Source organism: Methylocystis sp. B8 (assembly GCF_005771425.1).
In the GTDB taxonomy this organism is placed as follows: domain Bacteria; phylum Pseudomonadota; class Alphaproteobacteria; order Rhizobiales; family Beijerinckiaceae; genus Methylocystis.
This window is the reverse complement of the sequence record NZ_VBTZ01000002.1, coordinates 55972-168863: the sequence shown is the minus strand read 5'-3', so window position 1 is coordinate 168863 and position 112892 is coordinate 55972. Positions and strand designations below refer to the sequence as shown.

The following is a 112892-nucleotide window of genomic DNA, read 5'->3' as shown; positions in this document are numbered from 1 at the left end:
GGTCGCGGGCGCTGGCGCTTACCTCGCGTCAGCAAAGGCGAATCCCTCTGACGCCTGCTATGGCTATGCGATTTGCCAATAAATTTTCAGCATCCGTTCAACTTTGATGGAACGCGCGTCCCGCTCCTGCGTTTTATTTTGCGAAAGGCCGGCGCGCCCAGAAATCGATGCTCGAAAGAGCGGAGACGCGGAGCGCCGCGCCTTTCAAAAATTTTGGCAACGGTTGAGCGAAAGGCGGAGGCGGGGCCCGTCATGCGCAATTTGGCTGTGTATGTGATGCTTCTATTTATGTTCGCGGCGAGCGTTGCGAGCGCTGCGACCTTTCTTACGCGCTCGTCGCCAAACGGCGACGATTTTTGCTTCGGCTACGCAATCTGCGAATAATGACGCTGGACCAATAAACGCGTTGGCTTCATGCCGAACGTTTTTGGCGTGCGAGTTCGCGTAAGCGTTCGACGCTTCGCATAAGCGCGCCGGCCTCGATGCCGATGAATCCTTCGATTCGCCGGCACAGGGCGTCCGCCATCGCATAAACGCGTTGCTTGTAGGGCGCGACGAGTTTGCTCGCCCATGCGCGCATGGCGAGGATGACGGTATAGAGTTGGCGAAAGCGCTCCATCTGCATCAGCTTGTCGCGACAGATATCGAAGAGAAACGACATGAAGCCGAGCGCCACGGTCTTGGCGAGTAGGATCGTGAGAAGCCCGCTCAGGAAACGTCCGTGCGCGATGAGTTCGAAGCCCACCAGTTTGGCCGGCAGAATGACGAAGAGCGGAGCGATAAACACGCCGAGCGTCTTCATCGGCGTCAGAGTCGCAACGAAGTCCTTCAGCTGTTGAACATAATGTTCGAGCTTGAGCGCGCGTCCGAGCGCGTGGAGCCATTCGCTGAAATGGTCCCACAGCCAGGTTTCAATCAAGAAGAGGACGGCAAGCGTGAACCAGAAAGCGTCCTTTAGACGGCGCTTCCAATCTTCCATGGCTTCCTCCTCTCACATGCGCCGCGCCGCGCCGGCATGCGCGATCATAAACCAGGTCAGATGTGAATAGCGCGTTTGGCGACGGCGAAAGCCGCTTCGCGCATCGCCTCGGAGAGGGTTGGATGAGCGTGGCACGTGCGCGCGAGATCTTCCGACGAGCCGGAAAATTCCATCAGCACGGCGGCTTCGGCGATCATTTCTCCAGCCCCTGCGCCGAGAATATGAACGCCGAGCACCCGGTCGGTCGCGGCGTCGGCGATGATCTTCACGAAACCGTCGGTCGCGCGCATTGCGCGCGCGCGGCCATTAGCGGTGAAGGGAAAATTGCCGATCGCGACTTCGATCCCCTTGGATTTCGCCTCTTCCTCGGTGATGCCCACCGCCGCGACTTCCGGCATCGTGTAGACGACGCTCGGAATGACGTCGTAATTCACGTGACCAGCCTCTCCGGCGAGGATTTCGGCGATGGCGATTCCTTCGTCCTCAGCCTTATGCGCGAGCATCGGTCCGCGCACGACGTCGCCGATGGCGTAGACGCCCGGAACATTCGTCGCGAAACCTTCGTCGATGACGATGCGTCCGCGCTCTAAGGCGACCCCGGCGTCTTCCAGCCCAAGACCTTGCGTGAAGGGAATGCGTCCTGTCGCGATGAGCACGGCGTCGGCCTCGATCTTGTCTGACGTTGCGCCGTCGATCGACGAAAAGGAGACGATGGCGCGCTCGTCCTTGCTCGTCCCCGCGCGCTCGACGCCTGTGACCTTGGAGGCGAGACGGAAGTCGAAGCCCTGCTTTTCGAGGATCTTCTGGAAACGCGTCGCGATTTCGAGATCGAAACCGGGCAGAATGCGGTCGAGAAATTCGATCGCGATCACTTCGGCGCCCAGCCGACGCCAAACCGACCCAAGCTCGAGTCCAATGACGCCCGCGCCCACCACGACGAGCCGTTTCGGCGGTTTCGCGAGAACCAAGGCGCCGGTCGAAGAAAGAATGAGCTTTTCATCGATCGCGATCTCTTCGCCGGAAGCGCCACCCAACGGCGCGACGGTCGAGCCGGTGGCGATGACGATGTTTTTCGTTTCAACCGTCTGGACGCCGCCGTCGGCGCCGCGAACTTCGACTCGCCCGGCGCCCTTCAGCCGTCCGACGCCGCGGAACGAGTCGATCTTGTGCTTCCTGAAGAGAAAAGCGACGCCGTTGACGTTCGCGCCGACGGTGTCGTTCTTATGTTTCATCATCGCCGAAAGATCGAGCCGCGGCGGATCGACGATGACGCCAAGCGGCGCTAATCCGTGCGCCGCCTCCTCGAACATATGCGAAGCGTGAAGCAGCGCCTTCGACGGGATACAGCCGACGTTGAGGCAGGTGCCGCCGAACGTCGGATCCTTCTCGACGACGGCTGTCTTCAATCCGAGTTGCGCCGCGCGGATCGCGCAAACGTATCCCCCCGGACCGGATCCGATCACGATAAGATCGTAGGTCATGTCATCCGCAATTCAAAAATGGCGCCGGTTCTCTCAGATAAGATCTCTCGAGATGAACTCTGGATAAACGGCGCTTAGCCGGCGGCCCAGACGTAAATGAACGTCGCCACGACGCCGAGCGCAGTTTGACCGAGTTCCAGACGGCCCCAGAGGTCGATGACTTTGCGCGCCTCATGCGCCGCATCGGCCTCGATGAGCGCCAGGATGCGATTGTTGAGCGGCACGATGGCGAGATAGGTGTAGGGCCAACTTGCAATGGCGACGAGCGCGCCGAAAAGCCATCTGACGTCATTGAGCTCACGAAAAGCGATGAAGCCAAAAAGGGCGGCGAGAAACGCAAGACTTGCGAGCACGATGAAGCCGCGGTGGTCGGATGGCTCCCATTCCTTGATGAGCGCGTCATCGCCGAGCGCCAGCCGCGCGGGCTGTTCAACGTAATTGACATAAAGCGACGCGCCGGTGAAGGCGCCTGCCGCCGCGAGCGCGAGCGAACCAATGATCATTCGAACTGTCCTTTGACGGTCGGCAGGCGCATCGACGTTTGCGGCGAATCATCGCCGCCGCCGACGCGCCAAGCTTCTTTAAGCTGATTCGATCGCTTCTTCGTCGCAGACGACGCGCGCGTTGTCTTCGGCTTCCGCGGCGATGTCGATCTTCACCGCCTTGACCGCTTCTTTCTCTTTTTGGCGATCCGTGAAGTGATCGAAGAAGATCTGCATCGCGCGATCTACGCCGTAAGGATTAATGCGGCGCGTGTCCTCGCGATAGAACATCGACACGTTGGGCGAGACAGTCGCGAGATCGTAGGACGGGAAATAGGCGATGTTCGGCCGTGCGCGCACCACTTCGTCCGCGGCCGCGCGAAGAATGGCCTTTACGGCGCTGTTCGATTCGATAACGTGCCGGTCCTCATAGGTCGCGATGATTCCCACGGGCGATACGCTCAGCACGATGCGAACATTAGGATTGACTTCTCGAATGCGGTCAATAGCCGCCAAGAAGTCGCGGACCACTTCGCTGACCGTCATATTGTAAAATTCGAAGACGTTCGGATCCCATTCGCCGCCGGCGACGCCCGGCGCAAGCTGCAGGATCGCGCCATCTGGCTTATGACGCCACGTTTCCGTGTGTCCGAAAGTGAAGACGAAAACGTCCATCGTTTCCAGCATGTGCCGAACGGCGGCGAAATGCCGCTCGCGATCGGCGCGCATCTCCTCCAGGGTGGCGTATCCATCGGGTTCGATGCGCGGCCGGAACGGATCGACGAAGCGGCCGTCCTCGGGGCGATTCCAATAGTCGAGTTGCGGCTTGAAACGCCCATAGACGCGCTCGATCAACTGCAAAAATTGCGCGGTTGTGTAGAGATTGCCGTAGCGGCAGGAATACATCGAATAATTGCGGCGGAGCGCTTCATTCGCCGACATGCCGGCCGGCGGCTGCTCGGCGAGATAATAATGGAATCCGCTCGCTTGCAGGCGTATGGCGATTTCCTGCGCGAAGCAGCTGCCGCCGGTCGCGACCTTGTCCTCCGGCGAGATTGTGAAAGGCGTGTGAATGATCGGATCAAGCGCGAAAGGCGGCAGAGACGTCACCGCCTTGCGCCAAAAGCGATGGTCGGGTAGGGAGCTATAGGGGTTCTCCGCCATGGTCGCACTCCTTTCTGATCCGGCCGATTGTCTCGCGGATCGAGCTTTCGCCCGCGCCGTTCGCGAGCCGCCTTCTGGCGGCGCAACATAGACGGCGCCCGCCCGCTTGTCACCCGGCCGTGCGCGCCATACAGCGCCGACGCCATCGCCCATCCGGTGAAAGACGCATGCTATCGCAGGTTGATAGACAAATTCTCAAATCCTGGCGGGAATACGCCATCGAGCCGCGCATCGCGAAATTCACCGGCCGCGTCATGCGCAATACCGGGCCCCGCATCGCCATCGTCGGCAATTGCCAAAGTTTCGGCGTCGCCTATGCGATGAAAATTCTCGATCCGAGCGCGACAGTGGATCATTTCTCGATGATCGCGCGCGCCCGTTCGACGATGGGCATCTTCGCCAAGACGCTCGAAACTTATGATTACGTCTTCTCGCATGATTTTCTTCCCGGCCATGTGCGCGGGGGCGGCTCCGACGAATTGCGACAGCTTTTGCCGAAGACGATGATCTTCCCCGCGATCACATTCGCGGCCTTTCATCCCGACCTCGTCTATCTCCACGACCTTACGCGCCCGCATGGTTTCGTTTGCGGCCCGATTGGTCCCTATCATTCTGCGATCGGCCTATTCGCTTACCGCAAGGGCCTATCCCTGGAGATGGCCAATGCGCTGTTCAATGAAAATGTTTTCGACGCGCTTGGCTATTTCGATATTTGGAACGAAGCGTCGCGCGAGCTGCTCGACAATACGCTTGGGCTCTATGGCATCGACCTTTCGACCGAGCTGATGAACTGGTCGCGCCGGGGCGTCTTTATGTACAGCACCGTGCATCCGATGAGCTTCGTGCTGTTCGATCTCTCAAAGAAGCTTTTCGAGAAGGTCGGTCTCAAGCCGCGTCAGGTGAATTTCAATTACTACGACATTCACGATCTCTCCCGCAGCGAGATCTTTCCGATCTATCCGCCGATTGCGAAACGGTACGGCGCGCAGGGCGGCTATATGTTCAAGCTGCAGAACCACCATATTTCGACGGCGGTTGGCGACTTTCTGACGCTGCCGCAGTTTCTTGCATCTTGCTACAATATCTACAGCCGTCATGAGGCATCGAAGATCAGCAATCCGCGCGTCGACGCCTGGCTCGCCGATGAGACGACGGTCGGACTGCTGATGAGACTCGCGCGCGAGAATTTCGCCGCAGGGCTGACGCCGACGCTCTAAGCCGATCTATTTCCAGCGCGTGTCGAATTTTGCGAGGTTGAACGGCGGCTTATAGGTGTGCAGCGGATTCTCGCCGCTTGAGGGCTTCACCACGGTAAGGATGCGCTCGCGATGTTTCAGCGGCGCAAATCCGGCAGGGTCCAGCGCGCCGGTGAAGCCGAAAAGATGCGCCGGATCGACATTCACCTTGAAGGCCGGCGGCGGACGCATCCAGCTCTGCGTGACGACATCCATATAGGCTGTCTTCAGCATGTGGTTGAGGCCCCATTGCGTCGGCACGAAGCAGGACTTCGAGGAATCCGACATGTCCCAATAATAAGTATCGGGCCGCAATTCGAGCGTGCCGTCGCCTTCGAAAATGGCGATGGAATTATCGTGCATCAGATGCCGCACCTCGGCGAAGCCCGCGAGTGGGTCGACGAGATGGTAGTAGACGCCGAGACAAATGATGATGTCGAAGGTTTGATTGAGCTTCGAGGCTTCGTAGATCGAAACGCTCTGATTGATCTCGACGTTCGATTTTAGAAGCTTCTTGGCGAGACGTAGACCGGCGCCGCTCGCCCAGTTCTGGCTCACATCGTCAGTGGCGAGAACATGCTTGGCGCCGCGCCGCTCGGCGTAAAAGCTCCAGAAACCGTCCCAGCAGCCTATTTCGAGCACGCTCTTTCCGGCAAAATCGATCTTGTCGAGCTCGCCCTCGATAAAGCGCCAGATGCGGCGGTGATCCTCGGCTTGCGAGACGCTGACGGCGCGCAGCCCGTCGCCGAAATCAAATTCATGATACCAATGGATGGCGTCAATTTCCTTTTGCAGCGCTTCGCGCGAAGCTGCGTCCTGCACGTCCATCGAATGTTCCCTGGAGATTGCGTCAGGCGCGCGAAGGCGCCCGCTCTAGTCGCGGCGACGGCGCGGAGTTTGCCTTTATTCCGCGCTCCATGCAAGGCGAGGGCCTGACGCGGCTATTCCGTCGAGGCGCTCCATCTCCGCTGCGAATTCGCGAATGCGCGGCGCGATCTCCTCGCGGAATCGCGAGCCGTTGAAGACGCCGTAATGGCCAACGCCCTTCTGCACATGATGGCTTTTGCGGGCGGCGGGAATGTTGACGCAAAGCTCCAGCGCAGCCTCGGTCTGACCGACGCCGGAAATGTCGTCCTTTTCGCCTTCGACGGCGAAGAGCGCCGTACGCCGGATCGCTTTGAGGTCGATGAGATTGCCTCGGTGACGGAACAGACCCAGCGGGACCTGGTGACGAACGAACACGCGGTCCACGGTCTGTAAATAGAACTCAGCGGTCAAATCCATCACCGCGAGATACTCGTCATAAAAGTCGCGGTGCTTCTCGGCGGAATCGCCGTCGCCCTCGACGAGATGATTGAACATTTCGAAATGGGCCGAGATATGCCGCTCGAAGTTCATCGACATAAAGCCGGAGAGCTGTAGGAATCCCGGATAGACCTTGCGTCCCATGCCGGCATGCGGAAAAGGCACCGTATGAATGCAGTGGCTGTGAAACCAATCGATGCCGCGTTGCTGCGCGAGCTTGTTGACCGCAGTTGGATTGACGCGCGTATCGATAGGTCCGCCGATCAGCACCATTGACTGCGGGACGTCGGGATCATCTTCCGCTTCCATCGCGGCGATGGCGCAGATCAACGGCACCGAGGCCTGGCAGACGCCTAACGTATGCAGGGGCGTTTCGGTCACGCTTGGCGCGAGGAAGCGCATCATTTCTCGAAGATAGTCGACGTAATCGTCGAGATCGAAAGCGCCGTCGGCGAGCGGCACCGTGCGCGCGTCGCTCCAGTCGGTGATGTAGACGTCATGGGTTGGCAGGAATGCTTCGACCGTGCCGCGCAACAGCGTTGCGTAATGGCCGGACATCGGCGCGACGATCAGCAGCTTTGACTGCTTTGGCGCCGGACCAGGGAATTGGCGATCGAAATGCAGCAGGCCGCAAAAGGGCTTGCTCCAGACGACCTCTTCGACGATCTCGACCTCGGTTCCGTCGACGACCGTCGTATCCAAGCCGAACAGCGGCTTTCCGTAACGGCGCGTCATGCGCTCGAACAGCTCCGCGGATGCGGCGATGCTGCGGCCGAACGAGGTATGATGCATCGGATTGAGCGGGTTCTTCATGGCGTGCAACATGGCGTCAGTCGCCGCCCGCGCTGGCGCAAAAGCCAAGTGCATCATCTCGTATAGCTGGTACGACATCCGGTCCATCTGCACGCTTCTCCCGCCACCCCCATCGCAGCCGCCGCGCCGCGCTTTCCATGTTGCACTGCACAATCAGCCTATAACATATTCAGATTGGGCGAAATCAAAAGTCTGCGAGCAGAGCTCGCCCGAAAATTCGCAATCCAGTCATATTCGCGCAGCCAAGGCCGCGATTGCAAGCGCAAACCAGAGCATGGCCGCAGCTCGCCGATAGAGGGCGAGGGCGCGGTGGATATCCGCCGCATTCGCCTGGGGGTTCCCCTCGCCGAGACTTACAGCGTGCACATTAACGCCCGCGTAAGAGCGCAAGCCGCCCAGCTTAAGGCCAAGGGCGCCTGCCATGGCCGCTTCAGGCCAGCCGGCGTTGGGCGAGGCGTGACCCGGCGCGTCTCGACGCGCGACGGCGAACGCCTTGGAGGGAGAGGTTCTGCCGAGCCCCAAGGCGCCGATCGCCAGCAGGCCCGCCGTTGCGCGCGCGGGGAGGAAGTTCATCAGATCGTCGCAGCGCGCCGCGGCCCAGCCGAAGGCCAGGTAGCGGGGCGACTTGTGGCCGATCATGCTGTCCGCGGTGTTCACAGCCTTGTAGGCGAGCGCGCCCGGCAAGCCGAAGACGGCGAGCCAAAGCGCCGGAGCCACCACGCCATCCGAGAAATTTTCGGCAAGGCTCTCGATGGCGGCGCGCGCGACGCCTGACTCGTCGAGCGCCGATACATCGCGGCCGACGATCTTCGCCACCGCTATGCGACCATCCTCGACGGAGGTCGCCAGCCGCTCGGCGACCTCGGCGACATGGGCGTGCAGGCTGCGTTGGGCCAGAAGGCTGGACGCGACGATGGCGAGAGCGATCCATCCGAAGGGAATCACGACCGCGATGCGCTCGGCCACCGCGCCGATCCCGACAGCAACGAAAAGAAGAATCGCGAGAGCGCCGGCGCCTTTCAACCGCCGCAGAGCGAAGGAGTCGTCTTCACAATTCAGCGCGTGATCAAGCCTGGCGATCAGCGCGCCCAGCCATGTCACCGGATGGCCGATCTTGCGGAAAAGCGCGTTTGGATAGCCGGCGCCCGCCTCGATGACGAGCGCCAGGAGCGCAAGTTCGCAGTTCACCTTCCGAAGAGCGCGGTGATCGACGCCTTGGCGAGCGCATTCTGGTTGATGGTGAAGCCGGCGATGGCGGTGCGGCCATGGGCGGCGTCGCCGAGCTTGTCGGTCTTCAACGCGTAAACGGTGAAAATATAGCGGTGCGGCTTGCCCGGCGGCGGGCAGGGGCCTCCGTAGGCTTTATCGCCGAAGTCTGTCTCCAACTGATGCGCGCCGGCGGGTAGATTTTTGCCCGACGCATCGCCGGCGCCCCGCTTCAAACCGCGAACGTCGGCGGGAATATCGACCGCGAGCCAATGCCAAAAACCGGCGCCCCCGGTCGGCGCATCAGGATCATGCACGGCGACGGCGAAGCTCTTCGTGCCGGCGGGTGGGTCGCTCCAGTGAAGTTCGGGCGAGACGTTCTCGCCGGTGCAGCCGAAAGAATCATAGACATGCCTCATGTCGATCTTCTGGCCTTCGGCGATGTCGGGGCTTGTGAGCTCAAATGCGTGGGCGCCGCTTGAATCGGCGGCGGCCAGCGCGATAAGGCCGAGAAAGGATGAAACGCTGCGCAACATGTAAGCGTGCTCCTTGATCTGAAATTCGCTGCATCTTTTAGCGGATTGGCGCGCCGGTGTCGCGCGTCCTTGCTTCGCGGTAAAGAGGGCGCATGAGCGATGCGGGAAGTGGGCGTCCTTTGCGCCGCGGCTGGACAACAGGCGCTTGCGCGACCGCGGCTGCACGCGCCGCCTTTGAGGCGCTGATGACAGGCGCGCCGCCCCCAGACCCGGTCGAAATCGCGCTGCCGTCGGGAAAACGCGTCGCCTTTGCGCTGGCAACCTTTGAACGCGGCGAGGATTTCGCCCGCGCCGGGGTGGTGAAGGACGCAGGCGACGACCCGGACGTCACGCACGGCGCCCTTATATGCGCGCGCGTGCGACGCGGCGCGCCGGGCGCCGGCGTGCGTTTTTTCTCGGGCGAAGGCGTCGGCGTGGTCACTCGGCCAGGCCTCCCTCTGCCGCCCGGCGCGCCGGCGATCAATCCCACGCCGCGTAAGATGATGATCGAGACAATCGAGGACGCGAGCGCAAAGATTGGCGTCGGCGCAGACGTCGACATCGAAATTTCGATCCCAGGCGGCGAGGAGCTCGCCAAACATACGCTGAACGGACGCCTGGGGATCATCGGCGGACTTTCCATTCTCGGCACAACCGGAATCGTCACGCCATTTTCCTGCGCCGCTTGGATCGACAGCATCCATCGCGGCGTCGATGTGGCGCGAGCAAGCGGCCTGACGCATGTCGCCGGCACGACGGGCTCAACCTCGGAAGCGGCCGTGAAGCGGCTCTATGATCTGCCGGAGACGGCGCTCATCGAAATGGGCGATTTCGTCGGCGGGCTTTTGAAATATCTTCGCACGCATCCAGTCGCGCGCGTGACGATCGGCGGCGGGTTCGCCAAGATGACGAAGCTCGCACAAGGACGGCTCGATCTTCATTCGGGCCGCTCGAGCGTCGATTTTGCGCAATTGGCGCAAACCGCGCGCGAAGTCGGCGCGGGCGAAGAGATTGCGGCGCTGATCGCAAACGCCAATAGCGCGCTCGAAGCTTTGGAGATCGCGCAGGGCGCCGGCGTCGATTTGGCGGCGCCGATCGCGCGCGCCGCGTGGAGAACCGCCGCCCGGGCGCTGGAGACGGGAGAGAGCGAATTGGACGTCATCATATTTGATCGCGAGGGCGTTCTGCTTGCCCGCACGCCGTTTCGGAAGGCTATTCAATGATGATGGTAAGTGGAACAGCGTCATTGCGAGCGAAGCGAAGCAATCCAGGGTTATGGGGCGATGTCTGGATTGCTTCGTCGCTGGCGCTCCTCGCAATGACGGATGAATGGTTGGCATGACCGAAAACCCCCATCTCACTCTCGTGCTCGGCGGCGCGCGTTCAGGCAAAAGCGCTTATGCAGAAAGCATTATCGTCCCGCGTCCGGCGCCATGGACCTATATTGCGACGGCCCAGATTCTCGACGATGAAATGCGCGCGCGCGTCGACGCGCATCGCTTGAGGCGCGGCGAAAACTGGCGCACGGTTGAGGCGGCGCAGGCGCTCGTCGAAGCGATCGCCGGAGCGCCAGCCGATCGTCCTCTGCTCATCGATTGCCTCACGCTATGGCTAAGCAATCGGCTGCTCGCGGACGCCGACCTCTCACGTGATCGCGCCGAACTCGTTCATGCGTTAGCGTGCCGCTCGGCGCCGACCGTCGCCGTCTCGTCCGAGGTTGGACTGTCGATCGTGCCCGACAACGCGCTGGCGCGTTCTTTTCGGGACGCGGCAGGCGAATTGCATCAGGCTATTTCGAAAATTGCTGGAAGAGTGGCGCTCGTCGTCGCGGGCAATCCGCTGACGGTGAAAGGTCCGCCTGTCATCTAAATTGCAGCGTTTCCGCAGATAAGTTCGCAATGCGATTTTGAAGGAGAAAATTTATGCACGTTTGTTTACGCGCAATCATCTTCGCCGCCGCCGCTGTGTCGGCGCTATTTGCAATCGACGCTGCGTCGGGCGCCGAGCGCCTGCCGGCATATGGCGCAAATCTGTCCGAGACCTCGGCGTCGGGGATTTCGTCCGGCGCCGCCATGGCTTTGCAATTCCACGTGGCGCATTCCGGCATTGTGAAAGGCGCAGGAATCATTGCCGGCGTTCCTTATGACTGTGCGGAGCAGAGTACGAACCAGGCGACCAACAATTGCATGAAGCCGGACGCGGGGCATCCGGTCCCAGATCCGGCGCATCTGAAAGACATCACCGATTCGCTTGCGCGCTCGGGCGCCATAGACGACGTCGCCAATTTAAACGATGCGACCGTGTGGCTGTTTTCCGGCCGCAAGGACGAGGTGGTGCTGCCAGTCGTCATGGACGCGACGCGCGACTATTACGCGAACTATGTGCCGCCGGACCGCCTGGTCTATCGAAACGACATTGACGCCGGCCACGCAATGGTCACCGAGGACTATGGCGAGAAATGCCCCGCGAACAAAGCTCCCTTCATCGTGAACTGCCACTTCGACGCCGCCGAAGCGCTGCTCGAACAGATTTACGGCCCCCTCAATCCGCCGAGCGCGCAGCCAACTGGAAAATATGTCGAGTTCGACCAGAAGGAATTTCTGCCCGACGGCAATCCTTATAATCACAGCCTCAGCGATGTCGGCTACGCCTATATTCCGCATGTCTGCGCCTTGGAGACATGCCGCGTGCATGTCGCGCTGCATGGCTGCAAACAGCAGGCCGCCGAGATCGGCGACGCCTTCTATAAGCACGCCGGCTACAATCGTTGGGCGGATACGAACCACATCATCGTGGTCTATCCGCAAACGATCAGCCGCTGGGGATGGGGTTGGCCGTTCTACACTTTGAATTTCGTGTTGAACCCCAACGCCTGTTGGGACTGGTGGGGCTATGACAGCGCCGTGCACCACACGAAGAAGGGACCGCAGATCAGCGCCATTCGCGCAATGGTGGACAGGCTTGCGACGAAGCCTTGAGCGGCGGCTTGTCAACCTTCATCCTTCGAGACGCGGCCTTCGGCCGCTCCTCAGGATGAGGGGCCCTCACGCAGTCCTCATGCTGAGGAGCCGCTGAAAGCGGCGTCTCGAAGCACGAGGACGGCGGCGATTCTCGTGTGAGCGATAGCGTCTCGTTGCGCCATCTTTCTCGCTATGCCCCAGCCGCTTTCAGCCCCTTTTCCAGATCGGCGATGATGTCGTCGATATGTTCGAGGCCGATCGAGAGGCGCACATAGCCGGGCGTGACGCCTGAAGCGAACTGCGCTTCTTCGGCCAACTGCGAATGCGTCGTCGTCGCCGGATGGATGGCCAGACTGCGCGCATCGCCGATATTGGCGACGTGGTAGAACATCTCCAGCGCGTCGATGAAACGGCGGCCGGCTTCCAAGCCGCCTTTCAGTTCGAAGCCGAGCAGCGCGCCATAGCCGCCCTTCAAATATGTATCGGCGCGCCGCCGCATCTCGCCTGACTGCTGCGACGGATGGATGACCCGCGTCACTTCGCTGCGCTTACTTAAGAAGTCGACAACCTTCCGCGTGTTCTGCACATGGCGCTCCATGCGCAGCGTCACCGTCTCGACGCCCTGCAGCGTCAGGAAGGCGTTGAAAGGGGAAGGCGCCGGTCCAAGATCGCGCAACAGAGTCGCGCGCGCCTTGATGATATAGGCGACGGGTCCGATGGGCTTGACCGCCTCCACCCAAAGGGCGCCGTGATAGCTCGGATCGGGCGTATTGAGCGCCGGCTGGCGCTGTGGAAATTTCTCCCAATCGAAATTGCCGGCGTCGACAATCGCGCCGCCGATCGACGTGCCGTGGCCGCCGAGATATTTCGTCGTCGAATAGACGACGATCGCGGCGCCGTGATCGATCGGCCGGCAGAGAATTGGCGCCGCGGTATTGTCCATGATCAGCGGAACGCCGAATTCGCGACCGATCGCCGCGACTTCAGCGATCGGAAACACAGTCAGTTTGGGATTGGGCAAAGTCTCCGCGTAGTAAGCGCGTGTGCGTTCGTCGGTGGCGCGGCGGAAATTTTCTGGATCCGCCGGATCGACGAAGCGCACTTCGAGACCCTGATCCTTCAGCGTATTGGCGAAGAGGTTCCAGGTGCCGCCGTAAAGGTCGGTCGATGAGACGATGTTGTCGCCGACGCGCGCGAGATTTTGGATTGAGAGCGCAGAGGCCGCCTGTCCCGAAGCAAGCGCCAGAGCGGCGACGCCGCCTTCAAGCGCCGCCAGTCGCGCCTCCAATATGCCCGTCGTCGGATTGCCAATGCGCGTGTAGATGTGGCCGAGCTCCTTCAGCGCGAAAAGATTGGCGGCGTGCTCGGTGTCGCGAAACTGATAGGAAGTCGTCTGATAGATCGGCGCAGCGACAGCGCCATTGGTTTCGTCCGCGCGCCATCCGGCATGAAGCGCAATCGTTTCGGCGTGCTTGCTGTCGACGGCCATTATCTTCCTCCGGGCGTGAGCGTAAGCTGAATAGAGCAAAGCGAACGCGCGCGCTATACGGGCCGTCTTCCCATTGCTTGCCTTACCGTCTCCGCCATTTACACGCAGGGGCTTTGCGTCACGCGCGCGTCCGCCGCAGGGAGTTGGATATGAAGAAAAGATTCGCCGTCATGGTAAGTCTCGCCTTAGCCTTTCTGGCGCCAGCGGCGTTGGCCGAAGAGCAGCAGGATCAAGGCGTGACGTCCGGACCAGCAGCGGGCACCCCTGTTGAGCCATCGGGCGCCGTGCAGAAAGATAATCCCAGCGCGGTGGAGGCCAATCCAAGCGGCCTCCCCGGTCCGAGCGGAACCTCCGCCGGCGCGCCGGCCGTTGAGGGCAAGAAAGGGACGCAAAGCGGCCAGGAATGGCTTCCGCCCCAAGAAATTCGCCGGAAAAAAGGGCCAACCTCATAGCGTCAGTTTAGGTGCGACGCAGGCGAGCGCGAAGGCGTATTCGAGCGCCGTGTCTTCAAGCGACTCGAAACGGCCGGAGGCGCCGGCGTGGCCGGCGCCCATATGCGTGAATAGCAAAATGGGTCCGCCGCCGCTCATTTTCGCGCGCAGCTTCGCAACCCATTTGAGCGGCTCCCAATAGGTCACCCGAGGATCGGCGACTCCGCCGACGGCGAGGATCGGCGGATAGTATTGCCGGCGCACATTGTCGTATGGCGAGTAGGACGCGAGACGATCATAAGCTTCGACGCTGGCGATAGGGTTTCCCCATTCCAGCCATTCGGGCGGCGTCAGTGGCAGATCGTCGCGCAGCATCGTGTTGAGCGTATCGACAAAGGGCACGCTCGCGATGATCCCGGCGAAAAGCTCCGGCGCCTCGTTGGCGACAGCGCCCATCAGCAGTCCGCCTGCTGATCCGCCCTGCGCGACGATGGCGCCTTCATGCGTATAGGCGCTCGAGACGAGATGACGCGCGCAATCGATGAAGTCTGAGAAGCTATTTTGCTTTTTCTCAAGCTTGCCGTCTTCGTACCAGCGCCAGCCCTTATCCGTTCCGCCGCGAATATGGGCGCGCGCGTAGACGAAGCCTCGATCGACGAGCGATAGGATGTCTTCGTTGAAGCTTGCAGAGAGCGCATAGCCATAGGCGCCATAGCCGTAGAGCAGCAGCGGCGCTCCCTCGCCGCCCGGCGAAAAATCGGCGCGGTGCAGGAGCGTGATCGGCACGCTTTCGCCATCGCGCGCCGTCGCGAACAGCCGTCGCGTGACATAATTCTTGGGGTCATGTCCCGATGGAATCTCCTGGCGCTTGCGCAAGATGCGCGTGCGCGTCGTCATGTCGTAGTCATAGGTTTCGTCGGGCGTCGTCATCGACGAATAGACGAAGCGTAAAATGTCGGTGTCGAATTCAAGACCCGGATCGATCGAAAGCGCATAGGCTTCTTCTTCGAAATGGATCGCGTGTTCATCGCCGCTCAAGAGCGCGCGGACGACGATTTTCGGAAGGGAGTCTTCGCGAAGCAGCCAAACAAGATGGCGCGCATAAACGGTGAAATAGTCGATCATCGCGCCTTGGCGATGGTGGACGACATCCTTCCAGTTTTCGCGGCCTGGTTCTGCAAGCGGCGCGACTGAAATGCGGAAATCGTCGGCGCCGTCCGCGCTGTTGCGAATAAAAATGAGGTCGCCATGCGGCTCGACGTCGTAGCGCAGGCGCGGTTCGCGTGGCGCGACGATGCGCGGCGTGGGATTTTCTTCACGAAGATCGATGAGCCAGCATTCCGTGGCGTCGTGACCGTGGATCGACACGATCGCGAAGCGGCTGCAATGGCTTTCGCCCAGGCCGACAAACCAGGCGCTGTCCAATTCCTCGATGACGAGCGTATCGTCGGCGGGATCAGTTCCGATCTCGTGGCGGAAGATCTGCGAGGTGCGATGGTTCTCGTCTACCAGCACATAGTAATAGGCTTTTGAATCGGCGCGCCAGACGATTGTGCCGTCGCTGTCGCTCACGACGTCGGCGCGGTCGAGGCCGTCGCCGAGCGCGCGCGTTCGAATATCGTAAAGCTCCGAGCCAGCGTCGTCGACGCTCCAGGCGAGTTGCGCGTGATCGGGCGCATGCGCCGCATCGCCGATGTCGAAGAACTCGTGACCCTTAGCGAGCGCATCGCCGTCGAGAAGGATTGTTTCGGCGCCGCCTTCACGCGGCGTTCGGCAGTAACGCGGATGTTCCGCGCCGGGGTGGAAGCGCTCGTAATAGGCGAAAGGTCCGTCAGGCTCCGGAACGTCGCTGTCGTCCTCTTTGATGCGTCCGCGCATCTCGGCGACGAGCGTCTTCCGCAGATCTTTGAGCGGCGCCATGACGCGATCGCAATTGGCGTTTTCCTCTTTGATCAGTTTGGCGATGTCGGCGGGAAGAGCGTCGGGATCGCGCAGCACTTCGCGCCAGTTTTTTGCGGCAAGCCATTCGTACGGATCGTCGAGCACGCGGCCATGGATGACTCTGCGCGTGTGGCGTTGCGCTGCGGCCGGCGGCGCCGCGCCTGCGAGATCGAATCGCCAATCCGATGGCTTGTTGCGGGCCATGTCATCCTCCGCCGATTGTCGTTGAATGGTTTTATCACTGCTTGCAGCGCAGCACAGAAATCTGTCGGGAGGATTGGAATCCGAAGCAATTTGTAAATCTTTCGTGACTTAGCCTTGCGCCAAATGTGCTCTCCACTTTCTGCTGAGGAGCGATCATGCGTTACTCTCACGCTGCCCTCAATCCGGTTTCCATCAGCGAGCGAAGGAACTTCCGCGCCAGCGCCGCTCCTGTGCGCCGCGCGTCCACGCCGCGCCGGCTTGCGTGGAAGATTGTCTATTCGAGCTTCGTCGCGGGCGTCGCGGTCTATGTCTGGTGGCGGCGTTAGATGCATTTTTAGCCCTGCTGCGCTGCGTCAAAGACAAACTGTCATAAATCGCTTAAGCTCGAGACGCGGTCGACGGCGCATGCGCGCTTGCGCGTGATGAGTCGCGCCGCGACGGATAAACGCGGGCGCTGCGGCGCGCCTCAAAACTAGAAGAAACGTAAATGTTTACGAACAGGAAATGCATTGCTGCTGGCGTGCTTTGCGCCAGCCTCTCCTTCGGCGCTGCGTTTGCGGAGCAGAAGACGGCTGCGCCCGCCTCCGCCGTTCCGACGACCTGGGCGCCGCCCGCCGAGATTGCGCCGAAGGCCGCGCCCGCAGTAGCGCCCGCGCCCAGCGCTGAAGCGCCTGCCGCTGCTGCGCAGCCTGCAAGCATTGCGCCTGCGGCGAAGACGCATGCGGAGAAGGAAAAGGACTGCCGCACGCAAGCCGACGCCAAAGGACTCCACGGCAAGGAGCGCAAGCAGTTTAAGTCGGAGTGTCTGAAGGGATGACGAAATCCGCCGGTCGCTTCGTGCGGCCGGCGGCGCGTTAGAGCAGGTTCCGAAAAAGTTGACAGACTTTTTCGATGAGAACCTGCTCCAACGTTTTGATCTTGAGCGATTCCTTATCGATCACATGATTTGATGTGATCGGGAAGCGCTCTAGTAGACGCGATCGATGCAAAAGTCGACGACTTCCAGCAGCGCGCTTTTCCACTCGGAGGCTGGAAAAATCTCCATCGCGTCGCGGGCGATGGCGCCGTAATGCGTCGCGCGCTCGATCGTGTCGTCGAGCGCCTTGTGCTTCTTCATCAGTCCGCAGGCGGTCTCGACGTCGCCGTCCTTGATCTCGCCCTTCTCCAGCGTGCGCCGCCAGAACTCGCGCTCTTTCTCATTGCCGCGACGAAAGGCGAGCACCACGGGGAGCGTGATCTTTCCCTCGCGGAAGTCGTCGCCAACATTCTTGCCGAGCTTGGCTGAGGAACCGCCATAGTCGAGCGCATCGTCGATGAGCTGGAACGCGATGCCGAGATTCATGCCATAGCTACGCGCCGCGGCTTCATCGGCCTTCGGCTTGCCGCCGAGCATCACGCCGACTTCGGCCGCCGCAGCGAAGAGCTCTGCGGTTTTACGGCGGATGACGCCCATATAGGCGTCCTCGGTCGTCGTTGTGTCTTTCGCGGCGTTGAGCTGCATGATCTCGCCTTCGGCAATCACCGCGGCCGCTTGCGAGACGACGGTGAGCGGCGCGATGACGCCGGGCTCGACCATCATTTTGAAGGCGTGGCCGAGAAGAAAGTCGCCGACAAGCACGCAGGTCTGATTGCCCCACAGCATGCGCGCGGCGATCTTGCCGCGGCGCATATCGCTCTCATCGACGACGTCGTCATGGAGCAGCGTCGCGGTATGCATGAATTCAATGCCGGCGGCGAATTTCAAATGTCCGTCGCCCTTGTAGCCGCACATGCCGGCGGTCGCGAGAACGAGCATCGGCCGCAAACGCTTGCCGCCGGCGGAAATGAGATGATTGGCGACTTCGGGAATCGTCGTGACGTCAGAGCCCATGCGCTGGATGATCAGCTGATTGGTGCGCTCCAGGTCTGGCTTGATGAGTTCGAGGAGGCTGTCGAGGCCCGCGTCCTTTTTCTCCTCGAGCGGAATGACGATACCCACGGACCCCCCTTAAGCCTTCGTTTTGCCGCGCGAACTTACGGCTTTGGGATGGAGGCGGCAAGTCAACGGAAACGTTCGCGTTCCGTCCATCTGAGAAATTGCGGACGTCTTGCTTTGGGCGCCTCCCCACAACGGCGAGGCGTAAATGCAGTCGGCCGTGGTAGTTCTCATGGCAATGACAGACAGCAGCGCAGAGTTTGACGGCTTTCTCGACGGACGCTTGCGCCTGCGTCAAAGCGCCGCCGGCCACCGCGCCGGCACGGACGCCGTGCTGCTCGCCGCCGCGACGCCTCAAGATCAGCAGGGGCTCATTCTCGATATTGGCGCCGGAGCGGGCGCGGCCGGATTGATGGCGGCGTTGCGCGCAACGGGCGCGAGCGTCGGCCTTGTCGAGATCGACCGTGAGTCTTGCGCGCTGGCGCGCGAGAATGCCGCCGCAAATCATCTCGATAGTCGTGTGATGGCGTATGAGGCCGACGTACTTTCAGCGAAGTCACGCCGCGCGGCGGGACTCGTCGATGAAACCGCCGCGCTCGTTCTTACCAATCCCCCATTTCATGACGCGGGCAAGGTGCGCGTGACGCCCGACGCCGCCAAGGCGCGCGCCCATGTCGCCAGCGCGCCGCTTGCCGATTGGACGCGCGCCTGTCTTGCGCTGCTCGCGCCTGGCGGAATCTTCGTAATGATTCATCGCGCCGATGCGCTCGCCGAATGTCTCGCGGCTGTCGAGGGAAGGATAGGAGGCGTGTCGATCCAGCCCATTCACACGCGCGCCGACGCGCCGGCGACGCGCATTCTTCTGCGCGGCGTCAAGGGCTCGAAAGCGCCTCTGTCGATTCTCCCCGCGATAGCTGTTTGACGGCGTTATCAGGGGACCACTGCGCTGCAGTCCTCGCCCTCATCCTGAGGCGCCGTTCTCGATCTTGGGCAAGTCCGAGACGCGAGCTTCGCTCGCTCCTCAGGATGAGGAAGCCCACGACGCGCTTCCGTGCTTGATAACGGGTTACGCTGCGCGCTGTGGCGCGATCGGCGGGCTCGAGAGCTGCGGCTCCCAATAATTGCCCTTGTCGAACATGTGCCGCGCCTGCGCATATTGGAACATGATGCGCGCGACGATGGTGATGGTCTCGGGCTTGCGCACGGCGGCGCCCCAGACCTTGTTCCACATGCGGCCTTCCGCTTCGCCCATCTTGCGCACGTCCATGCCGACCTGCATCGCCTGCTGTTCGACCTCGCGCAGCGATTTGGGGTCGAAGGGCTGCGGCGCCGGCCCTTTGCGATGGCGTCCGAAAGTCTTGATCATGTTCAGCATGCGCTCGCCGAAGGCGGCCGGCGCGTAGAGCGCGTTGCAGAGATTCTGCATGCCGTCATGCAGCTCCTCCATGCTCATCGTCTGGCACTGGATGTTGGAGCTCCACGGCACGGCCTGGGTCTCGACGCCGCCGGTGATCAGCCGGCCTTCGCGGGTGATGCGGTCGAAGAGCGGCGTCGCTTCCGACGCCATCAGCGCGCCGAGGCTGAAGATCGGAATCGGCGTCGCCATGGCGAAATCATATTGCTGGGCGAAGACGTTCGGTCCGTCGTGGTCGAAGCCGACGATCATGCCGCCCATCACCGACATGCCGTGATCGACGAGCTTCTGGATTTCGTCGACAAGGCTGATCTTCAAATTCTGTCGCTTGCCGGTCTCGCGCAGGCTTTCGATGTTGGGCGTCTCGATGCCGACAAAGACCTGAGTCAGTCCGGCCGCGACGCACATGTCGAGCAGCTCCTCGTCGCGCGTCGCGTCGATGGAGATTTGCGTGACGAACTCCATCGGACGATCGCGGCGCCAATGCGCCATCGCCGCAAGCAGCTCCTTGCAGTGCGCGCGATAGGCGGTGAAATTGTCGTCGGCGAGGAAGGTCGTGCGATAGCCCGCATTCCACAGCGCGTCGATTTCGGCGATGACATTTTCGATCGGCTTATGACGCTGCTTGCGACCGAGATATTGGATGACGTCGCAGAATTCGCATTCGAACGGACATCCGCGCGAAGTCTGCACGGCGCCGAGAATCGCGCGGTCGTTGCGATAGAGATCCCACCGCGGGAGTGGCGACGAGGCGAGCGACGGCTTGTCGCCGATGTAGCTGGCCTTCGGCTTGCCGGCGCGAAGATCAGAGAAAATTTCGGCCGCGATTTCCTCAGTCTCGCCGCTCACCAGCACGTCGCAGTGATCGCGCAGCCGGTCCGGCGAGAGGCTCGCATAAGGCCCGCCGATAATGACCTTCTTGCCGCGACGGCGGAACTCGTCGGCGATGGCGATCATGCGACCGCGCTGGCTGACCTTGCCGGTGATCGCGATCCAGTCCGCGGGATGGTCGAAATTCACCGGTTCGATCTGCTCTTCGCAGAGTTCCACCTCGAAATCCTTGGGGGCGAGCGCCGCGACGGTGGCGGTGGCGAGGTCCGCCATCATGACCCCGCCCGGGACGCCCGAGGCCGCCAGGGCCTCGCCGCCGAAATAAGTCGGAAAGTCGCCGGCAGGATTGATGAGATACATCGAAACGGTCATGCAAACCCCTCAAGCTGTAAGCGCGCACGCTAATTGATCTTCGGCGCCCCGACAAGAACTTGTCGTCATTCCAAACTGCGCGAATTTGCCCCAAGCCAATAAAAAAGCGGCCCTGCAGGGCCGCTTTTTCGCGCGTAAGAATAAGCGCTTAGAGATGGGCGACGACCGCGAGCCGGCGGATTTCGCCGTTCTTATAGGCGCGCAGGAAAGCCTGATAGTCGCGGAACGACACGCAGCCGTTCGAATCGCCGTTCGGTCCGAGCATATAGGTGTGCGCGAGAAGGCCGGCGCGGCCGAAGATGGCGCCTTCGCCGCCGATCGGCGTCAGGCGCAGCGCCTGGACGCCATGGAACAGCGCTTCGCGCGGCGAGAGATCATAGACATGCGGCGGCGTCGCGCCGCGCATGCGCAGATGGACAAAGCGCGGATCGTCGAGATGTTCGCGCAGGCCGGAATGCGCTTCGAGTTTTTTGCCGTCGGGCAAATAAACGGTATGCGCCGAAATGTCGTAGACGGCGGTATAGCGGTCGTAGCGCGCCACAGGTCCAACGGCCGCGCCGGCCGCGCCGCTCACGCCGCCGAGGATGCCGGATTTGAGATCTGAGAGCGTCCCACCATCAGGCGCCGCATAGGCGAGCGCCTGTCCCTTCGGTTGTTGCTGCTGACGCGCCTCTTGCGCTGCGTCGCCGAGGCCAAAGACTTTATCGAAGATCGAGCGATTATCGGCGGGCGACGCCGGCACGACGCTGGTGCGGGCCATGCGCTGCAGCGAGCCTTCATAAAGGCCACGATCGGCGACGGAGAGTTCCACGGGCCGGCGGGGCGGCAGCGGCGCGACTTCCGCCTCTTCGACGCTCTCAGTCGGCGCGGCGGCCATCTGCATCTCGTCGACGTCCTGGCGCACAGGGACCGCGGCTAACGGCGTGTGCGCCGCAGGCGCGATGCTGGCGTCGAGCGCGCCGCGCATTGTTTCTGAAAGCGCGAGAGATTGCGGGCGTCCGCCGAGGCCGACAATGGCGCCATAGGGATTTTGCGCGCCAAAGGCGCTTTGCGCAGAGGGCGCGGCGGCAGGCGCCGCAGCGATCTCGGATTGAGGGGTCGCGCGCTGCGACAGCGCCCAGAACCCCGCCGACAAGCTCGCGACGAGCGCTATGCCGGCGACGACAAGATGAGACGAGCTTTTGTGAGAATAAATGCCGCGATCGAAAGAATTGAAATCGATTGGCGCACCGATTCCTTGCATCATCCGCCCCTACCTCCGAACTGCACTTCCGCTTCAGGGCCCTGAACTTCGCCGTCATTGCGCGAAAGTGCGCTAGACTGCGGCGAACGCCGGAACCGTGGCGGCTGCCCCACGCATATTCTCAACAGAACTAAACGACCTTGCTTTGGCTGCTTTAGGGCGAATTCATGTCAGCGCTGACGGTAAAGGCGAATAGTTAAGGCTTTGAAAATGCCGGATTTCGTGATGCGCCGCGCGGCGGCGTGGCGAAGCTTGCCCCGGCTTCGCCGCCAAAATTGACGCGGCGCCGCAGGTCAGATCGGCGGCGAAGCCTTCGCCGGTTCAAACCATTTTGAAAGGGGAGAAGGGCGCTCGGCCGATCGGCGCTCCGCGACATTTGCGCCAGCGCTCAGTCGCCAACCCAATGGCGGCGACACTAAATTGTCTCGAGGACCTTCGAGTCTAAAGGCTCTGGCAGCCCAAGGTCATCCATAAGCTCTCGGATGTTCTGAATCGCGAGCCAAATCAGGAAGGCTTTGTCGATAATATCGAGGCTCGTTCTTGCCGCGTCGTAATCAACGACGAGCGGCCTCATGCCAAGCTTGATTTGGAGCGACGAGACCGCGCTGAGATCATGTATAATATGCGCGTTGCTAAGGTCTTTCCGCTTTGGGTGCTTCGCCCTGATAATTGCAGAAATTCGACGAAGCGGCAGCCCGTCTTTCAGTTGAGCTAATGAGCTGCACAATATTGCATAAATGATCCACTTCGGCATCTCGAACTCAGTTTGGAAAACATTAGCGAACTCGGTCAGAAACCTTCTGTACCGGCCGGACTGCTCCGAGGCAATTTGTGCGACTATTGAAGAGGCGTCGACAGTCGAACCGATGTTGCGAGGTTTTCTGTCAGAGTGAGTTTCATTCAGTCCGCTCACTCGACAAACTCGGCGGCAAGCCTCTCGGACGATATGAATGCTCCCAAAACTCCAGCGCAGCAATTCCCGACGAAAAACCTCATCAATCGTAACGTTCAACAGATAAGCGCCGGCGTCGATTAATTCATTGATGCTCTCGTATTTCCATGTGTCTACATCAATTGAAATAACTCGATTGATCAGGTCGCCATTCAGTCCTACAAGCCGGTTTTCTTCGCGCCAAGCGCCAATGATGATGAACGTGATTCTAGATTTCTCGTGAAATATTTTCAAAGCGAAGGCGAAAGTCTTCTGCGTGTCGTCGGGAAGATAATGAAAATCTTCGAGAACGATCAGCCGATCGAACGCGATTTCTCGTAGCGCGTTTATGATATCGTTTGGATCATTGGGATCAAGTTCAAGCGCATGCCAAAATTGCTTCTCTGGCGACGTTCTTTGGCGCCCGAACCCCGCTTCGTCTGAATTTTCCGCTTGAATAGGAGCTTCGGCGGCTCTCGCGACCAGCTTGACGGCGCCAGAGGCAGTTTTTTCTGCCGACTGACCGACATCAAATCCTGCTTCCTTCAGAATGGAAGCGTGCAATTCGACGAGAGTCCATGTGTTTTGACATGACACGACGATGCAATCCGCATCCCCGAGATATTTCTTGCGGAGCGAAGTCTTGCCTTGCTTTGCGCTGCTGTAAATTACGACATGTTGATTGAGAAAGAGGCTTTCTATGAATTTCTTATCGACGCCGTCCCTCGTTACATAATTCAACGTGATATCTCTATTAAGTCCAAATACCTCGTCAATCGTATTCGACAAAGGAAACTCTCTGTGGCTTGTAGCTAATTGTTTATAATCAGTGGCCTTATGCGTTTAGCACAGTTGTTATGGCAAGTAAACTCGGTTCAAATCAAGTCGTTGTTGACCAGATGGCGCAGCCTGTTTAGGTTCCACCCGCCACTCAGGACCTCCATGCTCCCCGATCTTCCGCATCTCTCGCCGATCCGCTCCTTCCAGGGCCTCATTCTCACCCTGCAAAACTTCTGGGCGGCGCAGGGCTGCGTCATCCTGCAGCCCTATGACATGGAGATGGGCGCGGCGACCTTTCATCCGGCGACGACTCTGCGCGCGCTCGGCCCGAAACCCTGGCGCGCGGCCTATGCGCAGCCCTGCCGGCGCCCCAAGGACGGGCGCTATGGCGAAAACCCCAATCGCCTGCAGCACTATTATCAGTTCCAGGTGATCCTCAAACCATCGCCGCCCGATCTGCAGGAATTGTATCTCGCCTCGCTCGCGGCGATCGGCGTCGATCCCAAGCTCCATGACATCCGCTTCGTCGAGGACGATTGGGAAAGCCCGACGCTCGGCGCCTGGGGGTTAGGGTGGGAATGCTGGTGCGACGGCATGGAGGTCTCGCAATTCACTTACTTCCAGCAGGTCGCAGGCTTCGAATGCGCGCCGGTCGCCGGCGAACTCACCTATGGGCTCGAGCGTCTAGCCTGCTATCTGCAGGGCGTCGACAGCATCATGGAATTAAATTTCAACGGCCGCGAAGGCGACGAGAAAGTCACTTACGCCGACGTCTTCCTGCAGGCCGAGCAGGAATATTCGCGCCACAACTTTGAGGCCGCCGACACGTCGAAACTTTTTGAGGATTTCAAGGACGCTGAAGTCGAATGCGAGCGGCTGTTGCATTTAGGCGCGGGCTCCGGCGACGCGATGCATCTCATGGCGCTGCCGGCCTATGACCAATGCATCAAGGCGAGCCACGCCTTCAATCTTCTCGACGCGCGCGGCGTGATCTCGGTCACCGAGCGCCAGAGCTATATCTTACGCGTGCGCGAACTCGCGAAAGCCTGCGGCGCGGCCTGGTTGCGCACGGCTGGCGGCGGCGCCAACGGATAGCCGCGCTTGCGAAATCTTCAGACGGCGCCCACTTCCTAAAGGAGTAAAGCGTTCGTCATGCGCGTTGGCGCACATCTTCCAAGATCGTAGCCATGCATAACAGTGTGCGAGACGGGCAACCGTCTCGCGCCGTTGGCGAGTAGCGGCGCTGCGCGCGCCAGTCCTGTCTTTTGCCAGGAACCCAAAGGATATGGACGGGCGCGCGCAACTTGACTATGTGCCTGTTTCGTTCTAGTCATGTTCTGTGTTTGGCTATGGATGCGGCGGATCGAGTCATGTATCAGTTTCGTCACCCGACTTTCAGCGTCTCTTGCAAGACCTTCGGCGAGACCACGGCGCGCGGCGAGGCGCTTCAATCGCTCGCAGCGACCGATTCGCTGCGTCATCGGTTCTTTGCCTGGCGTGGCGCTTCGGGCCGCCGCTATGTCTGTTCGGTGTTTCAGTCGGGCGAAGATTCTTTCATCGCCGACGTGACGAATGGCGTCGTCATCGGCGTCGCGCGCGAAGGCGCGACGAGTAGGCCAGTTTGCGTCTTTCTCGCGCAGGAGCGTGCGCCGGGCGATCGCCACGCGCTGCGTAAGACCGCGCAGGAGCTCGGCGTCGCCGAATGGCATGTGCATTTTTGCGCCGACGCCACGACACTGCGCGATTTATCGGCGTCGCTGCTCAACTGATCCGGCGGACCTGTCAGTGGCGTAGCGTTGCGTCGCGCGCGTATTTGCGCAGTAGCGTTGAGTAAAGCGTCGCGTCATAGCGGCGTCGGCTCGTCGCCGGCGCCGCCAGTCGCCGCGGTTCTGCACGAATCGTGATCGAGCCGGCGGACGATCTCGGCAAGCTCGGCGTCATGAATGTCGAGCCGCAGCAGATGTTCGTATGTGTTGCGCACATAGGCAGGATTGTCGCCATTGAGGCCGACGCCTTCGGCGATAAGGCGAATCATCTCGTCTTCCGGCAGCCGCCCAGCGTATTGGATATGCGTGCGGTCGACGACATAGGCGAGGGCCTTGGCGCAGCCGCCGTCGGCGAATCGCACGCCGAGTGTTTTTTCGAGATAGACGGAAGTGACCAGTTCGCGTTCGCGCAGATAGCGAATCGTTTTATCGCGGTCGCGCGCCGCGACCTTGAAGGCGACGCCCTGGCAGCAGCCGCCGCGATCCAATCCGAGCACGAGCCCCGGCCGTTCCGGCGTGCCGCGATGGACATGCGAAAAGATGCAGAGCGCGCGGTGATAGCCATGCACCCAGGCGAGCGCGCTATCCATGAAGTCGAACCCCGGCCGCCACATCAGCGACCCGTAGCCGAACACCCAGAAATCTTTGTCCCGCGGACTGGCTGAACCCATTCTTCGCCTTGGAACTCGCGATCCGGTTAGAGGGGCAGAGTTGGAACGTGCGGGACAATTCCCTTCGCCCTCATGCTGAGGAGGCGGCGTAGCCGCCGTCTCGAAGCACGAGGAAACCTTCGCCCCAATGTTCATATGACTGCATCTTTCTATTTTTTCCGCCGCATTTCTGCGATGCAATTAAAAATGTGATTCGAAGGCTCTCTCGCGCCGAGCGGTCTCGTGAGAGACCTTCAGCGGGGCCTTCCCACAACATATCGCGTCGGTTTTCTTGCTTTCCCCTGCAGTTTGTGGCGGTCTTCTTAAGCAATGAAATTCGAGCGCCTGCGCCTTCTGGGCTTCAAGAGCTTCTGCGAACCGACCGATTTCCTCATCGAGCCGGGCCTGACCGGCGTTGTCGGCCCCAACGGCTGCGGCAAGTCGAATCTCGTCGAGGCGCTGCGCTGGGTGATGGGCGAGAACTCATACAAGAACATGCGCGCGTCCGGCATGGACGACGTGATTTTCTCTGGCGGCGGCTCACGCCCGGCGCGCAATCTTGCCGAAGTCGGCCTTGTTCTCGACAATTCGATGCGCACCGCGCCGGCGGCGTTCAACGATTCCGATTCGATCGAAGTGACGCGCCGAATCGAGCGTGAGCAGGGCTCGACCTATCGGATCAACGGCCGCGAGGTGCGCGCCCGCGACGTGCAGATTCTCTTCGCCGACGCCGCCACCGGCGCGCGCTCGCCCTCGCTCGTCCGCCAGGGTCAGATCGGCGAGATCATTTCGGCGAAGCCGCAGGCGCGCCGCCGCATCCTTGAAGACGCCGCCGGCGTTGCTGGCTTGCATTCCCGCAGGCATGAGGCTGAGCTGCGGCTCAACGCGGCTTCCGAAAATCTCACGCGCCTCGAAGACGTGCTGAAGCAGGTCGACAGCCAGGCCGACAGCCTCAAGCGCCAGGCCCGGCAGGCCGCGCGTTACCGCGGGCTTGCGGCGCAGATCCGCAAGAACGAAGCGCTCGCCGCGCTGCTCGGCTATCAGCTCGCCGCCGAACAGTTGCAGGCGGCGGCGGAGAAGCTCGACGCGAGCCGCGGCAGCGTGCAGGAACGCACGCTGGAGCAGGCCGAGGCGGCGAAGTTTCAGGCCGTCGCCGCGCATGAGCTGCCGCCGCTGCGTGAGAAGGAGGCCGAGGCTGGCGCGGCGCTGCATCGACTCGTCGTCGCGCGTCAGGCGCTTGAGGCTGACGAGCAGCGCGCCAAGGAGCGAATCGCCGAACTTCAGCGCCATATCGAACAATTCGGCCGCGATCTCGAACGTGAGCGTGCGCTGATTCAGGACGCGGCTGAGGTTGCGCAGCGGCTTGAGGACGAGCGGGAAGAGCTTCAGGGCGACGACGCGCGCGACGCAAATCGCGAAGCCGAGGCGCAGTCGCGGCTTGCCGAGATCGAGACGGCTCTCGCCGCGACCGAGGCCGAGCTGTCGAGCGCGCAGGAGCAACTCGCCGGCGTCAACGCCAAGCGCGCCGCGCTTGAGGGGGCGCTGCGCGACGAAAATCAGCGCGTCGCGCGTTTCGAGGCGGAGCTGACCCGCATCGAGACGGAATTCGCGCTGATCGCCGGGCAGGGCGGCGGCGCCGAAGAGGTCGAGCGACTCGCGCAGGCTTTCGAACAGGCCGCGCAGGACGCGCGCGGCGCCGAGGAAACGGCGCATGAGGCCGAGGCCGCCTATCGCGACGCGCGCGAGGCCGAGACCGTCGCCCGAGCGCCCTTGGAGCGAGCGGCGCTGCGCGCCCAGCGGCTCGAGACCGAGACCCGCACGCTCGAACATCTGCTGCAAACGGACGCCGGCGGCCTCTGGGCCCCGGTCGTCGAGAGCATGACGGTCGAGAAAGGTTACGAGACCGCGCTCGGCGCCGCGCTCGGCGACGATCTCGACGCCTCGGCCGATGATTCGGCTCCGGCGCATTGGTTGGTGACGTCCAGCGAGGGCGACCCTGACTTGCCGAATGGCGTGCGCGCGCTGGGCGCGCTTGTCGATGCGCCGCCGGCGCTGCGCCGTCGTCTCGCGCAGATCGGCGTCGTGCTGCGCGCCGAGGGCGAAAGCCTGCGCAAGCTGTTAAAGCCTGGCCAGCGGCTGGTCTCCAAAGAGGGAGATCTCTGGCGCTGGGACGGCTTTACTCAGGCCGCCGAGGCGCCGACCGCCGCCGCGCGTCGCCTCGCCGAAAAGAACCGTCTCGCCGATCTGCGCGTCGAGGCCGCCGCCGCGCGCGAAACTGCCGAAGCGCTCGGCGAAGAGCTGAACGCCGCGCGCGAGGCTGCGCGTCAGGCCGCGGAAGCCGACGCCGAGGCCCGCGACGCCCAGCGCCGCGCCCGCGCTCAAATGGAGGAAGCGCGCGAGCGCCATTCGACGGCGGAGCGCCGTCAGGCGCAGATCGCCCAGCGGCTTTCCGCGCTTCAGGAAGCAAAGGCGCAGACGCTCGCTAATCGCGACGAGGCGGCGCAGAAGCGCGCGAGCGTGACGCACGCGCTCGACGAACTCGAAGAGCCCGCTTTTCTCGCCGGCGCTTTGGAGAATTTGCGCGGCCGCGCGACAGCCGAGCGCGCACAGGCCGGCGAGGCGCGCGCGGCGCTCGCTTCGCTTCGTCACGAAAGAGCCGCGCGCGCGGCTAGGCTGTCGGCCATTGCGCGTGAACTCTCGTCATGGGCGCAGCGTCGCGACCGCGCCCAGGACCGCATCGGCGAGCTGGAAGAGCGGCTGGCGACGGCGCAAGAGGAACATGCGCGCTTAAGCGACGCGCCCGACGCCTTCATCGGTCAGCGCCGCGCGCTGATGAACGCGCTCGAAGAGGCCGAGGCCGCGCGCCGCGACGCCTCCGATGCGCGGGCCAGCGCTGAAACGCGTCTCGCCGAGGCCGATCGCGCCGCCCGCGCGGCGCTTGAAGCGATGAGCGCCGCGCGCGAAGACATGGCGCGCAGCGAAGCGCAGCTGGAAGCGGCGCGTCAGCGCGTCGCCGACGTCGAGCGCGCCATCGCGCATGATCTCGAATCGACGCCGCAGGCGCTCGCCGAACTCGCCCAAGTCAAAGACGGCGACGATCTGCCCGAGATCGCCGACATCGAACGCCGGCTCGAAAATCTGCGCGCCGATCGCGAGCGGCTCGGCGCCGTCAATCTGCGCGCCGAGGACGAACTCATTGAGGTCGAGGCGCAGCGCGAGAAAATGATCGCCGAGCGCGACGATCTCTCAGAGGCGATCAAGAAATTGCGCGCCGCGATCGCCAGCCTGAACAAAGAGGGCCGCGAGCGCATGCTCGCCGCCTTCGACAAGGTGAACGAGCATTTCAAGGAGCTGTTCACGCTGCTCTTCGACGGCGGCTCGGCGGAATTGCAGCTTGTCGAAAGCGACGATCCGCTCGAGGCCGGTCTCGACATTCTTGCGCGCCCGCCCGGCAAGAAGCCGACGACGATGACGCTGCTCTCGGGCGGCGAACAGGCGTTGACCGCCATGTCGCTCATCTTCGCGGTGTTCCTCACCAATCCTGCGCCGATCTGCGTGCTCGACGAGGTCGACGCGCCGCTCGACGACAACAATGTCGAGCGGTTCTGCGATCTTCTGGAAGAAATGCGCAAGAAGACCGACACGCGCTTCGTCACCATCACGCATAATCCGATCACCATGGCGCGTATGGACCGGCTCTTCGGCGTCACGCAAGCCGAGCGCGGCATCTCGCAGCTCGTCTCCGTCGATCTTGAGCAGGCGGAAAAATTCGCTCTGGCGAGTTGACGGTTCGAGACCGATCTCAATCTGATCTGACATACGCGAGCGCTCTGGCGCTGCATCCGCCCTAAATGTCGCAGACGGGGACGCTCACGCCTCCGCTGGGCGCGTCGGCGCGTAATTTGGCGAAGCTTGAATGACCAGAAGCGAATTCGTTCTGCGCTCGGCGATCTTCGTCGCCATTGCGCTCGCGCCGTTTCTCGTCTGGCTGCTTTTCAACGTCATCGTTCTGGCGATCGGCGCTGTGCTCGTGGCGACGCTTATTCATCTCGTCGCGACGCCATTCCTCAAGCTCCGACTGCCGCGCGGTTTGGCGCTCGCGTTTTCGGGTGTGCTGATCGCGTCAATCATCGGCGCGACCTTTTACCTCTTCGGCCGCACAATGGCGTCGGAGTTTCACGACGTGCTGCGCAGCGCGGAGGAGACGGCGGATTCCATATCGCTCGCGATCAGCCGGTCGGGACTGTCCGACTATCTGCCGAAATCCTTCAGCGAAAATATTTCGCTGTCGGGTCTGATCGGACGTTCGTTCACCATCAGCGTCGAGGCCGTTCTTGGCGCGCTTGTCGCCTTTTTTGCCGGCGTCTTTCTTGCGAGCGAGCCGGCGCTCTACAGCGAAGGCTTTACGCGGCTGTTTGCTCGCCGCTACCGCCATGAAGCGCGCGAAACGCTCGGTCATGTCGCCACAGCGCTGCGACGCTGGCTGCTCGGTCAGATGATCGAAATGGTGACGGTGGGCGTCATGGCGGGAGTGGCGGTTTGGCTTATCGGCCTGCCGTCGCCCTTCGCGCTCGGCGCCATCTCGGGGCTTTCGGAATTCATTCCCTATATCGGGCCGATCCTGGCGATCTTTCCGTCTGTGGCAGTCGCGGCGACGATCGGCCCATATGCGATGCTCTGGACGATCCTTGCCTACCTCGCCATTCATCAACTCGACGGCAACATGATCATGCCGCTCATTCAGCGGCAATTGGTGCGCGTGCCGCCGGCGCTGATGCTCATTTCGATCGCGACATTCGGAACGCTCTTTGGCCTTGGCGCCACGATCTTCGCCGCGCCCTTGACGGTCATCATCTACGTTGCCGTCATCAAGCTCTATTTGCGCGATACGCTCGGCGAGCGGACGCCGCTGCCAGGGGAGCCTGCGACAAGCGCTGCAACGCCAGGCGTCGTCGAGCCGTAGCAATCGGATTGCAAGAGTCACACATGGATTGGCGCGCGCCGGTGATCGATTATTGCGAGAGACAGAGTTCGGCCTTCTGGGCGGAGCCGGCGAATGCGCTGAGCAATTTCGCTTTCGTGATCGCGGCCGCGGCGGCCTTCAACCTTTGGCGACGGCGGGGCGGCGCCGACTATCCCGCGCTCGCGCTGATCATCGTCACGGCGTCTGTCGGCGTCGGCAGCTTCGTCTTCCACACGGTGGCGACGCGCGGCGCGATGCTGCTCGACGTCGTTCCGATTGCGGTCTTCATCTACGGCTATTTCCTACTGGCGCTTCGCCGCTTCTTCCGTCTATCGACGGCTGTCGCGACAGCGATCACGCTCGCCTTCGCCGCCTTCTCGTTTTTCGCAACGACTGTCGACGCGCTGAACGGTTCGGTCGGCTATCTGTCGGCGTTTGGCGCTTTATTGATCTTCGCCGCGCTGCTTTGGTCGCGGGACGGGCAGCGAGAGACTGCGCGTACGCTTGGAGCCGCTGCGCTTCTCTTCGCAATCTCGCTCTTCTTTCGAACGATCGATCGCGCCATCTGTCCGGCTTTTCCGCTCGGCGCGCATCTCCTGTGGCACATGCTCAACGCTTGCGTTCTGTGGCTGCTGCTGCGCGCGGCGATCCTCGCCGGACCCCGTCGCGATGATCAGGCGAGACCGATCCAAAAGGCGAATGAGCCGACCGCGGCGTGAGAGGCGGTCAACGGCCACACGTTGCGCGTGAAGAGATAGGCCGTGCTCCAGGCGACTCCCGCGAGAAAAGTGTTGGCGAGCAGGACGGGATCGCCATAGGGGGCATGCATCAGCGAAAAGACCGCAGACGAGAACAGGACGTAATTCCGCCCGCTCATGTGCAGCCGGTCGGCGATCAGCTTGGGGATCGAGCGGCAGACGACCTCCTGACACGGGCTCGACACGAGCACATAAAAGGGCGCGAAGGCGATCCAATTCGGCGGCGAATGCGGATGACTCAAAAACTGCGCCTCGACGACGATCGCCGCCAGCAGAAGGCAGGTCAGCGCGCCGCAGATCAGCCATGCGCGAGCGCCTCTGGGCGCGCCGAGGCCGAGTTCAGCGAAGGAATAGCCGCCGAGCACGCAGGCGGCGAGGCAAAGGCCAGAAACGATGAGCAGCGCTTCGAAGCGGAAATTGAACGACAGCGCGCCGCTACGTATCGCCAGACTCGGGGCGAGTAGCAATAGCAGGAAGGCGATCAACGGCGCCCAGGTTCGCATTTTAAGCGTCATAAAAGCGTAACAAATATGACGCTGTCACAGTTCCGCGCGCTCGAATGCCGTCAATTGACGCGCCGCGGCGCCGTATCGGGCAGCAGATGGTCGCATGCTGAACAAATTCAAATAATCACAATGAGATAGCTGCGTGAGCCTCGTCTTGACTAAATGAAGGCCCGCAAATATGTTGCGCGCGGCTCGAAAGGATTGGCCGCAAGCCGAGAGTTTCGCGCCGTCTCCCGAACGGTTCGACTTTCCCGTCGCGCGGCGTCGCGCCATCGTTAAATTTTGCGCATTCCGCAATATGCGAGGCGGAGAACGCCGATGAGCGACGAGGCAGAGGAAGACGCGGAGCGCGCAGCGCTTAACGCGCGGCTGGAAAAGCTCAATGCGGCCTTGCGCAAGGTCGATGAAGAGCAGGCCGCCGAAGCGGCGCCGCGGACGGAGGAGCGCAAAGGCTTCACGAGCGCCATGCGCATCGGCCTCAACGCTTTCTCCGAATTCGTTGGGGCGGTATTGGTCAGCGCCGTCATCGGCTGGCAGGCGGACAAGTGGCTTGGCACGGCGCCATGGCTTCTGGTCGTCATGCTGGGACTGGGCGTCGCGGCGGGATTTTGGAACGTCTATCGCGTGGCGAAGCCGAAAGCGCCGGGCGAAGAGTAGAACAAAGGCGCGTTGCAGCGCTTGAAGCGGGGCCGGGCGGCGACGTCCGGAAAAGAGCGATGAATCCGGAAGAAGCAGCCGCAAAGCCCAATCCTATCGAGCAATTCGAGCTGCATCGGCTGTGGCCTTTCGAAATCAGCGGCATCGAGACGTCCTTCACCAACGCCTCGCTGTTCATGCTGCTTGCCGCGCTCGGCGTTGTCGCTTTGATGATCCTTGCGACCTCGAAGAAGGCGATCGTGCCGGGCCGGGTCCAGGCGATGGCCGAGATGCTCTATGAATTCGTCGCCGGCATGGTGCGTCAGACCGCCGGGACGGAAGGGATGAAGTTCTTCCCCTTCGTCTTCACGCTCTTCTCCTTCATCCTCATCGCCAATCTGATCGGGCTTGTTCCCTATACTTATTCGGTGACGAGCCAGATCGTGGTCACCTTCGCTTTCGCCGCGGTGGTGATTTCGCTCGTCGTCGTTTACGGCCTTTATCGCCACGGCTTCGGCTTTCTCAACCTTTTCGTCCCGCATGGCGTGCCCTTGCCCGTGCTCGTCGTGCTGGTGCCGATCGAGATCATCTCCTTCCTGTCGCGGCCGGTGTCGCTCTCCGTCCGTCTCTTCGCCAATATTCTTGCGGGCCACATCACGCTCGCCGTGTTCGGCGGCTTCGTGATGATGCTGCTTGGCGCCGGCGTCTGGGCGGCGCTCGCGCCGGTGCCGCTGCTCGCGATCGTCGCGCTCTATGCGCTCGAACTGCTTGTCGCCTGTCTGCAGGCCTTCGTCTTCGCCGTTCTCACATGCGTCTATCTCAACGACGCAATTCACCCGGGCCACTGATAAAGATCGAACAATAAACGTCGCCCCAATTCAGCAGGAGTAAGAAATGGCAGAAATGCAACTCGTCGGCGCCGGACTCGCGGCGATCGGCACTGGCGCGGCGGCGATCGGCGTCGGCATCATCTTCGGCAATTTCGTCAACGGGGCGCTTCGCAACCCGTCGGCGGCGGCCTCCCAGTTCACCAACGCCATCATTGGCGCGGCGCTTGCCGAAGGTCTGGGCATCTTCGCCTTTCTGATCGCAATCCTGCTGTTCCTGAAGGCGTGACGTTGCGCGTCCGGCCCTCGGGGCCGGACGCTTTCTTCCAGCGCGGCCGCCGTGCGGCCTAGTCTTGAGACTTGGAATGATGTCCATGGCGATCATCTCTTCCGCTTTCGCCGCCGAGGGCGAGCAGACGACGCACGAGACTGTCGGCGCCGGCGAGGCGCATCATGAGGGCGCCTTTCCGCCCTTCCAGACGGAAAATTTCGCGCCGCAGATCTTCTGGCTCGTCGTCATCTTCGGCCTGCTTTACGTGCTGATGTCGCGCATCGCCCTTCCGCGCGTCGGCGGCATCATCGAGAACCGCGGCGCAAAGATCGCTTCCGATCTTGGCGCGGCGCGCGAGATGCAGTCGAAGGCGCAAGCCGCCGCGGCCGCCAATGACGAAAATCTTCGTCGCCGGCGCGAAGAGGCGCAAGCCATCGGCCGCGAGGCGCAAAACAAGATTGCCGGGGAGACCGCGAAACAGCGCACGATCGCCGAATCGCAGGCGGCGGAGAAGATCCGGGCCGCCGACGAGCGCATCGCGAGCGCAAAGGCGAAGGCTCTGGCCAATGTCGAGCAGATCGCCGAGGAGGCCGCCGCCGCAATCGTCGAAAAGCTGACCGGCGCAAAAGTAGACAAGAGCGCGATCTCCGAGATTGACGCGACGTCGTCGCCCGCTAAGGAGGCGCTCAATGCATTTTGACGCGGAATTCTATGTCGCGGTCGGCTTCACGATCTTCGTCCTCGTGCTGCTTTGGGTCGGCGCGCACTCGAAGTTTGCCGCTCTCATCGACGCGCGCATCAACCGCATCAAGGGCGAGCTCGCTGAGGCTGAGCGCCTTCGCCACGAAGCTGAGGCGCTCCTCGCTTCCTTCGAGCAGAAGCGGGCTGAGGCCGAAGCTGAGGCCAAATCCATTGTCGCGCAGGCGAAGGACGAGGCGGAGCTGATCGCTGCGGAGGGCCGTCGCAGGCTCGATGAATTCATGGCGCGCAGCGTCAAGCAGGTCGAGCAGAAGATCGCCCAGGCGGAAGCCCAGGCCTCAGCCGAGGTGCGCGCCGCCGCCGCCGACGCTGCTGTGAAAATCGCGGAGCGGGCGCTCTCGAGCGGCGTGGTCAAGGGCAAGGATTTCGTCGCTGAGGGTATTAAAGAGCTGAAGTCTCTCGCGCACTGATCGCGGGCGGGGCGGCTAGCCGCCCCGGCGCTTTTTCTCGGCGACCGGCTTTTCTGCGCCTTGAGTGAAGCCGACGAGGATTTCGTAATCGTCCTGCGCGCGCTGGCTCATCACCGGCACGGTGAACGGATCGGCGATCACCTGAAACTCGCCGCGCGTTCCCCCATTCGGGATCGACGCGTTGACGCGGTAGACCTTCGAGGCGACAAGCGTGTCGTCTTTCTGGCGGCGGATCGCCACGCGCAGATTGGCGCCATAGGCGCCGGGCTGGCCAAGCGCGCCGAGCACGGCCGAACCTTCGACTCCAACGCGAATCATTAAGCGATCACCCTCGATGACGCATTCGCGCGCCGTCTCGCCAAGCGAAAGCTGATAGCGGACGTTTGCGCCGTCGGCGTCTGGCGGGGACCGCAGCATGGCTGCGCCGCTGTCGATGAAAACTTCGGGACAGTCTGGAGTCGCGCCGGGCGGCGCCGGTTGGCCTTCCTTCTGCTCGCCGCCGCCCAAAATGCCGGGCACATGAAGCTTCGGCAATTCGAAAGCCGCGACGGCGACGGGCGTAAGCGCGATCGATGTGGAGAGCGCGATCGCCAGGCTGCGCGCGAAAGTCTTCATGGGCGCGCTCGTCGGGCGCATTGCGCAAATTTTACGGCAGTTTCGCGTATCCATCCTTGAATCCCTGCAGAGTCAGCGGCAGGCCGATGCCTTCGTCCGGAACCTGATGGATGATGAAGGTGGCGATTTTGCCGTTCTTCAATTGATCGATGAGTTTGTCATCCATCGTCACCTCTGCGACGCAGCCCGTCGGCAGGCATTTGACGAAGCCGGCGCGTCCGATGTCGGTTTGATCAATCTTCAAGCCAAGCCCATTAGGCAACAGCACGCCGAGCGGCGCGATCACGCGCAGCAGCCGGCTCTTGCCGTCGCTCGTCTTTAAGACGACGACGACGAGGCTGATGTTGCTCTTATCCTCGGCGACGACGCTTTGGATTAGCGCGCATTGTTCTGTCGCGGCTCCTGCGGGCGTTTCGCAGCGCAGTTCCCAATCGCCGAATTTGGCTTTGGCGGCGGCAGCTTGCGCATGACCAGAGGCCGCGCTGAGCGCGAGGAAAATCGCCGATCCCGACGCCGCGACGTGATGTCGCAACAGGCGCCTAAATTTTGCGACGCGTAATCGATTCATCGGGTCTCCTGGAGGCGCCGCCGCCCCGTTTCGATCAGTCCGCGCGAAGAAAGTCGCAGTCACGCCGCGCTGTCAGGCGCGCCAAGCGTTTGCCTATCAAATGAACTTTAGCTGTCAAGATCGCTGGCGCGCGCGCCGCATTGTTTGGCAAGGGCTTTGACGCGACGATTTGTCTGTAGAATTTGGCGTTGCAACAATTGCGCGGATCGACGGTTTGTGGTTGAACCTGCCGACTACCGAGCGGGGCGGGCTTTGGGCGGGCTGCGCGCGGAAATCACAAAAAGAACAACGCTGGCTGGCGAGGGTTCGAAAGGCGGCTTTGATGTTTAACGTCAATCGAGTGATGACGCGCGGCGCATTGGCGGCCGCTGTGGCGCTCCCTGTAACCTTGTGCGCCGGTTTCGCCCTTGCGCAGGAAAACGGGCAGCCGGTCCCTGGCGGCCTAGGCCTTCCAAATATGGTGACGCCGGTCGGCCTGGGGACGCAGCAGCTCTACAACATGGTGCTGATGCCGATCATTTCGTTCATCGCGCTCTTCGTTCTGGGCCTGCTGATCTATGTCGCCTATCGCTTCAACGAGCACGCGAACCCCATTCCGTCGAAGCTGACGCACAATACGCCGCTCGAAATCATCTGGACGCTCATTCCGGTCCTGATCCTTCTTTTCATTTCGGTCCCCTCGCTGCGACTGCTGGCGGAGCAGGTCGAGGTGCCGGAGGCGTCAGTCACCATCAAAGTGACGGGCAACCAGTGGTACTGGTCGTATAAATATCCTGAGGATCAGGGCGGCGGCTTTGGTTTCGATCAGATGCTCAAGCCGGAATCGGAACTCCAGCCGGGCGAGCTTCGCCTGCTGACGGTCGACAATGAGGCCGTGGTGCCGATCAATGAGGTCATCGCCGTTCACATCACGTCGAACGACGTCATTCACGCCTTCGGCGTCCCCTCGTTCGGCGTTCGTATGGACGCGATCCCCGGCCGTTTGAATCAGACTTGGTTCAAGATCGACAGGGAAGGCGTCTACTATGGCCAGTGCTATTTCATCTGCGGCAAGGATCACGCCTATATGCCGATCGTGATCCGCGCGGTGACTCGCGAAAAATACAATGAGTGGCTTGCGCAGGCGAAGCAGAAGTTCGCCGGCGCCGACCAGCGCGTGCGGGTCGCTTCAGAAAGCCGCTAAAAACCGCTGAAACGAGACGCAACGGAATACACTAGTCTTTCTAAGGAACATGACGATGGCGAGTTCGACGATGGCCGGGGCGCATGATCATCCGAGGGGTTTGCGCCGCTTCCTCTTCTCAACCAATCATAAGGACATCGGCACGCTCTACATCATTCTCGGCTCGATCGGCGGCGTCATCGGCTTCTTGCTCTCGCTCGCCATGCGGCTCGAGCTGGCGTATCCGGGCGTACAGATCTTCCCGGGGCTTGCGGAATTACTTCACGGCGCGGACCCGTCGATGGCGCTGGACGCGGGCAAGAACCTCTACAACGTGTTCATCACCGTGCACGGCGTGCTCATGATCTTCTTCATGGCCATGCCTATTCTCATCGGCGGCTTCGGCAATTGGTTCGTGCCGATCATGATCGGCGCGCCGGACATGGCGTTTCCGCGCCTTAACAACATCTCGTTCTGGCTGCTCGTCTCCTCGCTCGTGCTTGCCGTGATTTCGATGTTCGTCGAGGGCGCGCCGGGCATGAAAGGCTTTGGCGGCGGCTGGACGTTCTATCCGCCGCTTTCGTCGAACACCGGCTCGCCCGGCCCGGCCATGGATTTCGTGATCCTGGCGCTGCATCTCGCCGGCGCGTCGTCGATCCTTGGCGCGATCAACTTCATCACCACGATCTTCAATATGCGCGCGCCCGGCATGACGCTGCACAAGATGCCGCTGTTCGTATGGTCGATCCTGGTGACCGCGTTCCTGCTGCTGCTCGTGCTGCCGGTGCTCGCGGGCTGCGTGACGATGCTGCTGACCGACCGCAATTTCGGCACGATGTTCTATGACCCGGCGGGCGGCGGCGATCCGCTGCTGTTCCAGCATCTGCTATGGTTCTTCGGCCATCCGGAAGTCTATATCGTCATTCTTCCCGGCTTCGGCATCATCAGCCAGATCGTGTCGACCTTCTCGAGGAAGCCGGTGTTCGGCTATCTCGGCATGGCCTACGCCATGGTCTGCATCGGCGTGCTCGGCAGCATCGTGTGGGCGCACCACATGTACACGGTCGGCATGTCGCTCAACGCGCAGCGCTACTTCACGCTGGCGACGATGGTGATCGCGGTGCCGACGGGCATCAAGATCTTCTCCTGGATCGCGACGATGTGGGGCGGATCGCTCTCGTTCCGCGCGCCGATGGTCTGGGCGATCGGCTTCATCTTCGTGTTCACGATGGGCGGCATCACCGGCGTCGTGCTCGCCAACGCCAGCGCCGACAAGCAGTTCCACGAGGGCTACTATGTCGTCGCGCACTTCCACTACACGCTGTCGCTCGGCGCGGTCTTCGCGCTCTATGCGGGGTTCTATTATTGGTTCCCCAAGATGAGCGGCTACATGTATTCGGAGACGTTGGCGAAGGCGAACTTCTGGCTGCTGTTCATCGGCGTCAACGTCGTCTTCTTCCCGCAGCACTTCTTGGGGCTGGGCGGCATGCCGCGCCGCTACATCGACTATCCCGACGCTTACGCGCTGTGGAACCTGGTGTCGTCTTTCGGCATGATCTTCGTTACGCTCTCGCTGGTCGTCTGGTTCTACGCGATTATCGAAGCCTTCATGAAGAAGCGGCTGGCCGGGGCCAATCCTTGGGGCGCTGGCGCGACGACGCTGGAATGGACTCTGTCCTCCCCGCCGCCGTTCCATCAATTTGAGGTGCTGCCGCGCATCACCGGCGCGGGCCGATAACGGAACGAAGCGTCGGCGCGGGGGAACTCGCGCCGGCAAGTCTGAGTGAACGGCATGAGCGACGCATCCTATCTCCACGACGAACAGGCTCCGCGCATCTCCGTCGCGTCGCCTTCGGACTATTTCGCGCTTCTCAAGCCGCGCGTGATGTCGCTTGTCGTGTTTACTGCGCTTGCCGGCCTGTTGCTCGCGCCGACGCCGCCGCATCCGCTCATCGGCTTTGCTTCGCTGCTGGCGATCGCCGTTGGCGCTGGCGCCTCCGGCGCGCTCAACATGTGGTACGACGCCGACGTCGACGCGCTGATGACGCGCACGCGTAAGCGCCCGATTCCGGCGGGACGGCTCGATCCCGAGGCGGCGCTTGGCTTTGGTCTCGTGCTTGCGACGTTGTCGGTCTTCACGCTCGGCTATGTCGCGAACTGGTTCGCCGCCGCGCTGCTTGCCTTCACCATCTTCTTCTATGTCGTGATCTACACGATGTGGCTGAAGCGCTGGACGCCGATGAATATCGTCATCGGCGGCGCCGCCGGCGCGTTGCCGCCGATGGTCGGCTTTGCCGCGGCGACGGGCGAGATCAATCTTGCAAGCGTCGTGCTCTTTGCGATCATCTTCATGTGGACGCCGCCGCATTTCTGGTCGCTCGCGCTCTTAAAAAGCGAGGACTATGGTCGCGCCGGCGTGCCGATGCTGCCCAATGTCGCCGGCGGAGATCGCACGCGTCTCGAAATCCTGATCTATGCGCTGGCGCTTGCGCCGCTTGGCGTCGCGCCATGGTTATTGGGCTTCGCGTCGCTCGCCTATGGGCTTGTCTCGATCGGCTCCGGCATTGCGCTGGTCGCGATGGCTGCAGCGGTCTTCAAGCAGCGCGAAGGCGAGGCAGCCCGAGCGGCGGCGCGCCGAATGTTTCTGTTCTCGATCCTCTATCTCTTCGTTCTGTTCCTCGTCCTCGTCGTCGAGCAGACGGCGCATATTCTCGCGCTGATCTAGGCGGCCTAGCGAATGGTGAACGAAATGACCGACGCAGGCGATAAGATGAAGGAGCGCGTAAGCGGCTTCGGCGGACCAGGCGTTGTCCTGACCGAGGAGCAGGCGCGCAGCCGCCGCGCCCGCAATATCGCGATCGGCGCCACGATCGCCTTACTTGCCGTGCTGTTCTATGCCGTCACGCTGGTGAAGTTCGGCGCCGCCATCATCAACCGGACGCTTTAAAGCCATGAACGCGACGGCGCCTCGTTCACGCAACCGCCCGCGACTGATCGCGGCGGCGCTGATCGTTGGCGCGACGGCGATGCTTGCCCTGTCTTTCGCTTCGGTTCCGCTCTACCGGGCCTTTTGCGCCGCGACCGGTTTCGGCGGCACGCCGAAGACGGATGCCGCCGGGCCGACGGCTCGCGGCGAGCGCGTGCTCACCGTGCGCTTCGACGCCAATGTCGCGCGCGATCTGCCCTGGCGCTTCGAGCCGGAGGTCGCGAAGATTTCGCTGCGCACCGGCGAAACGAAAACAATCTATTATAAGGTCGCCAATCTCTCCGATCATGAGACGAGCGGGCAGGCCGCGTACAATGTCACGCCTGGCCAGGCCGGCGCCTTCTTCGTGAAGGTCGCCTGCTTTTGCTTCGAGGAGAAGCGCCTCGGTCCGCGTGAGGCCGAGGAATGGCCGGTCGTGTTCTATCTCGATCCGGCGCTCGAGCGCGAGGAAGGCATGCGCGGCGTTCGTGAGATCACGCTTTCCTATTCTTTCTTCGCCACGAAGGACGCCGCTCCTTCGAAGACGAGCGAGACGGCGATCGCAAGGCCGAAGGGTTGACGCGCCGCGCGGTTTGGCGCGCGGCAAACTAAGGGAACTGGCCGGAACCGCCGGCCAATGGACGAGGAAGAGCAAGATGGCGGACGGACACGCGAAACCCGAACACGACTATCATCTGGTCGATCCGAGTCCGTGGCCTATTGTGGGCGCTTTCGCGGCGCTCATCACGGCGATCGGGGCGGTCATGTGGATGGCGCAGCATAAGGGCGCGCCGATCGGGGGCATGACTTTCGGCGGCATCCTGTTCTTCGTCGGCTTCGCCGGCATTCTGCTGGTGATGTACGCCTGGTGGAGCGACATCATTCACGAAGCGAGCGTCGGCGGATTTCACTCGCCGGTCGTGCGGTTGCATCACCGCTACGGGATGATCCTGTTCATCTTCTCGGAAGTGATGTTCTTCGTCGCTTGGTTCTGGGCGTTCTTCAACTCGGCGCTTTTCCCGGCTGACGCGGCGCAGGTCCTGCGCACCGAACTGTTCCAGGGCGTCTGGCCGCCGAAGGGCATCGAAGTCTTGAGCCCCTGGAAGCTGCCGCTTCTCAATACGATCATCCTGCTCAGCTCCGGCGCGACTTTGACCTGGGCCCACCACGGTCTCCTGGAAAATAACCGCGACATCTTGAAGAAGGGTCTGATCGCGACGATCGCCCTTGGCCTGTTGTTCACGACGATCCAGGGCTATGAATATATCCACGCGCCCTTCGCCTTCGCCTTCGATCCGGCGAAGCCAGCGGCGACGAATTACGGCTCGACCTTCTTCATGGCGACGGGCTTCCACGGCTTCCACGTGATCGTCGGCACGATTTTCCTCATCGTGTGCCTGCTTCGCGTCTTCAGGGGGGCCTTTACGCCGGATCAGCACCTGGGCTTTGAATTCGCCGCTTGGTACTGGCACTTCGTCGACGTCGTCTGGCTGTTTCTTTTCGCCTGCATCTATGTGTGGGGGAACTGGGGCGGGGTCATGGAATAGGCGCGTCGCCGCCCAATCTGGAAATTGGACGGTCACGGGCGCGCCCGTGACCGTTTTCGTTGGAGGCCCAAGATGTCAGAAGAGCATGTCTATCCGCCGTTGTCGCTCTATGTCGACGGAGCCCTCGGCAGATGCCCGCGCTGCAGCAAGGGACACATGATCAAAGGGCTGCTCACGGTCGCGCCCAAATGCGAGGCTTGCGGGTTAGATTTCTCCTTCGCCGACGCAGGCGACGCTCCCGCGATCGCCGTCATGACTGTCGTAGGCTTCGTCGCGATCGCTGTGTTGTGGTATGTCGAGGTGACCTATCAGCCGGCTTATTGGGTGCACGCAGCGATCCTCGTGCCTCTTTCGGCTATTCTCTGCGTGGCGCTGCTGCGGCCGACAAAAGGCCTGCTGATCGCCCTGCAATATTTCAACAAGGCTGAAGAAAGCCGCCATCAATCGTGAGGCCCGCCCTTCGCGCGCTTCTGTGGCCAGCGATTGCGACGACGCTCCTCTTTGCCCTGCTGGTCGGTCTCGGATTTTGGCAGGTGCGGCGGCTCGGCGAGAAAGAGGCGCTCATCGCGCGCATCGAGCAGCGCTCGACGCAGGCGCCGCAGCCGATGCCGCCGCCCGAGCGATGGTCGACGCTTCACGCGGAAGATTACGACTTCACGCATGTGCGCGCGACCGGCCACTATTTCGGCGGCCGCGACGCGCTCGTCTTCACCGCGCCGCCGGAGGGCGCAAGCCGCGAGCCAGGCTATTCGCTCGTGACGCCTTTCGCGTTGACAAGCGGCGGCGTCGTGCTCGTGGATCGCGGTTTTCTTCCGGGTTCGAAAGCCAATGACGCCACTCTGCACGCGGCGTCGCCAGACGAAGTGACCCTTGTCGGACTCCTGCGCGCCCCCGAGCGGCGCAATCCTTTCACGCCCGCCGACGAGCCAGATAAGGGTGTCTTCTATGCGCGCGATCCAGCGGCGATCTCCGCCGCTCTTGGACTGTCAGACGCCGCGCCTTTCGCGCTCGTCGTTGACGCCGCTCCTGCAACCGCGTCGGACTGGCCGCGGCCTGTGGGCGGCGTTCCAACAATCGTCAATAATCATTTCTCCTACGCCGTGACTTGGTTCGGCCTGTCGCTGGCGCTTCTCGTCATTTTCGGGCTCTACGCGCGCGGCGTCCTTGCGCGCGGGGGCGATGGCCGCAGGCCCTGATCTCGGCCTTGCAGCTGACGCGAATATGCTATGAGAAGGCGCACTAACATGCGCGTCGCAAGCGACGCACGCTCCGCATCAATGGACTGACGGTTGCGCTATCTCTCAACACGCGGCGAAGCCGCGCAGCTTGGCTTTGACGACGTTCTGCTTGCGGGTCTTGCGACCGACGGCGGACTCTACGCGCCGCTTGCCTATCCGCATGTGGCGCCTGCCGACATCGCCGCGCTCGCCGGCCGTACATATTCACAAGCGACGGCGCAATTGATCGCGCCTTATCTCAGCGAGACTTTTTCGCCGGAGGTTCTGCGCGCGCAGACGGAAAGCGCTTATGCCGGTTTCCGTCACCGCGCCATCGCGCCGCTGACGCAGATCGACGACAATCTCTTCGTTCTCGAACTTTTTCACGGGCCGACGCTCGCCTTCAAGGATCTGGCGATGCAGCTCCTCGGGCGCATGATGAATCATGTGCTCGAAAAGCGGAATCTTCGCGCGACCATTGTCGGCGCAACGTCCGGCGATACGGGCGCTGCGGCGATCGAGGCGTTTCGGGGGCTCGATCGCGTCGACGTCTTCATTCTTTTTCCACACGGCCGAGTGTCGGACGTGCAGCGCAAGCAAATGACGACGGTCGCCGACGACAATGTTCATACGATTGCGCTGCAGGGATCGTTCGACGACGCTCAGGCGATACTGAAGCGCATGTTTCGCGACGCGGCGTTTCGCACGCGCGTCGGATTGGCGGGCGTCAATTCGATCAACTGGGCGCGCGTCGTCGCGCAAACCGTTTATTACTTCACAAGCGCCGTCGCGCTTGGCGCGCCGCATCGGCATATTTCCTTCGCGGTGCCGACAGGCAATTTCGGCGACGTGCTTGCCGGCTATGTCGCCAAGCGGATGGGTCTGCCGGTCGAAAGACTTGTCGTCGCCACCAACGCCAATGACATTCTTGCGCGGGCGCTCGCGAGTGGACGTTACGAGCCGCGAGGCGTGACGCCGACTCAGTCGCCGTCAATGGACATTCAGGTTTCATCCAATTTCGAACGCCTGTTGTTCGACGCGACGGGACGCGACCCCGCCGCGGTCCGCGCCGCTTTCGACTCGCTCGATCAATCGGGCGCTTTTGACATTCCGGCTGCTGCGCTTGACGCCATCCGCGCCGAATTCGACGCGCGATCCGTCGGCGAGACCGAAACGACGGAAGAGATTCGTCGCACCTGGCGCGAGACCGGCTATATGCTCGATCCGCATACGGCGACCGGCGTCAGCGCGGCGCGCGCAAAGCTTGCGAAAGATCCGGCGACGCCCGTCATCGCGCTGTCGACCGCGCATCCGGCAAAGTTTCCAGACGCCATTGAGCGCGCCATCGGACTGCGTCCACAGCCGCCTGAAAATATTGCGGCGCGACTTGACGCGCCGGAACGATTCACGATTCTTGAAAATGATGGCGCGCGAATCGCCGAATTCATTTTGCAGCGCGCGCGCGCGGCGAAGAACTGACAAGTTCTGGCAAGGAGCACGATGGCGATCTTCAGCGTAATCGGACGCCGCGACCTGCCGATCAGAGGCGAGGGCCTCTATCTGCGGCCGTCCGAAATGCGCGACTACGTCGAATGGGCCGAGCTACGCGAGAAGAGCCGCTCCTTCCTGACGCCCTGGGAGCCGCTCTGGCCGATCGACGATCTTACGCGGGCGAGCTTTCGCTATCGCGTGCGCCGTCACGCCGAAGAAATGGCGCGCGACGAGGCCTATTCCTTCTTTATCTTTCGCGAAGAGGACGATGCGCTGATGGGCGGCCTGTCCTTCGGTCATGTGCGGCGCGGCGTATCACAGGCGGCGACGCTCGGCTATTGGATGGGCGAGTCCTATGCCGGCAAGGGTTACATGACCCGCGCCGTTCGCGCCGCTTGCGCCTATGCTTTTGAAAAGCGTGGTTTCCATCGCATTGAGGCGGCGTGCTTGCCGACAAATGAGCCTTCGAAGCGATTGCTGGAGCGCGTCGGTTTCAAGCAGGAGGGGTACGCGCGCTCCTACCTGAATATCAACGGCCAGTGGCGCGATCATCTGTTATATGCATTGCTTGAGACTGATCCCCAGCCCCTCAATCCGCCAGCGGCGGCTTAAAGGAGCTGGTCCGTACGCAAGAATTTGTTCAGGCGAGCGCCGCCTTCTGAAGATTGACGAGTTCCGCGACGCCTTGTTGAGCGAGCGTCAGCATCGCCGACAGCTCATCTTGCGAGAAAACCGCCACTTCCGCCGTCGCCTGAATTTCGACGAGACCGCCCGAACCAGTGATGACGAAATTGGCGTCGGTCTCCGCCGTCGAGTCCTCGGCGTAGTCGAGATCGATGACCGGCGTCGCGTTGAAGATGCCGCAGGACACGGCGGCGACATGATCGCGTAGCGGACTCTCTTTGACGATTGAGCGCGAACGCATCCAGTCCAGGCAATCATGCAGCGCCAGCCAAGCGCCGGTGATCGACGCCGTGCGCGTGCCGCCATCGGCCTGGATCACGTCACAGTCGACGACGATTTGTCGCTCGCCAAGCGCCGACAGATTCGTGACGGCGCGTAGCGAGCGGCCGATGAGACGCTGAATCTCCTGCGTGCGTCCCGAAAGCCTGCCCGTTGCGGCCTCGCGCCGCGTGCGCGTATGGGTGGCGCGCGGCAGCATGGAATATTCCGCCGTCACCCAGCCTCGGCCCTGACCGCGCAGCCACGGCGGCGGCTTGTCCTCGAGCGACGCGGCGCAGAGCACCTGGGTGTTGCCGAATTTCACGAGGCAGGAGCCCTCGGCGTAGCGGGCGACGCCTCGCTCGAAACTCACCTGGCGCATCTCGTCGGGCGCGCGTTTGCTGGGGCGCATAACAGCTCCGTTATCGGATCGGTCGCGCCTTCTAACGCGCTTTCGACGCCCTTGGAAGCGCCGCGGGAGAACAGCGTCTTGCGCTCGCGGCCGCATGGTGAAACCATGAACTAACGGGGCCGGTCAAACCAGGCTCCGACAGATAAGGAGGGAGTGATGGCGTCGTCCCAAGGAGCGCATTCTCACGAGGCGAGAGCACAGGGTCCCCGGCTGATTGCGCTGGTGGGCCCTTTTCAATGCGGCAAGACCACTCTTCTGGAGGCCATTCTCGCCCATGCGGGCGCGATCCCGCGGCAGGGCGGCGTCGGTGCGGGCGCGAGCGTCGGCGACTCAAGTCCTGAAGCCCGCGCCCATCAGATGAGCGTCGAGTCCAATATCGCGACCGTCGATTATATGGGCGACCGCTACACTTTCGTCGATCTTCCGGGCTCCGTCGAATTCGCCCATGAATCGCGCAATATCCTGCCCGCGGTCGACGCTGCGATCGTCGTCTGCGAGGCAGAACCTCGCAAGGTTCCGGCGCTGCAGCTTATTTTGCGCCAGCTCGAAGAGCTCGGCGTGCCGCATTTCATCTTCCTCAACAAGATCGACGCGGCGACGATCGACGTGCGTGATGCGCTCGCCATTCTACAGCCTGCTTCGCGCACGCCGCTGCTGCTGCGCCAGATGCCGATCTGGAACAATGGCGTCGCCGTCGGATTCATCGATCTCGCGCTCGAACGCGCCTACGTCTACCGCGAACATGCGCCCTCCGAGGTCGTCGATATCCCTAAGGGCGACGCCGCGACCGAGAAGGAAGCGCGCTATTCGATGCTGGAGCGGCTCGCCGATTATGACGATGAGCTGATGGAGGAGCTGATTTCCGACATCGAGCCGCCGCGTGACCAGGTCTTCGATGATCTCACCAAGGAATTACGCGCCGGGCTCGTCGTGCCACTGTTCATCGGCTCGGCTGAGCGGGGCGCCGGCGTGACGCGGCTGTTGAAAGCGCTGCGCCATGAAGCGCCGGGAATCGACGCCACCCGCGTGCGGCTCGGCGTCGGCGAAAACGGAGTCGCGCTCGCTCGCGTCATCCGCACGATTCATACGCCGCATGGCGGAAAGATCTCGGTCGCGCGCGTGTTGCGTGGCTCCTTTGCTGATGGGCAGACGGTCGCATCCCTGCAGGGAGAGGATCGCATCTCTGGCATGTCATGTTTGATGGGCGCCGCGAGCAGCAAAGTGACGGAGGCGAAGACCGGGGACGTCCTCGCTCTCGGGCGCCTCGATCATGCGCAGACGGGAGACAATATCGTCGCAGACGCCCGCGCCGGCGCGACGGATTTGAAGAAGACGCGGGCCGATACTCCAGATCCTGTGCATGCGCTCGCGCTCAATGCGAAGGACCGCAAGGATGAGATGCGGCTCGCCGCGGCGGTGTCGAAGCTCATCGAAGAGGATCCTTCGCTCGTCTTCGTTCACGACCAGGAGCTTTCGCAGATCAAACTCTTTGGTCAGGGCGAGATGCATCTGCGCGTCGCGCTTGAACGTCTCGCCTCGCGCTTTAACGTTGCGGTCGAACGCTCAAAGCCGACGGTCGCTTATCGCGAAACGATCCGCCATAAGGTCACCATTCGCGGCCGCCATAAGAAGCAGTCCGGCGGACATGGTCAGTTCGGCGACGTGGTAATGGAGATTGCGCCGCGCAGCCGTGGCGAAGGATTCGCCTTCAGCGAACGCGTGCATGGCGGCGCAGTGCCCAAGCAATATTTCTCTTCCGTCGAGGCCGGCTGTCAAGACGCTCTTCTGCATGGTCCGTTGGGCTTTCCCGTCGTCGACGTCGAGGCGGTTCTGACCGACGGCTCGTATCATTCGGTCGACTCTTCTGACATGGCGTTCCGTACCGCGGCGCGCATCGGCATGAGCGAAGCCTTGGAAAAGGCTGAGCCGATCCTGCTTGAGCCGGTGCTCGCGGTCGACGTCTTCGTTCCGAGCGACGCCATGTCGCGCGCCACCGGAATCGTCTCCGCGCGTCGTGGCCAGATCATGGGCTTTGGTCCGCGCGAAGGATGGGAAGGCTGGGATAGGCTCGAAACTCTGATTCCCGAGGCGGAGATGGATAACCTCATCGTCGAGCTGCGCTCGGCGACGGCCGGCGCCGGCTTTTATCAGGCCCGTTTCGACCATCTCGCGGAAGTCGTCGGCAAGCAGGCGCGCGACATCGTCGCCGCCCATACGGCGAAAGCGAACGGAGGATAGCGGCGCGCCGTTGTGCGCGGGAGCACAGCGCCTGAAGTCGCATTGCATGATCATCGTGGCCTTCTTCGCAGAGGGACGATGACATGCGAACATTCATATTCCTAGTCGCCGCGGCTCTCGCCATGTCGTTCAGCTTCTATTCGAGCGCGAGCGGCTTGAAGCGCGCATCGACCTCGGCGCCTCAGGCGACGAGCCTCGACGTCAATCCGACTCCGCGATGCCTTAAGAGCAAGAAAACGCGCCAAGCGTCGAATAGCGGGTGCGTCATGAAGGGCAAGCGCCGCAGCGCATAATTTGCGGACTTGATCCACCGGCTAGAGGCCTTAGCTACTTCGCAACCCTATGCGCGAGAAAAGGCCCGACATGTCCATACTTGCAGACGCCGAATCGGCGGCGAAAACCATTGAATTGCGGATTGCGCCGCGAGCGCGCGATCTCGGGGGCTTCAGCGTCAGGCGCGCCTTGCCCGACGACAGGCGGCAGATGGTCGGGCCGTTCATCTTCTACGATCATTTCGGCCCGGTTCAATTTGCGCCGGGGCAGGGGATGGACGTGCGTCCGCATCCCCATATCGGTCTTGCGACCGTCACCTATCTTCTCGACGGACGCATCTTGCATCGCGACAGTCTGGCGAATGTGCAGGAGATCGCGCCCGGCGCGATGAATTTAATGACCGCCGGACGCGGCATCGTTCATTCCGAGCGCACGCCGCCGGGTCCACGCGCTGCGGGCCAACAAATGCTCGGGGTGCAGAGCTGGCTGGCGCTGCCGCTCGCGCATGAAGAAACAGAGCCGAGCTTCCAGCATTTTGGCGCTGACGTTCTTCCCGTCGTTGAGGATCGAGGCGTGTTTGCGCGGGTGATCGCTGGCGCCGCGTTCGGAGCCAAATCGCCGGTGGCGACCTTGTCGGACTGGTTCTATGTCGAGCTGCGTCTTTCCGCCGGCGCCTCAGCGCCGCTCGACGCCGATTACGAGCAGCGCGCGCTCTATCTCGTCGACGGCGCCGTTGAAATCGCCGGCGAACGTTTCGAGGAGCCGCAATTGCTGATCTTCAACCCCGGCGCCGCGATAACAATCCGCGCGCTTTCCGACGCGCGAATGATGCTGCTTGGCGGCGCGCCGCTCGAGGGGCGGCGCTATCTCTGGTGGAATCTCGTCGCTTCGCAAAAGGATCGGATCGAAGAGGCGAAGCGCGATTGGCGGGAAGGCCGGTTCCCCTCAGTGCCGGGCGACACGGAGTTCATTCCGCTGCCGGAAGAGTAGGGGCCGCGACGTGTCCCGCGTCGGCGATTTACGGCGTCATCACCACGGTCGCGCCCACCGCGACGCGGTCGTAGAGATCGACGACATCCTCATTGAGCATGCGGATGCAGCCATAGGAGGCGGCTGAGCCGATCGACTTGCGCATCTTGTCGGTCGTGCCGTGGATCGCGACCTGGCCCTCGCTCAGCGTTATGGCGCGGGCGCCCATCGGATTGTTCGGCGCGCCGCCGGGGATCACCTCGGGCAATTCCGGATGGTCATGCTTCACGTCTTCCGGGGGCGTCCAGTCTGGCGCGACATATTTGGCGTTGACCTGCACGACGCCGGTCCATTCCTTGCCGGCTTTCGGCACCGCGACCTTGTAAGCGATGGCGTCGTCCCGATCGACGATGAGATAGAGCTTGCGCTCATGCTCGCTGACAACGATTGAGCCGGGATCGAGTTCCGAGTGATAGTGAACGAATTCGCGGGCGGCGGCCTGCGTGACGGAAGCGGCGCCGATGAGGGCGGCGGCGAAAGCGATCTGGGCGATCTTGGAAGTTTGGCGTTTCATGTTCTTGCGCTCGATGTTCGGTGTCTCGATGAGCGCGTTGTAGAAGAGCTAAGGTCCCGATTCCGTGCGGCGGCGCACGCAGGAGATCCCGCAGGCGATCCTTTGATGAGTATCTAAAAAATTCTTGGTTGCGCCGTCGCGCAGGGATCACGCCGTCGAGCGTTCTTTTAACCAACGGAAAAATGCGATTCCAAGGAAACCGATCGCGATCAGCGTGTTCGAGCGCGTGATCGCCGGAGTGGTTCTATGTCGAGCTGAGTCTTGCCGCTGGCGCCTCGGCGCCGCCCACGCCAACGTGACCCTCGCCGCGGCGAGAGCGTGCTACAAGCGGGCAGAGGCTCTCGAAACTAATTCGGTCTTATGCGCTCCTGTTTGATTCTTTGTTCTAACGCCAACGAGGAGGATTTCGCGGCGGCGCTGGATTGCGGCGCCGATGCGCTCCTGTTGCGGCTCGGTCCCTGTGTGGAGGACGATGCGCGACGCAGCGCCAGCGCGCGCGCTTGCACGCTTATCGGTGAGGCGAAACGGAAGGGCGGAGCGCCGAAACTCTTCGTGGAAGTCGCGCCTGTTGAAAGCGAACTCATAGAGGCTGACCTCGGTGCGCTTTTTGGTCCCGGACCGGACGGCGTCTTCCTTCCCTCCTGCCGCGGCGTCGAAAGCCTGCAGCGCCTGGCGGTGAAGCTCGCCGTGCGCGAGGCGCAAGCCGGCCTCGCGGATGGCGCGACCAGGATCGGCGCCTTTGTGGGCGATCCGGCAAGCGTTCTGGCGCTACGCTTCTTCGCCGCCGCGTCGCCGCGTCTTGCGGCGCTGGCCTTCGATGAGGCTGCGCTGAGCGCGTCGCTCGGTCTCACTGAGGCCGGCGGCGCCGCCATTGAAATGGCGCGCGCTGCGATCATCCTGGCGGCGGCTTCGGCCGGCGTTCCGGCGTTCGCGCCGCCGGTCCAGATCGGGCAAGAGGCTGCCTATGCGGCAGCGCGCCGCGACGGTTTTGCAGGCGCAATGGCGCTGCGACCAGAACAGGTCGCGCACATCCTCAAAGTCTTCCCGCCGGGGGAGAATCGACAAAAAGGCCAATCGTCGGCATAGAACGGTCCAATGAAAAAAGTCCGATTGGCCGCGCTCAGCCGATTGGCTGCGGCGGCGCTCGCCAGCGCAGCGCCACTTTCCGCACAGGCGCAAGCGCAGCAGCCAACTCCACGTCACTCCCGTCCGCCTCATGGCTCGGGCGAGCCGGCCGGACCCGCTGCGCATGAAGAGAAGCTATTTCATCTCCGGCTTAGCGCGACTCTCGCCGCCAATGAGCAGCAGCCAGTTCGCTCGGGCCTCGTCTGGCGTGTTTTTGAGGAGAGCGCCCAGCCGGACGGCTCCCATAAGCTTGTGGCGCAATCCGAGGAGGCGGCCCCGACGCTGCCTCTGCCGAGAGGCTCCTATATCGTCCACGTCGCCTATGGCCTTGCAGGCGTCACGCGACGAGTCGCTATGGAGAGCGGCAATCTTGCCGAACTTATCGTATTGAACGCAGGCGGTCTGAAGCTCGTCGACAAGCTGGGCGATGCGCGTATTCCCTCGCAGCGTCTCTCGGTGTCGATTTATGTGCCGGAGCGCGGCAATTCCGAAGCGAAGCTCATCCTCGCCAACGCCAAGTCAGACGAAGTGATCTGCCTCCCGGAAGGCGCCTATCACGTCGTGTCCACATTGCTCGACACTGGGCAAGGCGCTCAGGGCGGAGCCAATGAAACAAACTCGGTTGTGACAGCAGACCTGAAAATTCCCGCAGGGAAGCTCGTCGAAGCGACTTTGCGTCATCGCGCAGCGACCATCACCTTAAAGCTGGTCAAGCAGCCAGGCGGCGAGGCGCTCGCCAATACGAGCTTTTCCGTGCTCACGCCAGGCGGCGACGTTATCCGCGAACTGATCGGCGCCTTCCCTTCTCTGGTGCTGGCGGAAGGCGAATATGTCGCCATCGCGCGACACGAGGGCAAAACCTATCAGGGAACCTTTCGCGTGCAGTCGACGAAGGACGCGGACGTCGAAATTGTGATGCACGATCAGCCGCGCAGTCCCGCAAACGACGAGCCTCCGCAATAAAAAAGCCGCCCGGAAACCGGGCGGCTTGCTTGGGATGCGCCTCTTTTGAAAAGAGGGGCTACAGGATCGTGAAGGGAATGATCACGTCCATGTTGAACATTCCCTGGTTCGAGCTAAAGCCGTTGCGGCTGAAGAAGGGCGTCGTGCCATTGACGGTCGTGTCCCAACGCAGCTCCGGGCGAATGATCAGACCGGTGACGTAGGGCAGTTTGGCGGGCAGTTCTGGCGTGATCGTCATGCCCAATGTGAAGGCGAGATAGCTGGTGCCGGAGTAAATGGGCCGATTAGTGTAAAGGTTCTGGTTGATGCAGGACGGGCAAAAGAAGCCGTGGAAAAGATTGACTGAGTCGAAGTATCCGGGAAATGCGCTGACAAAGAAGTTGTTGTTGTCCCGGAAAAATTCGGCGCGCCCGTTGATTTTGAAGATATCGTTGATCTTATAGGACGCGTATTGCGCGATGCCGAAGGCGCGGGCGCCCATCGGATAGGCCGGGGCGGTTCCCCAGAATGCGCCGTTGCCTCCCAATCCGCCCACGATGGCGTTTGCAGCATTCCAGGCCTTCTGCGGTAGACCGAAGGAGCTCGGATTCCAGCCGCTTTCCAGCATGAAGCTCATGTCGGTGATCAGCGTCAGATCGTCGGTCGCTTTCCAGGTCGTCGTTATGTTGTTGAACGAGCGGATCGCCGTGTTGACGTTGCAGGCGCAAGCGGTGGGCTGGCCGAAGCCGCCCTGATTGGCAGGCCAACCCGCGGCGAAGTTGATCGGCCATCCAATTACCGGAGCAATCGGCCAGCCGACGCCGAGCGGATCGGTCTGCCTCGGATTCTCGGGACCAGTATGGGTGATCGCCATAATGGTCAGTTTGCCGTCGAGCAGATTGAGGCCGAGGCCGCCATGGAAAGACGCCGCGGCATTGTTGTCGCCCGGCCAACCGAGGCTCGTGTTCACGCCGCTGGTCACGCCCGTATAGACGTCGAGCCAGGGTTTGACGTGGGTGGTGACCATCGCGCCGGTGTGAAGGAAGGGCCCGAAGTTGAAGATGTAGGAGTGGCTGTAGAATAGATTGTCCTTTGCCGGGATCACCTCCGCGCCATTATAGGTCACGAACATGCCGAGCTTCAGGTCGACGCCGCCCTCGCTGATCGGGCTGGTCCACGGAAGATGCGCCAGAACATTGGCCTCGATCGGTCCGATCTGGGTGCGCGAGTGGATCGCGTAATCCAGGATGCCGATATAGTGGTTGTAGCGCATGTCCTCGCCGATCATGCCCTGGAACTTGAAGCCGAAGTCATAGCCTTCAGCCTTTGGGTCGAGCGGGCGCTGCACCGTGAGGAGGAGGCCGTTAAACGTCGGCCAGTTGGCGCGATCCGTGTAAAGATGGCCCCAGTTGAGCTTGTTGAACGGCTGATTGAAATTGACCGCGACGCCGCCTTCGATATAGCCGTCGATCGTCAGCGTATCGAGCCAGGCCGGCGGCGGCGCAGGCGGACCTTTGACGACCTTTTCCTTCTTCGCGGGCTTGGCGGCGGCGGGAGGGGCCGCAGGTTGGTTTTCCTCGATCAGAGTCGGGTCGACCTCGAACAGCTTCGCCTGAGCATGCGCGCTGGTGATGCTGGTTGCTAGCGAGAGAGCAGCCACGGTCGAAAGATAGTACCACTTCATTGTCAGGAACTCCGGTCGGCGGCGAAATCTGATCGATATCACTCGCGAGCGAAGTTTCGTTCAAGTCCAAGGTCCGCGCATCTGCACAATTATTAGGCAAAATCGGACTTGCACATATCTGTTTCTTGTCACTGTGGCGACAATGTCACATTTTTCATTGGTTTCTGTCCTGCGCCCGTTGATTTTGCGAACTTATCAATGAGCGAAATGCGACAAAACTCGGCCGCCGTCAGCCGAATCGCGGCGGTTTCCTTTCCTGGCCGAGGCTTGTCCGTCGTCGGGCCTCGCCCTTGTTAGATAAGCGTGGCCATTGATTGGCGCGCATTGCGCTGGTTGGAAGCGGGAGAGCGACATGGCGGAAGAGGGGCGCGACCAACCAGAGGGCCCCGACTTCTCGCAGGGCGTCGCGCCCGAAGTCATCCCAGAAGATCGCCCTTTGCTCGGTCACGTAGCGGGCGAGGAAGCGGTCATGGCGCGGCAGGGCGACGAGTTCTTCGTCACCGGGGCTCACTGCACGCATTATCACGGACCGCTTGCCGAGGGGCTCGTCGTCGGCGGGTCAATCCGGTGCCCCTGGCATCACGCCTGTTTCAGCCTTCGCAGCGGCCGTGCATTGCGCGCGCCCGCGTTTGATCCGTTGCCGCGGTGGCGGATCGAACAGGCCGAGGGGAAGGTTTTTGCCCGCGAAAGGCTTCCCGAGCCGGGGCCGGCGAAGCGCAAGGGCGCCACCGAACCGCGCAGCGTCGTCATCGTCGGGGGCGGCGCGGCGGGTTTCGCCGCAGCGCAGATGCTTAGGGCTGAAGGGTACGATGGAATTTTGGAGTTGATCAGCGCCGATACGGCGGGGCCGTATGATCGCCCCAATCTTTCCAAGGACTATCTCGCTGGAACGGCGCAACCGGATTGGCTGCCTTTGCGCGATCCGGCCTGGTATCGCGAGAAGGGCGTTCAACTACGCCTGGGACAGCGCGTCGAATCGCTCGACCCCGCATCGAAGCGACTGACGCTCATTGACGGCGCGACATTGTCTTACGACGCGCTGCTTTTGGCCACAGGCGCCTTTCCCGTTAAACTGCAAACGCCCGGAGCCGATCGTCCGCACGTGCATTATCTGCGCTCGTTTTCCGACGCCGACCATTTAATCGCTGCTTCCGCGCAAGCGCGTCGCGTCGCTGTCATCGGCGCAAGCTTCATCGGACTAGAAGTGGCGGCGTCGTTGCGCGTTCGCGATCTCGACGTGCATGTCATTGCGCCGGAGGCGATCCCGATGGCTCGCATTCTCGGCCCCGAACTTGGCGCGCATGTCAGGAAGCTGCACGAGAGCCACGGCGTCGTCTTCCATCTCGAGGATACAGTGACCGATATTGGCGCGCGCACGCTCACCTTGAAAAGCGGCGGCGCCTTGGACACCGATCTCGTGGTCATTGGCGTCGGCGTAAAGCCTGATCTCTCACTCGCCCAGTCGGCGGGCCTCGCCGTCGATCGCGGCGTGCTCGTCAACGATTATCTGCAGACAAGCGCGCCCGACATTTACGGGGCAGGCGACATCGCAAGCTGGCCAGATAAAATCACGGGCGAGCGGATTCGCGTCGAACATTGGGTCGTCGCGGAGCGACAGGGGCAGACGGCCGCACGCAATATTCTCGGACGCGAAGAAAAATTCGACGCCGCGCCCTTCTTCTGGAGCCAGCATTACGACCAGGCGATTTCCTACATCGGGCATGCTGCGTCGTGGGACCGATTGCAAATGTCGGGCGATCCGGCCGCCGCCGACTGCGCCGTTTCTTACTTCAAAGGCGATCAGCTGCTGGCCGTCGCGACGATCGGTCGCGACCTCGACAATCTACGCGCTGAAGTCGCATTTGAATCGCGTATCGGCGCCGCGCCGCCGGAAGAGATCGAATAGGGGCCCGAGCCCTATTCGAAATGTCCAGAGGCGTGACCAAGCATGGTGTAAACTTTGCCGGCGTCGCCCGTAAGCAGGTCAAGCGCTTTCGAACCGTCGCGATCTTTGCGGCTTGTCTCCACGAGCAAATCCTCGAAGTGTTTGACGTAGTGATCAACGGTCGCGCGAAAATCCTGATCGATGCGGTAACGGCGCTGGATTTCCTGAACGGTCTGATGGCCCTGCGCCGTGTATAGGCGACGGCCGAAAAGGCCTCCCTTCTCGCCACGCTGATAGCGGCGCCACAACTCCGTGACGGCGGCGTTGTCGACCATCCGTGCGATGTCGAGCGTCAGGCTATCGAGCGCGCCTGCGCTCGATAAGGACCGCGCGGTACGCGGCGGCTGCGGCGCGTCGTCAAATGAGGCGCGCGCAAGCAAGTTGCTCAGCCAGCCGCCTTGCGACTCGCGACCAGGCTCCGTAATGCGTATCGCCGGAGACTGTGTCGGACGCGCCGGCGCCGGTTCTGCGCGCGGCGTCTGATCCGACGATGCGCGACGAAGCGCGGGAGCGTTTTGTTCCGCGATGTCATAAACCCGGCCCGACCGCGCCACGATGTCGGTGAGCTCGTTTAAGGCCTTCACCTGGTCGCCGACGACACGTCGCAGCGCCGCCGCTTGCTCTGCGGTTTCGCGCGGCAGTTCGGTCGCGCCGCGGCGAACTTCCTCTCGAGTTTCCTCGATCTCACGATGGATGTTGCGCGCGAGGCCGCGAATCTCATCAGTTGCTGCGTCGAATTTCGAGCGCGCGTCGTTGAACAGACGGTTGATCTCTTCATTGGCGTCAGAGAAGGCGGCGCGCAGGGCTTCGGAAGTTTGCTCGCGTTCGCCTTCCGCAGCGGCGCGCACGGCGGCGAAGCGCGCCTCGATGACGTCGGCGGTCTGCTTGGAGGTTTCGCTCAATGCTCGGCCAAGGTCGCGCGACCGCAATTCAATAGAGCGGAATGAGCGATCCATCAGTTCGCCGAACTTTGTCATGGCGTCTTCGAATTCGGCGCGCCGGCCTTCAACAAGCGTCACGAGTTCTTCAAGCGAGCCGCTGCGCGCAGCCATCACGGTATCGAGCGCCTGCTGACTCTGCGCGAGTTTTTCTGCGCTCTGGGCAAGCGTATGTTGTCTTTCGTCCAGCGCCTCGACGATGGCGTTGGCGTCCCGCATCGCGTCGCCGGCCACCCCGCTGATGTGCTCAACTTGCGTCGAAGCTTCGTTCAGCGCGCCATGGAACTCGGCGAGCCGTTTTCCAAGCTCGCTTTCGAGCATGACGAGGTTTCCGCCGGTCTTATCAATGATCGCACGTAGCGATCCGTTTGTCTGTCCGAGCGCGTCGAGCAAGGAAGGCAACTCGGCGCGGATCTTCTCGTTCGTCGCCAGAAGCGCCGCTATCGAGGACTGCGCGCTGGTCTCCAGCGTCTGCGCAAGCGCCTCGCGTGAGGCGTCGAGCGCGTTTGTCAGCTCGTCGCCTTTGACGCCAAGACGCGAAACAAGGGTTTCACTGCAGCTTTCAACGGCGCTCGCCACCAGATCGCCGACGCTTGTCAATTCGCGGGCGACCGCGCCGCCGCGTTCCTCGAGCACTGACTGCATTTGCGTCAGACGCTCGTCCAGCGCGCCGCTGATCTCCGCCACGCGCTCAACAAGCGACTGGCCCAGATCGCCGGTGCGCGCGTGCAGAGTCGTATCGAATTCCCGCCGCGCGCCCGCCAGGATGTCTTTGATATCCTGCAGCCGTGCGCCGATCGTGTCGACGACCAACCGGCCCTTTTCATCGATCTCGGAAGAAACCGCGACGAGTCGGCTGACGACATTGTTTTCGAGAAGCTCGATGCGGCCATCGAGGGTCGACTCCAGCTCCTTGGCTTGTTCGCCCAATGCTTCGTTGAGGGACTCAGTCCTGGAGGAGATCGCCTGGGCGAACTCGCTCGAACGTGACATGAGCAACCAGTCGACGTCTTTGATCTTGGCGTCGAACGTTTCCAAAACCTGGCGCCCGCCATCGTCCATCACGCGCGCGACTTCAGCGGCGTGCTTGGAAAGCGCCTCCTGAAGCATCTGTCCGCCGACTCCAAGGCCGGCGTCAACGCGCCCGACCAGTTCGTCGATGCGGTCCGCCGCTTCTTTCGTTCGAGCGGTGGCGACGTTTTCAAGGGCTTCGATCTTGCTCGACATGGTTGAAGCAATATCGATCGCGCGCTCGCCGAGCCTCTCAACGAGATGGCCGCCCTTGCTTTCGATCGCACCGTCGATCTCCGCCAGTCTCGCGTCGATTTCGTCGGCGAAGTGCCGAGAGTTGTCGCCGATCCTGGCGTTGTAATGCTCGACCTGCGCCGAGAGCCTATCGACGAGCGCACCGCCCTGCATGCGGATCGTTTCGTCAAGCGACTGCAGTCTGTCGTCGATCTGATGCGTGATCTTCTGCGCTTCCGCGCTCAATCTCTCGGCATGCTGACCGACCCGGTCGGCAAGTTCGCCGCCGTCGCGTAGCAGCGCATTCTCGAAGTGAGTCAACTGCTCGCCGAGCGTCAGCGCCATCCGCTGGCTATGATCGGCCAGCGAAGCGACGACTTCCTTGCTTTCGGACAAGACGGCGTTTTCAAAAGAGCCGAACCGGTCGTTCAGTAGTTCATGAAGCCGCTCGCCTTGGGTCGCGATCGCCAGAACGGCGTCGCTCGCCGTATTTGCGAAGCGCTCATGAATCGTCTCGGCGTTTTCGGCAAGGGCTGATGAGGCTTCGGCGACGGTTTGCTGAAGCTTGTCACGCAGCGAAACGCCGTGAGTCTCGAATTCCTGCAAGGCGCGCTCGCGCGTCGTCTCCATCGTTTTGGCGACGAGCATTCCAGCGGTTTCGAGCGCATTCAGCCTCTCGTCGAGCAATTGGTCAACGCGCGTCGCATGTTCGCCGACGACCGACGTCACGCTTTCGCTATGGCGCCTGACGGCGTCCTCGAAGGCGCCGAGCTTTTCGGCAAGGCTGATTTCGGCGCGATCCGCATGGGCGGCCACGCGCTGCGCGATCTCGCCGCCTTGAAGCACAAGCACGCTCTCGATTGCTTCGAGACTCTGCGTGATGGATTGATTGACCTTCGCGCTGTTCGTCGCGACGCTCTCCTCGAAAGCTGTCAGCTTGTCGCCAAGTTCGGCGGCTGCGCGCTCGCCGCGGGCGGCGACGCGCGCGGCCAATTCCTCGCCCTGGCGGGCGACAATGTCTTCGAAGGTCGAGAGGCCTTCAGAAAGGGCCGCCGTCGCACGTTCGCTATGCTCACTGACGCGCAGGGCGATTTCCTCGCCGTGAAGCGTGACCGCGTCTCCGAAAGCGGCGAGTTGCGCGGCGAGGTTCGATGCGGCGCGTTCTCCGCGTTCGCCGACGCGCTCGGCGATCTCATCGCCGTTGCGGACGACGGCATCTTCAAAGGCGGCGAGTCCGCCTGAAATCACGGCGCTCACGCGATCGCCGTGTTCAGCGACGCGCATCGCCGCTTCCGCGCTGTTGCGGACGACGGCGTCCTCGAAGGCTGCGAGCCGGTCAGCAAGACTGGCCTCAATTTGTACCCCGCGTTCGCCGATCCGCTCCGCCACTTCCTCTCCGCGGCCGAGCACCGTTTGTTCGAACGCCTGGAAGTTGTCGGCGAGCGCTTCATTCACCCTGTCGCCATGATGGCCGATCGCCGACACGGCTTCGCCCGCGATGGCGACAAAGCGCGCCTGCAACGCGTCCACCTGCTCGACGAGCGCCGCGGAGCTCTGGTTCAAGCTGCGCGAAATTGCGTCATGAAGCGCTTGTCCTTGCAGCTCAAAGTCATTTTGAGCCTTGTGTTGCGTGTCTTCGAGCAGGCCGACAATTCGGGTTTCGGCAATTTCGAAGGTCGTTCGGGCGTTTTCGACGTGTTCGGCGACGCGCGCCGTCAAGCGCTCTTCAGTTTCGGCAAGCGACCGCTCGAAAGCTCCGCCCTGCGTTTCGATCGTCTCGCGGACGGCGTCTCCAGTCTCGGCAAGCTTTGCGACGATACACTCTCCCTGGCCGCCCATCGCTTCGGAAAAATTTGCGCCGATCTCTTCAAAGCGCTCGAGCACATCGGCCCCGCGCGAACTGAAGTCGCTGGCGATCGCTTGGCTCGAACCTTCGAGCCTGCGGCTGACTTCTTCGACGCCTTCGGCGAAGCGCCGGCTCACGTCCTCGCTCGCGCCGATCACTTTCTGCGCGACTTCGTCGCCGGTTTGGTTCAGGGCGAAGAGCACCCTTCCGCCATGACTCGCCAAAGTTGACTCGAAAGCGTCGCCCGCCTGTTCGAGGGCCAGGCGGATTTCTTCGCCTTTGGAGCCGAGCGAGGAAGAGACGCGCGCTCCGGCCTGGCTCACCGCTTCGGCGAGATGGACTGAGGTCGTGGCAAGCTCTTGGGAAAGCGTCTCGCGTGCGCCAAAGAGCGCATTGCGCGCGTTGTCGGCGTTGACGACGATGGCTTCGCGTTCACGCGTCAGTTCGTCGATGAGCAGCCGAATGCGCCGTTCGTTTTCGGTGTAGGAGCGTTCCAGGTTGGTGACTTCAGTGCGCACGATCACTTCGAGTTCGCCAGCTCGCGCCAGCGCCCGCTCGATGCCGTCGCCCATGGAGGCCGCTTCGCGTCGGATCGCCTGAGAAAGCGATACAACCTGTTCGGTGGCGACCGTTTCCGGCTCAATGAGCCGAATGGCCACCTCCGTCATGCAATTGGCGATGAGCCGCATCTCGTGGGCGCGACGCGCCATCAACCCGGTGAGGAATAGAAAGAAGAGGGGAGCGACCAGCGCCGCAAGCGTCAGAGCCGGCTTCGGCGCCAGCATCGAGCCGCTGGCGTCGAGGATTTCGGCCTGATGGAAGTAGACATAGACGGCCCAGCAGCCCGCCCATAGGGCCATAAAGGCGAAGGTGAGCGCCATGATCGAGCGGTTGGGCTTGATCTGCAGCGCCTGCCGCAATTCGCCGACCGTCCGGCGATCGTCGTTCGCCGGCGCCAAGGCTGGGGCGATCGTCCCTTGTGGCGGCCGAGCGCGGTTTTGCTGCTCGTCGTAAGCCGTCGTCGACCTCCGCGCGTCTAACCCATGCGCTTCCGCTCCCGACCCGGACCGTTCGTTCGCCTCGTCCAGGACGCCGGCGGCTTCGGACATGGCGCTGATGTCCAGCGCTTCCTCGAGCGCGGTCACAGCAGCAGTCGCCGCGTCCTGGATCTTTCCCGATGTCGCCATTCGCCCTCTCCAGTCGGCGCAGAACGCATCCCGTCGGCCGATTTCGCGGCCCGCCGCTAAACGACTGCCGGTGAATAAAGATTAACCAAACTTTACAGCCCATGCCGAGCAATTGAAACACGGGCTTGGGACGTATCCGGAAACTTCGTTAACGGGCCCTTCAGGAAAGAAGCGTCAATTTTGAGGCCACACCCGTTCGGCGGGCTCCAAAAGCGTCTGACTTTGCGATAGATATCAAAGGGGAACGGGAATGGGGATGGCCAAACTGGCGGAATCGACGTTTCTAGACTGCGAAGCTCAACCACAACCATTTCCTCAAACGGAGGCGGAATCGCCGATCGACCTCGTTCATCTCTCGCGCCAGACGTTTGGCGACCATGACCTCGAGCGAGAGCTGCTGGCGCTTTTCGACGCTCAGGCGGGGCATTTCGTGGATCGCTTGCGCGCGGACTCTGCGCCCGGCGACGCCGATTGGCGTATTGGACTCGCTCACACCATAAAGGGTTCAGCCCGGGCGATTGGCGCCTTTGAGGTTGGCCAAGCGGCTGAGGCCTATGAGCGGGCATTGCGCGGCGCAGATCCTAAGGCGGTCGAAAAGGCTGGGACCCTCGGCGCCGCCATAGCAAGGGCGCGCGAAGCTATCGCCGTCCTGTTGGGCGGAGCGGCTTAAAAGGGCCCAACCGGGAAATATTTTAGATAAAGCTCGGCGAAGACCCCACGTTGAGCGAGCCGGAACAGCGCATAGTCGAGCGCGTGGCGCAGGGGCGCATTGCCCTTTTTCACGGCGATGCCGACGCCTTCGCCAAAATATTTTTGATCCGTAAAAGGTCCGTCCCGAAAGACGCAACAGCCTGCCGCCTCCGCGCCATTCAGCCAGTAAGAGAGCGAGATTGCGTCGCCGAAAAGCGCCTGAACGCGGCCATTCTTGAGCGCGTTGCGCGCCAGCGCGGGCGTTTCGAGCGCAACCAGCGTCGAGCGCGGATAAAAGGCCTTCAGAAAAGCCTCGTGCCGTGAGCCGGCGACCACGGCGATCGGACGGTCGGCAAGCGCGGTTGGCGAGGCGGACTTTAGGGTCGTGTCGCTCTGCATGACAAACCGGCCGGGCGTCAGCATATACGGCCCAGAAAAATCGACCTGTTTGCGCGTGTCATCGTTGATCGCCAGCGAAGCGATGATGGCGTCTCCGCTATTGTCGTTGAGCGCGGGGATGAGCAGATCCCACTGCCGCCGCTGGATCGTGCAGGCGATATCGAGTTCGAGGCAGATCGCTCGGGCGAGATCGACGTTGAAGCCTGCAACCTGCCCATCCGCAAGCAGGAAATTGAACGGCGGATAGTCGTCCTCCGTCAGGAAGCGGATTTGGCGCAAGCCCGAGAGGTCAGGCTTTTCTGGGGTGTGGTTAGGGTCCCAAAATGATGGCGCGGTCGTAGCAGGCGGCGTCGGCGCTGGGACGGCCGGCGCGGGCGGCGCGCCCTCAGCGGCCGCGGCCGGGAAACATGACGCGAGGAGCAGTGCGGCGAGCGCCGCGCGGAGCGAAGCGACGAAAGCGAATCGGCGCGATTTTTTGGTACAGCGCATAAAGTTATTGCCTAGCCTATGCTTGAAGCCGATAGTCGCTCGCAGGCTGCTTGCGCGCGCCGGATTTATTGCACGAGTTATGTCCCGATCGATAGTGTCGCTTCCTCTGCTTCGCAGATCAAGGACGATCATCCGCAAGTCTTCAGGCGCCGCGCCTTCGTTGTATCCTCGACGGTTCGCCGTATCTCGCCGTCTCAGGCGACATCGCCGCGATCGATTCCAATCGAAATCGCTTTTCTCTTGGATCACGGGGCGCCGGAGCTGACTCTTGAATTCGCTGCTGCGACCGCGCGCCGACAAGGCGTTTGCGCCGACGAAGCGTTGCTCGCCGAAGGGCTCGTCTCGGAGGATGTATTCTATCGGAGCCTTGCGAGGCATCTTAACGTCGACTTCATCGACCGCCCTGTCGACGTCTGCGCATCAGGTGCGTCGACCGCCGCACGCGGCTGCGCGCGCATTCGCGATCCTTCGAGCGGCGTTCGTTGGCTGTTCGCGCCGAGCGGCAGCGGCGTCTTTCGATTGATGAGCGCATGCCGAGCCGCGAAAGGCCGGCCGCAATTCGCAATCACAACCCGCACGCGCTTTTTCGAGGCGGTTCGCCGCGCCGATCCGGCTGGCGCGGCCTCCAATGCGGCATTCCTTATCGAACGTGTTGACAGAGACTTGTGCGCACGCGGCAATCTGCGGCGCACGCATGTGGGGCTGCTGCTCGCTTTGGTAATCGGACTGTCGGCCAGCCTTTACGCTCCCTTCTTCTTTCTGCGCATTGCATCCGCCTTGCTCCTTACGAGCGCATTCTGCTGTGGCGTGTTTCTCAGGCTTTTCGCTTTCGCGGCGAGTTTTCAGCCAGGCGAAGACGCCGAAGCGCTCGAAAGCGATGTGGGTCTGCCGATCTACACGGTCGTCGTCGCGCTTTATCAGGAGGCCGTCGTTGCGCGCCAGCTCGTTCGAGCGATCGATCGACTCGACTATCCCGGTATTATGGCGCAAACGCCACAAGCCTAGCGCGAGGGAATCCGTGATCTAGGAGCGCGCCCGTGTCGGGCGTAGCGCGGCTGGCGCTAATCACTTTCATTTCCTTCTTGGCAAATGTTCATTTGGCCGTATCTGGCTACCCAGCGTTTCCCGCCGATCACCCGACGGAACTTTGTCGTGCGCTTTTGGCCGAAGGCGTCAGTATAATTGAGTTGGCCGTAGAGAAATATTTCGAGATCGCAGGCTATAATCCTGTTGATCTCGGATCTAGTGAGTGGTCTCGGGCCGAACAAGTTGGAGTGGAACTGGCCGCCGGGTGGAATGTCGCCAAAAAAGCTCAATTCAGCGACTTTGCTAAAATCTATTGGCTGCATTTCGAGAACTACCCATCCGGTGACGCGGTAAGCCGGAGTAGGTCCAAAATTCTTGAATTGAATGAAGTAATGAGTGTCCCCATTGAGATCTCTGACTTCCGATTTCTCAACATTGAGATAAGCCCGCAATTCGCGTTTAGCGGTTTCACTAGCGATTTCATTGGACTTGGCGGCAGATTTGGCAGCGGCGCCCGCAGCCAAAGCGGCCCACGCGGTAGCCAAAGCGGCGATGGCGCCAACCCAGAGTCCGAACTCCGCATAATCGGCCTGCCGCTCGCTAGCGTTTGCACTTTGGCGCGCTATCGCTCGATCTTCGCTGCCTTCGTCGGAATATCTATTGGCGTGTTGGGGATGATCGGGCTCGGGCGGCTGCTGTTCGGCAATGATTGCAGGTTGATTGGACCGCTCGGGCTGCCCGGAAATTGGCCAATCCCACGTGTCATCGGCGGTTTTATGATCCTGTGGTCCTACGGCGTTCTCCACTACGGAGAGGGACTCTTGGCCTGGTTTAGAACCTGCGGATGAACAGAGGAAAATGGAAAACGCGATAATTAATCCGCATCTAAATGCAGCGTTTTGCACCCGATGACCTCTAAACATTGAATCAGAAAGGCTGCGGTAAACCCGCCACGGCTGATCTTATTGTTTAGATTCCGGTCTGTCTCTTTCACTCCGATAGCCGCGAGCTTTTCGGCAAGCTGCGCATACGTCACGCCGCGCCGCTTCAATTCCCCTTTCAAGAGGTTTTTCGCCTTCGTTTCATATGCTTGTGTAGCAGGGTCCGCCTTCGCAGCCATGTGAGCCTCAAAATATCATCATATGTGATGATATTAATCCTTGCTTTTAATTACGTCTACCGCTATATCCGATGCATAATATCATCGGATGTGGTGACATGTCGCAACATTTCCTTCTCTCCCGCGCCGCAAAGACGCTTTCGCTCGCCAGCATTTTCCGCATGTCCGATGCGGAAGCCGAGACGATGTTCTGCCGCGTGCGCTGGCTCGAAACTGACGGCAAGCCCGTCTGCCCGCATTGCGGCGGCGTGGACGCGTATGACTGCCGGCGCCCGAATGGCGCGCCGCGCTTCCGTTGCCGCGCCTGTGCGAAGGATTTCAGCGCGACTTCGGGGACGCTCTTTGCGTCTCACAAGCTGCCGCTGCGCGTCTATCTCGCCGCTATCGCCATCTTCGCCAATGAGGTGAAGGGTAAGAGCGCTCTCGCTTTGTCTCGTGATCTAGGAACGTCCTACAAGGCTGCTTTCGTCCTGTTGCACAAGCTGCGCGAAGCGATGGCCGAAGAGATGAAGGGCCGCATCGTTGGCGGCGCAGGCGAGGAAGTCGAAATTGATGGCGGTTACTTCGGCGGTTACGTCAAGCCCGCGAACATGCGCGAGAACCGGCGCGATCGTCGCCTTACCGGCAATAAGTCTGGCAAGCGCCAATGCGTCATCATCGTTCGCGCCCGCGACGGCCGTTCAGTCCCGGCGGTCTTCCGGTCGGAAGGCCATGCGCTCGATTTCATTCGCGCGCGGATCGCGAAGGGCTCGATCGTTCACGCCGACGAAGCGTCCTCTTGGGACGCGCTGCATAAGAACTTCGAAATGCGCCGCATCAATCACGAAGAGGCTTACAGCTTCGATGACGCGTGCACGAATGATGCGGAGTCATATTTCTCGCGCCTACGCCGCGCCGAGATCGGCCATCATCATCACGTCGCGGGCGCTTATTTGCTCCGCTATGCGCAGGAAGCGTCATGGCGCGAGGATCACCGCCGGATGAGCAACGGCGAACAGGTGGAGCGCCTAGCCGCTCTAATGACCAAGAAAAAGGCCAGCCCCGATTTCACTGGGTATTGGCAGCGGCACCAAGAAATTTGAACAGTCAGGGAACAAATACGAACAAAGTGGGTATCAGAAGCCCACGATAATTCAGAGATGCATCAGGGGGACACCAGGGGCGACAGAGAGGCTTATGGATAGCCAGAATAGCCTGGAGCACCTACCCTAGCTAATTTTATGAACGACGATCATTGGGGCGCTACGCGGGCCCCTATTGACTCCGCCGCTCAGCTCATGGATATTTGCGATACAAGGTCAAATCGGCCTTTAAAACGCGGAAAGCCGAGGTTTGCAGACCTCGGCTCCCGTCTAAACCGCAACGGCTCTGGAAAGACTTGCGGCTGTCTCGAATGACACGTGCATTGTCTTGCACGCGAGAGGGCATGTCAAGTCTTCCAGAGCCCATGTAAGGGCTCTTTATATGACGCTCACTCGCAAACCGTGCCACAAGCTCACCTTCGAAGAGGCTGTTCAGATTCATATCCGAATCATGAATGGCGAGTTTTATTCGCGCATCATGCTCGACTATGACGTCAATCAGGGACGCATTTCCGAGGTAAAGACTGGCAAGCTTCACCCCGGAAGTTATGAAGAGGCTTTGCGCCGTCGTAACGCAGCGTAAGAGGCAACTCAGGAGGCGCGGCGTCCTGTCGCGCCTCTTCCGCCAGCCTCCACACGCAAACGCCCTTCCGCTTCCCGTCCATCACGACGCGCCCGCGTAGCGCCTGCATCCGCAGCGAATGAATGAGATTGTTCGCGACGGCCTTCGCGAGAACCTTATCGCCTGTATCGAGGCCCTTTTTGTGCATCAAGAATAGCGCCAGTTCCTTCGTCGTCATCGGTCCGCTGACGAGCGCTTCCCGGCACAGTTCGATCTTCTCAGCGCGCTTAAAGATGCGGTGAATATCGACATAGGGTTTAACGTCCGCGTCTGACTCGAATATCCGCATCGCCGCCGAGACGTGCGCCAGATCGGCGCGAGCCTGTTCCAGCTGGCGCTCATAGAGCTTGATGACGGTGATGATTTCGTCGCGCTTCCTGCGAAGCGTAGTGACGGTTCGAATCTCGGCCATGCGCCGAAGATAGGCGCCGCGCCGTCAGAGCGCTTGTGGCGTTTGCGCCATAATACCGGACTATCCCAGAGCAAAGCTCGACATAAAATTCGTGATGGAAGCCGACGACGAAGCGACGGCTGCGGCGTTGCGCGCGCATTCGCCCCGCGCGCCGCATGAGATCATCATTGCGCCCGAGGGCGCTCCACGCACCAAGCCGCGTGCGCTGAACGTCGCCATGCCGCTCGCGCGGGGGTCGCTTGTGGCTGTGTTTGACGCCGAGGATTTGCCGGAGCCGCGTCAATTGCGGCGCGCAGCGACTCTCTTCGCCCAGCTTCCCGAGAGCGTCGCCTGTCTGCAGGCGAGCCTCGTGATCGACAACGGCGACTTCAACTGGATGACGGCGATGTTCGCCTTCGAATATGCCGCGCTTTTTGACGTCTACAACAGAGGGCTCGCATCAATGGGGATGCCGCTGTTCCTTGGCGGCACTTCAAACCATTTCCGGATGGAGGTCTTGCGTGAGATTGGCTTCTGGGACGCATTCAACGTCACAGAGGACGCCGACCTTGGCCTGCGACTCGCCCGCGGGGGCTTCGAGGTCCGGACATTTGCCTCACAAACCTTCGAGGAGGCGCCAGCTACGTTTGGCGCTCTAGTAAGACAGCGCACGCGCTGGTTCAAAGGCTGGATGCAGACCTTCATCGTGCATTGCCGCCGACCGGTGCAGCTTTTCGTAGATCTTGGTTCGCGTCGCGCCCTTGCGGTTCTAGCCATGTTTGCCGGGGGGCTGTTTGGTCCTTTGCTCGGCCCTCTCCTGGCGGCGCGTCTGACCTATGACGCGATTTTTGGCGCTCTCCTTGCTCCAGTTGGGTTGCTTGAGATCGCCTTGAGCACGCTGTGGTGCTTTCTGGCTTTGGCCGGAGCCATCTCGCTCTTTTTTCCGCTTGCCGTCGGCATGCGGCGTCACAGTCTCGCGCGGTTTCGCCGATCGCTCATCTATCTGCCGCTATGGCAAATCATGCTAAGCGTCGCCGCATGGCGCGCTCTTTTTGAACTGTGGCGGCGTCCCTTCCACTGGGAAAAGACCGAGCATGGGCTTACTGCGCGCGGCGTTATCGATGTAGAGCGCCCAATCAATCCCTTCTGCTCAATTGAACAGCCATTGTTTAATCAGGAATCCCGCGCTTAGCGCCTTGCTGTAATGCTCATGCAGCGCGACATGGCTCATGCCCGCGCGCGGCAGATCCGATTTTTTCAAACGTTTGAAGAAGGGAATGAGCACGTCCTCGAAATTCGCTACCGTATATTTACCACCGTGGCGGTCAGCCACGCGCTCGGCGACATTGGTGAAGAGCAGCGCCAGCGACTTGAAGAGGGCAGGATGCGCGATCTGCTCATCGGCGTTGTGCAGACCGAGACCATGCCGGCATGCGCGTAAATAGGCGTTCATCACCGCATAGACTTCCTCCGCCTGCGCGTCGACGAAAGCGCCCTTGATGGAGCGCAGCGCGGCGTTGAAGGTGACGCGCGAAATCATGCCCTTGCGCCGTTCCGCAGGGCTCAGCAGGCCCTTGAGAGCGCTGTCGTCACGCGTATTAAAAAGGTCGAAAACGTCATGCAGCAGCGCGTCGGCTTTCGTTTCCACCTCCGAAAGGCGGCGGATGTCCAGCAACAATTCGGTTGGCACCGGCCGCTGCTTGGTGTTGATGTCCATGAACAGCCGGCATTCTTCGGAGCGTTTCAGCTTGTTGTAGATCACCACCGGCACGTCGACGGCGTGTTTCGCGAGCTTGAAGCCAAAGACGCGATGCTGGCCATCGATAATTAGAAACGCGCGCGGATCCCGCCGAAATGTCAGCGTTCCGGCTTCCCGATCATAATGCATATGCGCGCGCGATTGCGCCGACAGCACCACGGCGCCGGGAACCGTCCCGAATCCTGCGTCGATGTAGCGGGCGATGGATTTGGCGCGCCTATGGTCGAGGAGGCGCTGGAAGCCCTCCGTCGGATTTTCGACCCGCGGCTCGACCGTACATGTTTCTGCGAGGAGGCTGCTCGGCAGCACGAGCGCGTAAAAACGATGTGCGCCTTGTGAAACGAGTTGCGCAGCAGCGCTTATCGACTTCTTGTCGGCGCCGGAGGCTAATGAACTGCGATCCTGCGCCCCATTGCCTCGCAATCGAGCGGATTCAGACACGTCGGTGAGCGTAGCCCGATCCATTTTCTGATCCCTCGCAAGCGCGAACTTCCACAGCATTCGCGGCAGCTGACTCGACGAATCGACCGGCACCAGCGGAAACCCTAGAAGGGAAAAGAGATAGGGGCAAGATGGGACGAGAGCGGGGGGGCGTGGATTTGATTTCCGCAAAGCGCCACGAGCGGACGTTAATTGGTCTTGTGAAAGTGGCGCGCCGTGTCTGCGGTTGATGGAGCGCGACGAAGATAAGGATGTCAGCTTTTGGCGGCCACATGGACCGTATCCAGTCCCGCGCGTAACCCACGCGCCAATTTCACAGCGTCATCATTCGCCCAGAAGTGCACAAAAAAGAGCCGCGGCTCGTCGTTGAGCATGTGGTTATGGAGCGCCATGACCTCGATACCATTGTTTTGAAGGGCCTTCAGCAGCGGCTCCACCTCCTTCGCCGTCGCGACGAAATCCCCGCTGATGGCGGCCTTGCCGTCACTGGTCGGTTGGAAATTGATCACGACGGCGGCGCCCATTGCGGGAGCGACCACTCTTCCTGCTTCTCTGATTTGCTCAGCCTTGGGGATGCTAAACTGAAGCACGCCGCCGTTGTTTTTCCCCTGAAAGCCAAGGACTTTTTCAACCTCCGCCGCGTCAAAGCCAAGCTTGGGAGACTCGCCAGCCGGAGCCGCGGCCGGCTCAAAAGGCGTTGCTGTCTGCGCGAGCGCTTGCCGAACGAGGGCTGCGAGCTTCGCAGGCTCGCCGTGCCCGCCGATATGCATGTAAAAAGTCGCCGGGCTTGCACGCATCAGATGGTTATGAACGCCGGTCACCTCCACGCCGTTGGCGAGCAACGACCGCATGACAGGGTTTATCTCGGTTTCCGTCAGGACCAGGTCGCCCATCATCATGGCCATTTGCCCTGTCGGCTCGAAGGCAATCCAGCCGCCGAGCGCAAGCCCCGGCTTGATTGCGACCCCGTCAAGGGTGACGTGAAGATCGCTGCGCGGGAGACCGTATTTGTGTACGCTCCCAATGACGGCGGCCTTCTTGCCGATTGCGGCGTCAACTTGCGACCAGTCGGTTTCAGCCATAGCCATGGACGCGGGCAATAGCAGGCCGATTGTCGTCAAAGCGGCTAGCGGCAGTTTCATGGCTTTCCCCTTCGATTGCCTAGATAGGCTCCGCTAGAAACAATCCAATCCTGCTGCGCAGTCGCCACCGTCGCCTGTCAATGGTGATGATGTTCGTGGCTTCCGCCGGTTGGAGTTACCGGCGTCGCATCCTTTGACGCTGGGCTCTCGGCCGGTCCCGCCTCAATATCATGCGCAACCGTGCCGGGCGGATTAGCGTAGGGGCCCGGGTCGCGATAATCATTTTCCGCGAGTTGTTCGCGGATTTTGACGAGGCTGAACATGCCGCCCATCTCGGCGGGGCCGAAAGCGCCTTCGCCCGTCATCATCGGCAGCGTATTAGGGGGAAGCGGCATTTTCATCGCGCTCATGTCCGCCATGCCGGATGCGCCCATCGGCATATAGCCCGGCGCCAATTTGCGGATGGCTTCCGCCAAACGCGGATCGGTCTTCGTGCCGATGAAATTCCGCACGTCGTGACCCATTGGGTTCATCGTATGATGCGACTTGTGGCAGTGGATCGGCCAATCGCCGGGATAAGCGGCGTCAAATTCGATCGTCCGAGTGACGCCGACCGCGACGTCAACTGTCGACTCCGGCCAGCGCGCCATCTCTGGAATCCAGCCTGCGTCAGTGCCCGTCACCGAGAAATGATGGCCGTGCATATGAATCGGATGATTGGTCATCGTCAGATTGGCCATACGAATGCGGACCCTATCGCCGATGCCCGCCACCATCGGATCGATGCCAGGAAATACTCTGCTGTTCCAAGCCCAGATATTAAAGTCGGTCATCTCCGCTATCTTGGGCAGATAGGTCCCCGGATCGAAGCGATAGGCGCTCATGATAAATGCATAGTCGCGGTCGGCATGGCGTTCATGCGGGTCGCGAGGATGTGAGATGAACATTCCCATCATGCCCATCGCCATCTGAACCATTTCGTCAGAATGCGGATGATACATAAAGGTTCCGCTTTCCTTGAGCTGGAACTCGTAGACAAATGTGCGGCCCGGTGGGATATGGGGCTGGGTGACGCCGCCCACGCCATCCATGCCCACAGGCAGCAAGACGCCATGCCAGTGCACCGAGGTGTGTTCCGGCAAGTTGTTCGTGACGAAGATGCGAACCTTGTCGCCTTCGACCGCTTCAATCGTTGGTCCGGGCGATTGACCGTTATAGCCCCAGAGGCGCGCCTTCATTCCGGGCGCTATTTCGCGCTCCACCGGCTCGGCGACAAGGTGAAACTCCTTCCAGTCGCCATTTGTGCGAAAGGGCAGGGACCATCCGTTGAGCGTGACGACCGGTCGATAGTGCGGTCCGCTGGTCGGAGGCTGCGGAGGTTGGGTCGTCGCGGTCGTCATGCGAACCGCTTCAGGAACCATCGCCGCCTGCACGCGTCCGCTGATGAGACTGACGCTTGCGGCGGCGAACGACGACGTTAGAAAATTGCGTCTCGATATGAGCGTCTGCCGCAATCGATGATGCGTGATCATGGGCGTTCGACTCCCGATTCAGAAGCGCCATCTCCGGTCATTCCGCCGATCGCCTCGGCGGGTCCGGAAATCGCTGCACGCAGATCCGTCTCGGCGAGCCAATAGTCGCGCTTTGCTTCGATCGCGGCCGCCTGCAACAATACGCGTCTGCGCGCATTCTCCAGCAGGGGAAAGGCGTCAACTAACATACCATTGTAGCGGCGTAGCATCTCTTCGGAGATGATTGCCTGGAGCGCCAGAGTTTCCCGTTTTCTAAATTGCGCGATCTCGTGAGCGTAGCGGTAGTTTCGATACGCCTGACGCGCCTGTGATCGCACGTCTACGGCTTTCTTTGTTAATCTGTTGACGGCTGCGAGCCAGCCTTGCTGGGCTTGCCTGACCTTCGTCTCACCGAAATCGAAGATCGGCACCTCGATCGCCGCCGCCCCGCCGGAGAAGCGAAAGCGCGTATTTTCCGTTACCCCGCTTTCCGGATTAGGCAGACTTTCAGTGGTGACTTTCTGTCCGCCGGACAGCTCGAAGAGGTTGATGAAACGAGTCGCCTCGACGAGGCCGAGCGTCTTTGCAAGAGCGCTCAATTCCACATGTGCGGTTCTTAGCTCAATACGGCGGCCAACGGCCTCCTGTTCCAAATGCGGCAGGCTACGCGGCCGTGACGGCGGCGGCGAAAGCGCATTTGGCAAAACGAAATCACGTTGGGTTCCCCAGAGTCCTAGAACGCGCGTCAGGCGTTCGCGTTCGTTGCTGGCCTGCAACCGTGCGCTCGCTAGCCGCGTCGCCACTTCCGCCGAGGAAAGTTGATCTCTGGCTTGATCGAGGCGGCTCGCCGCGCCAGTCTCGCCAAGCCGCCGTGCGAGTGCGGCGACGGCTTGGGTCGATTGGTTTACCTCGCCAATGGAGCCGGCAATCTCTCTCGCGCCGACCGCGCGGACGTAAGCCCGCCGCGCCTCATAGCCGAGTCGCAATGTTTCTGCTGCAGCCTCAAATTGCGCCGCGCGAAACCAGTCCTCAGCGATTTCTGCGCGCGCGGGCAAGGTCGCGAGCGCCAAAATATTCCCGACAATCGCGCCTTCAACTTCCGAACCTAAAGGGCCAGCGATGCGCGAGAAAGCAAAAGTCGGATTGGGCGGCAATTTCTCCCGCGCCATGATCGCTTCGGCGACGCCAAGGCGATTGAAGGCCGCCTGCAGACCTCGATTATTGAGGAGCGCGATCTCAACAGCGGCGTCGATCGTCAAGGGGCGCTTGAGCAACTGTTCCGTGCGAGATCTGGCCCAATCAGAGTCCTCATCGCTTCGCAGCGCAACAGCATTTTTCCCAAACTCCTGATGAGCTGCTTGCGCGGCGACATTCACGCCGCCGTCAGATGAAAACATTGCGCAGGACGAGAGCAACATGCTCGCCCCAGCTGCCGCCACAGCGGCACGGGTCGGCAATCGAATCTGCGTCATCGCCCTTGCCCCGCGCCCCGCAGCGGCATGCGCCCTGCGTCGAACCAGAGCGTCGAAGGTTCGACCGGTCGTCGAGAAACATAGGACTCGACGAATGAGCGCGCCTTCATGCTTGGCGCCGGCGCAGCCGGATCGACCGGGTCAGGCCCGGCGTTAAGAGTAGGTTGTGGCGCGCAAGCGCCCAAAAACGCGAGCGCAATCCATGGCGCTAGTCGCGCCGCTCGCAACCGCCGGAAAATGGCGGCGCGCGTAGACAAAGCCAAAAACATGATCAACCCTCATCGCGAGGCGGCATTACCCACCACGCCGAACATTCGTCGGGCGATGGCGAACTCCTACAACGCGATAAGAGCTTGTGGAGGTCGCGGGGGACGCGCTCGTGACTGACCGAACAAGCTGGAGTTACGGTCTTGGAAAAGGATGCCGACGATAAATAAGCGCGGCGCGATCATATGCGTGTGGTTCACGATCGCAGAACAAAATTGGCAGCCAAAATCAAAGTGGCCCGCAGCGCCGCCATCATGGCTTTTCGCTGCGGCGCTGTTGGAGGGTCCGGGCGTCGCGGGGTCGGGAAGGCTCGTTAATCCCGCGACGCCGTCGCCATGACCGTGACAGGCGCTTTGCACGCGGGCGTGCGCTCCATTGATCGAAACGCCTGCCGCCACGAACAGGTACAGGCAAGCAAGCCCGATCGTGAAGAGGCAACGCAAACGGCGGTTGCATCGGCTCGGCATGGCGGTCCAGGCGTTCCTGTCGGCGAACCTTCCTTGGGAGAGACATTGTAAATTTTGGATTATGTTAGAAAAGTGACCGATGAAGCCTTAGCCACACCAACCCGGTATATCCACAGCAAGCGATTGAATGCAAAGTCCATTCTGGGTCGACAGCGGCCGTCGCTTCAATGGCTGCTTCGCGCCAAAAGCGGACATTTCTTGCGGTCTGGGCTTCACGCCAATTTTTGAATGAGGTCGACGAAAGCGTCGTCATCCAATTCGCCTCCCGCCGCCGCGTTCCGCGCCCTCAATGGCGGGAACAAGCGAAGCGGGGCTCGCGTTACAAGGGTGGGCGTCGGGGTTTTGTCCAACAAGGGCCCGGCTGAGCCGGGCCCGAGGGAGTTCTGCCAATGACGAACTCACGCAAGATAATGACTGCGGCGCTCGCCGCCATGATGGCGATCATTATGCTGTCAATTTCGACCCCAGCTTCCGCGTGGGGCCGCTGTGGCGGCGATTGGGGACAACGTGGCTGGGGCTACGACGGCATGGCGCTCGGCGCGGCGGCAAGCTACCCGTATAGCTATGGCTATTACGGCTCTGCCTATCCATCGGGATACGGCTATTACGGCGCAGCCTATCCAGCGCCTGTCGCGACTGAGGGATATTATTGCGCGACCCCCGTGAAGACCTGCTTGCTCAACGAGCCCGGATGGCTCGGGACTGGTTGTTCCTGCAAAGTGTCGTGCGGCCGCGCACGGGGGATTGTTGAATAGAGCGTAGCAAAGAAGCTGCGGCCGAGATAAGCAGTCGGCCGCAGTGTTTCGTTACAGTATGAGGCGCGACGCGTGCGATCGTCACCCTTGTGTGACTGCGCCACACAGCGCACTAAAACGCGTAAGCAGCAACACTGTCCACATCATAGGTCTGTTCTGCGTCATAAGCAGAAATTTAAATCGTGAACCGCGACTCGGCGGGCTGCTTACTCACCGCGCGTCTTCAATCGCTTGTGCGGGAAGACCAGGTCGCATGCGAGACGCCGTCGAGCGTGGCAAGCGAGTCGACCACGGCGTCGAGCTGTTGGCTCGTCACGCTGGACGTCGCAAGCGTAGCGACGATCTCGACGTCGTCTTCGCGTTCATGTTCAGCGATGTCCTGGATCGGATAAGAGGCGACCTCTAACAGCTCGATGATCTGGTCGCGAATGGCGTCCCGCCTTGTTTCGCTCGCGGCGACGCGAACCTCATAGACCGCCTCCGTCGCGCTCTCATCGATCGGCGCACGTTCGATCCAGTGAACGAGCGGCCGCAGGAACGTATTGCCGGCGAGAACGAAGGCCGTGAGCAATACGGCTTCCGCCGGGCGGTCGGCGCCGGCGAAAGCGCCCATCACCGCCGAACACCAGATTGTCGCCGCGGTGTTCAGGCCGCGGATATTCATGCCTTCCTTGATGATGACGCCGGCGCCAAGAAAGCCGACGCCGGACGCCACATAGGCCAGCACCTGCGTCGCGCCCTGATTGCCCATCAGCCGCATGCCAAGATCGACGAAAGCGGAGGCGCCGAGCGCGACGAGGGCGTTGGTGCGCAACCCGGCGGTGCGTTGGCGATATTGCCGCTCGGCGCCGATGGCGGTGCCCAGAACGATGGCCACGCTCAGCGATACGAATGTGTTGAGGATTTCCGCGCCGTCGAAATTTGCAATGGCGTTCATAGCGCTTAATCCATCGGCGTTTCGCTTTGCCGGTTTATAGGGGAGCGGACAAGAGTTGTCGCGGCCGACGAAATTCTGCGTTCTTCCAGGATGATCGGGTGAAGGTTTCCTCATCCTGAGGAGCCGGCGCCGGTCTTGGGTTTACCCGAGGTCGGCGCGGGCGTCTCGAAGGACAAGGAAAACTTCTAGCGCCGCCCGGAACTCGCCGTCGTCCTTCGAGACAGCGGCTGCGCCGCCTCCTCAGGATGAGGGCGAGAACGCTTCTCCTTCACCCGACTCTCCTGCCCGCATTGTTGCTCCGCATTGACCGCCACGCAGCGCTCCTGTATCAAGCGGGTGCTGCGCCGCAGCATGAGGCGCTCCAGCCGCGTATGGTCGACGTTTCGTCGACGAGCTGTCGAGCGCCCCCTTTCCTTACGCCGACGGCCATTACGCGGGGCCGCTCTCTTTAGCCCTGGTCCGGCGCATTCACGCGCCGGTCGTTGCGGCTCGAATCAACAACTGAAAGCAACAACTGAAGTGACGACATTCTCCGATCTCGGCTTGAACGAGATCCTGCTGCGCGCGCTTTCGCGCGAAAACTACCACACGCCTACGCCGGTTCAGGCGCAGGCCATTCCCGCTCTCTTGCAAGGGCGCGACCTTCTCGGCGTTGCCCAGACGGGCACCGGCAAGACGGCGGCTTTCGCTTTGCCGATCTTGCACCGGCTGCTCGCCGATCGGCGCCGCGCTGCGCCCAATACGACGCGCGCGCTCATTCTCGCGCCGACGCGTGAACTCGCGACTCAGATCGCCGACAGTTTCCGCGCCTATGGACAGTTCTTTCGTCCAAGCGTCGGCGTCATCGTCGGCGGCGTGTCGCATCGTCCGCAAATCGACATGCTGGCGCGCGGCCTCGACGTGCTTGTGGCGACGCCCGGCCGGCTTCTCGACCATATCGGCAGCGGCAGGCTGAAACTTGCGGCGACCGAGGCGCTCGTGCTCGACGAAGCCGATCATATGCTCGATCTCGGATTCATCGTTCCGATCCGCCAGATCGTCGCGAAACTGCCGAAGCGCCGCCAGACGCTGCTGTTTTCGGCGACCATGCCTCGGGAAATCGCTGCGCTCGCCGACGATATGCTGCATGACCCAGTGAAAGTGTCAGTGACGCCGGCGGCGACCACCGCCGAGCGCGTCGCGCAGCACGTTTATCTCGTTGCGAGCAACGCCAAGCGGGACTTGCTGTTGGAATTGCTGGGCGACCGAGAAATCTCGCGCGCGATCGTGTTTACGCGCACCAAGCGCGGCGCCGATCGCGTCGCGCAGCACCTTGAAAGCGCTGGCGTCGGCGCCGACGCTATTCACGGCAATAAGAGCCAGAGTCAGCGTCTGCGCGCGCTGGACGCGTTCCGCAAGGGCCGCACGCGCGTGCTTGTCGCGACCGACATCGCCGCGCGCGGCATCGACGTCGACGGCGTTAGCCATGTCGTCAATTACGAATTGCCGGAAGTCGCCGAAGCCTATGTGCATCGCATCGGCCGCACCGCGCGCGCCGGCGCGGCCGGCAAGGCGATTTCGCTCTGCGATAATGGCGAGCGCCCGCTGCTGCGCGCCATCGAAAAGCTGACGCGCCAGACGCTTGAATGCACCGACCGGCGCAGCCCCGATGCGCGGCACGACGAGGGCGAACCGATACGCCGCGCGCCGGCTCCGCATCGCAACGGCGCGCAGCATCCGCGTCGCGATGGACAGCGTCCCACGGCCAAGCGGCCCGGCGCCCCAAACGGCCAGAGACGGCGCGCAAACGGCGGCGCCCGTCATAAGCAGGCGGGCCGCCCGCAGGCTTAGGTCTATAGTCATGGCGCTTCGAATCGAGACGCCATGATCTACGATCTTCTCATCGTCGGCGGCGGGATCAACGGCTGCGCCATCGCCCGCGACGCCGCCGGCCGCGGCCTGTCCGTCAGGCTTGTCGAGCAGGGCGACCTCGCGCAAGGCACGTCGTCAGCCTCGACGAAGCTCATCCATGGCGGGTTGCGCTATCTTGAGCTTTATGAATTTCGGCTCGTGCATGAAGCGCTCGCCGAGCGCGAACTACTGCTCGCCGCCGCGCCGCACATCATCTGGCCGTTAAAATTTGTGCTGCCTTATGAGAAGGGGCTGCGGCCAGTCTGGCTGCTGAGACTGGGGCTTTTTCTTTACGACCACCTTGCACGGCGCAAGCGTCTCGAAGGCTCGCATATGGTGACGCTTGCCGGCGACGCGCTCGGCGCGCCGCTTCGCGACATTTATCGCGTCGGCTTCACTTACGCCGATTGCTGGGTGGACGATTCACGCCTCGTCGTTTTGAACGCGCGCGACGCGGCCGAGCGCGGCGCGACGATCAACGTCGGCGCAAAGCTTATTCGTGCCGAGCGGCAGGGCGACCGTTGGCGCGCAACGCTCGAAGGCGGAGAGGCAATCGAGGCGCGGGTTCTCGTCAATGCCGCTGGTCCCTGGGTGTCGCAGGTGCTCGAAGATGCGCTGCGCATCCATTCGCGCAAACATGTGCGGCTGGTGAAGGGCTCGCATCTCGTTCTGCGCAAGCTCTTCGAAGGTCCGCAAGCCTACATCCTTCAAAATCCGGATGGCCGCATTGTCTTCGCGATTCCCTACGAACACGACTTTACGCTCGTCGGCACGACCGACGTCTCTTATGAGGGTCCGCCCGGCGCCGTGGCGATCAGCGACGCCGAGATGGACTATCTTCTCAATTCGCTGAATCATTTTTTGCGGAAACCAGCGACTTGCGCCGACATCGTATCGAGTTTCGCGGGGCTTCGGCCGCTCTACGATGACGGTTCGCTTAAAGCGTCGGTGGTAACGCGCGACTATGCTTTCGATCTCGATACGCCCGAAAATGGAGCGCCGTCGCTCTCCATCTTCGGCGGCAAGATCACGACGGCGCGCCGGCTCGCCGAACATGCGCTTGACCAGCTCGCCGCATTTCTTCCCGCGCGGGGAGAAGCCTGGACGGCTGGCGCAGTTTTTCCTGGCGGCGACATGCCGCAGGGTTTCGATCGCTTTCTCGATGATCTCAAACGCGACAAGCCGTTTCTTGGCGATGAACTGGCGCTGCGCCTCGCGCGCGCTTACGGGACGCGCCTGTTCGAGATTTTGAAGAATGCGCGGACGTTCGGTGATCTCGGTCGCGACTTTGGTTACGGCCTGACAGAGGCGGAGATCGCTTATCTGCGCGAAAAGGAATGGGCGCGCACGGCGGAAGACATTCTGTGGCGGCGGTCAAAGCTCGGGCTGCATATGAGCGCGCCGCAGCAGCAGGCGCTGCGAGAGTTCTTGGGCGCCTAACAGTTTGACGTTGTTGGACCCTTGCGATAGCTCCGCCTATTCACCAAGCGCTGCATGCGACTCATTCGCCGATGCGCCGCCTTCGATCACGGTCTTCGCCAAGCCCGGCGCGGCGACGGCGATGTTCTCGGCAAAGAAGCGGGCGAGCGCGGCATAGCGCGCCGCGTTCGCATCGGCCTCGCGCTGCGCGAGTTTCGCGCCTTTCACGAGCAGCGTCGCGCCGCGCGCCAACGCGAAAAGGCGCAAATAGGGCGTCGCGCCAGCAAGCGCGCCCGCGAGTTCGGCTTTCGGCAGAAATTCGCTCGCCTGCGCCAGCGCCTCCACGGATTCACGCAACGCTTCGTGCGAGAAGTCGGCGTCGCGCGCGATGGCGCGCATATCCTCGATCTCGCGTGCGAGCGCCGCGCCGTCGCCGCCGCGGATCTTGCGCGTGACGAGATCAATCGCCTGAATGCCGTTCGTGCCTTCATAGATCGCGCAGATGCGCGCGTCGCGCATGAGCTGCGCGACGCCGGTCTCCTCGATATAGCCCATGCCGCCGAAGACTTGGATGGCGAGCGATGTCGTCTCATTGGCGATATCGGTCGAGAAAGCCTTGGCGACGGGCGTCAGCAGACTGGCGCGCTCTTGCGCCGCCGCGGCGTATGCCGGATCGCCTTCGTGCCGCGCGCAATCGATGGCGGCGGCCGTCTCGTAGCAGATCGCCCGCGCCGCCGCAGTGAGACTGGCCATCGTCAGCAACATGCGCGCGACGTCGGGATGCTCGATGATCGCGCTCGTCTCCCTGGCGCCGGGCGCGCGTCCCTGTTTGCGCTCGCGGGCGTAGCCAAGCGCCATTTGCGTCGCGCGTTCGGCGAGCGCGACGCCTTGCAGGCCCACCGCCAGGCGGGCGTTGTTCATCATCGTGAACATGCAGGCGAGGCCCTTGTTCTCCTCGCCGATGAGAAAAGCGACGGCCCCGTTTTCATCGCCATAGATCATGGTGCAGGTCGGCGAACCGTGTATTCCAAGCTTATGCTCGATCCCGCCGCAGCGCAGGTCGTTGCGCCGCGTGAAGGCGCCGGTTTCGTCGGGCAAGTATTTCGGCGCCAGAAAGAGCGAGATGCCGCGCGTGCCTTCCGGCGCGCCCGAGAGGCGCGCAAGCACGAGATGCACGATGTTCGGCGCAAGATCATGCTCGCCATAGGTGATAAAGATCTTCTGTCCGAAAAGGCGATAGGAGCCGTCATCGGCGCGTTCGGCGCGCGTCCGCATCAAACCGAGGTCCGATCCGGCGCCGGGCTCCGTCAGATTCATCGTCGCGGTCCATTCGCCGCTGACGATCTTGCGCAGGTAGGTCTCCTTCAGCGCGTCGCTGGCATGCGCCTCCATCGCCTCGATCGCGCCATGGCCGAGCAACGGGCAAACGGCGAACGCCATGTTGGCGGCGTTCCAAATCTCGGTGCAGCCGGCGTTGAGCAGCGCGGGGAGGTCCAGACCGCCATATTCCTGTGCGGCGGCGATGGCGTTCCAGCCGCCTTCTTTCCATTGAGCGTAGGCCTCGCGCCAACCGGGAGCCGTCGTGACCGCGCCATTCGCATATGTGGCGCCCACGCGATCGCCGATCTTGTCGAGCGGCAGGAGAACTTCTTCTGCGAATTTGCCCGCTTCGGTCAGCGTCTGTCCGGCGACGCCGTCGGCAAGGTCGCCATAGATGCCGCCAGGCTCGATCGCGCCTTCGCCGGCCGCGAGGCGGATGGCGAAGAGAATGTCGTCGAGCGGCGCGCGGTAGGTCATCTGAATTTCCCTGATACGATTCGTCACATGGAATCTAGCGTGCCCGGAGCGCCGCGCGGCCATCTACCGCGTCGCGCCACGACGCTATGGCTTGTCGCGAAGCGAGCGGGCCGGTAAATTGCAGGACGTCCATTCGGCAAATCTGAGGGGCTAATGCCGCTTTTCGCCTATCGCTGCAATGATTGTGCGCATGAGTTCGAAACTCTGTCGCGTTTTGATGAAACGCCCGCATGCCCGTCTTGCGGCGGCGCCCATGTCGAGCGCCAGCTGTCGCTCATCGCCCGACCCGCCGCAGGCGGAGAGTCCGGTGAGACCTGCGCCGCCATGACGGGTGGCGCGCCCTGTCCGAGTTGCCCGGCATTAGCGGGTCAAATGTGAGGTCGGCGGCGACGCTTCTGGGAGCGCGCCGCATCGTCGTTCCAGCCAACGGAATCGAATTCGAGATTTTCGAAGCGGGCGCGGGCGATCGGCTCGCGCTCCTTCTGCATGGCTTTCCTGAGCACGCCGTCATGTGGCGTCATCTTGTCGGCCCGCTCGTGGCCGTGGGACATCGCGTCTGGGCAGTCAATCAGCGGGGCTATGGCGCGACGACGCGCCCGTTAGAAAAAGACGCCTATTCACTGGAGGCGCTGACGAGGGATGTTGCTGGACTGATCGATGCGGCGAATCCCACCTCGGTCTCGCTCATCGGCCATGACTGGGGCGGTTTCATCGCCTGGGTCGTCGCCATTCGCAAATTGCGCCGTATCGACGCTCTGGTTGCTCTCAATATTCCGCACCCTCTGTGCTTCCGGCGCGCGCTCGAAGAACAATGGCGACAGAAGTTCAAGTCCGCCTATGCGGCCTTCTTTCAGCTGCCTTGGCTCCCTGATCGGCTGTTGTCGGCGCGCCGCGGCGCGCTCGCTGAGCGGCTGATGCAATTTGCCGCGGGCCGAGAAGGAGTCTTCTCGAAAGAGGAGATGGACATCTATCGCGCCAATGTGTCGGCGCCTGGCGCGGCGACAGCGATGCTCAATTGGTATCGCGCCGCAGGGAGCGACATTCTTGAGGCGGAAGACCTCGACTTGCCAGTAGATGCGCCCACGCTTGTCGTTTGGGGGCTGAATGATGTGGCGCTCGGCGAATCCTGTCTCGATGGCATAGATCGCTACGTTCGCAATCTTCGAATCGAAAAACTGCCGGGCGTGTCGCATTGGACGCCGGAAGACGCGCCCGAAAGGGTTAACGCGCTGATTTTGGCCTTCTTGCAAAATATTTGACGTTCGTTGCGAAAAAGGGACGCCCGAGCGCCCCGAAAGGTTGACTTGACGCGCTGTCGTGGGAATCTCTTCCATGGTCCCGGACGGCGCGTCCGGCGGTCGCTGTTTTGCGCCTATGGCTCAGCGGCCGGCTTTTGGCCAAGAGAAGGAGATGATCCATTCGCCGTCCAATGAAGAGCGTCGCAGCCCCGCAGAAGGAAGGGCCGCGTATCAATCGGGAAATTCGCGCGCGAGAAGTGCAGCTAATCGATTCCGAGGGGAAAAATCACGGCGTCGTCCAATTGCCGGAGGCGCTGACCATGGCCGAAACGACTGGGCTAGACCTCGTCGAGATCGCGCCCAATTCCACTCCTCCCGTCTGCAAAATCCTTGATTACGGGCGTTTTCGCTTCGCCGAGCAGAAGAAAGCCGCCGAGGCGCGCAAGAAGCAAAAGGTTGTCGAAGTTAAGGAAATTAAGCTTCGGCCGGGCATCGATGACCACGATTACGATGTGAAAATGAAGGCTGTGCGCCGCTTCTTCGAAGAAGGCGACAAGGTTAAGGTCACCCTTCGCTTTCGCGGCCGCGAAATTGCGCATCAGGACATTGGCTACCGGCTTCTGTCGCGCGTGAAGGCGGAGACCGCCACGCTGGCGAAGGTCGAACTCGAACCGTCCATGGAAGGACGGCAGATGGTGATGGTGCTCGCGCCTCGATAGCGCGCGCCTCGCCGCAAGGGCAGGGGCAAGGCTGCGGCCGAGGGGTGGCGATCGCCATGTTTGGATTTTGGTTTCGAACTCCGGCCGCGCGCCGCGTCCGCGTTTTTGGGGCCGCGGCGCTGATCGCTGCGGGCGTCGCCTCGGCCAGAGCTCAGCTTGTGCTTCCCGGAGCAGTGGCCCCGACGCCCGAGGGAACTGTCGCAAGCCCCTCAAAGAAAAAGGGCGTTGGCAGCGAGATGGGCGCGGCCGCGGGGCCGGCGATCATGCCGAAGGCTCCGACGGAAGACGCCATCGTCGGGAAGATTCTCAAAGAGGATGGCGAGGGAAGCGCCATAGAATTCTCCCGAGCGGGGGCGGACCTGCAGGTCGCGAAACTCACGCTCGTCGGGGATGATTTGCGGCGCTCCGGAGAATCCTGCCGTGTCGAAGTCGCCGGGATGCCATTGAAGCTGACGGCACGCGAGAGCGATACCGGACTGCGCCGCTATCAGGTCGCGTTTCCCGCCTGTCCCTTCACATTCAGCGTGCTCGACGGCGCGATCCTCGTCACCAATGAGGGGAAGGCCTGTGAACTGAAGGAAGCGGGCTGCCGCGCAGATCCCGAAGGTCTTTGGGGGATGGGCGCGGACGAAATCGACCCCAAGAAGGGCGAAGAGATGCTTGGCGCCCGCGCGCGCGTCGAAACGACCGTCCGCAACAATTTTCGCGCGCTCTATGATCGCAATAAAAAAGAAAAGGCGATACGCAATTTCCTCGTCAAGGAGCAGGCGGGCTTCTCCTCTTGGCGTGAGGAAGTGTGCCGGTCCTATGCGCGCGAGCCGGATTTCGGCTATTGCGCCTTGAGATTGACGGAGGCGCGCGCCATCGCGCTCGGCGCGCAGCTCGCGTCGGGCGTCAAGCTGCCGCAGGCTGTCGTCGAGGAAGTCGCTGCGGAGAACGCCAAGAAGGACGAGAAGAAGTAGCTGAGGCGGCCTAGCCGCCCCTGCGCATCAGCATGCCGCGCGCGGGATCATAGGCGAGGATGGCGGCGACGAGGAACGCGCTCGTATAGGCGAATACGATTGCGAGCGAGGTCCATGCAACCTTCTCATAAAAAGCGAAGCGGATCAGTTCGACCGCATGGGTGAACGGATTGACTTCGCATACATAATAGAGCCATGGGCTCGACTCTTTCACGCGCCACAGCGGATAGAGCGCGGAGGACGCGAAGAACATTGGGAAGATGACGAAGTTCATCACGCCCGCAAAATTTTCGAGCTGTTTGATCAGCGACGACAGCAGCATGCCGAGTGCGCCGAGCATCAATCCGCTGAGCGCGAGCGCCGGCAGCACCGTGACATAGCCCCATTTCGACGGCGGCTCGATCTCCCAGAAATAGGCGATCAGCAGGAAGGCGTAGACCTGCAAAATCGAGACGGCGACGCCCGCCAAAAGTTTGGAGCCGAGAAGAAACCAGCGCGGAAAGGGCGAGACGAGCAGCGTGCGCATATTGCCCATCTCGCGGTCGTAAACCATTGAGAGCGAGGATTGCATGCCATTGAAGAGCTGGATCATCGCCATGAGGCCCGGTGCGATATAGACCTCATAGAGCACGTAGGTCTCGTAAGGCGGGATGATCGACACGCCGAGCACCTGCCGGAAGCCCGCCGCGAAGATGAAGAGCCAAACGAGCGGCCGCACCAGCGCGGAGACGAAGCGTTCGCGCTGATGCAGAAAGCGTAAGCCCTCGCGCCAGACGACTCCCGAGAGACAGATCAGATATTGGCGAAGGGTGAAGCCACTGGGCGCAGCGATTTCGCTCATGCCGAAAGCTTCTCCTGAGCCGCGCCGGTGATATGCGTGAAGGCGTCGCCGATGTTCGCCGCGGCTTGCTCTACGATGATCGCTTGCGCTCGGTCTGTCGCGAGCACTCTGCCCTGATGCAAAATGACCACCTGATCGTCGTCGGCGATCTCGTCGATGAGATGTGTTGCCCACAAAACGCCAAGTCGCTTTTCCTGCACCAGCTCGCGTACAAGCGCGAGAAGATCGGCGCGCGCCTTGATGTCGAGCCCGACAGTCGCCTCGTCGAGAAGCAGCAGCCGCGGTTCGTGTAGAAGCGCGCGCGCGATTTCGACGCGGCGCATCTGTCCGCCCGACAGCGCGCGCGCCTTGTCCTTCGCGCGGTCGGCGAGTCCCGCCCGCGCTAGCGCCGCGTGTGCAAGGCGGCGCGCTTCGATCGGTCCAATGCCATGCAGGGCGGCGTGATAGACGAGGTTCTGCATCACGCTTAATTCGAGATCGAGCGTGCGCGCCTGAAAAACGACGCCGAGCCGGCGCAGTGCGGCGCCGGGCTCGCGCATGATGTTATGACCGAAGATCTCGATCTCGCCGTGGCGCGCCGCGTAGAGCCGGGTGATGAGCGAGAACAGCGTGCTCTTGCCGGCGCCGTTCAATCCCAGAAGCACGGTGAAGCTGCCGGGAGGAACGGAAAAGCTGACGTCGTCGAGGGCCTTTCGCGGGCCGTACGAGTGGCTGACCTCTTTGATCGTGAGCGCAGGGGTCACTGGAGCGTTTCCGTCATTGCGAGCGAAGCGAAGCAATCCAGAATTAGGCACGCTGCCCTGGATTGCTTCGTCGCTGACGCGCCTCGCAATGACGTGTTTGTCATTGTGGCGCCACGACGACGCCCCATGGAAAGGCACCAACTGGAATCGACTTCAGCACTTTGAGCGACGCGACGTCGATCACCGATACGTCGTTGGAGACGCCGTTGGCGGTGAGCAGATATTTTTCGTCGGGCGTGAAGGCGAGGTGCCAGACGCGCTGACCGACGAGCAAATATTTTTCGATCTTTTTCGTCTCGGCGTCGATCACCGCAACACGATTGGCCGGTCCAAGCGCCACGAAGGCGCGTTTTCCGTCGCGCGTGAAAGAAATCCCGATCGGTTGGATCGCTTCCTTCGACATCGCCGGAATGTCGAAGCTGATCTTCTGCTTCAATTCACGTTTCACAGGATCGATGACGGCGACCGTTCCACCAACTTCTGACGAAACCCAAAGCTCCGAACCATCCTGTTTGAATTCGGCGAAACGCGGCCGCCCATCAACGAGAATATTCGCGACGATTTCTTTCGACTGCGTGTCGATCAAATGCGCCATATTGGTCGTCTCAGAAGTATTGACGAGCAGTTTGCCGTTGGGACTGACCGCCATGCCCTCGGGTTCAACGCCGACTGGAATGTCGCCGATCATCTCCTTCTTCTTCACGTCAATGAGCGTGACGAGATTATCGTTTTCGTTCGAAACATAGATGATATTGCCGTCTGGACTGAGCGCCAGAAGCTCGGGATCAGGGCCTGACGGCAGCTTGCCCGTAATTTTCAGCGTCTTAGTGTCGAGCAGCTGGATGGCGTCGTCGTCGCCTGCGCAAATGTAGAGTTCGGACCCGTCCTTATTGAGCGCGATGCCGCGCGGTCGGCGGCCAACTTTCACAGTCGCCGTCGCTTCAAGCTTGTCGGTGTCGAGGACGGTGATGGAATTGCCCTTTTCATTGCTGACGTAAGCCTTGTAGGCGCCGGCGGGCGTGACGAGAAGCGTAGAGCAAAGGAAGGCGGATATAGTCATGCTGATCGCGTAACGCGTGTCATGCCCGCGCTTGTCGCGGGCATCCACGCCGTTGGGACTCTCGCATGGATGACCGCGACAAGCCCGGCCATGACGCCGGAAACGAGAATGAATCGGAAGAGCCTTGTTCATTTCAATCTGCATTTCGTCTCCGGCTGGTCGACTCCGAGCGTGTCGAGTTCACTCGTTTGATGGAGGAAGCCTTCCTGCGGCGAAACCGAGACGACCATCCGTCCATCGGAAAGAAGTATCGGTTGGCGCAATTGCTGATTCCATGGCCGCAACGTGAGCCGCACGCCTTTGAAGGCGGCGATGGAGAAGTCCTTGCCGAGCATATAGAGGCGCAGCTTCTCGACGTCGTTCGATGCAGTGCGCGTCGCAGCTTCGCCGATCATGCGCATCGCAAGCCACGCCGCATTGTCGCGCGCATTCATCAAACGTCTGAAGGTCTGGATGAAGCGGTTCTGCAACTGAAGCGCGCCCCATTGTTCATGCGCGGGGCCCCAGTTCGTCGGCATTAGGCCAGCCGAACCGGCGACCGGGCGCGGATCCCAGGTGCGATAGGGAAGGTAGCCGCCGAATACCTCGCTTTCGTCGGCGGCGATGAGCACGTCATAGGCTGGCGCATTCTGCGTCAGCAGCGGCATCTGCCGCTGCGTTTGAACGGAGCCAGAGTCGCTGCGCCGCCCGCCGCCAGTGTCTTCATAGACGCGTTCTTCGACGATCTTCGCGCCGAATTTTTTGGCGCTGTTGCGGAAGGCTTGGGCCAGGAGCTCGTCTTTCGGATGCGATCCCTTGATCATGAGCCAGCGTCGCCACTGCTTCCACACAAGATATTGCGCTAAACCGTCCGCCAGCATCGATCGCGTCGGCGCGACATGGATGACATTTGTGCGGCAATCCTCTTCGCGAAGTCGGTCATCCGCGGCGGAGACGTTGAAGAGCAGGGCGCCCTTCGATTTGGCGCGATTAGAAGCCGCGAGCAGGCGTTCAGGCGAGAGGTCGGCGATGATGAAAAGCGCCCCCTTCTCGATCAGCGAGTCGAACGCCGCGACCACGTCATCGCCCTCGTCAAGCTTGGCGTCGATCGCCTCAAATGTCTGGTTGGTGAATTTTCCCGTGGTGTTGTTGTCGGCCACGCCGAGCAGCGCGCCGGCGAGCGTATCGTCAGCGGCGGGAATATCGAGAATGGAAAGGGTCTCCCGCGAATGCGCTTCACGCAGAACGCCGACCTTGACGTTCACCGTTTCAGCCGCAACCGGTACGGCTACGAGCAGCAAACAGAAGGCGGCGACCAAGCTTTTCATGTCGCCTAAATGGCCGCTTTGGCGCGCGGGATCAAGTTTCTCAGAACTCGCGCGCGCCCTGGTCGAGTCACCTTGTCACGCGGAGCAGCGCCTTACCCTTCTTGGATCCGAGCTCCTTGGCGTCAAGCGTCCCGTCATTGTCAGGGTCCGCCTCCTTGAACATCCCGGAGACCATAGTGAGAAACTCGTCCTTGGATAGCGTTCCGTCACTGTCAGGATCGGCTTCTTTGAATTCTTTCTTCGAAACGCGTCCCTTCATTTCTTTAACGTCAACCGTCCCATCCGAGTCCTTCTCGAGACGCGTAAAAAGATCAGTGGCGGATTTATTGATTTCATTGAGATCGACCGTGCCGTCATTATCGGTGTCAAGCGCAGCGACGGGACCCGTCGCCTTCGCGAGCGCGCCCGTCGCCGGCAGCGCCATGGCGCCGGCAAGCGCCAGCGCGCCGAGCAGCAATGCTTTCTTCATTTGCGACTCCTTTTGAATCAGGCCATCGCAAGCAATATAGCGCGGACGCCGCGAACCCGGCTAGCGCCGTTAACGTCGCTGGAAGAAGAGCGGCGCTGGCGTGCAGTCGAACTACTGCGTCGTAGGCGAAACGCCGGAAGGCTTCCGGCGCAAGGGAAGGCTCGCGATGAGCACGGCAAGAATTCCGGTAACGAATATGCCGTCGAACGTCCCTGCGCCGCCAAAGGATGCGACGGGCGTCCCGATCTCTTGTATTCTGCCGAGATTGAGCAAGTCCGCGCCGATCAGGGTGCCGAGACTGCCGCTGACATAGGCAATCGGCGCGGCGAAATCGCGCGACAACAATATCGCCAGAACCGCCGATAAGATCGGCGGCGCCAGAATGGGCACGCTGATGCCGACGCCGGGAACAATCCGCGAGAACAAGTGGACGACAACGGCGACGATCGCCGTCGCCAAGGTTGCGACGATCCAAATGCGGTTGCGGGCAAGCAGATAAATCGAAAGCAGAATCGGAATGACGGCGCCGCCAACGTTCACGGCCAGTATCATTCCCGGCCAATCGACGATCATCGGGACCACATAACGCCTTCCGAAGAAATCGATCATTTCCTGAGGAACGACGCGTTCGTTGGCGAAGTGTGCCACGGGAATGTTTATGTAGCTTCCAAGTAGCGAAGCGAGCAGCACGAGCGTCGCAGATCTGGAGCTCAGACCGATGCGGCTATAGGCATAGTGCAGCGCGCCAAGCTGTATCAGCACGAATAGCGCGACAAGCGCGCCAAAGAAGACCGCATAAATTAGCGGCGGCAGGGGAAGATAATGAAGCTGGTGGGAATACACGCGCCGCCTCCATGAATGCATAGCCAAGCGCTGCAGCCGCATATAGGGGACTCGCGATCGAGTTGCAGGCGCGTCGGCGGCGAGTGGTCAGCGGGAAGAAATGAGAAGGGACGCCAATGGCTTGACCCTTTGGAGCAGGAGATTGCCGCTGCAGCGGCGGCCGAAAGGCGTTCGCTAGTCAGATGAAATATTCTTCACATATCTTCAAATTCATCGCAGGCGCTCACAACTCCGTCGTGCCCAAGCTTTTAAGAGCACGACTGCTCGGCGAGCAGGGCACTGCGTCTTTGGCGTAGCCCCTTAAGTACATCCGCTAAGTTTATGGAGGACGTTGGTGATCGAGCAACTATCGAACTTTCCCGATAATGTCGTGGCGATTCGCTGTAAGGGTCGTGTGACGAAGGCGGATTACGATTCTGTCCTCGTTCCTGCGGTTGAGAGCGCGCTCAAGAAACACGACAAGGTCAGGATCTATTACGAGATCACGCCCGACTTCTCGGGAATTGATCCCGGCGCGATGTTTGAGGATTTCAAGGTCGGAATGGGACATCTCACGCGTTGGGAGCGAATCGCGCTCATCACCGACGTTGAGTGGATCAAGCACACGATGCAGCTATTCAGCTTCATTACGCCCGGCGAGATGAAGGTGTTTTCGACGTCGCAAGCCGATGAGGCGCGCGCCTGGATTACAGCTTAGCGACCAGCGGCGCCGCGCAGGGGCAGCGACGCGGTGAGCCGCGCGCCGCCTTGCGCATTATTGCCGAGGGTGAGCGCGCCGCCGAGCGCGCCTACTCGTTCGCTCATACCACGCAAACCGAGACCGCCGCTCGATGACGAAGGACGCGTCGCGTCGAGACCGGACCCATTATCCTCCACGACGATATGCAATGCGCCATTGGCGTGCGTGACGGTCACTTCGACCAGATCGGCGCCAGAATGCCGAAGCGCATTGGCGAGTCCCTCCTGCACGATGCGATAGGCGGTGAGCGCGGTTTCCTCGTCTAGAGCGCGCTGCGAAAAAGTGGAATCCGGTTTTTCGCGTAAAGCGCGCTCTAAGCTTTTGGAATCGATCACGTTATCTGTATTTGGGCGACTACGCCCAAATACAGCGTGATCTAGGTCGCCGGAAGCGCCATCAAGCGAAAGCACGATGGCGACATTGGGATTGGCCTCGCGCCAACCTTGCGCGAGCGCCTGCAAGGCGTCATCAAGTCCCATCTCCTCGAGGGCGGCTGGACGCAGCCGCCCGAGAATGCGTCGGTTGACCTGCTGCAGAGCGGCGATCTGCGCGTCGATACGGGCGCAGTCTTCGGCGAGACGCGAAGGGTCGGCCCCCGGAGCGGTCGCGTGACGCGCCAATGCGCCGACGCCCGCGCGCACGGCGAACAGGAAAGGGCCGATCTCATCATGCAGATCGCGCGCGATGTCTTTGCGCTCTTCGTCTTGCACATGGATCATGCGCCGCACGAGCCGGCGATTTTCGTCATCGAGTCTTTGCAGCGTTGCGGCGAGCGCGTTGATGCGTTCGGCGATGATCACGAATTCAGGCGAGCCGTCGGCGGGAACGCGCATCGAATGTTCGCCGCGCTCCAGACGTTGCAGCCCTTCCGCGAGTGTCGCGATGGGGCGCAGCGTCCGCGACACGGCGAGCGAAACGAGGCCAAAAGCGGCGACCGCGATTCCGGCGCCGCCGATCGCGAGCCAGACGATCTCCTGCCAAATCTCGGCGATTTCATCCGCAGGATTGGGAGCGATCAGGATCGCGCCACGGCCGGTTTCGATCCGTATCACGGCGGCGTTCGGCAGCACAAGCCGAGTGAACCACTGCGGCGTGCGGTCGACATCCTCCTTCGAGGGAGCTTCGTCTCCCGCGAGAGTGACGCGGACATGGCGCAGCCGCCTCGCATCCGCTAAAAGTCTCGCGATCTCCGCTTGCGGGTCCGCGGCGGAGTCCAATCGGGGCAGTGTCGCTTCGACGAGATCGCGCGCCAGGCGCGTTGCGCCGTCGGCCTCGGCGCGAACCCGCGCGCCGGCGTGCAAGACGAGCAGGCCGACGCCGAGCGCCAATCCCAGCGCGAGCACGGCGCCGAGCAGCAGCGATAGGCGAAGACGCAGGGAAAGCCTTCGAAACATAGGCCAATTCTCTAGAGAAGTCGCCGACTTTACGAAAGGCCTCAATGCCGTCAATGTCTTGCCGCCGCTTCGGCAACTCTCGATCGTGGAGCCACGTCAAATATGCGCGTTCTTATCGTTGACGACCATCCGATCATCGTCTCCGGCTGCGCGGCGATGCTCGCCGGCGAGGACGATATCGACGTCGTCGACGCGCGCGATGCGGAGACGGGTCTTGCCGTCTTCATAGCGCAGAAGCCAGACGTGACGGTCGTCGACATCGGCCTACCGGGCGTTTCCGGTTTCGAGTTGACGCGGCGCATTCTGGAAGCAGATCCGCAAGCGCGCATCGTGATCTTCAGCATGAACGATGATCCGATCTTCGCGGCGCGCGCAATTCAGATGGGCGCCAAGGGCTATGTGACGAAGAACGACGATCCCTATCTCTTGTTGACGGCGGTGCGCGAAGTCGCTTCCGGCGGCGTGTTTCTGATGCCCAAAATCGCCAATCGGCTCGCCTTCGAGAAAAGCGGCGCGGCCGCAAGTCCGCTCTCTGCGTTGACTGTGCGCGAATTGGAGATTTTGCGAATGCTCGGACGCGGGCTCGGAATGGCGGAGATCGCCGACGCGACTCAAGTTTCGTACAAGACGATCGCCAACAGTTGCTCGATCATGAAACGAAAGCTCGGCGCCCGCACGCCCATGGAGCTGATGCGCATCGCGTTGGAAAATAGACTGACGTGAGGGAAGCGCATTCACCCTCCCCTTCAAGGGGAGGGTGGCATTCCGCGCCTACTTTCCTGGTGCGTCCGGATAGGGGTCCGGCGGGGAATAATTCGCCGGAACAGGGCCGGTCAGCGCGCCGAGAAAAGCGACAATATCGGCAGCGTCCTGATCCGACAGCTCCGTTCCGAGCTGCGTCTTGCCCATGATCTTCACTGCCTTGGTCAGATCGTCGACTGACCCGTCGTGAAAATAGGGAGCAGTGCGCGCCACATTGCGCAGGCTTGCGACTTTGAAGACATAAAGGTCGGCGTCATTCTTGGTGACGTCCGCCCGACCCTTGTCGGGATTAGCGACTCCGGTTTCCTTCCAGTAATCGTTCACGACGCCGAATTTCTGAAAGGAATTGCCGCCGACGCTCGGCCCATTGTGGCAAGAGGCGCAGCCGAGATCGATGAACTTGCGTAAGCCCGCCTGCTCTTGTTTCGTGAGCGCCGATTCGTCGCCGGCAAGGAAGGCATCGAATTTTGACGGCGTCAGCAGCGTGCGCTCGAAGGCGCCGACCGCGAGGCCCCAATTCTTGGAATTGATTGGGTCCTTGTCGCCGGGAAAGGCCTTTGTAAATGCGTCAGCGTAGGCGGGAATCGCCTTCAATTTGCTCATTGCCGTCGCCTGATCGGGATTGCCGAAACTTGCAGGGCCTAACAGCGATTTTTCCGCCTGGTCTTCAAGCGACTCGCGGTCGCCGCGCCAATGCTGCTTGAAATTCAGCGCGGCGTTGAAGATCGAGGGCGCGTTGCGCGGATTCTCCTTGCCGAACACGCCGATCGCCTTCGGCAGGCCGTCGCTCGCCTGTTTCTCCGGCAGATGGCAATGAGCGCAATTGACGTTGCCGTCCATCGACACGCGATTTTCAAAGAAGAGCCGGCGCCCAAGTTCGACGCGTGCGGCGGCCACCGGATTGCCGACGGTGGAAGGAGCGACGATCGGCTGAAAATTCCGTTTCGCGTCCTCAAGAAGGGTTTTCGCGTTCGGACTTTCGGCTCCGGCCGTCGCAGCGACGAACAGGGCGAAGCCAAGGGCGACGAAGAAAGAAGATAAGCGCAATTTGGCCTCCTGTTCCTGATCGCCGATCAAAAAAATCGAGCCGGCAAATCGAAAAGCGCAATCCGCTTAAAGCAGCGCTCTTCTTGCCGGCCCGATTTGAAAATTCGTTGGCGCCTTCGAAGGAAGGCCGCGCCGAAATTAGATCTCGGCGGACTCGTAGCTGGTGATTTCCATGCCGACGCAGACTTCGACAATCACGGGAGTCGTCCAGGCCATTGTTTTCCTCCGTTTAGGACTCTTTTCGGCTGTGCCTGCTTATGTGGGCGTTGCGCCTGCAGGTTTAAGCTCGGCGCAGCATTTAGCATGATCGCAGCGGCTTCGCAAATGCGATGCGGCGCACAATGCATCTGTTCCACGACGCCCGTCAAAGTCGCCGCGGCAGGCGCTGATGCAAATGACGCAGCCGAACGTCTCGACAGTCGCCGTGACGGCTGCTAGGCATAAGCAAAACACGGGAGGAGCCGCCCCGGCTTGGCGAGTAGGCGCTAAAAAACAAATGGATAGCGCTCAGTTCGCCGACACGCTTTAACCTTGGCCGGGGCAGGCCGCAAATCGGGGTAGGAATGGAGACAGCGACGCTCGACGGCAAGGCGATCGCGCTTGACGACGCCTATCGACACGCCGCCAAAATTCTCAGCGGCGCAGCCTTTCCGCTTGTCGCCGGCCTTGGCGCCGACGTCGCCGGAGCGCGCGCCGCCATTCTTCTGGCAGAGCAACTGAGGGGCGCCTTCGATCATCTGGCGTCGCGCGAAACGCTCGCCGATATCGACGTCAAGCGTTCCTTCGGCATGTTCACGACGACGGCGAATGAGGCGCGCCTGCGCGGCGACTGCGTCGTGCTGATTGGCCCCGGGCTGACGCGCGCCTGGCCGGGAATGTTGGAACGGCTTGCGCTTTCGCAGCCGCCGCGCCGCGGCGCGCAGGCGGAGCAGCCGCGTAAGGTGATTTGGCTTGGGCCGGAAGGAGACGAGGCGAGCGCCGTCCCTGGCGCAAAGGTCATCCCGGCCTCCGCGCAGGAGCTTTCGGGCGTTCTAGCGGCGTGGCGCGCCCGATTCGGTGGACGGCCTGTGGCGCTCGACGCTGATAAGGTCAGCCTCATCGACGGCCTCGTTGAGACGCTAAAGAATGCGCGTTTTGGCGTGTTCGCGTGGTCGGCGTCGACGCTCGATCCGCTGGCGATCGAGATGCTGCAGGGTCTGGTGATCGAGCTCAACGCCACGACGCGCTTCACCGGCGTTCATATCGGCGGCCGCAGCGGCGCTTCGGGCGTCACTCAAACAGCCGGTTGGATGACGGGCTTTCCGCCGCGCACGGGCTTTGGCCGCGGCTATCCGGAGCATGATCCGTGGCGTTTCGAAGCCTTGCGGCTCGTCGAGAGCGGCGAGGCCGACGCGGCGCTGTGGATCTCCGCTTTTGACGGCGAGAAACCCGCTTGGTCCCACGCCGATATTCCGCTCATTACGCTTGCGCCGGCGAACGCTGCGCCGTCTCGCGGGCTGTTCATCGAGGTGGGTCAGCCCGGCGTCACCCATGACGCGGTGCTGATGAGTCAAGAAACCGGCGGCATGACGCTGCGTAAAGCAAGCGCGCCGACCGACGCGCCAAGCGTCGCGCAGGCGATCAGCGCCATCATGGCGGAAGTTTCGGAGGGCGCATGGCGCTGACAGTTTTGCGCGGCGGCCATATCGTCGATCCGGCGACCGGGCAGGACGCCATCGGCGACGTCTGGTTCGAGGACGGCCGCGTCGTCGAGCGACCCGACGGCCGCAGCGCCGACAAGGAGATCGACGTCTCCGGTCACATCGTCATGGCCGGCGCGATCGACATTCATTCGCACATCGCGGGCGGTAATGTGAACACGGCGCGATTGCTGTTGCCGGAGCTGCATCGCGCGATTCGCGCGCGGCTCGCCGGCACGCCGCTTTCGACCGCCAAATGGTCGAGCTACGAGACCGGCCGCCTCTATGCGCAGATGGGCTTTACCACCGTCGTCGAGCCGGCGATGGCGCCGCATCACGCCTTGCAGACCCATCTCGAATTCAACGACGTGCCAATCATCGACAAGGGCGCGCTCACCGTGCTCGGCAACGACGACTTTCTACTCGGCATGTTGCGCGACGGCGAGAAGGACGGCGCGATCAATGATTATGTCGCGCAGACGGTCGAGAACACCCGTTCGCTCGGCTTGAAGTGCATTAATCCCGGCGGCGTCGAGGCCTTCAAGGAGAATATGCGCGCCTTTGGGCTTGACGACGTCGTGCCCTTCTATGGGCTGACGTCGCGCCAGATTTTCCAGGCGCTGCAGAAGGCGACTCAAGCAGTGGGGATCGCTCACCCGCTGCATCTGCACATGAATAATCTCGGTCTTGCCGGCAATATCGACACGGCGCTCGCAACGATCGACGCCGCGCAGGGCCTGCCGCTCCATCTCGCCCATGTGCAGTTCTATGCCTATGGCAAGGAGGGCAAGAACGGCTTCTCGTCGGCCGGCGCGATCTTCGCCGAGAAGATCAACGCCAATCCGAATGTCAGCGTCGATGTCGGACAAGTGATGTTCTCCGACACGGTGACGATCTCGTCCGACGTTCTGAAACAGTTCAACAGCTTGCCCGGCGCGATCCCGAAGAAGGGCGCGATCTTCGACGGCGACGCCAATGGCGGCGGCATCGTTCCCTACGCCTATAAGATTTCGAATTATTACAACGCCGTTCAATGGGCGGCGGGGCTGGAGCTGTTCCTGCTCATTGAAAATCCCGAACAGGTGTTCTTCACCACCGACCATCCGAATGGCGGTCCGTTCACGACCTATCCGGAACTTTTCGCGCTGCTGATGAGCGCCGACCTTCGTGCGCAACATCTTTCGCGCCTGCCGGCGGACGTGCTGGAGCACACCACGCTGCCGTCGATTTCACGCGAATACACGCTTTATGAAATCGCGCAGATGAGCCGTTCCGGCGCAGCGAAACTCTTCGGCTTTGAAGATCGCGGCCGGCTTGGCGCGGGCGCCGTTGCCGACATCGCCGTATATAAGCCGGGACGCGACGTCGCCGGCATGTTCCGCCGCGCGTCTTATGTGTTCAAGGACGGCAATCTCGTCGTGCGCGATGGCGAAGTCTCGCATTATACGCGTGGCAAGACGCTGCACATTCGTCCGCGCTACGATCGCGAGATCACCAAGCGCCTCGATACCTATTACGACGATCTTTACGGCCTGCCGCGAAGCATTTTCGACGTGCCCGACGCCGCGCTGCCGCACAAGGACGCCTTTGCGGAGGTTCCATGCCGGATATAGTTCGCAATGGCGTGAGAATAGACGACAATTTCGCCGAAGCCTTCCCGATGAGCGGGACAGGCATTCTGATCACCGCGCCAAACGCCAAATGGGCGCGCCAGGCGGCGCTGACGATGACGGGCTTCGCGACGTCGGTCATCGGCTGCGGCTGTGAGGCCGGCATTGATCGCGAAGTGCCGCCGGAAGAAACGCCGGACGGGCGACCGGGCGTGCGGGCGCTGCTCTTCGCCATGTCGTCGAAGGACGCCGAGAAGCAGCTCGTCAATCGACTCGGCCAATGCGTGCTGACCTGCCCGGGCTCGGCAGTCTATTCGACGGTCGCCGGCGAATTCGAGATCAAGGTCGGCGACGCAGTGCGCCAATTCGGCGACAAATGGCAGATGTCCAAGGTCGTCGACAGCCGGCGCTACTGGCGTGTGCCGGTGATGGACGGAGAGTTCTTTTGCGAGGGCAAGGTCGGTCTGACGAAGAAGTCCGTGGGCGGCGGCAATCTTTTGATCATGGGCGCGGATTGGGACAAGACCATGCGCGCGACCGAGGCCGCCGTAGCGGCGATCGACGGCGTCGCCGACGCCATTGCGCCGTTTCCCGGCGGCATTGTGCGCTCGGGCTCCAAGGTTGGTTCGCAATACAAGGGCATGAGCGCTTCGACCAATGACGCTTATTGTCCGACGCTGCGTGGCGTCACGAAGAGCGCGCTCGATGAGGATATCGGCTGCGTGCTCGAAATCGTCATCGACGGGCTGACCGATAACGCCGTGCGCGAGGCGATGCGCGCCGGACTTCACGCCATCATCGAGATGGGGCCGGAGCAGGGCGCCAAGCGCGTCGGGGCCGGCAATTACGGCGGCAAGCTCGGGCCGTTCCATTATCATTTGAAGGATCTGCTGCCGTGAAGCCCTTTACCTTCACGCTTCGTCAGGAGCCGCCGCAGCGCGTCGATCTTTCGCCGCTGACGCCCGATCGTCTCGCCGGCAAGTCGATCGCGCAAATCGAAGAGATCGAGATTGGCGTCACGCGCATTTCGACGAAGGTCGGGGACATTTTCAAGATTTCCGAAGGCGATCTGAAGAGCCTTCGCTATGAGGGCGGCTCGTCGCGCTTCGATCTTCTTGGCGCGAAACTTCTGCCCGGTTTCGAAATCCATGTCGAAGGCGACGTCGGTGCACAGTGCGGCCGTCTCGCCAAGGGCGGGAAGATCGCCATCGCCGGGAATGCCGGTCCGCATGTGGCTTCCGGCAACCTTGGCGCGGATATCGAGATCAAGGGCGACGCCGGCGATTTCCTCGTCGGTCCGCTCGCCGGCGAACTCGCCGGGATGGCCGGAGGGCGCGTCATCGTGCGCGGCAACGCCGGCGCCCGCGCGGGCGACCGGCTGCGTCGCGGCATTGTCGTCATCGAAGGCGACGCCGGCGAAGATCTCGGGGCGCGCGTTATCGCCGGCACGATCTTCGTTTTGGGCGAGGCTAAGGGGCGAATCGGCTATTTAAACAAGCGCGGCTCTATCGTGCTCGCCCGCGCCGGCTGCTTCGGTTCGACCTATGTCGATTGCGGCCCGCAGGAGCTTACTTTCACGCGATTTCTGGCGCGCAGCCTGAGAGATCATAGCGCCTCGGCCGCCGATCTCCTCTCGCGAAAGCTCCGCCGCTACGGGGGCGACACGGCCGTTTATGGCAAAGGCGAGATATTGACCCCCGACTGACCGGCCTTACCCTTGCTAGGAAGCGAACGCCTGCCAAGCGGGCGCTTAGCAAGGAGATTGCGATGAATTTCGTTGAGCTCATCCTTACTGTATGCACGCTGGCGCAGCCCGCCGCCTGCGACGAGCGCAAGATCGTTCTGGAATCCGCCACGGGCTCGACCAACAATTGCATGATGCAAGCGATGCCTTATATCGCTCAGTGGTCCGGCGATCACCCGCAACTGACCGTCACAAAATGGCGTTGCGCGCGGCCGGGAGCGGATGGCGAGAAGATTTGATCGAAGCCTGCGGGCGCGGTCGATTCCATGACGAATGAACCGGATAGACGATCGGCCGGCGCCTTTTGCGGCGCCTTATGCGCCCCCCGACGAGAGCTTCGCTGAAGCTTTCCTAAAGTCGCGTCCGGATGTGGCGACCCTGCGAACGATCGAAGAAACTGCGCTGACGCTCGTGCGCGGCATTCGCGCAAGGCGCGATCCGCTCGGCGGCGTCGAAGACTTCCTCCACGAATTCTCCCTTTCCTCGCGAGAGGGTCTGGCGGTGATGGCGCTCGCCGAGGCGCTGCTGCGCGTTCCCGACGACGCTACGGCCGATCAACTCCTCGCCGACAAGCTTGCCGAGGGCGATTTCTCCCACCACGAGTCGTCGAGCGACGCGTTGCTGGTTCAGGCCTGCGCCTTTGCGCTGGGATTTTCGGCGCGCATCGTCGACGTGACGGAGCCGCGCGGGCTCGTCGCCGATCTCGCCCGCCGTCTCGGCTTGCCTGCGCTGCGGACCGCCGCCCGCCAGGCGATGCGGCTGATGGGCGCCCATTTTGTATTCGGCGAAACGATCGAAGCAGCGATCAGACGCGCGCATGGGCGGCGAGAGCGCTTCTCCTACGATATGCTCGGCGAAGGCGCCCGGACGGCGGAAGACGCCGAGCGCTATTTCGAAGCCTATGCCCACGCCATCCGCGCCATCGGCGACTCGGCTGGGGCCTGGCGCCTGCCGGACCGCCCCGGAATTTCGATCAAGCTTTCGGCGCTGCATCCGCGCTACGAGGCGATCTCGCGCGAACGCGTGTTGCGGGAATTGCCGCCGCGAGTCCTCGAGTTGGCGCGTCTCGCCAAAGACCGCGATCTTGCTTTCACCATCGATGCGGAGGAGGCGGATCGCCTCGAACTGTCCCTCGATGTGGTCGCGCGCGTCGTCAAAGACCCCTCTCTTTCCAGCTGGGACGGATTCGGACTCGCGGCGCAGGCCTATCTGAAGCGCGCACCGGGAGTGATCGACTATGCCGCGTCACTCGCCGATGCTTATCACAGGCGCTTCATGGTGCGGCTCGTCAAGGGCGCCTACTGGGACAGCGAAATCAAACGCGCCCAGGAGCGTGGCCTCGCCGACTATCCGGTATTCACCCGCAAAGCGATGACGGATCTCAATTTCGACGCCTGCGCGGCGCAGCTCTTCGCGTATCCGCGTCTCTTCCCCCAGCTCGCCACGCATAACGCACGCAGTGTCGCCGCCGTCCTGACGATGGCGCGCGGGCGGCGCGACTTCGAGTTTCAGCGCCTGCACGGCATGGGGGAGTCGCTCTATGGGTCGCTTGCAGAGCTGAGCGACGCCGCCGTTCGAATCTATGCGCCGGTCGGTCCGCACCGAGATTTGCTTGCTTATCTCGTGCGGCGTTTGATCGAGAACGGCGCCAATTCCTCTTTCGTCGCGCGCGCGGCCGATCCCGATACGCCGGAAAGCGCGCTTATCGCCGACCCTTACGAAGCGCTCGGCGCGTCAAGTCGCGCGCGCCATCCCCGTCTTCCATTGCCGAGCGAAATTTATCTGCCGCTTCGCGCCAATTCGAAAGGCGTGGAGTTCGGCGATCGCACCGCCCTTGCGGCGCTGATTCAAGAGACGCGCGCGCCTTTCCCTTCGCCTTGCGCACGCCCGAGCGTCGAGACGCGCGTTCCGACGCGTCCCGTCTTGTCGCCGATCGATGGCGCCGTGGTCGGTGAGGTCATTGAAGCAGACGAAGCTGCGGCGCGCGCCGCGATCGCGGCGGCTTCGCGCGCCTTTCCAGCCTGGGCCAGTACGCCGTTCGAAAGACGCGTGCAGATAATCGACCGCGCGGCCGATCTGATCGAGGCGCGGCGCGGTCCGCTGATCGCGCTGCTGCAAAGCGAGGGCGGCAAGACTCTCGACGACGCGCTCGCCGAAGTTCGCGAAGCGGCCGATCTTTGCCGCTACTACGCCGGCCAGGCGCGGATCGTCTGCGCCGATACGCTACTGCCTGGCCCGACGGGGGAAGCCAATGTCCTGCGTCGTCACGGACGCGGCGTCTTTGTTTGCATCTCGCCCTGGAATTTCCCGCTCGCGATTTTCATTGGCCAGGTCGCCGCCGCGCTCGTCGCTGGAAACGCCGTCGTCGCCAAGCCCGCCGAGCAGACGCCGCTTGTCGCCGCCATGGCGATTGAACTCCTGCGCGATGCGGGCGCTCCGAAAAACGCGCTGCAATTTGTTCCTGGCGACGGAATGATCGGCGCCGCGCTCGTCGCCGACCCGCTGACGGCGGGCGTGGTTTTCACCGGCTCGGTCGAAGTCGCGCATCGGATCAACCGCACGCTCGCCGAGCGGGAAGGTCCCATTGCGCCGCTCATCGCCGAAACAGGCGGCATCAACGCGATGATCGTCGACTCGACAGCGTTGATCGAACAGGTCGTCGACGATGTTCTGACCTCCGCCTTCCGATCGGCCGGACAACGATGCTCCGCCTTGCGGCTCTTATGTCTGCAAGAGGAGATCGCGCCCGCATGTCTTGAGACGTTGATTGGCGCATCGCGCGAGTTGCACGTCGGCGATCCGCGCGAGATCGGCGCGCATGTCGGTCCGGCGATCGATGCAGAGGCGAAGGAAAAACTCGACGCCTATCTGTCGCGTCAGCGCGCGGCCGGGCGCGTCCTCTACGCCGGCGCTGCGCCTTCGACAGGAACATTCGTCGCGCCGCATATCGTGAGGCTCGATCGAGTCCGGGACTTGCAGGAGGAGATCTTCGGACCCGTGTTGCATGTCGTGACCTGGCGCGCCGAGGGTCTCTCGCAATTGCTCACGGACATCGAAGCCGGCGGATACGGCCTGACGCTCGGCATGCATACGCGCATTGAACAGCGCATCCGCGCGCTGTCGCGCGAAGCGCCCGCCGGCAACATTTATGTCAACCGTAATATGATCGGCGCGGTCGTCGGCAGTCAGCCTTTCGGCGGATTTGGCCTAAGCGGCACTGGGCCTAAGGCGGGCGGGCCGGATTATCTCCTCCGCTTCCTTCATGAGACGACGCTGACGATCAACACCGCATCGTCTGGCGGGGACGCCGGACTGTTGTCGCTCAGCGAGTTCGACGAGCTTGATCGCGACAAATTGGCGCAAAGGAGCGCCTTGAAGTCACACCACTGACGCTCCACGTCACTAACGAATCCACAATGATCGTCAGCTCCGTCGCTGCCGAATTTGCGAGTGCTCGGCGATCGTCCGTTCACGAGGGAGATCAGCATGGCCGAAGAAAGCAAACTGCCAACCAAGCAATCCGCACAGAGCCCCGGCATTTTCGATTGGCATCCTCTCGAATCCTTCCGTCGTCAGTTCGATCGTCTGTTTGACGACTTTCCGTCGCGCCGAGGCCTCGCCGATTTCCAACCCTTCGAGCGGCTGATGTCGCAGTGGCCGGCGAGCCCGCCGGTCGATTTCGTCGAAAAGGACGGCGGGTACGAGATCACTGCCGAACTGCCGGGACTCGATGAAAAGAGCGTCGACGTGAAGCTTTCGAACGGCGTGTTGTCGATTTCGGGCGAGAAGAACGAAGAAAAGGAAGAAAAGAAGGAAGGCTACTATTGTTCGGAGCGCCGATACGGCTCATTCCGGCGCGCCTTTAGGGTTCCCGAAGGCGTCGACCAGGACAAGATCACGGCGGATTTCGAAAAGGGCGTGCTGAAAATCACGCTGCCCAAAACGACCGAAGCCAAGAAAGAAGAAAAGAAGATCGAAATCAGCGCGAAGTAGCGCCGCGTTATTCGCGACGCCAATCGCTTCTCGTTTAAGATCGCCAGCCGGCGCGCCGCTGCGGAGCGCCGGCGATTTCTTGTCTATGCGCCGGCCGCTGCATTAGCCGCGGCAACACGAGGTGCGGCAGCACGCCCTCGCGGATAACGGCGCGCCGCAGCGGACCGAGCGCCGCCATGGCGATGAAACCCGCGCCCCGCAGTAAATCGAGCGGCAGATAGGGAATGATGAGCGACCGGTTCAGCAAGTCGACGCCATGCGTCCTGAAGCCGATGTCGGCGCGTCTGTGACGGTCATAGCGCGCGAGCGCGCGCGACAACTCGCGCGAATTCTTGAGATCGACGCTCGCGAGGCAGTCCTCAAGGTCGGCGACGTCGCGCAGGCTCAAATTCAACCCTTGCGCGCCAATCGGCGGAAAGATGTGACAGGTTTCGCCGACCAGCGCGAGGCGCCCCGTCGCATGTTTCGACACCTGCATGCCGCCCATGCGGAACTGACCGATGTCGCCCTCGATGCGCATCGCGCCAAGTTCCGACTTGGCGTAATCCTCGATTTCATATTCGAGCTCCTCGCGCGGCTTGGCGAGGCGCCGCCGCGCCTCAGCGACGCTCATCAGCCAGACGAGGCTCGAACGATATGGCGCGTCTTGCCGCGCAGGCAGCGGCACAAGCGTAAATGGCCCTGAGCGCGTGTGATATTCCGTCGAGATATTTTCGTGCGGGAATTCGTGGCGCAGAAGCATGGTCAGCGCCATCTGCGGATAGGTCCATTCCTTCACGTCAATTCCGGCGACGGCGCGCGCGCGGCTGTTGCGCCCATCCGCCGCGACGATGAAATCCGCTTTCAGGCGCCGCCCGTCGGCGAGAATGGCGACGGCGCTGTCGCTGTTGAATTCGTAATCCGCAATGTCGGCGTCGACGATCTCGATTTCGGGTCGACTGCGACAGAGATCCAGCAGAATGGCGACGAGTTCGTCATTGGACACATTGACGCCAAGCGCCGACAGGCCAATTTCACGGGCGCGCAGGCTGAGTTCCGGCACCGGCAGAAACTGATCGGTGTCGTCCACCATGTGGATCGCTTCGACCGGGCAACCCTGCGCCTTGACTCGTTCTAGCGCGCCGACGGCGTCGAGAAATCGGATGGAAGCTTCAAACAAGGCGACGGTGCGGCCTGGCAGCGGCGGCGGAATCCGGCCGGCGAGCGTCGTTTTGAATCCTGCGCGCGCGAAGGCCAGCGCCGCAGCGAGGCCGGTCGACCCGGCGCCGGCGACGAGAATTTCTGATCTGCTGTTTTCTTGCGCCGTTTCCATCTCAGCGGGTCTCCTCCGCCTGTTATAGCGGCAGACGCTTCAGAGCGCGAGCAGGGCGCTTTGGTCTGGCGCGAGCGGCGGTGTAGTCTCCACCCCCCATTGCTCCACTCTCCGGCCGCCCTCGTGACGTCTTCTCGCCTCATCGGCCTTTCCGTCCACCTCTTCACGGCGAGCGGCGCGGCGCTCGGCCTAGTTGCGTTATTCCTTGCGGCGGAAGGCCGTTTCGCGGCGATGTTCGCCTGGCTCGGCGTTGCGCTCATCATCGACGCCGTCGACGGAACGCTGGCGCGGCGTCTCAAAGTGACCGAAACGGCGCCTTTCATTGACGGCGTCGCGCTCGACCTTGTCGTCGATTTTCTCAATTATGTGGTCACGCCGCTCGCGGCGCTATGGCGTTCAGGCCTTATCGAGCCGGTGCTCGCCGGACCTGTTTGCGCAGTGGTCTGCGCCTGTTCGGCGCTCTATTTCGCCGATCGGCGCATGAAGACGCGTGATTATTGGTTTCGCGGATTCCCGGCGCTCTGGAACGTCGTCGTGTTCTATCTTCTTGTCTTGCGGCTTCCGGCGAATGCGAGCCTCGCGGTCGTTTTGTCTGCGACGGCTTTCATGTTCGTTCCGGTCGTCTTTATTCATCCGCTGCGCGTCAAGCGGCTCCGCCTCGTGACGATCGCCGTCACCGCCATCTGGGCGGCGGCGGCAATGGCGGCGGTCATGCAGGATCTCGCAGCGGCCTCCTTTGCCGTAAAGGCCGTTCTGGTGGCGGCAGGATGCTATTTTCTGGCTTTGCCGCTTTTTCGCGAGGGCGGCGCGATCGCGAAAGGAGAGCTCAATGGTTAGGGCCATTCGTGTACATCAGCCTGGCGGACCGGAAGCGCTCGTTTTGGAGGACGTCGATCTTCCCGCGCCCGCGCTCGGCGAGGTGCAGATCCGTCAGCGCGCCATTGGCGTCAATTACATTGACATCTACCGCCGCACCGGCGCTTATCCGGCCGAATATCCGTTCATCCCCGGACATGAAGGCGCCGGCGACGTCATCGCGGCCGGCGAGAATGTGAAGTCCTTCAAAGTCGGAGATCGGGTCGCCTATGTCGGCGCGCTCGGCGGCTATTCGGAAGCGCGCAACATCGCAGCCGACTCGGTGATTCATCTGCCGAAATCTTTCAGCTACGAGCAGGGCGCGGTGATGATGCTGAAAGGCCTCACCGCGCAATATCTGCTTCGCCGGACCTTCAAGGTGAAGAAAGGCCATCGCGTCCTTGTCCATGCCGGCGCCGGCGGCGTCGGACAGATCCTGTGCCAATGGGCCAATGCGCTCGGCGCGAAAGTCATCGCGACCGTTGGTTCCGCTGAAAAGGCCAAGATCGCGGAGGACGCGGGCGCCAAGCACACGATCCTCTATCGGGAGGAAAACTTCGTCGAACGCGTGCGGGACTTCACCAAAGGCAAACTGTGCGACGTGGTCTATGACGGCGTCGGACGCGCGACGTTTCCAGCCTCGCTCGATTGTCTGAAGCCATTTGGCATGTTCGCGAGCTTCGGCTCAGCCTCTGGTCCGATCGCGGCTTTCGACATCGGCCTTCTGGCGCTGAAGGGTTCGCTTTACGCGACCCGGCCGTCGCTTTTCACCCATATAGCGCGTCGGCGTGACTATGAGGAAATGGTGGACGATCTCGTCCATGCGGTGAAGCAGGGCTACGTGGACCTCGCGGAACCGGCGCAGTTTCCGCTCGCCGATGTGGCCAAGGTGCATGCCGCGCTCGAATCACGCGCCACCAGCGGCTCCATGGTCCTAATTCCGTGATTTCGCCACAATGTAGCGAGTGAAAAGCAGCGCTTCAGCAACAAACTTGACTTGTGTTGCAATTTCACAACTAGCGGGATGAGTCGTGTCGCAAGGCTTTGTTAATTTGGCCGGATCTTGCGTCTCTCCTAGGGTCTCGGGGGCTCGATTTAGCAGCTTTTCCCCGCTTTTTCGTCGCGCCCGAACGAACCTCGACAATTTCGTCCTACGCTTTCGGCGCAAATCGATTATGCTTTGCATGTTCCGGCTTTGAGGTTCCTCCCGCCTCTCGATTAGCCCGAACCGCCTTCCAAAACCCGGCGCCCGAGCCGGGTTTTTTTCTTAAGCCATGGTCGGCAACACTGTAGTTTCTATTGCAATTTTTTGCGAAGAGCCCCATCCTTGCGTGGCGGCCGGCTCTCTCGCGGGCTTTGGGCCGCGAAGCATGAGGGTTGCAACGCTGTCGACAGGTGTTCATCCGGGGGCGGGACTTAGTCCGCTCCGGCCGGAAATTGGCGCAGGCGCGCCCCTGACCGGTTCAATCGTGCAAAAGGTTCTCGCCAGCCTGGACGAAACGAAGGCCGAGGACATCGTCTCCATCGATCTGCGCGGAAAAACTGCTCTCGCCGATGACATGATCATCGCGACGGGCCGTTCGACCGTGCATGTCGGCGCCATCGCCGACAAAGCGATCAAGGCCCTGAAGGCCGCGGGCGTCATTGCGCCGCGTGTCGAAGGCCTGTCCCAGTGCGACTGGGTGCTGATCGACGCCGGCGACGTCATCGTCCATATTTTCCGTCCCGAGGTGCGCCAGTTCTACAATCTCGAAAAGATGTGGGGCGGCGACCGTCCGGTGGAAATTCGCTTGGTCTGACGGGAACTGACGGGCGTTCCTTTTGGATCGCTTGTCTCGGTTCTGTTTCGACTGGCGCTGGATGAAACTCGGACTGATTTGCGTCGGCCGGCTCAAAGCCGGCCCTGAGCGAGAGCTTTACGCGCGCTACGCCGAGCGTATCGGCGCCTTCCAACGGCTGGGCCTCGAAGGCTTGGAGCTCAAGGAGATTGACGAGAGCAAAGCCGCTTCCGCGGCTGAGCGCGCGTCGCGCGAAGGCGCGGAACTGCTCGCGGCGCTGCCGGCCGACTCGCGTCTTGCGGCTTTTGACGAGCGGGGCAGGGCGGCGACGAGCGTCGCCTTTGCGCAATTCATCGCCTCCGAACGCGACAAGGGCTGCAAGGCGCTCCGGTTTGCAATCGGCGGCGCCGAAGGCCTCGATGAAAGCGTACGCGCGCGAGCGACCGCGATCTTCTCATTCGGCGCAATGACATTGCCGCATCAGCTGGCGCGCATTCTCGCCGCTGAGCAGATTTACCGCGCGATGACGATCTTGTCTGGCCATCCTTACCACAAGGCCTGAGCGATTGCCGTGCGCATGTAAGCGACGGCGCAGACGGATAATATTCTTGTCTGGCAGAGTGGGGATAAATTCTAATGCGCCGTGCGCCCGTGCGTATCGCAGCCGAGGCCAGCCGCGCGGGCCGCTTCGTGCACTCTGTTGCCGGCCTTTTTCACCTTGTCGAAATCGCCGCGCAGCGCCTTGAGCGCATTGCGCTCCTGGCCGATTTCTTCCGCGGTTCGGAATCCCAATCGGCGCAAGAGCGGAAGAGGCGGACACCAGCCCTGTATGGCGTGCTGTAGAAGGAAGCCGCTCACCAATACCGGCAACGCCAGCCAGCGGCGATCCGCGGTGAGGCCGAGCGTAAGACCGACGAGCGCCACAGAGGAGGCGTTGGCTTCGAGCGCCCGCTCGATGTCCCATTCGCGGTCAAGCTCATCCAGGCGATCGTCGATTTTCTCGGGATGCTTGGCGAAATGGGCAAGCCGCGCCTGAGCTTCCTTGCGGATGGCGCGGTTGATGTCCTCATCCCTATTTTGTGGAACGCGAGCGGCCGTAGTCGGCATTGATCCAACCTCCCCTTGCTGTTTTCCAACTGCTAAGTCGGCTTGAAGTTCCTGTTTGCCGCGGCCGCTGGCCGGGCCTTTACCGTCCCGGCCTCATGCGCTAAACCCTGGCGGTAACGAGCCCTGCGTTACCGCGCGGGGCTTTTTCTGTTTGGAGATCGAGATTCGGCCATGGCGAATGTGGCGGTGGTCGGCGCCCAATGGGGCGACGAGGGCAAGGGCAAAATCGTCGACTGGCTGTCGCTTGAGGCCGATGTCGTCGTGCGCTTTCAGGGCGGACATAACGCTGGGCACACGCTCGTTATCGACGGCGTGACCTATAAGCTCGCGTTGCTGCCTTCCGGCATCGTGCGGCCGGGCAAGCTCTCTGTCATCGGCAATGGCGTCGTCGTCGACCCGCATTTTCTCGTCGGCGAGATCGACCGTCTGCGGGAGCAGGGCGTCGAGATTTCGCCGATGAATCTCAAGATCGCGGAAAACGCCCCGCTGATCCTTTCGCTGCATCGCGAACTCGACGCGCATCGCGAGGAGGCGGGCGCCGGCGCCAAGATCGGCACGACCAAGCGTGGCATCGGCCCAGCCTATGAGGACAAGGTCGGCCGCCGCTCAATTCGGCTTATGGACCTCGCCGAGCCTGATCGGCTCGACGATAAGATTGTGCGCGTGCTCGCCCATCACAATCCGCTGCGGCGCGGCCTTGGCCTGCCCGAAGTCAACGCCAGCTTCTTGCGCGAGGAGCTGCTATCCGTCGCCCCGCGTATCCTGCCGTTCATGGACGCGGTGTGGGAGCTGCTCGAAGACAATCGCCGCGCCGGCAAGCGCATCCTCTTCGAGGGCGCACAAGGCGTGCTGCTTGATGTCGATCACGGCACCTATCCTTACGTGACGTCGTCGAACACCGTCGCGGCGTCGGCGGCGAGCGGCTCCGGGCTCGGCCCCGGCGCCATCGGCTATGTGCTCGGCATCGCCAAGGCTTATACGACGCGCGTCGGCGGCGGCCCGTTCCCTACCGAGCTTCATGACGAGATCGGCCAATTGATCGGCGACCGCGGTCGCGAGTTCGGCACCAACACCGGACGGCGGCGCCGTTGCGGCTGGTTCGACGCGGTGCTGACGCGTCAGGCGGTGAAGACGTCTGGCATCAATGGCGTCGCGCTGACGAAGCTCGATATTCTCGATGGTTTCGACGAAATCAAAATCTGCACGCATTACACGCTCGACGATAAGCGCATCGAGCGGCTGCCGGCTTCGCAGGCGGCGCAGTCGCGGGTGCAGCCTGTCTATGAGAGCTTTCCTGGCTGGAAGGAATCGACGAGCGGCGCGCGTTCTTGGGCGCATCTGCCGGCGCAGGCGATCAAATATGTCCGCCGCGTCGAGGAGCTGATCGAGGCGCCCGTGGCGTTGCTCTCGACGAGCCCCGAACGCGCTGACACGATCCTCGTGCATAATCCGTTTCAGGATTGAGGCAGTTCACTCGGTGCGAGACGCGCGCTGCGCGCGCTTTTCAGGGTGAAGGCCTTTGTTTGCTGGGCTGCCCTGTATTCGCAACGAAGCTTTTGCCCCCTCAAGCAGTCCTCATCCTGAGGAGCCGCTGAAAGCGGCGTCTCGAAGGACGAGGGCTGCGGTCAGGAGATAGAACGGTCGCTGGCCACATTGCCGCTGCCGCCGCACATAGGGTTGCGTCCCCCGGCGCCCTTCGCCATATCGGGCGAAGGAGGAGAGGATATGGAGCCACCCAGCCGGCCTTGTAGCGCGCCCGCCTTGCGCCTGCATGCGCTCGACAGCGAGGACCTTTCGCTCCTGTCGGCGCATCTGCAGGACGCTCTGGTGCGCGTCGGCGACATCGCCTTTATTCCCGACAAGCGCCGTTTCGCCATGGTCGGATCGCGTTTCGACTGGGCCGCCGAGCTTGACGGACGTCTGGAGCGCTGCCGCTGCGGCCTCCATTTCGAGGGCGTTCAGCGCGTACGCTGCCAGCGCGTCGCCCGCGACCAGCCGGACGCCATCCTCGAACTGCTCGCAGTCACTTTCGAACCCGACGCGGAACCGCCGTCGGGCGTCATCCGGCTCTATTTCGCCGGCGGCGCGTCGATCGCGCTGGAGGTTGAATGTGTCGAGGCGCAACTTTGCGACATGGGCCCGCGTTGGAAGGTCGCCGCCCGGCCGATCCATGATTTCAGCGGCGAACTTGACGAGGACGCTCGCCGAGGGCCATGACAGCCGGACTTCCGGCTGGAGAGGATCATGACCCTGCGTTTGGACGCCGCGGCGCCCGATTTTGAAAAGCGTTTCGCGTCATTGCTCGCTATGAAGCGGGAGACGTCGCAGGACGTCGATGCGACCGTTCGCGGCATCATCGAGGACGTCGTCGCCCGCGGGGATGCGGCCCTTGTCGATTATTCCAAACGCTTCGACCGCATCGATCTTGAGGAAACCGGCATCGCCGTCTCGCGCGAGGAGGTCGCCGCGGCGGAAGCCAAATGTTCGGCCGAGCAGCTTGCGGCGCTCGATCTCGCGCTCGAGCGCATCACCGCCTTTCACGAACGGCAGAGGCCGCAGGATTTGCGCTTTCGCGACGCCGCCGGCGTCGAACTCGGCTGGCGCTGGACGCCGCTCGATTCGGTGGGGCTCTATGTGCCCGGCGGCACCGCCGCCTATCCCTCTTCAGTGCTGATGAATGTCGTGCCGGCGAAGGTCGCCGGCGTGAAGCGCATCGTCATGGTGGTTCCGACGCCCGGCGGACATGTGGAGCCGCTGGTGCTTGCCGCCGCCAAACGCTCCGGCATCGACGAAATCTACCGTGTCGGCGGCGCGCAGGCGGTGGCGGCGCTCGCCTATGGCACGAAGACGATTGCGCCTGTCGCCAAGATCGTTGGGCCGGGAAATGCCTGGGTGGCGGCGGCGAAGCGCCGCGTCTTCGGACAGGTCGGCATCGACATGATCGCCGGACCCTCCGAAGTTCTGGTCCTCGCCGACGCGACCGCAAACCCCGACTGGATCGCCGCCGATCTGCTCGCGCAGGCTGAGCATGATGAATCCGCCCAGTCGATCCTCATCACCGACGATTCGGCGCTCGCCGATGCGGTGGTCGCCGCCGTCGAACGCCATCTCTCGACGCTTTCGCGCAAAGAGATCGCTGGCGCCTCTTGGCGCGACTATGGCGCGACGATCGTCGTGAAGTCGCTCTCCGACGCCGTTCCGCTCGCGAATCGCATCGCCGCCGAACATCTCGAAATCATAAGCGAGGACGCTGAGGGCCTTGCCGCGCGCGTTTCGAACGCCGGCGCGATCTTTATCGGCGCCTACACGCCGGAAGCTGTTGGCGATTATGTCGGCGGCTCGAACCATGTGCTGCCGACGGCGCGTTCGGCGCGCTTCTCGTCGGGCTTAAGCGTGCTCGATTTCGTCAAGCGCACGTCGATTTTAAAATGCGACGCAGATTCGCTGCGCGCCATCGGCGCCGCCGCCGTGACGCTCGGGGACGCCGAAGGTTTGCAGGCTCATGCGCGCTCGGTGTCGATCCGCCTCAATCAGCTCGGGGCGTGAGGCGTGGACTCAAACGAGTCGAAGCGGCTAATCTCCGTCACGCTCGATGAAAATTCGATCGGACGCGGTTCGGCCGATCAGGAGCATGAGCGCGCGATTGCGATTTACGATCTTATCGAGGAAAACAGCTTTTCGCTTGTCGGTCACGATGGCGGACCATATGCACTGCTGATTTCGCTCGTCGACGCCAAGCTCGTCTTTAAGATCTGCGATCCTGAGGGCGTCTGTCTCGTCACGCATATTCTCTCGCTGACGCCTTTCAGACGCATTCTCAAAGACTATTTCATGATCTGCGAAAGCTATTACGCGGCCATCCGTCACGCGACGCCGAGCAGAATCGAAGCGATCGACATGGGCCGTCGCGGTCTTCACAACGAAGGCGCGCAGCTTCTCCTTGAACGCCTGAAAGGAAAAGTCGACACGGATCAGGACACGGCGCGCCGCCTCTTCACGTTGATCACGGCGCTGCATTGGAAAGGCTGAACGCAATGCTTAGCGCGGCAATGATGAAGCGCCGCGTTGCGTGGCGCTGAGTCACGTCGCATTTGTCATTATGGGATTCGTCGCATGGGCAAAGGCAATACGGATCACTTCGCCGAACTGCGGCTGTCGACGGAAGCGGACAGCGGCGAACTACTGCGCGCCTTCGTGCGCGAAGCGTCGCTTGTCGAAAAGGTTCCTGCAGCGATTGCGAGCCTGATCGCTAGCGACGCCGAGCAAATTTGGCGAGTTCTCTGCCAGTCGGACGCGGCGCCCGAACACGCCACGGTACTTCTCTCGTCGCCCAAAGGCGAAGTGCGCGCGAAAATTCTGCTGAACGGCCATTCCCGATTTTCCGCCATTCTTCCTTCGCTTGGCGCGCATCTGCTACGGGGCGCCGGTCTGTCCTATCGCGAGCGCGGCGTCGATGGCTGGGAGGTCACGCTCCATCGCGCTCTTGAGCCTTCTCGCGAATCGACCGGAGTTGAAAGAGCGGTCGCTGAAGAGGCTGCGCCGACAGAGTCCGTGCAGATCGACGCGCCTCAGCAGAGCGATTCTGCGGCGATCGCGCGCTGCTTCCTCGCCGTCTATGGACATAATTACGTTCACCGGGAAGTCTTCTCGCCGCACCGCTATTGGCGGAAAGTCGAGAACGGAGAATTAATTCCGATGGTGAGCCGCGATGCGCGCGGCGAAGTCATCGGACATGTCGCGCTTGAACGCGACCCGGGGGCCATGATCGCCGAACGTGGCGAAGCGGTCGTGCTGCCGTCTTACCGCGGACGTCATCTTCTGGAGCGCATGACCGAGCGGCTGACCGACGAGGCCGTCAAACTCGGCCTCGTCGGAATCTACGCCGAGCCTGTCACCACTCACACATTTTCGCAACGTAACGACGAGCGCGCCGGCATGCCGACCTGCGCCATCCTACTCGGCGCGGCGCCTGAGACGCTGCATTCTAAAGATTTGCCCGTGCCGACGGCCGGACAGCGCCAGAGTTTCCTCCTGACGTTCAAATTCCTGAAATCTGCGCGAACATACGAGATCGTGGCGCCGAATGAATATCGCGATGTCATTTCGTCAACATATGACAGCCTCGGCGTCAGCGTTTCAACGAGCGGCGGCAGGACGCCGACAGAGACGCGGTCGATGACGAGCATCGCCGTCAACGCTGGAGGCTATGGCAGGATTCGTTTTGAGAGGACCGGATCAAATGCCGCCGTGGAGCTTGCGCAGGCAATGAGCGACGTCGAAGCGCTCGGCGCGCGAACAGTGCAGCTTTCAGCGCATCTCGAAGATCCTGGCTTGCCGCTCCTCGTTGATAGCGCGCGCAGGCTGGGATTTTTCTTTTGTGGTCTGGCGCCGGCTTTCTCGGAGGGCCGCGATCTGCTGCTGATGCAGCGCCTGAGCGAACCACTCGACATCAGCGAGCTGCAACTCTTCACTGAACAGACGAAAAAGATTGCGGCGTTCATTGAACGGGACCGGCAATCGGCGTCAAGCCAGCTATGAAGACGCGTTAGCAACGTGGCGCGACCACAGTCGATACTCTTCGCCTGCACGCTGAATACTGTCCGATCGCCAATGGCCGAGGCGATCGCGCGGCACTATTTCGGCCGCGAAATTTATTTTGCTTCGGCCGGACTGAAGCGCGGCGCGCCCGATCCATTCGCGATAGCGGCTATGGACGAAATCGGCGTCGACATTTCTGGGCACAAGCCGCACACTTTCGAAGATCTCGAAGATTCAAACTTCGATCTGATCGTGACGCTGTCGCCTGAAGCCCATCACAGGGCGCTGGAATTCACGCGCGCGATGGCCGTTGATGTCGTCTATTGGCCGACGCCCGACGCCACAGCTGTCCAAGGCTCGCGCGAAGCCATTCTCGACGCCTATCGCGACGTGCGCCAGCGGCTGACCGGGCGC

At 61.9% G+C, this 112892-nt stretch carries 105 protein-coding genes (1 of these 105 running past the window's edge); 64 read left to right on the top strand and 41 right to left on the bottom strand.

What is annotated here, in order from left to right; translation table 11 throughout:
* Nucleotides 1-412: 412 nt before the first annotated feature.
* From FEV16_RS05675 to FEV16_RS05660, 4 genes are all read right to left on the bottom strand, one after another.
* Nucleotides 413-979 (bottom strand): hypothetical protein, encoded by a 567-nt coding sequence (locus FEV16_RS05675; RefSeq protein WP_138166669.1) that lies wholly within the window; start codon nt 977-979, stop codon nt 413-415.
* Between the two features lie 56 nt (nt 980-1035).
* Complete coding sequence (lpdA, locus tag FEV16_RS05670) at nt 1036-2460, bottom strand: dihydrolipoyl dehydrogenase (RefSeq protein WP_138166668.1); 1425 nt, start codon at nt 2458-2460, stop codon at nt 1036-1038.
* 74 nt (nt 2461-2534) lie between these two features.
* Nucleotides 2535-2963: a DUF1772 domain-containing protein gene (locus FEV16_RS05665; RefSeq protein ID WP_138166667.1), complete on the bottom strand. Its 429-nt coding sequence runs from the start codon at nt 2961-2963 to the stop codon at nt 2535-2537.
* A 78-nt stretch (nt 2964-3041) separates the two neighbouring features.
* Nucleotides 3042-4106, bottom strand: a complete 1065-nt coding sequence (locus FEV16_RS05660) for a GSCFA domain-containing protein (RefSeq protein WP_138166666.1) — start codon at nt 4104-4106, stop codon at nt 3042-3044.
* Nucleotides 4107-4273: 167 nt separating this feature from the next.
* On the opposite strand from FEV16_RS05660, the gene FEV16_RS05655 reads away from it, so the two are divergent.
* The gene (locus FEV16_RS05655; RefSeq protein ID WP_138166665.1) at nt 4274-5323 is read left to right on the top strand and encodes a WcbI family polysaccharide biosynthesis putative acetyltransferase; all 1050 of its coding nucleotides are present in this window, start codon (nt 4274-4276) and stop codon (nt 5321-5323) included.
* A gap of 6 nt (nt 5324-5329) precedes the next feature.
* Here FEV16_RS05655 and FEV16_RS05650 read toward each other — a convergent pair whose 3' ends face one another.
* From FEV16_RS05650 to FEV16_RS05635, 4 genes are all read right to left on the bottom strand, one after another.
* Nucleotides 5330-6169: a class I SAM-dependent methyltransferase gene (locus FEV16_RS05650; protein WP_138166664.1), complete on the bottom strand. Its 840-nt coding sequence runs from the start codon at nt 6167-6169 to the stop codon at nt 5330-5332.
* Nucleotides 6170-6244: 75 nt separating this feature from the next.
* Nucleotides 6245-7537, bottom strand: a complete 1293-nt coding sequence (phaZ, locus tag FEV16_RS05645) for a polyhydroxyalkanoate depolymerase (RefSeq protein ID WP_171015148.1) — start codon at nt 7535-7537, stop codon at nt 6245-6247.
* A 150-nt stretch (nt 7538-7687) separates the two neighbouring features.
* Nucleotides 7688-8647 carry an adenosylcobinamide-phosphate synthase CbiB gene (gene cbiB / locus FEV16_RS05640; protein WP_138166662.1) on the bottom strand — a complete coding sequence of 320 codons (960 nt, stop codon included), beginning with the start codon at nt 8645-8647 and terminating at the stop codon, nt 7688-7690.
* Entirely contained in the window at nt 8644-9201 is a 558-nt protein-coding gene (locus FEV16_RS05635) for a YbhB/YbcL family Raf kinase inhibitor-like protein (protein WP_281404841.1), read from the bottom strand. The genes cbiB and FEV16_RS05635 overlap by 4 nt, the downstream gene beginning before the upstream one ends.
* A gap of 92 nt (nt 9202-9293) precedes the next feature.
* Here FEV16_RS05635 and FEV16_RS05630 point away from each other — a divergent pair, with 92 nt between their 5' ends.
* From FEV16_RS05630 to FEV16_RS05615, 3 genes are all read left to right on the top strand, one after another.
* The gene (locus FEV16_RS05630; RefSeq protein ID WP_138166661.1) at nt 9294-10403 is read left to right on the top strand and encodes a cobalt-precorrin-5B (C(1))-methyltransferase; all 1110 of its coding nucleotides are present in this window, start codon (nt 9294-9296) and stop codon (nt 10401-10403) included.
* A 115-nt stretch (nt 10404-10518) separates the two neighbouring features.
* Nucleotides 10519-11049, top strand: coding sequence for a bifunctional adenosylcobinamide kinase/adenosylcobinamide-phosphate guanylyltransferase (cobU, locus tag FEV16_RS05620; RefSeq protein ID WP_138166660.1), 531 nt, complete (start codon nt 10519-10521; stop codon nt 11047-11049).
* Between the two features lie 53 nt (nt 11050-11102).
* Complete coding sequence (locus FEV16_RS05615; RefSeq protein ID WP_138166659.1) at nt 11103-12158, top strand: polyhydroxybutyrate depolymerase; 1056 nt, start codon at nt 11103-11105, stop codon at nt 12156-12158.
* 172 nt (nt 12159-12330) lie between these two features.
* Here the strand turns inward: FEV16_RS05615 and FEV16_RS05610 are convergent, their stop codons facing one another.
* Nucleotides 12331-13629, bottom strand: coding sequence for a PLP-dependent transferase (locus tag FEV16_RS05610; protein ID WP_138166658.1), 1299 nt, complete (start codon nt 13627-13629; stop codon nt 12331-12333).
* A 149-nt stretch (nt 13630-13778) separates the two neighbouring features.
* Here FEV16_RS05610 and FEV16_RS05605 point away from each other — a divergent pair, with 149 nt between their 5' ends.
* Nucleotides 13779-14081, top strand: coding sequence for a hypothetical protein (locus tag FEV16_RS05605; protein ID WP_138166657.1), 303 nt, complete (start codon nt 13779-13781; stop codon nt 14079-14081).
* Here FEV16_RS05605 and FEV16_RS05600 read toward each other — a convergent pair.
* Nucleotides 14076-16205 (bottom strand): S9 family peptidase, encoded by a 2130-nt coding sequence (locus tag FEV16_RS05600; RefSeq protein ID WP_138166656.1) that lies wholly within the window; start codon nt 16203-16205, stop codon nt 14076-14078. The two genes, FEV16_RS05605 and FEV16_RS05600, sit on opposite strands and share 6 nt — an antisense overlap.
* Nucleotides 16206-16360: 155 nt before the next feature.
* On the opposite strand from FEV16_RS05600, the gene FEV16_RS16815 reads away from it, so the two are divergent.
* Complete coding sequence (locus FEV16_RS16815; RefSeq protein ID WP_171015141.1) at nt 16361-16531, top strand: hypothetical protein; 171 nt, start codon at nt 16361-16363, stop codon at nt 16529-16531.
* 161 nt (nt 16532-16692) lie between these two features.
* Nucleotides 16693-17022 (top strand): PsiF family protein, encoded by a 330-nt coding sequence (locus tag FEV16_RS05595; protein WP_138166655.1) that lies wholly within the window; start codon nt 16693-16695, stop codon nt 17020-17022.
* A 150-nt stretch (nt 17023-17172) separates the two neighbouring features.
* Here FEV16_RS05595 and FEV16_RS05590 read toward each other — a convergent pair whose 3' ends face one another.
* Entirely contained in the window at nt 17173-18183 is a 1011-nt protein-coding gene (locus FEV16_RS05590) for a polyprenyl synthetase family protein (protein WP_138166654.1), read from the bottom strand.
* 145 nt (nt 18184-18328) lie between these two features.
* Here FEV16_RS05590 and FEV16_RS05585 point away from each other — a divergent pair, with 145 nt between their 5' ends.
* Nucleotides 18329-19042, top strand: coding sequence for a methyltransferase (locus FEV16_RS05585; protein ID WP_246657193.1), 714 nt, complete (start codon nt 18329-18331; stop codon nt 19040-19042).
* A 144-nt stretch (nt 19043-19186) separates the two neighbouring features.
* Here FEV16_RS05585 and FEV16_RS05580 read toward each other — a convergent pair whose 3' ends face one another.
* The 3 genes from FEV16_RS05580 to FEV16_RS05570 all read right to left on the bottom strand — a co-directional run bounded on the left by FEV16_RS05580 (nt 19187) and on the right by FEV16_RS05570 (nt 23700).
* Nucleotides 19187-20737 carry a radical SAM protein gene (locus tag FEV16_RS05580; RefSeq protein ID WP_138166653.1) on the bottom strand — a complete coding sequence of 517 codons (1551 nt, stop codon included), beginning with the start codon at nt 20735-20737 and terminating at the stop codon, nt 19187-19189.
* A 148-nt stretch (nt 20738-20885) separates the two neighbouring features.
* Nucleotides 20886-21983, bottom strand: a complete 1098-nt coding sequence (locus FEV16_RS05575; RefSeq protein WP_138166652.1) for a DUF2778 domain-containing protein — start codon at nt 21981-21983, stop codon at nt 20886-20888.
* A gap of 412 nt (nt 21984-22395) precedes the next feature.
* Nucleotides 22396-23700 carry a hypothetical protein gene (locus FEV16_RS05570; RefSeq protein ID WP_138166651.1) on the bottom strand — a complete coding sequence of 435 codons (1305 nt, stop codon included), beginning with the start codon at nt 23698-23700 and terminating at the stop codon, nt 22396-22398.
* A 153-nt stretch (nt 23701-23853) separates the two neighbouring features.
* On the opposite strand from FEV16_RS05570, the gene FEV16_RS05565 reads away from it, so the two are divergent.
* Together FEV16_RS05565 and FEV16_RS05560 are read left to right on the top strand one after the other, a co-directional pair.
* Nucleotides 23854-24786, top strand: a complete 933-nt coding sequence (locus FEV16_RS05565) for a glycine--tRNA ligase subunit alpha (protein WP_138166650.1) — start codon at nt 23854-23856, stop codon at nt 24784-24786.
* 275 nt (nt 24787-25061) lie between these two features.
* Nucleotides 25062-25460: a hypothetical protein gene (locus FEV16_RS05560; RefSeq protein WP_138166649.1), complete on the top strand. Its 399-nt coding sequence runs from the start codon at nt 25062-25064 to the stop codon at nt 25458-25460.
* A 74-nt stretch (nt 25461-25534) separates the two neighbouring features.
* On the opposite strand, the gene FEV16_RS05555 is transcribed toward FEV16_RS05560, so the two are convergent.
* The gene (locus tag FEV16_RS05555) at nt 25535-26128 is read right to left on the bottom strand and encodes a gamma-glutamylcyclotransferase (protein WP_138166648.1); all 594 of its coding nucleotides are present in this window, start codon (nt 26126-26128) and stop codon (nt 25535-25537) included.
* Between the two features lie 309 nt (nt 26129-26437).
* On the opposite strand from FEV16_RS05555, the gene smc reads away from it, so the two are divergent.
* The 3 genes from smc (at nt 26438) to FEV16_RS05540 (ending at nt 31789) form a co-directional block, all read left to right on the top strand.
* Nucleotides 26438-29893: a chromosome segregation protein SMC gene (smc, locus tag FEV16_RS05550; RefSeq protein ID WP_138166647.1), complete on the top strand. Its 3456-nt coding sequence runs from the start codon at nt 26438-26440 to the stop codon at nt 29891-29893.
* Nucleotides 29894-30023: 130 nt separating this feature from the next.
* Nucleotides 30024-31070 (top strand): AI-2E family transporter, encoded by a 1047-nt coding sequence (locus FEV16_RS05545; protein ID WP_138166646.1) that lies wholly within the window; start codon nt 30024-30026, stop codon nt 31068-31070.
* A 23-nt stretch (nt 31071-31093) separates the two neighbouring features.
* Nucleotides 31094-31789 (top strand): ceramidase domain-containing protein, encoded by a 696-nt coding sequence (locus FEV16_RS05540; RefSeq protein WP_138166645.1) that lies wholly within the window; start codon nt 31094-31096, stop codon nt 31787-31789.
* Here the strand turns inward: FEV16_RS05540 and FEV16_RS05535 are convergent.
* Nucleotides 31744-32331, bottom strand: a complete 588-nt coding sequence (locus tag FEV16_RS05535; protein ID WP_246657192.1) for a CPBP family intramembrane glutamic endopeptidase — start codon at nt 32329-32331, stop codon at nt 31744-31746. The genes FEV16_RS05540 and FEV16_RS05535 overlap by 46 nt on opposite strands.
* 321 nt (nt 32332-32652) lie before the next feature.
* Between FEV16_RS05535 and FEV16_RS05530 the strand changes: the two genes are divergently transcribed.
* The 5 genes from FEV16_RS05530 (at nt 32653) to FEV16_RS05510 (ending at nt 35237) form a co-directional block, all read left to right on the top strand.
* Nucleotides 32653-32991 carry an AtpZ/AtpI family protein gene (locus tag FEV16_RS05530; RefSeq protein ID WP_138166643.1) on the top strand — a complete coding sequence of 113 codons (339 nt, stop codon included), beginning with the start codon at nt 32653-32655 and terminating at the stop codon, nt 32989-32991.
* A gap of 59 nt (nt 32992-33050) precedes the next feature.
* Nucleotides 33051-33818, top strand: a complete 768-nt coding sequence (locus FEV16_RS05525; protein WP_138166642.1) for a F0F1 ATP synthase subunit A — start codon at nt 33051-33053, stop codon at nt 33816-33818.
* Between the two features lie 46 nt (nt 33819-33864).
* Complete coding sequence (locus tag FEV16_RS05520) at nt 33865-34086, top strand: F0F1 ATP synthase subunit C (RefSeq protein ID WP_138166641.1); 222 nt, start codon at nt 33865-33867, stop codon at nt 34084-34086.
* A gap of 85 nt (nt 34087-34171) precedes the next feature.
* Nucleotides 34172-34768, top strand: coding sequence for an ATPase (locus tag FEV16_RS05515; RefSeq protein ID WP_246657191.1), 597 nt, complete (start codon nt 34172-34174; stop codon nt 34766-34768).
* Nucleotides 34758-35237 carry an ATP F0F1 synthase subunit B gene (locus FEV16_RS05510; RefSeq protein WP_138166640.1) on the top strand — a complete coding sequence of 160 codons (480 nt, stop codon included), beginning with the start codon at nt 34758-34760 and terminating at the stop codon, nt 35235-35237. Before FEV16_RS05515 ends, FEV16_RS05510 begins: the two co-directional genes overlap by 11 nt.
* Nucleotides 35238-35252: 15 nt before the next feature.
* Here the strand turns inward: FEV16_RS05510 and FEV16_RS05505 are convergent, their stop codons facing one another.
* A complete protein-coding gene (locus tag FEV16_RS05505; RefSeq protein ID WP_138166639.1) occupies nt 35253-35852 on the bottom strand; it encodes a hypothetical protein in 600 nt (199 codons plus the stop codon).
* Between the two features lie 31 nt (nt 35853-35883).
* A complete protein-coding gene (locus tag FEV16_RS05500; RefSeq protein ID WP_138166638.1) occupies nt 35884-36420 on the bottom strand; it encodes an invasion associated locus B family protein in 537 nt (178 codons plus the stop codon).
* A gap of 322 nt (nt 36421-36742) precedes the next feature.
* On the opposite strand from FEV16_RS05500, the gene coxB reads away from it, so the two are divergent.
* The 10 genes from coxB (at nt 36743) to FEV16_RS05450 (ending at nt 45414) form a co-directional block, all read left to right on the top strand.
* Nucleotides 36743-37603 (top strand): cytochrome c oxidase subunit II, encoded by an 861-nt coding sequence (gene coxB / locus FEV16_RS05495; RefSeq protein WP_138166637.1) that lies wholly within the window; start codon nt 36743-36745, stop codon nt 37601-37603.
* A gap of 55 nt (nt 37604-37658) precedes the next feature.
* Entirely contained in the window at nt 37659-39320 is a 1662-nt protein-coding gene (ctaD, locus tag FEV16_RS05490) for a cytochrome c oxidase subunit I (protein WP_138166636.1), read from the top strand.
* A 54-nt stretch (nt 39321-39374) separates the two neighbouring features.
* On the top strand, nt 39375-40307 hold the full coding sequence (locus tag FEV16_RS05485; RefSeq protein ID WP_138166635.1) for a heme o synthase: 933 nt from the start codon (nt 39375-39377) through the stop codon (nt 40305-40307).
* A gap of 12 nt (nt 40308-40319) precedes the next feature.
* Nucleotides 40320-40529: a CoxF gene (locus tag FEV16_RS05480; RefSeq protein ID WP_246657190.1), complete on the top strand. Its 210-nt coding sequence runs from the start codon at nt 40320-40322 to the stop codon at nt 40527-40529.
* 4 nt (nt 40530-40533) lie between these two features.
* A complete protein-coding gene (locus FEV16_RS05475; protein WP_138166634.1) occupies nt 40534-41127 on the top strand; it encodes a cytochrome c oxidase assembly protein in 594 nt (197 codons plus the stop codon).
* 76 nt (nt 41128-41203) lie between these two features.
* A complete protein-coding gene (locus FEV16_RS05470) occupies nt 41204-42094 on the top strand; it encodes a cytochrome c oxidase subunit 3 (RefSeq protein ID WP_138166633.1) in 891 nt (296 codons plus the stop codon).
* 72 nt (nt 42095-42166) lie between these two features.
* On the top strand, nt 42167-42544 hold the full coding sequence (locus tag FEV16_RS05465; RefSeq protein ID WP_138166632.1) for a DUF983 domain-containing protein: 378 nt from the start codon (nt 42167-42169) through the stop codon (nt 42542-42544).
* The gene (locus FEV16_RS05460) at nt 42541-43290 is read left to right on the top strand and encodes an SURF1 family protein (RefSeq protein ID WP_138166631.1); all 750 of its coding nucleotides are present in this window, start codon (nt 42541-42543) and stop codon (nt 43288-43290) included. The genes FEV16_RS05465 and FEV16_RS05460 overlap by 4 nt, the downstream gene beginning before the upstream one ends.
* A gap of 93 nt (nt 43291-43383) precedes the next feature.
* Entirely contained in the window at nt 43384-44790 is a 1407-nt protein-coding gene (gene thrC, locus FEV16_RS05455) for a threonine synthase (RefSeq protein ID WP_138166630.1), read from the top strand.
* A gap of 21 nt (nt 44791-44811) precedes the next feature.
* Entirely contained in the window at nt 44812-45414 is a 603-nt protein-coding gene (locus FEV16_RS05450) for a GNAT family protein (protein ID WP_138166629.1), read from the top strand.
* A 28-nt stretch (nt 45415-45442) separates the two neighbouring features.
* Here the strand turns inward: FEV16_RS05450 and rph are convergent, their stop codons facing one another.
* Nucleotides 45443-46156, bottom strand: a complete 714-nt coding sequence (gene rph / locus FEV16_RS05445) for a ribonuclease PH (protein ID WP_138166628.1) — start codon at nt 46154-46156, stop codon at nt 45443-45445.
* 156 nt (nt 46157-46312) lie between these two features.
* Here rph and FEV16_RS05440 point away from each other — a divergent pair, with 156 nt between their 5' ends.
* Nucleotides 46313-48394 carry an elongation factor G gene (locus tag FEV16_RS05440; RefSeq protein ID WP_138166627.1) on the top strand — a complete coding sequence of 694 codons (2082 nt, stop codon included), beginning with the start codon at nt 46313-46315 and terminating at the stop codon, nt 48392-48394.
* 363 nt (nt 48395-48757) lie between these two features.
* The gene (locus tag FEV16_RS05430; RefSeq protein ID WP_171015140.1) at nt 48758-49657 is read left to right on the top strand and encodes a pirin family protein; all 900 of its coding nucleotides are present in this window, start codon (nt 48758-48760) and stop codon (nt 49655-49657) included.
* A 28-nt stretch (nt 49658-49685) separates the two neighbouring features.
* Here the strand turns inward: FEV16_RS05430 and FEV16_RS05425 are convergent, their stop codons facing one another.
* Complete coding sequence (locus FEV16_RS05425) at nt 49686-50210, bottom strand: L,D-transpeptidase (RefSeq protein ID WP_171015139.1); 525 nt, start codon at nt 50208-50210, stop codon at nt 49686-49688.
* Between the two features lie 372 nt (nt 50211-50582).
* On the opposite strand from FEV16_RS05425, the gene FEV16_RS05420 reads away from it, so the two are divergent.
* Together FEV16_RS05420 and FEV16_RS05415 are read left to right on the top strand one after the other, a co-directional pair.
* Nucleotides 50583-51296 (top strand): aldolase/citrate lyase family protein, encoded by a 714-nt coding sequence (locus FEV16_RS05420; RefSeq protein WP_246657189.1) that lies wholly within the window; start codon nt 50583-50585, stop codon nt 51294-51296.
* Nucleotides 51297-51305: 9 nt separating this feature from the next.
* A complete protein-coding gene (locus tag FEV16_RS05415) occupies nt 51306-52298 on the top strand; it encodes a hypothetical protein (protein WP_138166623.1) in 993 nt (330 codons plus the stop codon).
* 58 nt (nt 52299-52356) lie between these two features.
* Here the strand turns inward: FEV16_RS05415 and FEV16_RS05410 are convergent, their stop codons facing one another.
* On the bottom strand, nt 52357-53961 hold the full coding sequence (locus tag FEV16_RS05410) for an outer membrane beta-barrel protein (RefSeq protein WP_138166622.1): 1605 nt from the start codon (nt 53959-53961) through the stop codon (nt 52357-52359).
* A gap of 352 nt (nt 53962-54313) precedes the next feature.
* Between FEV16_RS05410 and FEV16_RS05405 the strand changes: the two genes are divergently transcribed.
* On the top strand, nt 54314-55867 hold the full coding sequence (locus FEV16_RS05405) for an FAD-dependent oxidoreductase (protein WP_138166621.1): 1554 nt from the start codon (nt 54314-54316) through the stop codon (nt 55865-55867).
* 11 nt (nt 55868-55878) lie between these two features.
* On the opposite strand, the gene FEV16_RS05400 is transcribed toward FEV16_RS05405, so the two are convergent.
* The gene (locus tag FEV16_RS05400; RefSeq protein ID WP_138166620.1) at nt 55879-61122 is read right to left on the bottom strand and encodes an apolipoprotein acyltransferase; all 5244 of its coding nucleotides are present in this window, start codon (nt 61120-61122) and stop codon (nt 55879-55881) included.
* 256 nt (nt 61123-61378) lie between these two features.
* On the opposite strand from FEV16_RS05400, the gene FEV16_RS05395 reads away from it, so the two are divergent.
* The gene (locus tag FEV16_RS05395) at nt 61379-61792 is read left to right on the top strand and encodes an Hpt domain-containing protein (RefSeq protein WP_348639968.1); all 414 of its coding nucleotides are present in this window, start codon (nt 61379-61381) and stop codon (nt 61790-61792) included.
* Here FEV16_RS05395 and FEV16_RS05390 read toward each other — a convergent pair.
* Nucleotides 61789-62700 carry a transporter substrate-binding domain-containing protein gene (locus FEV16_RS05390; protein WP_138166618.1) on the bottom strand — a complete coding sequence of 304 codons (912 nt, stop codon included), beginning with the start codon at nt 62698-62700 and terminating at the stop codon, nt 61789-61791. The two genes, FEV16_RS05395 and FEV16_RS05390, sit on opposite strands and share 4 nt — an antisense overlap.
* Nucleotides 62701-62718: 18 nt before the next feature.
* On the opposite strand from FEV16_RS05390, the gene FEV16_RS05385 reads away from it, so the two are divergent.
* Together FEV16_RS05385 and FEV16_RS05380 are read left to right on the top strand one after the other, a co-directional pair.
* Nucleotides 62719-63705 carry a hypothetical protein gene (locus tag FEV16_RS05385; RefSeq protein WP_210234861.1) on the top strand — a complete coding sequence of 329 codons (987 nt, stop codon included), beginning with the start codon at nt 62719-62721 and terminating at the stop codon, nt 63703-63705.
* A gap of 32 nt (nt 63706-63737) precedes the next feature.
* Nucleotides 63738-64574 carry a hypothetical protein gene (locus FEV16_RS05380; RefSeq protein ID WP_138166617.1) on the top strand — a complete coding sequence of 279 codons (837 nt, stop codon included), beginning with the start codon at nt 63738-63740 and terminating at the stop codon, nt 64572-64574.
* 26 nt (nt 64575-64600) lie between these two features.
* On the opposite strand, the gene FEV16_RS05375 is transcribed toward FEV16_RS05380, so the two are convergent.
* Nucleotides 64601-64846, bottom strand: a complete 246-nt coding sequence (locus FEV16_RS05375) for a DUF6471 domain-containing protein (protein WP_138166616.1) — start codon at nt 64844-64846, stop codon at nt 64601-64603.
* A gap of 71 nt (nt 64847-64917) precedes the next feature.
* On the opposite strand from FEV16_RS05375, the gene FEV16_RS05370 reads away from it, so the two are divergent.
* Nucleotides 64918-65928 (top strand): IS1595 family transposase, encoded by a 1011-nt coding sequence (locus FEV16_RS05370; protein WP_246657188.1) that lies wholly within the window; start codon nt 64918-64920, stop codon nt 65926-65928.
* Between the two features lie 494 nt (nt 65929-66422).
* Here FEV16_RS05370 and FEV16_RS05365 read toward each other — a convergent pair whose 3' ends face one another.
* On the bottom strand, nt 66423-66962 hold the full coding sequence (locus tag FEV16_RS05365) for a hypothetical protein (protein ID WP_138166614.1): 540 nt from the start codon (nt 66960-66962) through the stop codon (nt 66423-66425).
* A 49-nt stretch (nt 66963-67011) separates the two neighbouring features.
* Here FEV16_RS05365 and FEV16_RS05360 point away from each other — a divergent pair, with 49 nt between their 5' ends.
* Nucleotides 67012-68133, top strand: a complete 1122-nt coding sequence (locus tag FEV16_RS05360; RefSeq protein WP_348639970.1) for a glycosyltransferase family 2 protein — start codon at nt 67012-67014, stop codon at nt 68131-68133.
* On the opposite strand, the gene FEV16_RS05355 is transcribed toward FEV16_RS05360, so the two are convergent.
* From FEV16_RS05355 to FEV16_RS05340, 4 genes are all read right to left on the bottom strand, one after another.
* On the bottom strand, nt 68092-69165 hold the full coding sequence (locus FEV16_RS05355) for a DGQHR domain-containing protein (RefSeq protein ID WP_138166613.1): 1074 nt from the start codon (nt 69163-69165) through the stop codon (nt 68092-68094). The two genes, FEV16_RS05360 and FEV16_RS05355, sit on opposite strands and share 42 nt — an antisense overlap.
* A 230-nt stretch (nt 69166-69395) precedes the next feature.
* Nucleotides 69396-70283: a DUF1259 domain-containing protein gene (locus tag FEV16_RS05350; protein ID WP_138166612.1), complete on the bottom strand. Its 888-nt coding sequence runs from the start codon at nt 70281-70283 to the stop codon at nt 69396-69398.
* Between the two features lie 77 nt (nt 70284-70360).
* On the bottom strand, nt 70361-71755 hold the full coding sequence (locus tag FEV16_RS05345) for a copper oxidase (protein WP_138166611.1): 1395 nt from the start codon (nt 71753-71755) through the stop codon (nt 70361-70363).
* Nucleotides 71752-73008 (bottom strand): TolC family protein, encoded by a 1257-nt coding sequence (locus FEV16_RS05340; protein ID WP_171015138.1) that lies wholly within the window; start codon nt 73006-73008, stop codon nt 71752-71754. Before FEV16_RS05340 ends, FEV16_RS05345 begins: the two co-directional genes overlap by 4 nt.
* A gap of 1321 nt (nt 73009-74329) precedes the next feature.
* On the opposite strand from FEV16_RS05340, the gene FEV16_RS05335 reads away from it, so the two are divergent.
* Nucleotides 74330-74695, top strand: a complete 366-nt coding sequence (locus FEV16_RS05335) for a hypothetical protein (protein WP_138166609.1) — start codon at nt 74330-74332, stop codon at nt 74693-74695.
* A gap of 223 nt (nt 74696-74918) precedes the next feature.
* Here the strand turns inward: FEV16_RS05335 and FEV16_RS05330 are convergent, their stop codons facing one another.
* A complete protein-coding gene (locus FEV16_RS05330; RefSeq protein ID WP_138166608.1) occupies nt 74919-75632 on the bottom strand; it encodes an MgtC/SapB family protein in 714 nt (237 codons plus the stop codon).
* A 519-nt stretch (nt 75633-76151) separates the two neighbouring features.
* On the opposite strand from FEV16_RS05330, the gene FEV16_RS05325 reads away from it, so the two are divergent.
* Complete coding sequence (locus FEV16_RS05325; protein WP_246657186.1) at nt 76152-77462, top strand: DEAD/DEAH box helicase; 1311 nt, start codon at nt 76152-76154, stop codon at nt 77460-77462.
* A 33-nt stretch (nt 77463-77495) separates the two neighbouring features.
* Entirely contained in the window at nt 77496-78962 is a 1467-nt protein-coding gene (locus FEV16_RS05320) for a glycerol-3-phosphate dehydrogenase (RefSeq protein WP_138166606.1), read from the top strand.
* 36 nt (nt 78963-78998) lie between these two features.
* Here the strand turns inward: FEV16_RS05320 and FEV16_RS05315 are convergent, their stop codons facing one another.
* The gene (locus FEV16_RS05315; RefSeq protein WP_138166605.1) at nt 78999-80738 is read right to left on the bottom strand and encodes an acyl-CoA dehydrogenase family protein; all 1740 of its coding nucleotides are present in this window, start codon (nt 80736-80738) and stop codon (nt 78999-79001) included.
* Nucleotides 80739-80891: 153 nt separating this feature from the next.
* Between FEV16_RS05315 and FEV16_RS05310 the strand changes: the two genes are divergently transcribed.
* The 4 genes from FEV16_RS05310 (at nt 80892) to FEV16_RS05295 (ending at nt 83657) form a co-directional block, all read left to right on the top strand.
* Complete coding sequence (locus FEV16_RS05310; RefSeq protein WP_171015137.1) at nt 80892-81116, top strand: zinc ribbon domain-containing protein; 225 nt, start codon at nt 80892-80894, stop codon at nt 81114-81116.
* Nucleotides 81113-81997, top strand: coding sequence for an alpha/beta hydrolase (locus FEV16_RS05305; RefSeq protein WP_138166603.1), 885 nt, complete (start codon nt 81113-81115; stop codon nt 81995-81997). The genes FEV16_RS05310 and FEV16_RS05305 overlap by 4 nt, the downstream gene beginning before the upstream one ends.
* A gap of 170 nt (nt 81998-82167) precedes the next feature.
* On the top strand, nt 82168-82695 hold the full coding sequence (infC, locus tag FEV16_RS05300; RefSeq protein WP_138166602.1) for a translation initiation factor IF-3: 528 nt from the start codon (nt 82168-82170) through the stop codon (nt 82693-82695).
* A 56-nt stretch (nt 82696-82751) separates the two neighbouring features.
* Nucleotides 82752-83657: a hypothetical protein gene (locus tag FEV16_RS05295; RefSeq protein ID WP_138166601.1), complete on the top strand. Its 906-nt coding sequence runs from the start codon at nt 82752-82754 to the stop codon at nt 83655-83657.
* Between the two features lie 10 nt (nt 83658-83667).
* On the opposite strand, the gene FEV16_RS05290 is transcribed toward FEV16_RS05295, so the two are convergent.
* From FEV16_RS05290 to FEV16_RS05260, 6 genes are all read right to left on the bottom strand, one after another.
* Entirely contained in the window at nt 83668-84498 is an 831-nt protein-coding gene (locus FEV16_RS05290; protein ID WP_138166600.1) for an ABC transporter permease, read from the bottom strand.
* The gene (locus FEV16_RS05285) at nt 84495-85241 is read right to left on the bottom strand and encodes an ATP-binding cassette domain-containing protein (RefSeq protein WP_138166599.1); all 747 of its coding nucleotides are present in this window, start codon (nt 85239-85241) and stop codon (nt 84495-84497) included. Before FEV16_RS05285 ends, FEV16_RS05290 begins: the two co-directional genes overlap by 4 nt.
* Before the next feature lie 100 nt (nt 85242-85341).
* A complete protein-coding gene (locus FEV16_RS05275; protein WP_138166598.1) occupies nt 85342-86301 on the bottom strand; it encodes a YVTN family beta-propeller repeat protein in 960 nt (319 codons plus the stop codon).
* 128 nt (nt 86302-86429) lie between these two features.
* Nucleotides 86430-87608 (bottom strand): ABC transporter substrate-binding protein, encoded by a 1179-nt coding sequence (locus tag FEV16_RS05270; RefSeq protein WP_138166597.1) that lies wholly within the window; start codon nt 87606-87608, stop codon nt 86430-86432.
* A gap of 67 nt (nt 87609-87675) precedes the next feature.
* The gene (locus FEV16_RS05265; protein WP_138166596.1) at nt 87676-88077 is read right to left on the bottom strand and encodes an EF-hand domain-containing protein; all 402 of its coding nucleotides are present in this window, start codon (nt 88075-88077) and stop codon (nt 87676-87678) included.
* 111 nt (nt 88078-88188) lie between these two features.
* Nucleotides 88189-88920, bottom strand: a complete 732-nt coding sequence (locus tag FEV16_RS05260; protein ID WP_246657185.1) for a DUF1614 domain-containing protein — start codon at nt 88918-88920, stop codon at nt 88189-88191.
* A 334-nt stretch (nt 88921-89254) separates the two neighbouring features.
* Between FEV16_RS05260 and FEV16_RS05255 the strand changes: the two genes are divergently transcribed.
* The gene (locus tag FEV16_RS05255) at nt 89255-89617 is read left to right on the top strand and encodes an STAS/SEC14 domain-containing protein (protein WP_138166595.1); all 363 of its coding nucleotides are present in this window, start codon (nt 89255-89257) and stop codon (nt 89615-89617) included.
* On the opposite strand, the gene FEV16_RS05250 is transcribed toward FEV16_RS05255, so the two are convergent.
* Nucleotides 89614-91053 carry a histidine kinase gene (locus tag FEV16_RS05250; RefSeq protein ID WP_138166594.1) on the bottom strand — a complete coding sequence of 480 codons (1440 nt, stop codon included), beginning with the start codon at nt 91051-91053 and terminating at the stop codon, nt 89614-89616. The genes FEV16_RS05255 and FEV16_RS05250 overlap by 4 nt on opposite strands.
* A 102-nt stretch (nt 91054-91155) precedes the next feature.
* Here FEV16_RS05250 and FEV16_RS05245 point away from each other — a divergent pair, with 102 nt between their 5' ends.
* Nucleotides 91156-91776, top strand: coding sequence for a response regulator transcription factor (locus FEV16_RS05245; protein ID WP_138166593.1), 621 nt, complete (start codon nt 91156-91158; stop codon nt 91774-91776).
* Nucleotides 91777-91824: 48 nt separating this feature from the next.
* On the opposite strand, the gene FEV16_RS05240 is transcribed toward FEV16_RS05245, so the two are convergent.
* Nucleotides 91825-92862, bottom strand: coding sequence for a cytochrome c peroxidase (locus tag FEV16_RS05240; protein ID WP_138166592.1), 1038 nt, complete (start codon nt 92860-92862; stop codon nt 91825-91827).
* 563 nt (nt 92863-93425) lie between these two features.
* Between FEV16_RS05240 and FEV16_RS05230 the strand changes: the two genes are divergently transcribed.
* The 7 genes from FEV16_RS05230 to FEV16_RS05200 all read left to right on the top strand — a co-directional run bounded on the left by FEV16_RS05230 (nt 93426) and on the right by FEV16_RS05200 (nt 101888).
* On the top strand, nt 93426-94526 hold the full coding sequence (locus FEV16_RS05230; RefSeq protein ID WP_138166591.1) for a formylmethanofuran dehydrogenase: 1101 nt from the start codon (nt 93426-93428) through the stop codon (nt 94524-94526).
* Nucleotides 94517-96154: a formylmethanofuran dehydrogenase subunit A gene (locus FEV16_RS05225; RefSeq protein WP_138166590.1), complete on the top strand. Its 1638-nt coding sequence runs from the start codon at nt 94517-94519 to the stop codon at nt 96152-96154. The genes FEV16_RS05230 and FEV16_RS05225 overlap by 10 nt, the downstream gene beginning before the upstream one ends.
* Nucleotides 96142-97050 (top strand): formylmethanofuran--tetrahydromethanopterin N-formyltransferase, encoded by a 909-nt coding sequence (fhcD, locus tag FEV16_RS05220; protein WP_138166589.1) that lies wholly within the window; start codon nt 96142-96144, stop codon nt 97048-97050. Before FEV16_RS05225 ends, fhcD begins: the two co-directional genes overlap by 13 nt.
* A complete protein-coding gene (locus FEV16_RS05215; RefSeq protein WP_138166588.1) occupies nt 97047-97856 on the top strand; it encodes a formylmethanofuran dehydrogenase subunit C in 810 nt (269 codons plus the stop codon). Before fhcD ends, FEV16_RS05215 begins: the two co-directional genes overlap by 4 nt.
* A gap of 62 nt (nt 97857-97918) precedes the next feature.
* Nucleotides 97919-98134, top strand: a complete 216-nt coding sequence (locus FEV16_RS05210) for a hypothetical protein (protein ID WP_138166587.1) — start codon at nt 97919-97921, stop codon at nt 98132-98134.
* A 34-nt stretch (nt 98135-98168) separates the two neighbouring features.
* Nucleotides 98169-101285, top strand: a complete 3117-nt coding sequence (gene putA, locus FEV16_RS05205) for a bifunctional proline dehydrogenase/L-glutamate gamma-semialdehyde dehydrogenase PutA (protein WP_138166586.1) — start codon at nt 98169-98171, stop codon at nt 101283-101285.
* Between the two features lie 96 nt (nt 101286-101381).
* A complete protein-coding gene (locus FEV16_RS05200; RefSeq protein ID WP_138166585.1) occupies nt 101382-101888 on the top strand; it encodes an Hsp20/alpha crystallin family protein in 507 nt (168 codons plus the stop codon).
* 34 nt (nt 101889-101922) lie between these two features.
* Here the strand turns inward: FEV16_RS05200 and FEV16_RS05195 are convergent, their stop codons facing one another.
* Nucleotides 101923-103200: an FAD-dependent monooxygenase gene (locus FEV16_RS05195; protein WP_138166584.1), complete on the bottom strand. Its 1278-nt coding sequence runs from the start codon at nt 103198-103200 to the stop codon at nt 101923-101925.
* A gap of 123 nt (nt 103201-103323) precedes the next feature.
* Here FEV16_RS05195 and FEV16_RS05190 point away from each other — a divergent pair, with 123 nt between their 5' ends.
* The 4 genes from FEV16_RS05190 to rlmH all read left to right on the top strand — a co-directional run bounded on the left by FEV16_RS05190 (nt 103324) and on the right by rlmH (nt 106395).
* On the top strand, nt 103324-104037 hold the full coding sequence (locus FEV16_RS05190; protein ID WP_138166583.1) for a phosphatidylcholine synthase: 714 nt from the start codon (nt 103324-103326) through the stop codon (nt 104035-104037).
* Complete coding sequence (locus FEV16_RS05185; protein ID WP_138166582.1) at nt 104030-105001, top strand: quinone oxidoreductase; 972 nt, start codon at nt 104030-104032, stop codon at nt 104999-105001. Before FEV16_RS05190 ends, FEV16_RS05185 begins: the two co-directional genes overlap by 8 nt.
* A 424-nt stretch (nt 105002-105425) precedes the next feature.
* On the top strand, nt 105426-105854 hold the full coding sequence (gene rsfS, locus FEV16_RS05180) for a ribosome silencing factor (RefSeq protein WP_138166581.1): 429 nt from the start codon (nt 105426-105428) through the stop codon (nt 105852-105854).
* Nucleotides 105855-105915: 61 nt separating this feature from the next.
* On the top strand, nt 105916-106395 hold the full coding sequence (rlmH, locus tag FEV16_RS05175) for a 23S rRNA (pseudouridine(1915)-N(3))-methyltransferase RlmH (RefSeq protein WP_138166580.1): 480 nt from the start codon (nt 105916-105918) through the stop codon (nt 106393-106395).
* 71 nt (nt 106396-106466) lie between these two features.
* Here the strand turns inward: rlmH and FEV16_RS05170 are convergent, their stop codons facing one another.
* Nucleotides 106467-106940, bottom strand: a complete 474-nt coding sequence (locus tag FEV16_RS05170) for a DUF2892 domain-containing protein (RefSeq protein ID WP_138166579.1) — start codon at nt 106938-106940, stop codon at nt 106467-106469.
* A 171-nt stretch (nt 106941-107111) separates the two neighbouring features.
* On the opposite strand from FEV16_RS05170, the gene FEV16_RS05165 reads away from it, so the two are divergent.
* The 6 genes from FEV16_RS05165 to FEV16_RS05140 form a co-directional block, all read left to right on the top strand.
* Nucleotides 107112-108404: an adenylosuccinate synthase gene (locus tag FEV16_RS05165; protein WP_138166578.1), complete on the top strand. Its 1293-nt coding sequence runs from the start codon at nt 107112-107114 to the stop codon at nt 108402-108404.
* Between the two features lie 261 nt (nt 108405-108665).
* Nucleotides 108666-109157 carry a DUF2948 family protein gene (locus FEV16_RS05160; protein ID WP_138166577.1) on the top strand — a complete coding sequence of 164 codons (492 nt, stop codon included), beginning with the start codon at nt 108666-108668 and terminating at the stop codon, nt 109155-109157.
* 27 nt (nt 109158-109184) lie between these two features.
* Nucleotides 109185-110486, top strand: coding sequence for a histidinol dehydrogenase (gene hisD / locus FEV16_RS05155; protein WP_138166576.1), 1302 nt, complete (start codon nt 109185-109187; stop codon nt 110484-110486).
* 3 nt (nt 110487-110489) lie between these two features.
* Nucleotides 110490-110969 carry a UPF0262 family protein gene (locus tag FEV16_RS05150; protein ID WP_138166575.1) on the top strand — a complete coding sequence of 160 codons (480 nt, stop codon included), beginning with the start codon at nt 110490-110492 and terminating at the stop codon, nt 110967-110969.
* Between the two features lie 84 nt (nt 110970-111053).
* The gene (locus FEV16_RS05145) at nt 111054-112478 is read left to right on the top strand and encodes a hypothetical protein (protein WP_138166574.1); all 1425 of its coding nucleotides are present in this window, start codon (nt 111054-111056) and stop codon (nt 112476-112478) included.
* A 15-nt stretch (nt 112479-112493) separates the two neighbouring features.
* Nucleotides 112494-112892, top strand: the 5' portion of a protein-coding gene (locus tag FEV16_RS05140) for an arsenate reductase ArsC (RefSeq protein WP_138166573.1). It continues 42 nt past the right edge of the window; 399 of the gene's 441 nt are visible here — the first part of the coding sequence; the start codon lies at nt 112494-112496; its stop codon lies off the right edge, out of view.

Bases quoted from the DNA above. Each gene is read 5' to 3' on its own strand.
- FEV16_RS05210 (WP_138166587.1), top strand. From the start codon at position 97,919: ATGAATTTCGTTGAGCTCATCCTTACTGTATGCACGCTGGCGCAGCCC.
- FEV16_RS05250 (WP_138166594.1), bottom strand. From the start codon at position 91,053: ATGTTTCGAAGGCTTTCCCTGCGTCTTCGCCTATCGCTGCTGCTCGGC.
- FEV16_RS05665 (WP_138166667.1), bottom strand. From the start codon at position 2,963: ATGATCATTGGTTCGCTCGCGCTCGCGGCGGCAGGCGCCTTCACCGGC.
- lpdA (WP_138166668.1), bottom strand. From the start codon at position 2,460: ATGACCTACGATCTTATCGTGATCGGATCCGGTCCGGGGGGATACGTT.
- FEV16_RS05335 (WP_138166609.1), top strand. From the start codon at position 74,330: ATGACGAACTCACGCAAGATAATGACTGCGGCGCTCGCCGCCATGATG.
- rsfS (WP_138166581.1), top strand. From the start codon at position 105,426: ATGAGGGTTGCAACGCTGTCGACAGGTGTTCATCCGGGGGCGGGACTT.
- rph (WP_138166628.1), bottom strand. From the start codon at position 46,156: ATGCGCCCCAGCAAACGCGCGCCCGACGAGATGCGCCAGGTGAGTTTC.
- FEV16_RS05350 (WP_138166612.1), bottom strand. From the start codon at position 70,283: ATGAAACTGCCGCTAGCCGCTTTGACGACAATCGGCCTGCTATTGCCC.
- FEV16_RS05345 (WP_138166611.1), bottom strand. From the start codon at position 71,755: ATGATCACGCATCATCGATTGCGGCAGACGCTCATATCGAGACGCAAT.
- FEV16_RS05375 (WP_138166616.1), bottom strand. From the start codon at position 64,846: ATGGCTGCGAAGGCGGACCCTGCTACACAAGCATATGAAACGAAGGCG.
- FEV16_RS05230 (WP_138166591.1), top strand. From the start codon at position 93,426: ATGGAGACAGCGACGCTCGACGGCAAGGCGATCGCGCTTGACGACGCC.
- FEV16_RS05655 (WP_138166665.1), top strand. From the start codon at position 4,274: ATGCTATCGCAGGTTGATAGACAAATTCTCAAATCCTGGCGGGAATAC.
- FEV16_RS05425 (WP_171015139.1), bottom strand. From the start codon at position 50,210: ATGAAACGCCAAACTTCCAAGATCGCCCAGATCGCTTTCGCCGCCGCC.
- FEV16_RS05650 (WP_138166664.1), bottom strand. From the start codon at position 6,169: ATGGACGTGCAGGACGCAGCTTCGCGCGAAGCGCTGCAAAAGGAAATT.
- FEV16_RS05440 (WP_138166627.1), top strand. From the start codon at position 46,313: ATGGCGTCGTCCCAAGGAGCGCATTCTCACGAGGCGAGAGCACAGGGT.
- FEV16_RS05545 (WP_138166646.1), top strand. From the start codon at position 30,024: ATGACCAGAAGCGAATTCGTTCTGCGCTCGGCGATCTTCGTCGCCATT.
- coxB (WP_138166637.1), top strand. From the start codon at position 36,743: ATGTTTAACGTCAATCGAGTGATGACGCGCGGCGCATTGGCGGCCGCT.
- FEV16_RS16815 (WP_171015141.1), top strand. From the start codon at position 16,361: ATGCGTTACTCTCACGCTGCCCTCAATCCGGTTTCCATCAGCGAGCGA.
- smc (WP_138166647.1), top strand. From the start codon at position 26,438: ATGAAATTCGAGCGCCTGCGCCTTCTGGGCTTCAAGAGCTTCTGCGAA.
- FEV16_RS05540 (WP_138166645.1), top strand. From the start codon at position 31,094: ATGGATTGGCGCGCGCCGGTGATCGATTATTGCGAGAGACAGAGTTCG.
- FEV16_RS05630 (WP_138166661.1), top strand. From the start codon at position 9,294: ATGAGCGATGCGGGAAGTGGGCGTCCTTTGCGCCGCGGCTGGACAACA.
- FEV16_RS05225 (WP_138166590.1), top strand. From the start codon at position 94,517: ATGGCGCTGACAGTTTTGCGCGGCGGCCATATCGTCGATCCGGCGACC.
- FEV16_RS05615 (WP_138166659.1), top strand. From the start codon at position 11,103: ATGCACGTTTGTTTACGCGCAATCATCTTCGCCGCCGCCGCTGTGTCG.
- FEV16_RS05195 (WP_138166584.1), bottom strand. From the start codon at position 103,200: ATGGAAACGGCGCAAGAAAACAGCAGATCAGAAATTCTCGTCGCCGGC.
- FEV16_RS05200 (WP_138166585.1), top strand. From the start codon at position 101,382: ATGGCCGAAGAAAGCAAACTGCCAACCAAGCAATCCGCACAGAGCCCC.
- FEV16_RS05555 (WP_138166648.1), bottom strand. From the start codon at position 26,128: ATGGGTTCAGCCAGTCCGCGGGACAAAGATTTCTGGGTGTTCGGCTAC.
- FEV16_RS05370 (WP_246657188.1), top strand. From the start codon at position 64,918: ATGCATAATATCATCGGATGTGGTGACATGTCGCAACATTTCCTTCTC.
- FEV16_RS05510 (WP_138166640.1), top strand. From the start codon at position 34,758: ATGCATTTTGACGCGGAATTCTATGTCGCGGTCGGCTTCACGATCTTC.
- FEV16_RS05595 (WP_138166655.1), top strand. From the start codon at position 16,693: ATGTTTACGAACAGGAAATGCATTGCTGCTGGCGTGCTTTGCGCCAGC.
- FEV16_RS05660 (WP_138166666.1), bottom strand. From the start codon at position 4,106: ATGGCGGAGAACCCCTATAGCTCCCTACCCGACCATCGCTTTTGGCGC.
- FEV16_RS05480 (WP_246657190.1), top strand. From the start codon at position 40,320: ATGGTGAACGAAATGACCGACGCAGGCGATAAGATGAAGGAGCGCGTA.
- FEV16_RS05560 (WP_138166649.1), top strand. From the start codon at position 25,062: ATGTATCAGTTTCGTCACCCGACTTTCAGCGTCTCTTGCAAGACCTTC.
- fhcD (WP_138166589.1), top strand. From the start codon at position 96,142: ATGCCGGATATAGTTCGCAATGGCGTGAGAATAGACGACAATTTCGCC.
- infC (WP_138166602.1), top strand. From the start codon at position 82,168: ATGAAGAGCGTCGCAGCCCCGCAGAAGGAAGGGCCGCGTATCAATCGG.
- FEV16_RS05160 (WP_138166577.1), top strand. From the start codon at position 108,666: ATGGAGCCACCCAGCCGGCCTTGTAGCGCGCCCGCCTTGCGCCTGCAT.
- FEV16_RS05610 (WP_138166658.1), bottom strand. From the start codon at position 13,629: ATGGCCGTCGACAGCAAGCACGCCGAAACGATTGCGCTTCATGCCGGA.
- FEV16_RS05275 (WP_138166598.1), bottom strand. From the start codon at position 86,301: ATGACTATATCCGCCTTCCTTTGCTCTACGCTTCTCGTCACGCCCGCC.
- hisD (WP_138166576.1), top strand. From the start codon at position 109,185: ATGACCCTGCGTTTGGACGCCGCGGCGCCCGATTTTGAAAAGCGTTTC.
- FEV16_RS05270 (WP_138166597.1), bottom strand. From the start codon at position 87,608: ATGAAAAGCTTGGTCGCCGCCTTCTGTTTGCTGCTCGTAGCCGTACCG.
- FEV16_RS05295 (WP_138166601.1), top strand. From the start codon at position 82,752: ATGTTTGGATTTTGGTTTCGAACTCCGGCCGCGCGCCGCGTCCGCGTT.
- FEV16_RS05400 (WP_138166620.1), bottom strand. From the start codon at position 61,122: ATGGCGACATCGGGAAAGATCCAGGACGCGGCGACTGCTGCTGTGACC.
- putA (WP_138166586.1), top strand. From the start codon at position 98,169: ATGAACCGGATAGACGATCGGCCGGCGCCTTTTGCGGCGCCTTATGCG.
- FEV16_RS05580 (WP_138166653.1), bottom strand. From the start codon at position 20,737: ATGACCGTTTCGATGTATCTCATCAATCCTGCCGGCGACTTTCCGACT.
- FEV16_RS05290 (WP_138166600.1), bottom strand. From the start codon at position 84,498: ATGAGCGAAATCGCTGCGCCCAGTGGCTTCACCCTTCGCCAATATCTG.
- FEV16_RS05310 (WP_171015137.1), top strand. From the start codon at position 80,892: ATGCCGCTTTTCGCCTATCGCTGCAATGATTGTGCGCATGAGTTCGAA.
- FEV16_RS05415 (WP_138166623.1), top strand. From the start codon at position 51,306: ATGAAAAAAGTCCGATTGGCCGCGCTCAGCCGATTGGCTGCGGCGGCG.
- FEV16_RS05385 (WP_210234861.1), top strand. From the start codon at position 62,719: ATGCTTGAAGCCGATAGTCGCTCGCAGGCTGCTTGCGCGCGCCGGATT.
- FEV16_RS05355 (WP_138166613.1), bottom strand. From the start codon at position 69,165: ATGGATCGGGCTACGCTCACCGACGTGTCTGAATCCGCTCGATTGCGA.
- FEV16_RS05525 (WP_138166642.1), top strand. From the start codon at position 33,051: ATGAATCCGGAAGAAGCAGCCGCAAAGCCCAATCCTATCGAGCAATTC.
- FEV16_RS05410 (WP_138166622.1), bottom strand. From the start codon at position 53,961: ATGAAGTGGTACTATCTTTCGACCGTGGCTGCTCTCTCGCTAGCAACC.
- rlmH (WP_138166580.1), top strand. From the start codon at position 105,916: ATGAAACTCGGACTGATTTGCGTCGGCCGGCTCAAAGCCGGCCCTGAG.
- FEV16_RS05515 (WP_246657191.1), top strand. From the start codon at position 34,172: ATGGCGATCATCTCTTCCGCTTTCGCCGCCGAGGGCGAGCAGACGACG.
- FEV16_RS05500 (WP_138166638.1), bottom strand. From the start codon at position 36,420: ATGAATCGATTACGCGTCGCAAAATTTAGGCGCCTGTTGCGACATCAC.
- FEV16_RS05605 (WP_138166657.1), top strand. From the start codon at position 13,779: ATGAAGAAAAGATTCGCCGTCATGGTAAGTCTCGCCTTAGCCTTTCTG.
- phaZ (WP_171015148.1), bottom strand. From the start codon at position 7,537: ATGTCGTACCAGCTATACGAGATGATGCACTTGGCTTTTGCGCCAGCG.
- FEV16_RS05165 (WP_138166578.1), top strand. From the start codon at position 107,112: ATGGCGAATGTGGCGGTGGTCGGCGCCCAATGGGGCGACGAGGGCAAG.
- FEV16_RS05315 (WP_138166605.1), bottom strand. From the start codon at position 80,738: ATGACCTACCGCGCGCCGCTCGACGACATTCTCTTCGCCATCCGCCTC.
- FEV16_RS05520 (WP_138166641.1), top strand. From the start codon at position 33,865: ATGGCAGAAATGCAACTCGTCGGCGCCGGACTCGCGGCGATCGGCACT.
- FEV16_RS05395 (WP_348639968.1), top strand. From the start codon at position 61,379: ATGGCCAAACTGGCGGAATCGACGTTTCTAGACTGCGAAGCTCAACCA.
- FEV16_RS05475 (WP_138166634.1), top strand. From the start codon at position 40,534: ATGAACGCGACGGCGCCTCGTTCACGCAACCGCCCGCGACTGATCGCG.
- FEV16_RS05330 (WP_138166608.1), bottom strand. From the start codon at position 75,632: ATGAACGCCATTGCAAATTTCGACGGCGCGGAAATCCTCAACACATTC.
- FEV16_RS05170 (WP_138166579.1), bottom strand. From the start codon at position 106,940: ATGCCGACTACGGCCGCTCGCGTTCCACAAAATAGGGATGAGGACATC.
- FEV16_RS05265 (WP_138166596.1), bottom strand. From the start codon at position 88,077: ATGAAGAAAGCATTGCTGCTCGGCGCGCTGGCGCTTGCCGGCGCCATG.
- FEV16_RS05430 (WP_171015140.1), top strand. From the start codon at position 48,758: ATGTCCATACTTGCAGACGCCGAATCGGCGGCGAAAACCATTGAATTG.
- FEV16_RS05185 (WP_138166582.1), top strand. From the start codon at position 104,030: ATGGTTAGGGCCATTCGTGTACATCAGCCTGGCGGACCGGAAGCGCTC.
- FEV16_RS05485 (WP_138166635.1), top strand. From the start codon at position 39,375: ATGAGCGACGCATCCTATCTCCACGACGAACAGGCTCCGCGCATCTCC.
- FEV16_RS05575 (WP_138166652.1), bottom strand. From the start codon at position 21,983: ATGATGCAAGGAATCGGTGCGCCAATCGATTTCAATTCTTTCGATCGC.
- FEV16_RS05390 (WP_138166618.1), bottom strand. From the start codon at position 62,700: ATGCGCTGTACCAAAAAATCGCGCCGATTCGCTTTCGTCGCTTCGCTC.
- FEV16_RS05245 (WP_138166593.1), top strand. From the start codon at position 91,156: ATGCGCGTTCTTATCGTTGACGACCATCCGATCATCGTCTCCGGCTGC.
- FEV16_RS05405 (WP_138166621.1), top strand. From the start codon at position 54,314: ATGGCGGAAGAGGGGCGCGACCAACCAGAGGGCCCCGACTTCTCGCAG.
- FEV16_RS05320 (WP_138166606.1), top strand. From the start codon at position 77,496: ATGATCTACGATCTTCTCATCGTCGGCGGCGGGATCAACGGCTGCGCC.
- FEV16_RS05530 (WP_138166643.1), top strand. From the start codon at position 32,653: ATGAGCGACGAGGCAGAGGAAGACGCGGAGCGCGCAGCGCTTAACGCG.
- FEV16_RS05450 (WP_138166629.1), top strand. From the start codon at position 44,812: ATGGCGATCTTCAGCGTAATCGGACGCCGCGACCTGCCGATCAGAGGC.
- FEV16_RS05145 (WP_138166574.1), top strand. From the start codon at position 111,054: ATGGGCAAAGGCAATACGGATCACTTCGCCGAACTGCGGCTGTCGACG.
- FEV16_RS05635 (WP_281404841.1), bottom strand. From the start codon at position 9,201: ATGTTGCGCAGCGTTTCATCCTTTCTCGGCCTTATCGCGCTGGCCGCC.
- FEV16_RS05565 (WP_138166650.1), top strand. From the start codon at position 23,854: ATGCTCCCCGATCTTCCGCATCTCTCGCCGATCCGCTCCTTCCAGGGC.
- cobU (WP_138166660.1), top strand. From the start codon at position 10,519: ATGACCGAAAACCCCCATCTCACTCTCGTGCTCGGCGGCGCGCGTTCA.
- FEV16_RS05465 (WP_138166632.1), top strand. From the start codon at position 42,167: ATGTCAGAAGAGCATGTCTATCCGCCGTTGTCGCTCTATGTCGACGGA.
- FEV16_RS05675 (WP_138166669.1), bottom strand. From the start codon at position 979: ATGGAAGATTGGAAGCGCCGTCTAAAGGACGCTTTCTGGTTCACGCTT.
- ctaD (WP_138166636.1), top strand. From the start codon at position 37,659: ATGGCGAGTTCGACGATGGCCGGGGCGCATGATCATCCGAGGGGTTTG.
- FEV16_RS05470 (WP_138166633.1), top strand. From the start codon at position 41,204: ATGGCGGACGGACACGCGAAACCCGAACACGACTATCATCTGGTCGAT.
- FEV16_RS05505 (WP_138166639.1), bottom strand. From the start codon at position 35,852: ATGAAGACTTTCGCGCGCAGCCTGGCGATCGCGCTCTCCACATCGATC.
- FEV16_RS05585 (WP_246657193.1), top strand. From the start codon at position 18,329: ATGCAGTCGGCCGTGGTAGTTCTCATGGCAATGACAGACAGCAGCGCA.
- FEV16_RS05535 (WP_246657192.1), bottom strand. From the start codon at position 32,331: ATGCGAACCTGGGCGCCGTTGATCGCCTTCCTGCTATTGCTACTCGCC.
- FEV16_RS05365 (WP_138166614.1), bottom strand. From the start codon at position 66,962: ATGGCCGAGATTCGAACCGTCACTACGCTTCGCAGGAAGCGCGACGAA.
- FEV16_RS05600 (WP_138166656.1), bottom strand. From the start codon at position 16,205: ATGGCCCGCAACAAGCCATCGGATTGGCGATTCGATCTCGCAGGCGCG.